At 59.1% G+C, this 106,155-nt stretch carries 97 protein-coding genes (1 of these 97 only partly in view); 48 read left to right on the top strand and 49 right to left on the bottom strand.

The genetic code is table 11. The annotated features are described in order from the left end of the window. Nucleotides 1–295 precede the first annotated feature (295 nt). Entirely contained in the window at nucleotides 296–607 is a 312-nt protein-coding gene (locus FHX08_RS30515) for an FCD domain-containing protein (RefSeq protein WP_184328134.1), read from the top strand. A gap of 167 nt (nucleotides 608–774) precedes the next feature. Then, complete coding sequence (locus FHX08_RS30510) at nucleotides 775–1,092, top strand: hypothetical protein (protein WP_132658465.1); 318 nt, start codon at nucleotides 775–777, stop codon at nucleotides 1,090–1,092. Nucleotides 1,093–1,131: 39 nt separating this feature from the next. Here the strand turns inward: FHX08_RS30510 and FHX08_RS30505 are convergent, their stop codons facing one another. The 9 genes from FHX08_RS30505 to FHX08_RS30465 form a co-directional block, all read right to left on the bottom strand. Next, a complete protein-coding gene (locus tag FHX08_RS30505) occupies nucleotides 1,132–2,688 on the bottom strand; it encodes an ethanolamine ammonia-lyase reactivating factor EutA (protein WP_207896914.1) in 1,557 nt (518 codons plus the stop codon). After that, nucleotides 2,637–3,875 (bottom strand): cupin domain-containing protein, encoded by a 1,239-nt coding sequence (locus FHX08_RS30500; RefSeq protein WP_132658466.1) that lies wholly within the window; start codon nucleotides 3,873–3,875, stop codon nucleotides 2,637–2,639. Before FHX08_RS30500 ends, FHX08_RS30505 begins: the two co-directional genes overlap by 52 nt. A gap of 148 nt (nucleotides 3,876–4,023) precedes the next feature. Further along, a complete protein-coding gene (locus tag FHX08_RS30495) occupies nucleotides 4,024–5,529 on the bottom strand; it encodes an ethanolamine ammonia-lyase reactivating factor EutA (RefSeq protein ID WP_207896915.1) in 1,506 nt (501 codons plus the stop codon). A gap of 66 nt (nucleotides 5,530–5,595) precedes the next feature. Then, nucleotides 5,596–6,816: a hypothetical protein gene (locus FHX08_RS30490; RefSeq protein WP_207896916.1), complete on the bottom strand. Its 1,221-nt coding sequence runs from the start codon at nucleotides 6,814–6,816 to the stop codon at nucleotides 5,596–5,598. Between the two features lie 123 nt (nucleotides 6,817–6,939). Further along, nucleotides 6,940–7,797, bottom strand: coding sequence for an NAD(P)-dependent oxidoreductase (locus FHX08_RS30485; protein WP_132658468.1), 858 nt, complete (start codon nucleotides 7,795–7,797; stop codon nucleotides 6,940–6,942). A 36-nt stretch (nucleotides 7,798–7,833) separates the two neighbouring features. Then, nucleotides 7,834–9,627 (bottom strand): thiamine pyrophosphate-binding protein, encoded by a 1,794-nt coding sequence (locus tag FHX08_RS30480; RefSeq protein ID WP_132658469.1) that lies wholly within the window; start codon nucleotides 9,625–9,627, stop codon nucleotides 7,834–7,836. A gap of 69 nt (nucleotides 9,628–9,696) precedes the next feature. Next, a complete protein-coding gene (locus FHX08_RS30475) occupies nucleotides 9,697–10,701 on the bottom strand; it encodes a tripartite tricarboxylate transporter substrate binding protein (RefSeq protein WP_132658470.1) in 1,005 nt (334 codons plus the stop codon). Nucleotides 10,702–10,857: 156 nt separating this feature from the next. Beyond that, the gene (locus FHX08_RS30470) at nucleotides 10,858–11,400 is read right to left on the bottom strand and encodes a tripartite tricarboxylate transporter TctB family protein (protein ID WP_132658471.1); all 543 of its coding nucleotides are present in this window, start codon (nucleotides 11,398–11,400) and stop codon (nucleotides 10,858–10,860) included. Further along, nucleotides 11,397–12,908 carry a tripartite tricarboxylate transporter permease gene (locus FHX08_RS30465; protein WP_132658472.1) on the bottom strand — a complete coding sequence of 504 codons (1,512 nt, stop codon included), beginning with the start codon at nucleotides 12,906–12,908 and terminating at the stop codon, nucleotides 11,397–11,399. The genes FHX08_RS30470 and FHX08_RS30465 overlap by 4 nt, the downstream gene beginning before the upstream one ends. Before the next feature lie 553 nt (nucleotides 12,909–13,461). On the opposite strand from FHX08_RS30465, the gene FHX08_RS30460 reads away from it, so the two are divergent. The 4 genes from FHX08_RS30460 (at nucleotide 13,462) to FHX08_RS30445 (ending at nucleotide 16,671) form a co-directional block, all read left to right on the top strand. Continuing rightward, nucleotides 13,462–14,055 carry a chromate transporter gene (locus FHX08_RS30460; protein WP_132658473.1) on the top strand — a complete coding sequence of 198 codons (594 nt, stop codon included), beginning with the start codon at nucleotides 13,462–13,464 and terminating at the stop codon, nucleotides 14,053–14,055. Beyond that, nucleotides 14,048–14,587, top strand: coding sequence for a chromate transporter (locus tag FHX08_RS30455; protein WP_132658474.1), 540 nt, complete (start codon nucleotides 14,048–14,050; stop codon nucleotides 14,585–14,587). Before FHX08_RS30460 ends, FHX08_RS30455 begins: the two co-directional genes overlap by 8 nt. Before the next feature lie 126 nt (nucleotides 14,588–14,713). Continuing rightward, nucleotides 14,714–15,583, top strand: coding sequence for a phosphate ABC transporter substrate-binding protein (locus FHX08_RS30450; RefSeq protein ID WP_132658475.1), 870 nt, complete (start codon nucleotides 14,714–14,716; stop codon nucleotides 15,581–15,583). Nucleotides 15,584–15,630: 47 nt separating this feature from the next. Continuing rightward, complete coding sequence (locus tag FHX08_RS30445) at nucleotides 15,631–16,671, top strand: amidohydrolase family protein (protein ID WP_132658476.1); 1,041 nt, start codon at nucleotides 15,631–15,633, stop codon at nucleotides 16,669–16,671. Between the two features lie 8 nt (nucleotides 16,672–16,679). Here FHX08_RS30445 and FHX08_RS30440 read toward each other — a convergent pair whose 3' ends face one another. Continuing rightward, complete coding sequence (locus tag FHX08_RS30440; protein ID WP_132658477.1) at nucleotides 16,680–16,976, bottom strand: hypothetical protein; 297 nt, start codon at nucleotides 16,974–16,976, stop codon at nucleotides 16,680–16,682. A gap of 155 nt (nucleotides 16,977–17,131) precedes the next feature. Between FHX08_RS30440 and FHX08_RS30435 the strand changes: the two genes are divergently transcribed. Genes FHX08_RS30435 through FHX08_RS30425 form a run of 3 tightly spaced genes read left to right on the top strand, consistent with a single transcriptional unit; the run spans nucleotide 17,132 to nucleotide 19,788 of the window. Further along, nucleotides 17,132–18,241 carry a zinc-dependent alcohol dehydrogenase gene (locus tag FHX08_RS30435; protein WP_132658478.1) on the top strand — a complete coding sequence of 370 codons (1,110 nt, stop codon included), beginning with the start codon at nucleotides 17,132–17,134 and terminating at the stop codon, nucleotides 18,239–18,241. Between the two features lie 9 nt (nucleotides 18,242–18,250). Further along, the gene (locus tag FHX08_RS30430; protein WP_132658479.1) at nucleotides 18,251–18,928 is read left to right on the top strand and encodes an RraA family protein; all 678 of its coding nucleotides are present in this window, start codon (nucleotides 18,251–18,253) and stop codon (nucleotides 18,926–18,928) included. Nucleotides 18,929–18,942: 14 nt separating this feature from the next. Beyond that, complete coding sequence (locus tag FHX08_RS30425; RefSeq protein WP_132658480.1) at nucleotides 18,943–19,788, top strand: alpha/beta fold hydrolase; 846 nt, start codon at nucleotides 18,943–18,945, stop codon at nucleotides 19,786–19,788. A gap of 2 nt (nucleotides 19,789–19,790) precedes the next feature. On the opposite strand, the gene FHX08_RS30420 is transcribed toward FHX08_RS30425, so the two are convergent. After that, nucleotides 19,791–20,711: a LysR family transcriptional regulator gene (locus FHX08_RS30420; protein WP_132658481.1), complete on the bottom strand. Its 921-nt coding sequence runs from the start codon at nucleotides 20,709–20,711 to the stop codon at nucleotides 19,791–19,793. Nucleotides 20,712–20,924: 213 nt separating this feature from the next. Between FHX08_RS30420 and FHX08_RS30415 the strand changes: the two genes are divergently transcribed. Next, on the top strand, nucleotides 20,925–21,524 hold the full coding sequence (locus FHX08_RS30415; protein WP_132658482.1) for a HupE/UreJ family protein: 600 nt from the start codon (nucleotides 20,925–20,927) through the stop codon (nucleotides 21,522–21,524). Nucleotides 21,525–21,596: 72 nt separating this feature from the next. Here FHX08_RS30415 and FHX08_RS30410 read toward each other — a convergent pair whose 3' ends face one another. The 7 genes from FHX08_RS30410 to FHX08_RS30380 form a co-directional block, all read right to left on the bottom strand. Further along, entirely contained in the window at nucleotides 21,597–21,800 is a 204-nt protein-coding gene (locus tag FHX08_RS30410; RefSeq protein ID WP_132658483.1) for a hypothetical protein, read from the bottom strand. Nucleotides 21,801–21,926: 126 nt separating this feature from the next. After that, complete coding sequence (locus FHX08_RS30405) at nucleotides 21,927–22,856, bottom strand: ABC transporter substrate-binding protein (protein WP_184328133.1); 930 nt, start codon at nucleotides 22,854–22,856, stop codon at nucleotides 21,927–21,929. 267 nt (nucleotides 22,857–23,123) lie between these two features. Beyond that, nucleotides 23,124–24,056, bottom strand: a complete 933-nt coding sequence (locus FHX08_RS30400) for a LysR family transcriptional regulator (protein ID WP_132658485.1) — start codon at nucleotides 24,054–24,056, stop codon at nucleotides 23,124–23,126. A 1-nt stretch (nucleotide 24,057) separates the two neighbouring features. Next, nucleotides 24,058–25,068 (bottom strand): FAD-binding oxidoreductase, encoded by a 1,011-nt coding sequence (locus FHX08_RS30395; protein WP_184328132.1) that lies wholly within the window; start codon nucleotides 25,066–25,068, stop codon nucleotides 24,058–24,060. 13 nt (nucleotides 25,069–25,081) lie between these two features. After that, nucleotides 25,082–25,906 carry an IclR family transcriptional regulator gene (locus FHX08_RS30390; RefSeq protein WP_245508410.1) on the bottom strand — a complete coding sequence of 275 codons (825 nt, stop codon included), beginning with the start codon at nucleotides 25,904–25,906 and terminating at the stop codon, nucleotides 25,082–25,084. An 87-nt stretch (nucleotides 25,907–25,993) separates the two neighbouring features. Then, a complete protein-coding gene (locus FHX08_RS30385) occupies nucleotides 25,994–26,518 on the bottom strand; it encodes a 3-methyl-2-oxobutanoate hydroxymethyltransferase (RefSeq protein WP_184328131.1) in 525 nt (174 codons plus the stop codon). Nucleotides 26,519–26,533: 15 nt separating this feature from the next. Next, complete coding sequence (locus FHX08_RS30380) at nucleotides 26,534–27,820, bottom strand: Rieske 2Fe-2S domain-containing protein (protein WP_184328130.1); 1,287 nt, start codon at nucleotides 27,818–27,820, stop codon at nucleotides 26,534–26,536. Nucleotides 27,821–28,034: 214 nt separating this feature from the next. On the opposite strand from FHX08_RS30380, the gene FHX08_RS30375 reads away from it, so the two are divergent. The 3 genes from FHX08_RS30375 to FHX08_RS30365 all read left to right on the top strand — a co-directional run bounded on the left by FHX08_RS30375 (nucleotide 28,035) and on the right by FHX08_RS30365 (nucleotide 30,118). Then, complete coding sequence (locus FHX08_RS30375; protein WP_184328129.1) at nucleotides 28,035–28,352, top strand: non-heme iron oxygenase ferredoxin subunit; 318 nt, start codon at nucleotides 28,035–28,037, stop codon at nucleotides 28,350–28,352. A 68-nt stretch (nucleotides 28,353–28,420) separates the two neighbouring features. Further along, nucleotides 28,421–29,185 (top strand): class II aldolase/adducin family protein, encoded by a 765-nt coding sequence (locus FHX08_RS30370; protein WP_184328128.1) that lies wholly within the window; start codon nucleotides 28,421–28,423, stop codon nucleotides 29,183–29,185. A gap of 183 nt (nucleotides 29,186–29,368) precedes the next feature. Further along, a complete protein-coding gene (locus FHX08_RS30365) occupies nucleotides 29,369–30,118 on the top strand; it encodes an IclR family transcriptional regulator (protein WP_184328127.1) in 750 nt (249 codons plus the stop codon). Between the two features lie 6 nt (nucleotides 30,119–30,124). Here the strand turns inward: FHX08_RS30365 and FHX08_RS30360 are convergent, their stop codons facing one another. After that, on the bottom strand, nucleotides 30,125–31,735 hold the full coding sequence (locus tag FHX08_RS30360) for an FAD-dependent monooxygenase (RefSeq protein WP_132658492.1): 1,611 nt from the start codon (nucleotides 31,733–31,735) through the stop codon (nucleotides 30,125–30,127). A 204-nt stretch (nucleotides 31,736–31,939) separates the two neighbouring features. Here FHX08_RS30360 and FHX08_RS30355 point away from each other — a divergent pair, with 204 nt between their 5' ends. From FHX08_RS30355 to FHX08_RS30345, 3 genes are all read left to right on the top strand, one after another. After that, nucleotides 31,940–32,929, top strand: coding sequence for an ABC transporter substrate-binding protein (locus FHX08_RS30355; protein WP_165912002.1), 990 nt, complete (start codon nucleotides 31,940–31,942; stop codon nucleotides 32,927–32,929). 85 nt (nucleotides 32,930–33,014) lie between these two features. Then, on the top strand, nucleotides 33,015–33,707 hold the full coding sequence (locus FHX08_RS30350; RefSeq protein ID WP_184328126.1) for a class II aldolase/adducin family protein: 693 nt from the start codon (nucleotides 33,015–33,017) through the stop codon (nucleotides 33,705–33,707). Nucleotides 33,708–33,739: 32 nt separating this feature from the next. After that, nucleotides 33,740–34,753 (top strand): amidohydrolase family protein, encoded by a 1,014-nt coding sequence (locus FHX08_RS30345; RefSeq protein WP_132658495.1) that lies wholly within the window; start codon nucleotides 33,740–33,742, stop codon nucleotides 34,751–34,753. 67 nt (nucleotides 34,754–34,820) lie between these two features. Here FHX08_RS30345 and FHX08_RS30340 read toward each other — a convergent pair whose 3' ends face one another. Then, nucleotides 34,821–36,029 (bottom strand): adenylate/guanylate cyclase domain-containing protein, encoded by a 1,209-nt coding sequence (locus FHX08_RS30340; protein ID WP_132658496.1) that lies wholly within the window; start codon nucleotides 36,027–36,029, stop codon nucleotides 34,821–34,823. A 246-nt stretch (nucleotides 36,030–36,275) separates the two neighbouring features. On the opposite strand from FHX08_RS30340, the gene FHX08_RS30335 reads away from it, so the two are divergent. After that, nucleotides 36,276–36,479 (top strand): hypothetical protein, encoded by a 204-nt coding sequence (locus tag FHX08_RS30335; protein WP_184328125.1) that lies wholly within the window; start codon nucleotides 36,276–36,278, stop codon nucleotides 36,477–36,479. A 67-nt stretch (nucleotides 36,480–36,546) separates the two neighbouring features. On the opposite strand, the gene FHX08_RS30330 is transcribed toward FHX08_RS30335, so the two are convergent. From FHX08_RS30330 to FHX08_RS30300, 7 genes are all read right to left on the bottom strand, one after another. Then, nucleotides 36,547–38,382, bottom strand: a complete 1,836-nt coding sequence (locus tag FHX08_RS30330; RefSeq protein WP_132658497.1) for an ABC transporter ATP-binding protein — start codon at nucleotides 38,380–38,382, stop codon at nucleotides 36,547–36,549. 31 nt (nucleotides 38,383–38,413) lie between these two features. Next, entirely contained in the window at nucleotides 38,414–39,610 is a 1,197-nt protein-coding gene (locus FHX08_RS30325) for an aminotransferase class V-fold PLP-dependent enzyme (RefSeq protein ID WP_132658498.1), read from the bottom strand. Nucleotides 39,611–39,661: 51 nt separating this feature from the next. Further along, complete coding sequence (locus tag FHX08_RS30320; RefSeq protein WP_132658499.1) at nucleotides 39,662–40,177, bottom strand: RidA family protein; 516 nt, start codon at nucleotides 40,175–40,177, stop codon at nucleotides 39,662–39,664. 23 nt (nucleotides 40,178–40,200) lie between these two features. Further along, entirely contained in the window at nucleotides 40,201–41,409 is a 1,209-nt protein-coding gene (locus FHX08_RS30315; protein WP_132658500.1) for an amidohydrolase/deacetylase family metallohydrolase, read from the bottom strand. Further along, the gene (locus FHX08_RS30310) at nucleotides 41,410–42,279 is read right to left on the bottom strand and encodes an ABC transporter permease (protein ID WP_132658501.1); all 870 of its coding nucleotides are present in this window, start codon (nucleotides 42,277–42,279) and stop codon (nucleotides 41,410–41,412) included. Next, nucleotides 42,279–43,220 (bottom strand): ABC transporter permease, encoded by a 942-nt coding sequence (locus FHX08_RS30305; RefSeq protein ID WP_165912003.1) that lies wholly within the window; start codon nucleotides 43,218–43,220, stop codon nucleotides 42,279–42,281. Before FHX08_RS30305 ends, FHX08_RS30310 begins: the two co-directional genes overlap by 1 nt. A gap of 77 nt (nucleotides 43,221–43,297) precedes the next feature. After that, nucleotides 43,298–44,824: an ABC transporter substrate-binding protein gene (locus FHX08_RS30300; protein ID WP_132658502.1), complete on the bottom strand. Its 1,527-nt coding sequence runs from the start codon at nucleotides 44,822–44,824 to the stop codon at nucleotides 43,298–43,300. Nucleotides 44,825–45,616: 792 nt separating this feature from the next. On the opposite strand from FHX08_RS30300, the gene FHX08_RS30295 reads away from it, so the two are divergent. Genes FHX08_RS30295 through FHX08_RS30270 form a run of 6 tightly spaced genes read left to right on the top strand, consistent with a single transcriptional unit; the run spans nucleotide 45,617 to nucleotide 54,846 of the window. Next, on the top strand, nucleotides 45,617–46,615 hold the full coding sequence (locus FHX08_RS30295) for an NAD-dependent epimerase/dehydratase family protein (protein WP_132658503.1): 999 nt from the start codon (nucleotides 45,617–45,619) through the stop codon (nucleotides 46,613–46,615). A 33-nt stretch (nucleotides 46,616–46,648) separates the two neighbouring features. Then, complete coding sequence (locus tag FHX08_RS30290; RefSeq protein WP_132658504.1) at nucleotides 46,649–47,827, top strand: glycosyltransferase family 2 protein; 1,179 nt, start codon at nucleotides 46,649–46,651, stop codon at nucleotides 47,825–47,827. Further along, nucleotides 47,821–50,838, top strand: coding sequence for a trifunctional glycosyltransferase/class I SAM-dependent methyltransferase/polysaccharide deacetylase (locus tag FHX08_RS30285; RefSeq protein WP_132658505.1), 3,018 nt, complete (start codon nucleotides 47,821–47,823; stop codon nucleotides 50,836–50,838). Before FHX08_RS30290 ends, FHX08_RS30285 begins: the two co-directional genes overlap by 7 nt. A gap of 6 nt (nucleotides 50,839–50,844) precedes the next feature. Next, nucleotides 50,845–51,915 carry a glycosyltransferase family 2 protein gene (locus FHX08_RS30280; RefSeq protein WP_132658506.1) on the top strand — a complete coding sequence of 357 codons (1,071 nt, stop codon included), beginning with the start codon at nucleotides 50,845–50,847 and terminating at the stop codon, nucleotides 51,913–51,915. Further along, entirely contained in the window at nucleotides 51,912–53,654 is a 1,743-nt protein-coding gene (locus FHX08_RS30275; RefSeq protein ID WP_184328124.1) for an ABC transporter ATP-binding protein, read from the top strand. Before FHX08_RS30280 ends, FHX08_RS30275 begins: the two co-directional genes overlap by 4 nt. Before the next feature lie 10 nt (nucleotides 53,655–53,664). Continuing rightward, a complete protein-coding gene (locus FHX08_RS30270) occupies nucleotides 53,665–54,846 on the top strand; it encodes a glycosyltransferase family 2 protein (protein ID WP_132658508.1) in 1,182 nt (393 codons plus the stop codon). On the opposite strand, the gene FHX08_RS30265 is transcribed toward FHX08_RS30270, so the two are convergent. Beyond that, nucleotides 54,815–55,729 (bottom strand): DMT family transporter, encoded by a 915-nt coding sequence (locus tag FHX08_RS30265; RefSeq protein WP_132658509.1) that lies wholly within the window; start codon nucleotides 55,727–55,729, stop codon nucleotides 54,815–54,817. The genes FHX08_RS30270 and FHX08_RS30265 overlap by 32 nt on opposite strands. Before the next feature lie 276 nt (nucleotides 55,730–56,005). Here FHX08_RS30265 and FHX08_RS30260 point away from each other — a divergent pair, with 276 nt between their 5' ends. Continuing rightward, nucleotides 56,006–57,208 (top strand): ROK family transcriptional regulator, encoded by a 1,203-nt coding sequence (locus FHX08_RS30260; protein ID WP_132658523.1) that lies wholly within the window; start codon nucleotides 56,006–56,008, stop codon nucleotides 57,206–57,208. Between the two features lie 53 nt (nucleotides 57,209–57,261). Here FHX08_RS30260 and FHX08_RS30255 read toward each other — a convergent pair whose 3' ends face one another. The 8 genes from FHX08_RS30255 to FHX08_RS30220 all read right to left on the bottom strand — a co-directional run bounded on the left by FHX08_RS30255 (nucleotide 57,262) and on the right by FHX08_RS30220 (nucleotide 66,026). Further along, a complete protein-coding gene (locus FHX08_RS30255) occupies nucleotides 57,262–59,283 on the bottom strand; it encodes a beta-N-acetylhexosaminidase (RefSeq protein ID WP_132658510.1) in 2,022 nt (673 codons plus the stop codon). 30 nt (nucleotides 59,284–59,313) lie between these two features. Further along, the gene (locus FHX08_RS30250; RefSeq protein ID WP_132658511.1) at nucleotides 59,314–59,784 is read right to left on the bottom strand and encodes a GNAT family N-acetyltransferase; all 471 of its coding nucleotides are present in this window, start codon (nucleotides 59,782–59,784) and stop codon (nucleotides 59,314–59,316) included. A gap of 13 nt (nucleotides 59,785–59,797) precedes the next feature. Continuing rightward, a complete protein-coding gene (locus FHX08_RS30245) occupies nucleotides 59,798–60,724 on the bottom strand; it encodes an ABC transporter ATP-binding protein (protein WP_132658512.1) in 927 nt (308 codons plus the stop codon). Further along, nucleotides 60,721–61,536: an ABC transporter ATP-binding protein gene (locus FHX08_RS30240; protein ID WP_132658513.1), complete on the bottom strand. Its 816-nt coding sequence runs from the start codon at nucleotides 61,534–61,536 to the stop codon at nucleotides 60,721–60,723. The genes FHX08_RS30245 and FHX08_RS30240 overlap by 4 nt, the downstream gene beginning before the upstream one ends. After that, nucleotides 61,533–62,435, bottom strand: a complete 903-nt coding sequence (locus FHX08_RS30235; RefSeq protein WP_132658514.1) for an ABC transporter permease — start codon at nucleotides 62,433–62,435, stop codon at nucleotides 61,533–61,535. The genes FHX08_RS30240 and FHX08_RS30235 overlap by 4 nt, the downstream gene beginning before the upstream one ends. Then, a complete protein-coding gene (locus tag FHX08_RS30230; RefSeq protein ID WP_132658515.1) occupies nucleotides 62,435–63,415 on the bottom strand; it encodes an ABC transporter permease in 981 nt (326 codons plus the stop codon). The genes FHX08_RS30235 and FHX08_RS30230 overlap by 1 nt, the downstream gene beginning before the upstream one ends. An 18-nt stretch (nucleotides 63,416–63,433) precedes the next feature. Then, on the bottom strand, nucleotides 63,434–65,128 hold the full coding sequence (locus tag FHX08_RS30225) for an ABC transporter substrate-binding protein (protein WP_132658516.1): 1,695 nt from the start codon (nucleotides 65,126–65,128) through the stop codon (nucleotides 63,434–63,436). A gap of 562 nt (nucleotides 65,129–65,690) precedes the next feature. Continuing rightward, nucleotides 65,691–66,026: a hypothetical protein gene (locus tag FHX08_RS30220; RefSeq protein WP_132658517.1), complete on the bottom strand. Its 336-nt coding sequence runs from the start codon at nucleotides 66,024–66,026 to the stop codon at nucleotides 65,691–65,693. Between the two features lie 176 nt (nucleotides 66,027–66,202). On the opposite strand from FHX08_RS30220, the gene FHX08_RS30215 reads away from it, so the two are divergent. The 4 genes from FHX08_RS30215 to FHX08_RS30200 all read left to right on the top strand — a co-directional run bounded on the left by FHX08_RS30215 (nucleotide 66,203) and on the right by FHX08_RS30200 (nucleotide 69,255). After that, nucleotides 66,203–66,697 (top strand): GXWXG domain-containing protein, encoded by a 495-nt coding sequence (locus tag FHX08_RS30215; RefSeq protein ID WP_184328123.1) that lies wholly within the window; start codon nucleotides 66,203–66,205, stop codon nucleotides 66,695–66,697. A 4-nt stretch (nucleotides 66,698–66,701) separates the two neighbouring features. Then, complete coding sequence (locus FHX08_RS30210) at nucleotides 66,702–67,070, top strand: c-type cytochrome (RefSeq protein ID WP_132657808.1); 369 nt, start codon at nucleotides 66,702–66,704, stop codon at nucleotides 67,068–67,070. 553 nt (nucleotides 67,071–67,623) lie between these two features. Continuing rightward, the gene (locus tag FHX08_RS30205) at nucleotides 67,624–68,070 is read left to right on the top strand and encodes an SRPBCC domain-containing protein (protein ID WP_132657806.1); all 447 of its coding nucleotides are present in this window, start codon (nucleotides 67,624–67,626) and stop codon (nucleotides 68,068–68,070) included. A 126-nt stretch (nucleotides 68,071–68,196) separates the two neighbouring features. Next, nucleotides 68,197–69,255, top strand: a complete 1,059-nt coding sequence (locus FHX08_RS30200; protein WP_132657805.1) for an adenylate/guanylate cyclase domain-containing protein — start codon at nucleotides 68,197–68,199, stop codon at nucleotides 69,253–69,255. 65 nt (nucleotides 69,256–69,320) lie between these two features. On the opposite strand, the gene FHX08_RS30195 is transcribed toward FHX08_RS30200, so the two are convergent. The 3 genes from FHX08_RS30195 to FHX08_RS30185 form a co-directional block, all read right to left on the bottom strand. Then, the gene (locus FHX08_RS30195) at nucleotides 69,321–77,816 is read right to left on the bottom strand and encodes a GH36-type glycosyl hydrolase domain-containing protein (protein WP_132657803.1); all 8,496 of its coding nucleotides are present in this window, start codon (nucleotides 77,814–77,816) and stop codon (nucleotides 69,321–69,323) included. A gap of 400 nt (nucleotides 77,817–78,216) precedes the next feature. Continuing rightward, complete coding sequence (gene hmpA, locus FHX08_RS30190) at nucleotides 78,217–79,431, bottom strand: NO-inducible flavohemoprotein (RefSeq protein ID WP_132657801.1); 1,215 nt, start codon at nucleotides 79,429–79,431, stop codon at nucleotides 78,217–78,219. Then, a complete protein-coding gene (locus FHX08_RS30185; protein WP_165911975.1) occupies nucleotides 79,424–80,113 on the bottom strand; it encodes a DUF1971 domain-containing protein in 690 nt (229 codons plus the stop codon). The genes hmpA and FHX08_RS30185 overlap by 8 nt, the downstream gene beginning before the upstream one ends. Nucleotides 80,114–80,216: 103 nt before the next feature. On the opposite strand from FHX08_RS30185, the gene FHX08_RS30180 reads away from it, so the two are divergent. Then, nucleotides 80,217–80,636 carry an Rrf2 family transcriptional regulator gene (locus FHX08_RS30180; RefSeq protein ID WP_132657799.1) on the top strand — a complete coding sequence of 140 codons (420 nt, stop codon included), beginning with the start codon at nucleotides 80,217–80,219 and terminating at the stop codon, nucleotides 80,634–80,636. A 30-nt stretch (nucleotides 80,637–80,666) separates the two neighbouring features. Here the strand turns inward: FHX08_RS30180 and FHX08_RS30175 are convergent, their stop codons facing one another. Further along, entirely contained in the window at nucleotides 80,667–81,686 is a 1,020-nt protein-coding gene (locus FHX08_RS30175; protein ID WP_132657797.1) for a LacI family DNA-binding transcriptional regulator, read from the bottom strand. Nucleotides 81,687–81,827: 141 nt separating this feature from the next. Between FHX08_RS30175 and FHX08_RS30170 the strand changes: the two genes are divergently transcribed. The 5 genes from FHX08_RS30170 (at nucleotide 81,828) to FHX08_RS30150 (ending at nucleotide 88,242) form a co-directional block, all read left to right on the top strand. After that, nucleotides 81,828–84,161 carry an alpha-L-rhamnosidase gene (locus tag FHX08_RS30170; RefSeq protein ID WP_132657795.1) on the top strand — a complete coding sequence of 778 codons (2,334 nt, stop codon included), beginning with the start codon at nucleotides 81,828–81,830 and terminating at the stop codon, nucleotides 84,159–84,161. A 68-nt stretch (nucleotides 84,162–84,229) separates the two neighbouring features. Beyond that, nucleotides 84,230–85,510 carry an ABC transporter substrate-binding protein gene (locus tag FHX08_RS30165; protein ID WP_409527428.1) on the top strand — a complete coding sequence of 427 codons (1,281 nt, stop codon included), beginning with the start codon at nucleotides 84,230–84,232 and terminating at the stop codon, nucleotides 85,508–85,510. A 63-nt stretch (nucleotides 85,511–85,573) separates the two neighbouring features. Beyond that, nucleotides 85,574–86,437, top strand: a complete 864-nt coding sequence (locus tag FHX08_RS30160) for a carbohydrate ABC transporter permease (RefSeq protein WP_132657792.1) — start codon at nucleotides 85,574–85,576, stop codon at nucleotides 86,435–86,437. Beyond that, nucleotides 86,434–87,258 (top strand): carbohydrate ABC transporter permease, encoded by an 825-nt coding sequence (locus FHX08_RS30155; RefSeq protein ID WP_132657790.1) that lies wholly within the window; start codon nucleotides 86,434–86,436, stop codon nucleotides 87,256–87,258. The genes FHX08_RS30160 and FHX08_RS30155 overlap by 4 nt, the downstream gene beginning before the upstream one ends. A 3-nt stretch (nucleotides 87,259–87,261) precedes the next feature. Then, nucleotides 87,262–88,242 carry an ABC transporter ATP-binding protein gene (locus FHX08_RS30150; RefSeq protein WP_132657789.1) on the top strand — a complete coding sequence of 327 codons (981 nt, stop codon included), beginning with the start codon at nucleotides 87,262–87,264 and terminating at the stop codon, nucleotides 88,240–88,242. A 3-nt stretch (nucleotides 88,243–88,245) separates the two neighbouring features. Here the strand turns inward: FHX08_RS30150 and FHX08_RS30145 are convergent, their stop codons facing one another. Next, nucleotides 88,246–88,530, bottom strand: a complete 285-nt coding sequence (locus tag FHX08_RS30145) for an acylphosphatase (RefSeq protein WP_132657787.1) — start codon at nucleotides 88,528–88,530, stop codon at nucleotides 88,246–88,248. Between the two features lie 194 nt (nucleotides 88,531–88,724). Beyond that, on the bottom strand, nucleotides 88,725–89,633 hold the full coding sequence (locus FHX08_RS30140; protein ID WP_132657785.1) for a helix-turn-helix domain-containing protein: 909 nt from the start codon (nucleotides 89,631–89,633) through the stop codon (nucleotides 88,725–88,727). 85 nt (nucleotides 89,634–89,718) lie between these two features. Between FHX08_RS30140 and FHX08_RS30135 the strand changes: the two genes are divergently transcribed. The 7 genes from FHX08_RS30135 (at nucleotide 89,719) to FHX08_RS30105 (ending at nucleotide 96,723) form a co-directional block, all read left to right on the top strand. Beyond that, nucleotides 89,719–90,993 carry a sugar ABC transporter substrate-binding protein gene (locus FHX08_RS30135; RefSeq protein ID WP_132657783.1) on the top strand — a complete coding sequence of 425 codons (1,275 nt, stop codon included), beginning with the start codon at nucleotides 89,719–89,721 and terminating at the stop codon, nucleotides 90,991–90,993. Between the two features lie 79 nt (nucleotides 90,994–91,072). After that, nucleotides 91,073–91,933 carry a carbohydrate ABC transporter permease gene (locus tag FHX08_RS30130; RefSeq protein ID WP_132657781.1) on the top strand — a complete coding sequence of 287 codons (861 nt, stop codon included), beginning with the start codon at nucleotides 91,073–91,075 and terminating at the stop codon, nucleotides 91,931–91,933. After that, nucleotides 91,930–92,766, top strand: coding sequence for a carbohydrate ABC transporter permease (locus FHX08_RS30125; protein WP_132657779.1), 837 nt, complete (start codon nucleotides 91,930–91,932; stop codon nucleotides 92,764–92,766). Before FHX08_RS30130 ends, FHX08_RS30125 begins: the two co-directional genes overlap by 4 nt. 11 nt (nucleotides 92,767–92,777) lie before the next feature. Further along, nucleotides 92,778–93,863 carry an ABC transporter ATP-binding protein gene (locus FHX08_RS30120; RefSeq protein ID WP_132657778.1) on the top strand — a complete coding sequence of 362 codons (1,086 nt, stop codon included), beginning with the start codon at nucleotides 92,778–92,780 and terminating at the stop codon, nucleotides 93,861–93,863. A 34-nt stretch (nucleotides 93,864–93,897) separates the two neighbouring features. After that, nucleotides 93,898–95,901, top strand: a complete 2,004-nt coding sequence (locus FHX08_RS30115; protein WP_132657776.1) for an aldo/keto reductase — start codon at nucleotides 93,898–93,900, stop codon at nucleotides 95,899–95,901. Between the two features lie 161 nt (nucleotides 95,902–96,062). Beyond that, nucleotides 96,063–96,284 (top strand): hypothetical protein, encoded by a 222-nt coding sequence (locus tag FHX08_RS30110; RefSeq protein ID WP_245508384.1) that lies wholly within the window; start codon nucleotides 96,063–96,065, stop codon nucleotides 96,282–96,284. Nucleotides 96,285–96,348: 64 nt separating this feature from the next. Beyond that, nucleotides 96,349–96,723, top strand: a complete 375-nt coding sequence (locus FHX08_RS30105; RefSeq protein ID WP_132657775.1) for a hypothetical protein — start codon at nucleotides 96,349–96,351, stop codon at nucleotides 96,721–96,723. A gap of 5 nt (nucleotides 96,724–96,728) precedes the next feature. Here the strand turns inward: FHX08_RS30105 and FHX08_RS30100 are convergent, their stop codons facing one another. Both FHX08_RS30100 and FHX08_RS30095 read right to left on the bottom strand, forming a co-directional pair. Then, nucleotides 96,729–96,998 carry a DUF2934 domain-containing protein gene (locus tag FHX08_RS30100; protein WP_132657773.1) on the bottom strand — a complete coding sequence of 90 codons (270 nt, stop codon included), beginning with the start codon at nucleotides 96,996–96,998 and terminating at the stop codon, nucleotides 96,729–96,731. 231 nt (nucleotides 96,999–97,229) lie between these two features. Then, the gene (locus FHX08_RS30095; protein WP_132657836.1) at nucleotides 97,230–98,003 is read right to left on the bottom strand and encodes a siderophore-interacting protein; all 774 of its coding nucleotides are present in this window, start codon (nucleotides 98,001–98,003) and stop codon (nucleotides 97,230–97,232) included. A gap of 320 nt (nucleotides 98,004–98,323) precedes the next feature. On the opposite strand from FHX08_RS30095, the gene FHX08_RS30090 reads away from it, so the two are divergent. After that, on the top strand, nucleotides 98,324–98,587 hold the full coding sequence (locus FHX08_RS30090; RefSeq protein WP_132657771.1) for a DUF982 domain-containing protein: 264 nt from the start codon (nucleotides 98,324–98,326) through the stop codon (nucleotides 98,585–98,587). 97 nt (nucleotides 98,588–98,684) lie between these two features. Then, entirely contained in the window at nucleotides 98,685–99,602 is a 918-nt protein-coding gene (locus tag FHX08_RS30085; protein ID WP_245508383.1) for a lytic transglycosylase domain-containing protein, read from the top strand. A gap of 415 nt (nucleotides 99,603–100,017) precedes the next feature. On the opposite strand, the gene FHX08_RS30080 is transcribed toward FHX08_RS30085, so the two are convergent. Then, entirely contained in the window at nucleotides 100,018–100,164 is a 147-nt protein-coding gene (locus tag FHX08_RS30080; protein ID WP_132657769.1) for a DUF1127 domain-containing protein, read from the bottom strand. A gap of 421 nt (nucleotides 100,165–100,585) precedes the next feature. Here FHX08_RS30080 and FHX08_RS30075 point away from each other — a divergent pair, with 421 nt between their 5' ends. Both FHX08_RS30075 and FHX08_RS30070 read left to right on the top strand, forming a co-directional pair. After that, nucleotides 100,586–100,729 (top strand): hypothetical protein, encoded by a 144-nt coding sequence (locus FHX08_RS30075; protein WP_165911974.1) that lies wholly within the window; start codon nucleotides 100,586–100,588, stop codon nucleotides 100,727–100,729. Nucleotides 100,730–100,808: 79 nt separating this feature from the next. Then, the gene (locus tag FHX08_RS30070) at nucleotides 100,809–101,738 is read left to right on the top strand and encodes a TIGR03571 family LLM class oxidoreductase (RefSeq protein ID WP_132657768.1); all 930 of its coding nucleotides are present in this window, start codon (nucleotides 100,809–100,811) and stop codon (nucleotides 101,736–101,738) included. Nucleotides 101,739–101,742: 4 nt separating this feature from the next. Here FHX08_RS30070 and FHX08_RS30065 read toward each other — a convergent pair whose 3' ends face one another. Further along, nucleotides 101,743–102,522, bottom strand: coding sequence for a DUF1194 domain-containing protein (locus FHX08_RS30065; protein ID WP_132657832.1), 780 nt, complete (start codon nucleotides 102,520–102,522; stop codon nucleotides 101,743–101,745). On the opposite strand from FHX08_RS30065, the gene FHX08_RS31985 reads away from it, so the two are divergent. After that, nucleotides 102,404–103,000 (top strand): DUF6074 family protein, encoded by a 597-nt coding sequence (locus FHX08_RS31985; RefSeq protein ID WP_312862222.1) that lies wholly within the window; start codon nucleotides 102,404–102,406, stop codon nucleotides 102,998–103,000. The two genes, FHX08_RS30065 and FHX08_RS31985, sit on opposite strands and share 119 nt — an antisense overlap. A gap of 13 nt (nucleotides 103,001–103,013) precedes the next feature. Here FHX08_RS31985 and FHX08_RS30055 read toward each other — a convergent pair whose 3' ends face one another. From FHX08_RS30055 to FHX08_RS30045, 3 genes are all read right to left on the bottom strand, one after another. Beyond that, on the bottom strand, nucleotides 103,014–103,316 hold the full coding sequence (locus tag FHX08_RS30055) for a hypothetical protein (RefSeq protein ID WP_132657764.1): 303 nt from the start codon (nucleotides 103,314–103,316) through the stop codon (nucleotides 103,014–103,016). A gap of 65 nt (nucleotides 103,317–103,381) precedes the next feature. Further along, the gene (locus FHX08_RS30050; protein ID WP_132657762.1) at nucleotides 103,382–103,603 is read right to left on the bottom strand and encodes a hypothetical protein; all 222 of its coding nucleotides are present in this window, start codon (nucleotides 103,601–103,603) and stop codon (nucleotides 103,382–103,384) included. A 46-nt stretch (nucleotides 103,604–103,649) separates the two neighbouring features. Continuing rightward, a complete protein-coding gene (locus FHX08_RS30045; protein WP_132657761.1) occupies nucleotides 103,650–104,369 on the bottom strand; it encodes a Crp/Fnr family transcriptional regulator in 720 nt (239 codons plus the stop codon). Between the two features lie 119 nt (nucleotides 104,370–104,488). On the opposite strand from FHX08_RS30045, the gene FHX08_RS30040 reads away from it, so the two are divergent. Both FHX08_RS30040 and FHX08_RS30035 read left to right on the top strand, forming a co-directional pair. Then, nucleotides 104,489–104,722: a DUF6894 family protein gene (locus tag FHX08_RS30040; protein WP_132657831.1), complete on the top strand. Its 234-nt coding sequence runs from the start codon at nucleotides 104,489–104,491 to the stop codon at nucleotides 104,720–104,722. Between the two features lie 273 nt (nucleotides 104,723–104,995). Next, nucleotides 104,996–106,155 carry the 5' portion of an alpha-amylase family protein gene (locus tag FHX08_RS30035; RefSeq protein WP_132657759.1) on the top strand. Its footprint extends 502 nt past the window's final position, so 1,160 of the gene's 1,662 nt are visible here — the first part of the coding sequence; it begins with the start codon at nucleotides 104,996–104,998; the stop codon falls past the right edge of the window.

Raw genomic sequence — 106,155 nt, 5'->3', positions numbered from 1 at the left:
TCCATACTCAACTGCACAAATGAGCGGGCCATTCCATCCTCCTGAAATCATGGCCATTATTGTCTTCGTTGCATTTGAAATTGGAATCTGCCCCCCTTACATACGCAGATCGCATAATCTATGTTATGGAACTGAAATACGCGCCTGAAGAATCCTAAACAAACTATTGATCTGTCTGCATTTCTGGCTGTATCTGCTGCCGCCTCACCGGCTGCTGCGCCGAGATTGCGACGCCAGCCCGGTTGCGGCACCTGCGCGATATCGAAAATCTCGAAGATGCTGTTGCCGCAGGCGAATGACTGACGCGCCGACCGCAACTGCGACTTCCATACCTGTTTTGGCAAAATTTCGGGAAATACGAGGCTGTCAGCATCCGCCGCCGCCATCACAACCTATTCGAACCATCCGCTTGCGTTACGGCTTTCCCGCCGCCCGAATGGATGGCATTATCGCCGAGCATCCTGCAATCATCGAGGCGATTGCACCAAGAGATGTCGCTGCAGCCGATCAGGCCGCCCGCATCCACTCACTGAACTCATGCGATGACATGTTGAAGCGATACCAAGGCTTCGCCTCCGTCGAAGGACAGGCGGATCAGGACGCCTGAAACAGCAGCCGGAAACGCGTTCGGGCGTATCGCAGTTTCAATTGTGAGTGCAATTGTTCACCATTTCCTGAGAAGGCAAAGCTGGTTGACGCGCCATTGGATGATCTGGCAAGCAATTTCAGATAATAGCAGAGGCATCGATAGCGGAATTGCCTCGGAGTCATATCGTGAAATCTCGATTGCCGTTTGCGTTATTGGTTTCAACATTTGCGCTGGTCGTCAGCTCGACACTGACTTCGGCCGCAGGCTGGCAAACAGACACTGAAGGCACCTCCCATTGGCATGCGTCACCGCCGGTCGGGCAGTGCAACGTCAGCCGCGCTAGAAACAGAGCGATCCGCGCCGGCATCTACCGGAGCGAAATCGTCTATCGTGATGAGAATGTGCTGACCTTCAGAGGGTTGACGCTTAACGGAGATCGTAAAGAGATCACCTTCGGAAATGAGCCAAGCTGTCCGGAATTGGAATCGAGAGACATTCCGTAGATGTGGCGCAGCGGCTTGATGCTACCGCCGCGCCATCACTTATCCGCCGCTTCCGAGCTTCTTGTCAGGAAACACAAGCGACTTGATGACCACGGGCACCGCCCCTGATGTTTCCAGCATGGCGCCGATATCGATGAAGTCGAATTCATCGAGTTTAATGCCGTCGATCGAGACGAGCGCTGATATGCCCGCTTCCAGCTTGCAATGCATGCCAACGAGGCCGCCGACATCGCCATTACCGACGAGGATCAACGGGTGACCCTGCGAAAGGACCGGGGCGAGACCTTCGATCACGCCACGGCAGAAGCCGTCGAGCCGGCGATAACTTGCCGACCCTTCCCAGTCGTAGCAGACAGCAACCGGGCTTTCGCCGTTGCCGAGATCGAGCCGCGACAAGGATTCGGTGATACGGGCGGCGACATCGGCCGGTTCGATCCTTTCGGCGAAATCGATCGCCGGCTTGATCACCGGGATGTTGCGTACCGGCAGAAGCTCGAGCGGGTGAACGAAGATTGTGCTACCGCTCACCTGAACCGTATATTGCGAAGCGCCGACGACAGTGGCGCGGATGCCCTGCTCCGGCTTTTCAAGCCGCGGGGACCAGCGCTCCAGCCTCTCCCGCAACAACTGCGCAAGCAGCGGCCCAAGGTCGCTGAAGCTCTCGGGCGTGTCGGAATAGAGGAATTCGGAGACGCCGCCGGATACCGTCACGACATCGGGCAAGAGCCCTGCCGGCAAGTGCGGCAGGCGATGCAGCCCGATCATCTCTTCGCTCATCGCCCCGCCCTGCATGGCCTCGAACAGTCGGTCGACCATCGCAGAGGCGAGGATCCGCGCATCGGCATCGGACAGTGTTTCGCCGATTGCCACCTTAATGCCGGTCTTGCGGCCAAAGTAGCGGCCGGCCTCCTCGACGCGCGTAATTCTCCTGTTCTCATCGAAGGCGACGATGCGCGCGCCGATGTCGATGGCAGCGATGTGGCGGATGGTGCCTTGCGCACAGTAAGCAAGCTTGGACGTGCCGCCGCCGATATCGACGTTCAATACGGATTGCTGGCCACGCCCTGAAAGCGCGACAGCACCTGAACCGAAGGCCGCAAGCGTCGTTTCCAGTCCGTCACCGGCGCTGACGACCACAAACTTGCCGGTCTCTTCCGAAAAAAGCGTGCCAATCGCCCGCGCATTGCTGCGACGTACGGCGACGCCGGTGAGGATCAGCGCGCCCGTGTCTATATCGGCGGGTGTGATGTCGGCCGCCTTATACTGATCGGCAAAAAAGGCGCCGAGCGCATCCGCATCTATTTCGTCCTCGCCGCTATAGGGCGTCAAAAGCACGTCTGACTGGTGTAGCAGCGTACGCTCTACGACCATGTAGCGCGTATCGAGCCGCTCCAGCACAATGCGGGAGAAAGCGAGATGCGAAGTCGAGGAGCCGATATCGATGCCGACGCTGACCAGCACGATCTCGTCCTCGAGTTCCATGCTGCGGCCGATATTCGAAAAGAATATCCGGCCGCCCTGTTCTTCCTCGTCGTCGGACATGATCAGACGACGGTCGACTTCTTTGCCGTCGTATCGGCCGGCTTTTCGTACCATTCCGGCTTCATGCGGATCTCGACGCCGTTCTTCTTAAGCAGCGCTTCGTATTCCCGACGAATATAGGGGTCCTCCATCCAGTAGGGGATGGCGGTACCGCCTTCATTGACGTCGATTGCCGTGTAATCCGTATGCTTTTCGCCCGGCGCACCCGGATCGCGGCCGGGATTGTGCGGCCCGAACCAGGCCGTCAGGCGAAATGGATCTTTGGAGACGCTGAAATGCTGGTGATACCAGCGTGCCCCGCCAGGTGCTGCGGTCACCATGCCGAAGGGACCGTAATCCAGACGGCGGACGCGGTCGGCATGGCCATTCTGCCAGGGATTGACGCCGCATTCTTCCGGCCAGGTATAGGTATAGCCCTCGCCCTTCAGGCAGATCAGGATCGCCGCGGACGTGTGGGCATGCGCCTTGGAATAGCGGCCGTTCTCATGCTGGCCGATCCAGTAGTAGAAATTGTTATTGGTCATGAAGGGCTCGACGCGGCGATAGCCGACGGAACGCCGGTTATCGAGCGGCAGGTCGCAATTGACGGCATCTGGCAGGAAGTTGGTGCGGCGCATAGCAAGGCCGCGCACCGGATCCGGCTCGATTTCCTCGCGATATTTGTAGAAGTCGTCGGCACCCGAGAAGCGATCACGGAAGACGAAGGGATTATTATAGACAGCGTCGAAATTCTGAATGGCATTGATGACGACAGGTGCCGTCGTGCCGCCGATCAGCAGCGCAGGGCTGTTGGTGGCGTTGACGATGCGATGCCAGGCATTCATCGGGATCGAGAACATCGAGCCTTCCTGCCATTCGAAGACGTGCTTCTTGCCCTCGCCTTCCAGCCAAACTTCCGTCGAGCCGCGGCCTTCCGCGACGAGGTAGATTTCCTCGTACATGTGCTTTTCCGGGTTGAGTTCACCCGCTGCCGGAACTTCGACCAGGTGACAGCCCCACTTGGTTTCGGTGCCATAGAGCTGAATATACGTGCCGCGACCGCCGGTGCGCTTCCAAGGCTTCAGCGGCAGGTTCTTAACGTTGGAAACGCCGAGATCGCGGAAGACAGGAATGCCCTCTTCCTCCATGAACTGATCATAGGGCGTCGGCTGCTTCTTGAATTCGCCGAAGCCTGCCTTCTTCGTGCCGGCAGGCTCGTGCCAGTGCGTGCCTGTGCCGCCGCCAAGTGGATCCTGATGCATGGGTTTCTCCTCTCAATACGAGGCCGCCCCGGGCACTTCTGCCCAAGGCGCTCCTCCCAACTTAATGTTCCTCCATACAGAACATCGTTCCAATTTAAACTCAACGTACATCTGCCCGCCCTGCAAATCAAGGTCGGGCTGACATCCGTCACGAAAACAAAAGCGACTTGATCACGACAGGCACGACGCCCGGCGGATTGATGAATTCGCCGAGATCGACGAAGTCGAGTTCTTTCAACTGCACGCCGTCGATCGAGACCAGATGCGGCCCGATCTTCAGCTCGCGATCGAGGATGCGGCCAAGTGTGAGACCGATGTCGCCATCGATCACGAGCACGAGCAATTCATCGCGCTGCCCTTCAGGCGCAGCAAACATCTTGATCGCTTTGGCAAGTTTGAGAAGCCGCGGATAATCGGGTAGACCGGTGAAGGTAAAGGCAAGCGCGAGAGGTGCAGCAATGTCGCTGTCGCGGCGCGCGGCACCAGCGGCAAAGGCCCTGGCGATCGCCTCCGCATCAACATTTTCAGGCACGGCGTGGCCGAGATGGACGACCGGGATGTTATGAGACGGCAGGCCTCTGTCGCCGCTGCGATACATCGTCTTGCCGCTCACCTGTACGGTGAACTGCGAGGCACCGATAACCGTCGCGCGGATGCGTTGTCCGGCATCGACGATCGGAACGCTGAGACGTGGCGTCAGCTGCGAAACGATCTCCTTGGCAAGCATCTGGGCGATATCGCCGTGATCGGCCGTCTCATATTCGAAGATATATTCCGAGACCCCGCCCGAGAACGTGACATAATCCGGCCGAATGCTGCGTTCCAGCGGCTCGGTCAGCAGCAGCTTTTCACCGAGCGTGTCGAGCGGTGCACCGAGGATCTGATCGACGGCCGCGGCTGCAAGCCTTTTTACGATCGCCAGCCGCACCTCCGGCCTCGCGACCGTTTCGGGATCGGTCGAAAGGCCTAGCTCAGCGGCGACGAGTGCTGCCGATTCATCGACACGCGCCCACGTGCCCGTCTTGTCCCGCGCGACAAGACGTCCACCGACTGCAAAAGCCGCGACATCCAGAATTTCGCCCTTGCTGATCAAAGCAAGCTTCGTTGTGCCGCCGCCGATATCGACATGCAGCCCGCAGGCATTGCGCTTCTTGGAAAGCTCCGTTGCACCAGAGCCGTGTGCCGCCAACATGCATTCGAGCTTGTGGCCGGCTGTCGCGCAGACAAATCGACCGGATTCACTGGCGAAGATTTCGTCGATCGCCCGCGCATTCTTCTTCTTGATCGCCTCGCCGGTCAGGATCACCGCGCCAGTATCGATATGGCTGCGCTTGTAGCCAGCATCTTCATAACAATGCGCGAAGAAGTGCCGGAGTTCCTGGGCATCGATCGTGCCGTCAGGCAGAAACGGCGTCAGCAGGATCGGCGAACGCCAGACCACCTGCCGGTCGATCACCTGGAAGCGGCTCGACAGCTCTTCCGTCTCGCGCCGCATAACGACGCGAGCGAAGAGCAAATGAGATGTCGAACTGCCGATGTCGATACCGACGGTCAAGAGCTCAACAGTCTCCTGCTGCCATAGCCATTCGGATATGACCCGGCGCTCCTCTTCGGAGAGGTCGCCATGCTCGTGGTCGAAATCGAGATCGTGCACTTGAGGCCATTCCCTTTGCATGTCCCTGAGCCGCGCGATTCCTGCGCGGTTCGCCGGCAGGGTTTGTCAGCTTGCCGGGCCGGCGAGGATCGGGGTCTTGATAACACCGGTCAGGCTTTCCTTTGGCAGGGCCATGATAGCCGGCTCGTCGAAGATGTCACCCATGGCGGAGGGCACGCCCGTTTTCTGCAGTTCCTCGAGGAACTTGCGATGGACGCGCGGATCCTGATCCTCGTACTCGATTTGGCGACCACCATCCTTGACGGAAGTGGCGCCACCGCCTTCAGCACTCTTACGACGCAACGAGATGAAAGGATAACGGCGGCTGCCGAGCGAGCAGGCGACATAACGTGCGGGCTGATCGCAGGTGTTGAAATGCTGATGGTACATCCAGAAGGGCGGCGTGTACATGAAGCCGTGACGCCAGGGGATCTCCTTGAATTCGGATTCTCCTTCATACCACATCAGCGAATAGCCCTCGCCATCCACGGCATGGACGTGCGTACCGGCCGCATGACGGTGCGCCTTCTTGTAACGGCCGACCGGCATCTGCGATACGTGCGAATGCATCGTGCCGTCAGCCAGCACGAAGTTGACGTTGAGCGAGCCTTTGCCACGGCCATCAAATTCGTAAAGCTTGAAGCTCGTCAGATCGTGGACGAAGTTGGTCTCCCAGACGTTCTGGATCTTGCGGGCGGATTCCGCGCCATAGGTGTAGAGGATGCCCTCGCCCTCGAAATGCTTGGCGCCGCCAAGGCGGTCGTCGAATTCGAAGTCGTTTTCGAAGACGAATTTCAGATTGTGATAGAGGTTGATCGTCAGCGGCGCATCATTGGTGCATGAGAGACGCACAGTTTCTTGGCCGGAGCCATTGTGGAACTGATACTGGCAATTCAGCGGAATGGCGAAAAGCGCCTTCGGACCCCATTCGAAAGTCCGCGTCTCGCCATTCGGCAGCCAGACCGTGGTCGAGCCGTAGCCTGACAGAACGTAGAAGAAGGCTTCATAGAGGTGCTTCACCGGCCGCGTCTTCTTGCCGGGCAGGACTTCGATGACGTAGTTCGCCATGAAGTCGCCCATACCATTGGTATGAGCAAAACAGCCACGGGCGTCATAGCGGTCCCAGGTACCCGTCTCCAGCGCCAACAGGTCATGGCCGTAATCGAAGTGGATCGGGATGCCCTCGCCCTTCGACCAATTGCCATAGGGATCGACCAGAAACTTGGAATTGCCGGGATCGCTGGTCGCAACAGGATCGCTTACGGTTGGCTTTTCACTGACGGACATGATCTCACTCTCGATTTTCTGTTTTGGTTTCGCCACTGAAACTGATGGAGCGGCGGTTCGGCGCAATTGCGGACTGATCCGGCGCGCATGCGCGGGCGCAAATTTCAGTTCGGGGCTGAAGCCTCAGGCGACGCCCCCTTCAGCTGGCGACATGGGCCGCACGGTCTTGCCAAGATAGCTGGCCTCCGGCCCGTAAAGCAGGCCCTTTACGTCATCAGCCTTCAGCGACTTGATGATCTGGTCCACCTGGCCAGCTAGCGGCAGCATGAGACCGCCCTTCTGGGCAAGCTCCAGCGTCACATCCATATCCTTTTCCTGCCAAGTAAAACGCGTCGTGTCCCAGCGGGCGAGCGTTCCGTTCGTGCCCGGGCAGAGAAGCAGGATTTCGCGCATGCGCTGCGCGTCGATGCCATAACGCTTGGCGATCAGCAGCGTTTCGTAATTGGCGACACAATGAACCCAATGCAGCAGGTTGTTGCAGGATTTCGCTATCTGGCCTGAACCGAGTGGGCCGACACGCAGGACGTCACGGCTGTAGCACATCAGTACCGGGCGGATGCGCTCGACATCCTCCTCGCTGCCGCCGCAGAGCGACAGCAGTGTACCGGATTTCGCGCCCGACGCGCCGTAGACGACGGGCGCGTCGACGAGGCCGATGCCCTTCTCCTTGAGCTTCGGCCCAAGCTCAAGCATCGTCTCCGGACTGATGGTCGCAGCAACTGCAATGATCGACCCTTTCATGGCACTTTCGGCAAGCCTCTCGCAGACGTCGATCACCTGCTGATCGGTCGCGACGACGAGAATATAAGCCTCCGCTTCCGAGAGCTCAGAAAGTGCGCCCGCTGCCATGATGCCCTTCTCAGCGGCTGCGGCAAGGCGCTCGGCATCGACGTCGAAGGCGGAAACCTCATGCCCGTGCTCGAGCATGTGTCCCGCCATCGCGAGCCCCATTTCCCCTGTGCCGACTACCGCAACTTTCATACCTGTCTCCTCATATGCGTGTATGCGCTAAAGTGCTCAGCCTTCGTGCTGCGTGACCACGTCGACGAGGGCCGGAATGCCGCTCTTGACCTTGGCGATCGCCCTTTCGAGCGCGGCCCCGATGTCGTTCGCATCCTCGATCGGACCTTCGGCATACCAGCCAAGACCGCGAGCAAGCGTCGCGAAGTCCGGCGCAGGATCGAAGATATCCATGCCGATATAGGCGCGCTCTTCAGGCGTGCCGCGCTGGCGCGCCACGGTGATCTGATGCTCCCAGTCATTATAATAGGCACGGTTGTTGTGCATGACGCAGAGGAACGGCACACGGTGCTTGGCCGCAAACCAGAGCGCGCCGACATCGAACATCAGATCGCCGTCCGTCTGGCAGTCAACGACGAGGCGGCCGGTGCCTTTGTGTGCTAGCGCAACGCCCGTCGCCATACCGATCTGCGTACCCGTACCGAGCGCCTTGCCCGGCCAGCGATATGGCTTATCGAAATCCCAAAGCTTCAGCGCCCAGTCTTCGAACGCGTTGGTGGTCAGCACCCAATCCTCGTTGCGGACCTTGTCCCAAACCTCACTTGCAAGGCGGGCAAGCGTGACGGGCTTGGCATCCCAGTCGTTGCGCGCTTCTTCACGCCATTTGGCACGCTGGGCATCGTGCATCTGGGCAACGGCGCTGGCGCGCTCGGCGATGCGCTTGGCAAGCGCGCTGTTATCCTTGACGCGATCCTTGATCAGCGTCGTCAATGCCGGGATCGCAAGCGCAGTATCAGCCAGCACGCGCTGGGCGGTCTCCGGAAAACGCTGATAGTCGGTTGCCCATTTCGAGATCTCAATGTCGGCAAAGCCGATGTCCAGCCAGTCACAACCCTTCGGGAAAAGCGGTTTCAGCGTTCGGTTGATGCGATCGTTGATGTGGGTGGGGCGTTCCCAATCACGGCAGTCGAGCAGCGTGATCAGATCCGCTTGCTTAAAGACATCCTTGCTCATGCGCATGTCGAGCGGATGTTCGGTTGGGAAATTCAGGCGCCATTGCGTATCGACGACAGGGGCGCCCAGTGCTTCTGCAAGGCCGACCATGTCACTGTAGCCATTCTTGTCGCGACCGACGAATTGCGGCAAAAGCACAGGCCATTCAGCCGAGACCAGACGGTCAGCAGCCTCCTCCAGCGCTTTCGGATCGGGCGCGATGCGGCTCGGCACCTTCGCGGATTTCAGTGAAGGCAGCGCGATCGGCGCTTCCAGCGGCGCTTCCTGAAGGGCCGCGTCGTAACACATATAGATCGGGCCACGCGGCTCCGTCATCATGATCGAATAGGCGCGGGCAAAGCTGTCGACGACGCCGTCGATGCCTCCAGGCTGATAGTCCCACTTCACATAATCGCGGACCTGGTTGCCCTGCACATTGGCGGTATGGGCCCAGTCGACGCGAGGGCGGCGCTTGCCTTCATCCATTGGACCGGTCGCGCCGATCAGGAACACCGGCGCACGGTCAGTGTAGGCGTAATAGACGCCCATCGTCGAATGAAGGAGGCCGACGACGTTATGGACGATAACGGCGAGCGGCTCGCCGGTCGCCTTGGCATAACCATGGGCGATTTGCACCGCGATCTTCTCGTGCTGGCAGACCAGCATCGGCGGATTATTGTCGTTATGGTTGACCAGCGAGTCGTGAAGACCACGGTAGCTGGCGCCCGGATTGAGGGTGATGAAGGGAAAGCCATATTGCTTGATCAGGTCGGCGATGACATCCGACTGCCATGCAGAGGGTACGCCTTCCTTGTTCGCCGTCTTGTCAAGCGCGGCGGTCGTTACCTGGTTGTCCATGCTGCTTTCCTTCAACCGTCTTGAGAAGAGGCCGGGCGGCTTGCCGCCCGGCAATCACACATGGATCGATCAGTCTTCCTTGAGCGACTGCTTCAGGAAGTCGACAACTTCCGGCGTCTGGTTCATGGCACCCTTGACCAGGTTGCCGACGTCATCGCCGATCTTCGGATCGACCGGAACGCCGATTTCCTTAGCCTTTGCGAGGAATTCCGGGTCCGCGGTTGCAGCCGCATAAGCGTCGCGCAGCGCCTTCAGCCGGTCGGCCGGGATATCAGCAGGACCAGCGGTCAGGCGCGAGATGTCGCTCTGGGATTCAACGAGAGCAATGACGCGCTTGGCATCTTCATTGTTGACGAGAGACGAAAGCTGCGGAATGTCGGTTTCCGAACCGCCGATCTGCGCGATTAGCTTGCCGTTGCCGGCATCGACGAAGGGCTGAAACGTCGAACGCGAGCCGATGATGCCCTGCACTTCGCCGCGGCGCATGGCGAGCTGGTCGTCACTGCCGTTATAGCCGGAAACGACCTGAATCTTCAGGCCGAGCGCCTTGACGAGCATGGTTGTTTCGATCGTCGAAGCCGAGCCGACGCCTGCGGAGGCGAACTTGATCGGCTCCTTCAGATTTGCCAGGTCCTCATAGCTGTTGATGCCGGAATCCTTCGATACGACGATGACGCGCGGATCGGAGGAAACCTTGCCGATCCAGGACATCTGGGCGAGATCGAACTTGATGCCGGGGTTGCCTGCGAGCTGGCCGTAGATCAGGCCGGTGTTGAACGTGCCGAAAGTCAAACCATCCGGGTCGGAGGCGTAGATGAAGTTTGCACCGATCAGGTGGCCGGCGCCCGGCATGTTCTGTACGACGAAGGTGGAGCCCGGCAGATGCTTCTGCATGAACTGGGCGACGAGGCGTCCGTTCGTGTCATAGCCGCCGCCAGGGGCGGTTGCCACGATATAATTGACCGTCTTGCCCTTGAAGAAGTCAGGGCCTTCCTGTGCTGCGGCAGATCCTGCCAGCATCACAAGACCGGCACCGAGGCTAAGAGCCGTCGTGCGAATTGCATTGATATTCATAAGTTTCCCTCCCAGTGAGCTCTGTCAAAGTCTGTAAGCAGCTGCCGTTGATCATGCCGGCCGTTCCGTCTCCTCGGCGGATATTGCTGGCCGGCATGTTTTTCTTCTCGTCCGCAGGCTCCGACGCCGGCGGCTTGAAATTTGCCCCGTGCTTCGTCAGATGGCGCCGAGGCCAAGGGCGTGCATTGCCCAACGCGTCACGAAACCCGGATGAAGTTCGATGCCGAGCAGGCGCCCGAACATCAGGTAAAGGGCAAGCGTTGCGGCAATTGCGAGCGCCAGCGCAAACTTCCAGCTCGCTTCGCCCTGCCGGCGCAGGAATGTCAGCAGCATGATCGGAACGCTGATATAGAAGCCGAACAGGATGACCCCCGTGATGAAGCTCACGAAGTAGCCCCACATCACGACTTCCTGGCGCGCAGTATGCGGCCCGAATTCCGGCAGTTCCTCATGCTGGCTTTCTGGCGCACTGGCAGCGGCAATCTGCTCGCCGACCGACGCCGAGGCACTTTCATCCGGCGAGCGGAAAAGATCGAGACCAAGCTGGATCAGACAGAACACGATGCCCGGCAGGCCGACAACAAGCGGCATGAAACGCGCCTTTGCCGGATAGTCGAAAGAAATGGCAACCATGGACGTGAAGATGGCAAGCATGACGAAGGTCAGCGCCGTGCTGAAGTTGATGTTCTTCAGGGTCATGGGCTGACCTCCAGGTTGGACCGGCGTGCGGCCGGGCGGAAGTTGCGATAAAAAGCGTAGCCCATCAGCGCCACGATCATGGCGATCAGCACCAGCGACAGAGGCCGCAGGAAGAAGCTGAAGCCCCAGAGCTGCATGGCCTGATTGAGCGAAGCTTCAGCCTTGCCGCCGAGCACGAGACCGATGACGAACGGAGCACGCGGCCAGTCAGCACGCAGGAAGCCGTAGCCGATGACGCTGAACAGCACGAGGACGATCAGGTTCTGCCACTGGAAATCGCTGACGAAGCAGCCGAGAGACACGAAGACCAGAATGAAAGGCACCAGCATGCGGCCGTTCACGAAGGTCAGCACGGCGACCCAGCGACAGATGACCAGCAGCATTGCAACGGCGATCAGGTTGCCGACGACGAGGGCCCAAATCAACGTCCAGACGAGATCGAGATGCTTGGTCACCATCAGCGCGCCCGGCTGGATGCCGAGGATCAGAAAGGCACCGAGCAGGACGGCCATACCCGACGAACCGGGGATGCCGAAGAACAGCGTCGGCAACAGCGATCCGCCTTCCTTGCCGTTACTTGCAGTTTCCGGAGCAATCACGCCTTCGATCGCGCCCTTGCCGAAGCGCTCGGGATGCTTGGAGCTCTGCACGGCGTGGCCATAGCATAGCCAGGCTGCCGTAGAACCGCCAAGACCCGGGATCATGCCGATGATGGCGCCGATAACGGAGGTACGCACAACCAGCCACCAGTGACGCGGAACTTCCATGACTCCGGACAGAAGCTGCCGGTATGAGAAGCCCGAGTCCATCGGAACGGCGGAAATCGAGCCGCCCTTGGTGCTGAGCGATATCATTTCAGGCACGGCGAACATCGCGAGCACTGCCGTCACCAGGCTGACGCCATCCCACAGGAAGAGGAAGTCGCCCGAGTAGCGCGGCGTGCCGGTGATGGGGTCCATACCCACGGTCGAGAGCATCAGGCCGTAGAAGCCGACGATGAGACCCTTGACGATACGGCTGCCGCTCGAAAGGAAAGCGATGAAGCTGATGCCGAGCAGCGCGATCAGGAAAAACTCCGCCGGGCTGAACATCAGGATGACTGGTTCCAGAATCGGGATCATGATCGCGAAGACCACCGCGCCGATGATGCCGCCGACGCCGGATGCCGTAATACTGGCTCCGAGCGCCCGCGCCGCCTGCCCCTGTTTTGCAAGTGGGTAGCCGTCCAGCGTGGTGGCAGCATCGTCACCGTCGCCGGGAATGCCGAACATGATACTGGATATCTGGCCGCTGGTGCCGTTAACGGCGTGCATGGTCAGCAGGAAGACAGCGCCCGCCACCATATCCATACCATAGACGAATGGGATGGCCATCGCGATCGACAATTTACCGCCGATACCGGGCGTCACGCCGACGAGCAGACCGAAGACCACCGCGATCAGCATCAGACCCATAATATGAGGCGAGCTAACGAGGTTGAATAGCGCCCCGAACATAGTTTCAATCATTGCAGCTTCACTCCTCCCGCTACGAAAGCCGCAACAAGCCTTCGCCGCTTTCCCGCACTCCCCCTAGGTGCAGTTGTCCTCACCCGGCGCCTTAAGCCCCTGGCGTCTTGGGTTCATTAGGACCCCTCGCCAGAGCTTTGTCCAAAGCAAAAATTTATGCTTAGTCCACCACTTTTCTTGCTGGCTGGCAATGGGTATTCCGTAATGAGGTACGACGTTCCATTTAGGAGAACATAATTTAAGTATTTGTTTTTGAACTGAAATCGTCGCCGAAATAGCGTATATTCACAAATATCATCCGTAAAAAACGTGATTATGTGTAGGCTGGGCTCATCGCTTTGGAACGGCGGGAAATCGCTCGCTTTCACCAGCCTAAAAGGCTCATCTTATTGCTGAAAAAGATCGCCAACAGCGCATTCGATAAATTTTCCTTAGTGCGTCGCTAAGCGGAAATGGCGTGGACTCGGTCGCCAAGTGCGGAGCATCCTTCCCAAGTGTCGCCCAAGATTTCCCAATCGGGGCAGTAACGAGATGCAGGCAAGGGAGGGCCGAATTGGACAAGCCGGTAGACGCTCATATGCACAAGGAGGAAGCAGTCCCACTTTCCGATCTTCTGATTTCTTTCCTGCGGCTTGGAGCATCGTCATTCGGCGGCGGCATGTCCGGCTGGACGCATCGCGAGATCGTCGAACGCCGCGGCTGGCTCGATGACGATAATTTCCTGAAGACGCTGACGATCGCGCAGATCCTTCCGGGTGCCAATCCAGTCAACCTGGCGGTCTATATAGGCCTCAAGCTGCGGGGCTGGACCGGCGCTGCGCTGGCGTTCGCAGGAATGCTCGCGCCGGCTCTCACGGTGATTCTGTTGATGAGCTTCTTCTACGAGAAGATCAACGGCTATTCCGAGGCCCATACCGTTCTGCGCGGCCTTGCCTGCGTCGGCATCGCCTCGTCACTGACAATGGGGATCAAGACCGGGCGTCGCCTGCACCGGCACGCGGTGCCCATTCTTATCGCCATCGCCGTCTTTGTCATGGTCGGCCTCCTGCGCTGGCCGCTGGTGCCGGTCGTTGCGTTCAGCATACCGGTCAGCATCGTGGCCGCCTTCTTCGTGAAAGACCAGAGGCGGGAGAAGAAGCATGGATGATGCAAAACTCCTCAATCTCGTCCTTCTCTGCATTCCGCTGTCGCTCGTCTCCTTCGGTGGTGGACAGTCGATCATTGCCGGCCTGCAGCACCAGACGGTGGACGTGCTGGGGATGCTGAGCGCGCGTGCTTTTACGGATTTCTATGCCATCTCCCGCGCCGCGCCAGGCCCCGGCACCCTGATCGTCGCGCTGATCGGCTGGCATATTGGCGGATTACTGGGCGCACTCGCTGCGACACTTGCGATCTTCTTGCCGTCCTCGCTCCTCGTCTGCATCTGCGGCAGCATCTGGCATCGTCACCGCACGTCGGCCTGGGTCATTGCCGCCGAGCGCGGCCTGGCACCGGTCGCAGCCGGTCTGATCTTTGCTGGCGTTTATACGGTCGCGCAGTCGGCCCAGCTCAATCTGATCGAGATGGCAACGGTTGCAGCCGCTGTCGCCCTCTTGCTCTTCACAAAGGTTGGTCCTTATCCGATCCTGGCCGCAAGCGCCCTCGGCTATTTCCTGCTCAGCCTCGGCGGTTACGCCTAAGACCCAGCTTCGACACGCCCCTCCGAAAAATCGCCAACCCGGAATTGACCGGTCGGCGATTCCCGTTATTATCATTAAACAAGAACATCGTTCCATATATAGGAACAATCGATCCGGGAGGGCTCGATGTCAGATAAATTATTGTTACGCACGGCGCTGGGAAAACACGCTCACGTCAAGCCACTCGTGGATGGGCGCGTCTCGTCCAGCCGCGTCACCTTCGAGTTTCGAGACTACGATCCGCTGCCCAAGGCCTTCCGCACCATGGTTCGCGGCGATGAGCTCGATGTCTCCGAACTCGCCGTCGTCACGCACCTTCTCGCCCATCACTATGCCAAGCCGCTCAGGGGCATCGCCATCCCACTCTGGAACCGCCTGCCCCATGCCAATCTCGTCTGCCCGGTGGATTCGGCCATCCGCGAGCCGAAGGATCTCAACAATACGAAAGTCGGTGTGCGCGCCTATGCCCAGACATCGGGCGTCTGGGTGCGCGGCATCATCAAGGACGATTACGGCGTCGATCTTGACAGCATCACCTGGCTCACGATGGAAGACGCCCATCTGAGCGAATATACCGATCCCGCCAACACGGTGCGCAACGACAGGTCCATGGGCCTGCGCGAGTTGATGATGACCGGCGAGCTTTCGGCGATCATGGGCGAACGCGTGGTCGATCCCTCGGGCATCCGCACCGTCGTTCCCGAAGGCGACAAGGCGGCCGAAGCGTGGATCGAACGGACGGGGATCGTGCCGATCAATCACGTGCTGACGGTTCGCAATGCACTGCTTGATGCGTACCCCTGGCTTGCCGGAGAGCTGATGGAACTCTTCGAAGAGGCGCGGCGCGTCTCGATCGAAGAGGATGGCGCAACGCCACCGCCCGCCTATGGGCTAGAGGCGAACCGCCGGTCGCTGCAACTTGCCTTTGACTATTCCGCCGACCAGCAGGTCACACCGCGGCGCTATGAGGTCGACGCGCTGTTCGTTCGCATCTGATTGATGCCGGACACCAGTTCTCATCGATGACGCAAGGAGGATTGCGCATGATCATCGACATTCACGGACATTACACCACCGAGCCGCAGGCGCTTCACCAGTTCCGCGACAAACAGCTCGCCGGGCTTGCAGACGCCATGCGTCGGCCGCTCAGCACCGATCTCGGCATTTCCGACGATATGCTGCGTGAATCGGTGGCGCCGCAGCTGAAGCTTCAGAAGGAGCGCGGCAGCGATCTGACGATCTTTTCGCCGCGCGCCGCCGGCATGGCGCATCACGTCGGCACGGAAGCAGTCAGCATGCAGTGGACGTCGATGTCCAACGATCTGATCCATCGCATCTGTAAACTGCTGCCGGATAATTTTGCAGCCGTCGGTCAGCTGCCGCAGCACCCCGGCGCTGCCCCGAAAAACTGTATCCCTGAGCTGAAACGCATCGTTGAAGAACTCGACTTCGTCGGCGTCAACCTCAACCCGGATCCGTCCGGCGGCTACTGGACCGATCCGCCGTTGACGGACCGCCAGTGGTATCCGCTCTACGAGACACTCTGTGAGCTGAACGTGCCGGCGATGATCCACGTTTCGTCATCCTGCAATGCCTGTTTCCACCACACCGGCGCCCACTACATCAACGGCGACACGACAGCCTTCATGCAGCTCCTGCAGGGCGATCTGTTCAAGGATTTCCCGTCCCTGAAATTCGTCATCCCGCATGGCGGCGGCGCCGTGCCCTTCCATTGGGGCCGCTATCGCGGCCTGGCGCAGGAGATGAAGAAGCCACTTTTGACCGAGCATCTGCTGAAGAATGTCTTCTTCGACACCTGTGTCTATCACTATCCAGGCATCGAACTGATGTCGAAGGTGATCCCGGTCGATAACATCCTTTTCGCCTCGGAAATGCTCGGCGCCGTCAAGGGCATTGACCCGGAAACGGGGCATCACTACGACGATACGAAGCGCTATATCGACAAGCTCGAAGCGCTTGATGAGGTCAGCCGCTACAAGATTTTCGAGGGCAATGCGCGCCTTGTCTATCCGCGCCTCGATGCGCAGTTAATGCGCCGCGGCCGTCCGGGCCGGCCGCAATGATCGCCGCATCAGCAGCACGAAAGATCGTCGCGGTCCGAAATAATGGCGTTTTTCATCCACGAGGGCGGCAGGTCATCAACCGTCACGTCGGTAGCCGGTTTGAACGCCTTGAAGGCATGTCGGGTTTCGGGTGCTGTCCAGAAGGTCACGATTGTCTCGATCGGCGGACAGCCCGGAAGGCCGCAGGCGACTTCCGCCACCATGACCGGGACCTCGTCATCGAGGCCGAAGCGCTCGCGCGTCCAGTCCTTGATTTGGCGGACGGCCTCGATCTTTCCGGCGTTGCGGCTTGTGGTCTTCAGCATGGTTTCCGGCTGGGTTCGGCGGCGCTCGATCGGCCGCTTTCGATCGTGAGCATAGGGCGTGGCAGCGCCGCTTGTCAAAATGGTTTGTCTAAACTGAGGGCTCACCGGGCGGCGCTTATGCCGCAGGTCCACAGCTCGTATGAAGGGAGTGAAGCATGACAGAGAAGGTTCTCGCCGCAGTCCGCACCGGACCGAGCCAGATGGATTTCCGCGAATTTCCGATGCCGGACGTTCCGGAGGACGCTGCCCTCCTGAAAATGGAAGTGGCCGGCATCTGCGGCACCGACGTCAAGCTCTTCAAGACGCCGCCGAACAATGCGCCGACGATCATGGGCCACGAAAATATCGGCTATATCGCCAAGGCCGGCCGCGAATTCACCCGCCGCAAGGGCTTCAAGGAAGGCGATCTCGTCTTCGTCGAACACTATGTCATGTGCGGCAAGTGTCAGTGGTGCCATCAGGGTCAGTATCGTCATTGCGAAAATACCGACTGGCGCAACAACCCGGAAAGTATCCGCTACGGCTACACCTCGGCCGAGCGCGCACCCCATCTCTGGGGTGGCTTTGCACAATATGTCTATCTGCCGTGGAACGCCGTCGTCCACCGCGTGCCAAAGGGCGTTACGCCGGAGCTTGCCGGTCTCGTCACTCCAATGGCCAATGGTGTGGAATGGTCGCTCTTCGATGCAGGCGTCGGCTATAATTCGACCGTTCTCATTCAAGGGCCGGGTCAGCAGGGCCTCTCGCAGACGGTGATCTGCAAGCAGGCCGGCGCATCTCTCATCATCGTGACTGGTACGACCAAGGATACGGCACGTCTCGAGGTCGCCAAGCAACTCGGCGCTGATTACGTCATCGACGTCCAGAAGGAAGATCCGCTGGCCCGCATCATGGAGATCACCGGTGGCAAGGGCGTAGACATCTCGCTCGACTGTACCGCAGGCGCCGGAACGATCCCGATCCTGCTTGGCGTCGAAGCGCTCGTGCGCAAGGCGGGCACGATCCTCGTGCAGGGCGAGATGAAGGAGTTCCCCAACTTCCCGCTTGAAAAAGTGACGACCAAGGCGATCACCATCAAGAGTGCGCGCGGCCACAGCTACCGTGCGTGCGAATTGGCTCTGGAGCAGATCGCGTCCAACCGCTTCGCGCTGGACAAGATCACCACCCACCGCTTCGGCCTGAAGGATGCAGCACTTGCCATCCAGTCGGTCGGCGGCCAGGGCGTGCCCGATGTGATCCACGCATCGCTGTTGCCTTGGGAATAGGAGCACATCATGACCCTCGGTTTCAGGATCGTTCCGCGCACCCGCAAGGTGGATGCGGCCACCATCGAGAAGTTCCGGACCTTGCCCGTCGCCAATGTCAGCGATGTGATGTCGCGCATGACAGCTGGCGGGCCTGAGCTTCGCCCACTGCATGCCTCGGGTCAGATGTCGGGGGCAGCTTTCACCGTGAAGACGCGGCCCGGCGACAATCTGATGATCCATAAGGCGCTGCTGACGGCTGAGCCCGGCGATGTCATTGTCGTCGATGCCGGCGGTGATCTTACCAATGCGCTCGTGGGCGAGATGATGCTCTCGCACGCCATGAAGATCGGCGTGACCGGCGTCGTCATCAACGGTGCAGTGCGCGACTACGGCTGGATCAAGGCCGGGACCTTCCCGGTTTTTGCCGCCGGGGTAACGCACCGCGGCCCCTACAAGGATGGCCCCGGCGAAATCAACGTGCCGATCGCCTTTGGCGGCATGGTCATCAACCCCGGCGACCTTGTGATCGGCGACGATGACGGCCTTCTCTGTGTGCCCTACGGCATGACGGACGACATCTATACCCAGGCCAAGGCCAAGAATGAAGCGGAAGCCAGAACTGTGGCCAACACGCTTGCCGGCAAGCTCGATCCGAAGCTCTGGGTCGATGAAAGCCTGCGCAAGCTCGGCTGCGAAGGGCTGTAAGACAGGAGAGATTGATGGCAACGGCAATAATCGACGGTATCAGTACGCGCTACGAGGTGATCGGCAATGGCCCGCCCCTGCTGATGTTCTCACCGGGTGGTTTCGACGCCACGATCGAGAAATGGCGTACGCAGGGCATTTATGAGCAGATCCAGTTTCTGGAGCAGCTGCCTTCGCACTTCACCTGCATCCTCTTCGACCGGCGCGAAACCGGTCAGTCAGGCGGGCGCGTCGAGCGGGTTACATGGCAGGACTATGTCGCGCAGGCGACGGGCCTGCTCGATCATCTCGGCATCGAGAAGGCTCATATCATGGGCGGCTGCATGGGCTGCAGCGTGGCGATGGCCTTCGCCACGGAATTCCCGGAACGTGTCGACAAGATGGTGCTCTTCTGGCCCGTTGGCGGCGCGCGCTATCGCATGACCGGCCATCAGCGCTTCGCCGAACATCTGGCCTTCGTGCAGCAGAACGGGTTGGAAGCCGTCGTTGCACTTGCCAGGGAGAGCAACAAGGCCTTCGGCGCCGATCCGCGCGGCGGCCCATGGGTCTCGGTGCTTCGTCATGACAAGGAATTCGCCGAGCGTTACATCTCGATGAATGTTGATCATTACAAGGCGATCATCGCCGGCATGCCGCGCGGCCTCATTGATCGCGATACGTCGCCGGGCGCCGATCCTGAGGACCTTGTCAGGCTCGACATTCCGACGCTCATCGTCCCGGGCGCCGACTTCTCACATGCGACGTCGGCCGCCCGTTACATCCAGGAATGCATTCCGGGTTCGGACTACTGGGATATTCCGGTGCCGCAACTGTCAGCCGAAAACACCAATGCAAGGGTCATCGACTTCCTAAAAGCCTAATGTCAAGCCGGCAGCGCTTCCGGGAGGAACTGACCGCTTCGCTGCGTCAGGAAATCCTGGAAGGCGGCCATGACGGGGGTCATGGCCCTGTCCGTGCGGCTGATGGCAAACCATTGACGACGAATCGGCAGCCCGACCACATCGAGAACCGCAAGCTTGCCCGCCCGCACCTCGTCGGCGACGCTGTGGGCAGCAAGGAAGGCGAGCCCGGTATCGACCATGACTGCCCGCTTGATGTCCTCGACGAGTTCCATTTCGGTGATCGGACTGGCGGCTCGGCCGGGAACGTCGGCCATGAAGCGCTCGAAGGAAATCCGCGTGCTGGAATCGGTGCCGCGCACGATGAAATGCTCCTGCACGATATCCGCCTTCGAAACATCGTGACGTCCAACCAGGGGATGATGCGGGGGCGCGACGATCACCAGCGAATGTTCGCCAAAGATTGCCGCGCGCACGGAAATATCCCTGGGCGGCCGACCGACCAGGGCAATATCGATCGTCCGCTTCTTCAGACGCTCGATTGTCTCGGTCCGCCGGTCGATCACGAGGTCCAGGTCGATATCGGGAAACTCGTTGGCGAAGGCATTTTGCATGGCACTTGCAAAATAGCGGACCGTCGATACCGCACCCACCGTGATACGGCCGCGTTTGATGCCTTTGAATGCATTGAGTTCGTCGCTCAGGAGCTGAAGGCGGTCCTCGATATCGCGCGCGGCGGATAAAACCGCCCTGCCCGCTTCCGTCGGATACATGCCGTGCGCCATACGGTCGAATAGCCGGACGCCTGCCTCCGCCTCCAGCTGCTTGAGCTGCAACGTGACGGCTGGAGCACTGAGTCGAAGCACCTTCGCAGCCTCGACGATCTTGCCATGCGACTCGATGGCAAGTAGCGATCTCAGCTGGCGAAAGCTTATATTTTTCATAGCTTCAATAATAAAAAAACTTAATGCCGGCGTAAAGAGATTAAAATTTACTTTCGCCCCGTCCGGGCCTAGCGTCGTGACGATGGAGGGCAATTCTTCTCCGCTTTGCGCAGGAGACGCCTACGGCAAATGACCCCTTGCATTATCATCGTATGTTGACGACTTTGCCCCTCAGAAATTGTCGCCGACGCAGAACCCAGGAGGAAAATGAAAATGAGACAATCAATCAAGCGCGTGCTTCTGGCCGTTGCCGCCGCCGCTGTACCGGCTGCCGCCTATGCCCACCCGGCGATCGGTGAAGCTGCCGGCCTCGGCCATGGTTTCGCCCACCCGATGACAGGTCTCGACCACATCCTGGCGATGGTCATGGTCGGCGTACTGGCCTTCCAGCTCGGTGGCCGCGCGACGTGGCTGCTGCCCACAACCTTCGTGCTGGTCATGGCGGCTGGCGGTATGCTCGGCATGGCCGGCATCAACCTGCCCTTCGTCGAACTCGGTATTGCGCTTTCCGTTGTCGTGCTCGGCGCGGTCGTTGCTCTCAACATCAAGGCCCCGGTTGCCGCGGCAATGGCCATCGTCGGCTTCTTTGCGATCTTCCACGGCCACGCCCATGGTTCTGAAATGCCGGAAAATGCTGCCGGCCTCGCCTATGCCATCGGCTTCATGACGGCAACGGCCATGCTGCATGTTGCAGGCCTCGCACTCGGCTTTGCGATCGGGCGCGGCGGTGAGCGCAGCGGCTTCCTGGCAACTCGCCTTGCCGGCGGCATTGCCACAATCGCCGGCGTCGGCATCCTCGCGGGCCTCATCTAAAATCTTAGCGGACAAGAAAGGGCGGCAATCCAATGGATTGCCGCCCTTTTTTCATGTATTGATATAGGTTGATCAGCCGCGCTTCAGAGTGCGCTTGAACGCGGTCTCATCAATGCCGAGCGTGTGAAGGGCAGCGGAATTGGGAACGCGGCGTTCCCTGCGCGCCATCGAGCATTCATGCGCGGCGCCGACGAGGCTCATGGTCTCGAAGAAACCGCCGAATGCGCTGCGGACCCAGTCGGTGCGAGGCATGTTCCGGTAAGCAATCGTCGTCATCTGTCATCTCTCCGCGTCTATTGTGCGCTGCATATAACCTGCTGGCGCAGCCGCGGAAAGGGCTTAAGCATCAATGCTGATATACGGGGGCCGCATAGCAGCCCGAACCTGAGATAAGGAAACGCGTTAGATCACGAAATTCTCCATCGTCTCAGGGACGAAGATATCCTCAGGCTCCAGTCGGCGCTTCGATAGCCCCTGCTCGTAGGAATAGCGCAAGAACGTATCGAGCGTCTGGCGGTTCTGTTTGAAGCCGTAGCTCCAGTAATCGTCGCCCATGATCCGGCGGGCTTCCTCGACATGCGCGTTCAGCCAGGGAAGCATCACCTTCAGCGCCGCCGTCTCTTCAAGATCGCGGTAAATGCGCGCCTGTGCTTCGGCGAATGCCTTGTAGAGAGACTGTGCGATCCAGCGATGCGCCTCGTAGATCTCCCGGCGGATGACGATGGTATGCATGATCGGAAAGATTTCGGTCTTGCGGAAATAGTCGCGCTCGACCTGAACGAAATCCTCAAACAGCCGCTTCACATGGCACCCGTCATAGGATGAGGGCTTGCGCGCCGTAAACAGGGCATCGATATCCCCTTCCCTGATCATCGTCGACAGCGTCTGCTGCGGACCGATGCGCTTGACGCGAATATAGGGTGGCAGGTCCAGCGGCAGCTTTTCCGGCCTGTTCGGCTGCTCCTCGCCGCCCGTATAATGCGTCACGTCGTCTACTCTGACGCCGTATTCGTCCGACAGGATTCCGCGGATCCAGACGGGCGCCGTCATCTGATATTCCGGACTGCCGACGCGTTTGCCGGCGAGGTCGGACGGCTGGCGGATACCGGCGCCGGAATTCACATAAATCGAGGAATGACGGAAATAGCGCGAGGGGAACACCGGTATGGCGACAAAGGGCTGCGCCTCCGTGAAATGGGACACCACATAGGAAGACAGCGACATCTCGGCGATATCGAATTCCTTGTGGCGAAGCATGCGGAAGAAGGTCTCTTCCACCGGCATGTTCAGATAGACGAGATCGATGCCGTCCGGCACGACTGTCCGGTCCATCAGGGCCCGCGTGCGGTCATAGTTCCAGCAGCCGAAAGACAAACGAAGCGACGATGTCAGAATTCTCACTCCCCAACAGCCGGGCCTGATACGGAACTTGGGAACCTCCTACCAAGCGACTGACATCCAAGGAAAATCAGCTTCCGCACTCTTTAGCCGGACATGAAAATCCGACCTCGACCCTTGATATTTCCTTGGGATCATCGGGCTCACTCGGACAAATGTCCAAGATAAAGCATATTGTCCAGCTCATACGAAAATCGCTGGTCAGGCATCAGTGACGCGATCGATCGGATGTGCGTAGGGGCCGATGGCCGAGGCCAAACGGTCGACCATATTGTAGATGAAAGAGTGGAAGAGCCGCTCGTCCGCCAGCCCTTTGTGGGAGGCGTGCGCAAGAAAGAGCGTCAGCTTCACGTCGGGCCGTTCGATGCGCCGGGCGACGAGTTCGCCCGAGCGAATTTCTTCGGACACGATGCCATAGGGCATGATGCTCTGGGCAACACCGTGCACGATGAGCGCCTTGATCGCCTCCATGGATTGCACCTGATAGGTGATCTTGACGTCGACCGAGAGGCGCGACGCGGTTTCGTGCACACGCCGCCAGATGATGTCGCGGTTGGACACGAGTGCGAGGTCGCCCTCAACCGCATGCCGGAAGGAGACATCGGTCTCCTCAGATTTGCTGTCTGGCGCCGAAATCAGCAGCAGATCCTCCTCCATGAGCGCAATGCGCCTGAGGCCCGGACTGTCTTCGATATCGTAGGCGAGCACATAATCGAGTTCGCCGCGCTCCAGCGCATCGGTGAGCACGAAGCTCAGTTCCTCGACGACATGGAGGGCGATGCCCGGGAGCTGCTCGTTGGCCGCTACGAGAAGATCGGTTCCGATCAGCTTGAGGATGCTCGGCGTCGCGCCGAGCCGCACTCTGACGCGTTCACCACTGAGCGAAACCAGGTCGCGACGCGTCTCCTCGATACGCTGGAGAATTTCCAGCGCCCGTTCATAGAGCAGCATACCGGCCGGCGTGGCGCTAACGCCACGCGAATGCCGGTCGAGCAACTGGATCTGAAGCGAATCCTCGAGATTGCGGATCTGTATGCCGAGCGCGGTCTGGGCAAGGTTCAACTGTTCGGCGGCACGTGTGATGTTGCCGACTTCAACCACCTTGACGAAATAGGAGAGCTGGCGAAGTTTCATGTCAGTAGAACTGGTCAAAATGGACCTGGCCCTGCGGCACGCTAAGGTCGATCAGCATTTTCTGGATGGCCTGGCCCATCATCGGCGGGCCGGCGAAATAGATCTCGCATTGCGGAAGACGCTCAGCGAACAGTTTTGCGGCAATTTCATGCACGAAGCCGCGATAGCCGTCCCAGCCATCGTCCCCCGCAGGCATGCCCGACACCACAGGATGGTAATGGAGGGTGTTGCCGAAGCCCGGAAGCTCCTCCAGCATTTCGCGCCCGCAGATATCGCGTGCCTCTCTTCCTCCATAGATAAAATCCAGCCGCCGCCCCGCCAGGGCCGGCGAGACCGCCGCTGCCCGCGTCACCGAAATCATCGGCGACAGGCCTGAGCCGCCGGCCAGACAGATGATATCGCGCGGCGAATCCTCGCGCAGGTAGGCCATGCCATAGGGTCCGTCGATGCCGATCCTGTCGCCGGTCTTGAGCTTGTCGAACAACATCGACGTGGCTGCACCATTTGGCACCCGCCGAATCTGGAAGTGCCACTCCTCCGGCTGGTCTCCCCTGTTCGCCATGGAATAGGCGCGGCTGCCCTCGACCCCGGCAAGCGAAAGCAGCGCATACTGGCCGGAGAGAAATGCGACCGGTCTGTCGAGACGGAAGCGGAATTCTCTGATGTCGTGGGTTATGTCGCGGATGCCGACAAGCTCGGCTTCCTGCCGTACCGGCGTATGGGCGCTGACATATTGCGGCATCAGCCGGAGCTTGACGAGGCAATCCGTCAGCGGCCGCGCCTGGCAGCCGAGCCGGCGGCCCCGCTGGCGATCACGGTCGTTGAGGCCTGGCGCGTCAGGGCGAAGCTCCTCGATCTCGCCTTCGAGAAGATCGAAACGGCAATTGCCACAGGAGCCGACATTGCATTCGTATGGGAAGCCGAGACCGGCGCGAATTGCGGATCGCATGATCGTGTCTCCGTCGGCGCAGGACCATTTCGTATCGGTCCCGCTCAATGTCATCACGGTCATGCGTTCCTCCCTATCATCTTTGTCTATAGCCCGCTCCATGGCCGAGGCGGGATGAAATGGTCGCCACCGTATCCAGGAGTGACGGCGCGAAATTCTCTATGGCTTCGAGCGAGAGCCGCAACGACGGGCCGGCAACGCCGACGGCGCCGACAACGGCGCCGGTGGAATCGCGGACTGGGGCGGCAATCGCCCGGATGCCCGGCTCACTCTCTTCATCCTCGATCGCAAAGCCGCGCTGGCGGACTTCGGCGAAAATCTCGCGCACCCGCGCGGGATCCGTAATTGTATGCGACGTACGGCGCACGAGCGGTCCAGCAAGCAGGCGCTCGACTGTCTCCTCCGGCGCGAAAGCGAAGATCGCCCGGCCGACTGCAGTGCAATGCGCCGGCCGGCGGGCACCGAGGTCCGACTTGATGCCGACCGCCTGTGGGCTTTCCAGGTCGTAGACATGCATCACTTCGGTATCGGTCGGGATGCCCAGGATGATGGTCTCGCCGGTATGCTTGCGAAGGTCGAACAGATAAGGACGTGCCTCGTTCGAGAGATTCATACGGCGGCGCACCAGCGTTCCAAGCCCGAAGAGGCCTACCCCAAGACGGTAACGCTCGGTTTCGGGGTTCTGCTCGAGCAGTCCTTCGGCAACCAGCGTCACGGCAAGGCGATGCACCGTGCTCTTTGCCACCTTGAGCTTCTGAGCGAGCGCACTGACGCCGATTTCGACCTCATCTTCCGAAAATGCTTTCAAAAGGCGGATCGCCGTCGTGACCGAAGACAAGCGATTGCGCTTGGCAGGGGCGGCCTTTTTCGTACGTGCCGTTTCCTTCACAGATGCGTTCATGGCGTGCGTTTTCCGTCTTTTGCAAGGAGTGAGGGATCGTCCATAACACAGCTCCTGCAAATACTCACGCCACGCCTTGACGCATTCTCAGACCCTCAAGGCGCTCAGCATCTCGGCGACATAATCATCGCCGTTCGAGATGACGAGCATCGCCGCAAAGGGGCGCATCGACGTCAGCGTCCGGGCAAGATCGAGCGCCGGCACTTCCGCAGAGCTGACGACCAGGCCAGTCGTCATCTTGCTGCGCACGAAACAGGCGTTGCCGATGACTTCGGCCGCCTCCGCCGAACTGCCGGCCGTCGTCAACATGACGATGACATCGGCATCGGCGATTTCGTCCACCAGCGCCGTGCGCTTGCCGGAGAGATCCTCCAGAACCGCATCGACGGGCAGCATCTTCAGCGAATCGGACACCGGCTTGGCTTCGACATAACGCAGGAAATGCGCATGGCCTCCGGCGTAACCGACAGCCAGCCGTTCCAGCGTGGCCTCGGCGGTTTTGTCGAGTGCGATGATGCGCGATTTCCGCGGCCGCGAATTCGGATAATTGATCCGAAACCGCGCTTCTTCCGCAGTCGTTGCGCGAGCGCTTTCACTCAATCCGAGTTGCATGATCTGCGCTCCTTATCAGACGCTCGTCTGTGCCTTGCCCGAAATCACGGTCAGTGCTTCATCGGCGATATCGATATAGGCCTTGTCAGCCGGCAGCACGATTGCAGCCGAGCGCACGCGGTGATGGGCCGGATCGACGCCGGGCGGCGTTATGCCTTTGTCCTTCAATGCACGTGCCGCCCGCATCAGCCTGTGACGCGCCATGATGATGCCGTTGTCGGTCGAAACCAGGTTTTCCTTGCTGCGATCGACGATCGGTCCCATGCTTTCCTGCAGCGACGCATCCTGCATGGCGATGCCCTCGACGCCGGAATAGGTCGTGCCCTTACGCTGAGCCTCGCGATCCATCAGGTAATCATTGTCCTTGTTGGCGAGCGGCCGGTAGCTGCCCGGAACGTAGGCCACATGGATACCCTTGCCATCCTTCATCGCCTGACGTTCTTCCGTCGTCAGAGCGCGAACCGGATGATAGTCAAAGCTCCAGGCCCAACAATTTTCATCGTCGATCGGAATCCAGAAATGCCCGTGAACCGGGTGGTCGCCGCGCGGCGGAACCATGGTGAAGGATGGCATGACCCAAGGGGTGATGCGCCAGTAATAATGGCCCTCTTCCGCATTGCGGCGTGCGCCGATGTACAGGCCGCCCTGCATGTCGGTTACTTCGAAGAAGGGCCTCGCATCCGACATATTGTATTTATTGCCGCGCGCACCTTTGAAAAGCGGGTCGGAGTTCAAGCTGCCGCTATGGAGCCAGGAGACGTGGCTGGAATCGATGCCGCCTTCCATGGCCTGCAGCCAGTTGCACTCCTGCCAGCGCTTGGAGGTGAAAGTCTGCTCGGGTGGCACCAGCGCGAATTCCCATTCCGGATGCGGCGGCTGCTTGTCCGCAGGGCCCATATATGTCCAGAGGATGTCGCCGATCTTGATCAGCGGGTAGGACTTCAACTTGATCTTGCTGCAATAACCGCTTTCTGCCGGCTCGGAAGGCACTTCCACGCACTGGCCGGTATGGTCATATTTCCAGCCGTGATAGGGGCAGCGCAGGCCGCCCTGCTCGTTGCGGCCGAACCAGAGCGAAACGCCACGATGGGCGCAGAATTCATCGATCAGCCCATAACGCCCCTCACTATCACGGAAAGCCAGGAGGCGCTCGCCGAGCAGCTTGATACGCACAGGCGCACAATCATTGTCCGGCAGTTCCTCGGCAAGCAGCGCCGGGATCCAATAACAGCGGAACATCTCACCCATCGGCGTACCGATATCGGTCTGGGTCAGTAGATCGTTCTGTTCTTTCCTGAGCATGACAACTCCTCCTCGAGCTCGTCAGTGACCGACAGCTGCGCCGCGCCACCTCTGTTTCCTCCGGCCGATCGGATTTGCGGTTGACCTTCGCGCCGGATCGGGTATTTTTAGCGAGTGTTCCGTTATGCAGAACATCGTTTCGTTTTAAACGCTATATCGAGATAGCAGGCTAGTCAAGCGCTGGCGAAGTCGCCAAAGCAGGGAGGAAAGACCAATGGCGGAAGTGGGTACTCGGATCAGGCTGTGCTCGACCGATGATGTGGATTGGGATAGCGCGATCCGGGTCGAGGAAGGCGATCTCACGCTTGCCGTATTTAATGTGAACGGGACGTTCTACGTGACAGACGATCTCTGTACGCACGGTCCAGGTTCTTTGTCGGAAGGTTATCTCAATGGCCACACCGTGGAATGCGATTTCCATAATGGCCAGTTCGACGTGCGCACCGGCGAAGTCGTCGCCCCGCCCTGCATGATTCCGGTCAAGACCTACAAGGTCGTCGTCGAAAACAACGACGTGCTGATCGAAGTCTGACGCCCGTCGCTTGCGGAAGATAAAAAGTCGTATAATGTGAGATTAATTCGAAACGGGAGGAGCCGATCATGCAATCTCACAAACACGCGGAAGAACCGCAATCCGAGCTGTCGGAAAATACGCTGCGCCATGATGTATCCATGGCGACGCGCCTTCTGAACAGCCTGAAAATACTCGAATATAGCGGACATGTCAGCGCTCGTTTGCCGGGCGGCACGACCTTCCTGATTCAGCCGCAAGACAAGAGCCGCGCCGATGTTGCGCCTGACGATCTACTCGTCTGCGATCTCGACGGCAAGGTGGTTGCCGGCACGCCTGGCGTCAAACCGCCATCTGAAGTATTCCTCCATTGTGAGATTTATCGATCAAAGCAGGACGTGCAGTCGATCGCCCATTTCCATCATGACGTGACCAACGTCTTCACACTGGTCGAGGATGTCCCACTTCCGCCGGTCAAGAACCATGCGATCCGCTGGCGCAATGGTATTCCCGTTCACTCGGATCCTGCCCATGTCGATACGCCCGAGCGCGGCCGCGACATCGTTGCCACACTGGGCAATTGCCATGCGATGCAGATCCGCGCACATGGCCAGATCGTCACTGCCGAGACCGTACGTGGCGTTTTCATCGATGCCGTGCACCTCGTCGAGAATGCGGAAGCCGCCTATCGCGCCGCCTCGCTCGGCAAGATCAAGCCGCTGACCGAGGAAGAAATGGAATCCTTCGCCCACAGCTTCCGCCGCGGCCATCACATCCGCAAGCTCTGGAAATATTACACAGGCGGCGCCATTCGCGACGGCCTGTTCCCCGAGGCATGGAATACGGCGGCCTGAGTCGCATGCGAACCGGAGCGCAGAGCTTGCGCTCCGGTCCCGCGCGGCCGATTGCTTGCCGGCTGATCATCGCTTTATAGTGGCCCTTCCTGATATTGCCGAGGTGGGATTCGATTTGCTGACAGACTGGTGGTCCGATGGCGCGCAGCGCCGTTCTGCCAACTCATCGGTGGAGAGATCAGCTTGAACAGCCTGGAAAAAATGATCGGACTTCTCGATCTCTTCGATGCGGGAGAAGATACGGTAGCACTCACCTTCGAAGAACTCTGCGACAACCTCGGCTATACGCGTTCGACCCTCTACCGCTACCTCAAGATTCTGACGGATGCCGGCCTGCTGACGTCGCTGCCAGGCGTCGGCTACATGCTCGGTCCCAGAATTGTCGAGCTGGATTACAAGATTCGCACTGGCGACGTTCTCATCCGTGCAGCGCGCCCAATGATGGAAGAGCTTGCCGCCCGCTTCAAGGCCGTCGCCCTGCTCTGCCGCCGCTACAAATTCGAGGTGCTCTGCGTGCACCAGGAAGCGGGGACGGACGCCGTGCGCAGCAATTACGACCGCGGCCGCCGGCGCTCGCTGCTGCATGGCGCGGCCTCGATTGCGATCCTCACCTATCTTCCCGATCATCAGTTCCGTAAATTCTACGGGCTTGCGCAGGACGAGTTCCAAAAGGCCGGCTTCGGCGGCTCTCTGCCGGAGGTCAAGGCGAAATTCCGCCAGCATCGCGAGCGCGGCTGGGTGAGCACCAGCGGCGATGTCACACCCGGCGTTACCGGCGTTGCCGCGCCCGTCTTCGATGGCCGTTCCGAGATCATCGGCAGTCTCAGCCTGACGCTGCGCGACGGGCAGATCCAGGCAAAGACCCTCGATAATATCGCAGAACAGGTGGTTTTCTGCGCCGGCGTGCTTTCCAAGACGCTGGCGCGCAACTGATCCCCGTCAGTGCCCCGTGACCATAGCCGCCAGATCCTCGGCGTCTTCCGGGGCACTTTTGCCGCGCCAGACGACATGCATGTCCGGCCGCACCAAAACGAGATCGTAGCCGTAAATGTCGCGAACACGCTGCGACGCGATGTCAAGCGTCTCGAACGGTACGCCCCGCGCTCTGAACGCACCCTCGATGCCCGAAGTATCGATCGCCGTGCCGCCGAGCCGCAGCATGGTGTAACCGGGGCCGATATGGTCCTGGACGGGATCGTTCTCGCCCAGCCAGAGATGCGGCAGGCGGGCACCCGGCCATGTGGTCGGATGGTATTCGCGGAACAGGTGCTCCGGTCCGCCGGGCTCGTCAGTAATCACAGGCGAGCCGACATAGCGGTAGCCGAGTTCCGCACCGATCATTTCGTTGGTCTTACGCTGCTCGACATCGGCGATGCGTGCGAGATTGTCTCGCGTTGCCTGGCCTGCCTGTGTCTGATCGCGAATATCCGGCCGGTATTGTGAGCGCCATTGGCGCCGGCCGAGCGAAGCGTAGCGGGAAGCCCCGACATTGCGGTCACCAACCTGCCGGCGTTCGATTTCGTAGGAGCGCAGTAGATTCGGACCGCCCCAGCCCTGCAATGTCGCGGCCAGTTTCCAGCCGAGGTCGATCGCATCACCAACGCCGGTATTCATCCCGAGTCCGCCTGTCGGAATGACGAGATGGGCGGCATCGCCGGCGAGGAAGACACGTCCCGCGCCATAGTGGTCGGCAAGCAGAAGGTTCTGTTTCCACTGACCGACATAGAGCATCTTGTAATCGACGGGCACGCCGACTGCCTTTTCGAACTGGGCGGCCATGTCCTCGTCCTTCTCGACGACGGCATGCAGCGTCCAGTGTTTCGTCGAATCCTGCATGATGAGAAATGTCGCCTGCCCGTCGGCAACGTGATAATGACGTCCGCGACCAGGGCCATCGCCGAGTGGAATGCGGCTGTAGAGCTCTTCCGAATAGTATAGCGCTTGGCGCAGATGCAGGAGATTACCCTCGCCGCGCAGCTTGATTCCGAGCTGCTTGCGCACCGGGCTCGTCCCGCCATCACAGCCGACGACATATTTTGCGCGATAAGTTAGATTGCCTTTTTTCGTGATCGTATGCGCCGTCACACCGCCGTCGTCCTGTTCCAGCGAAACGAATTCCGAGCCATACCGGACCGTGACGCTCGGCAATTGTTCCGCCACCGACTTCAGCAATGGTTCCAGCGTGTATTGCGAGATCAGTTGATATGCCTCGAGCGGCTGGCTTGCATCCTCGGATCGACGAATCTCTTCCAGCGCCTCGTTGACCGATGGATATGGCAATCGCAGCAGCGGCGGCTCGTTCATCGCCAGAACCACGTAGACATCCATCGGTACGGAAGCGTCGAGTCCGGCCTTTCGGATCTTTTCCGAAAGGCCCATCCGGCGGAAGATTTCCATGGTTCGCGCATTGCAGCGCTCCATCTTCGGCAGGAACTCCGGCGCCTCCTTCTTTTCAATCAGCGTGCAGCGCACGCCCTTTTGGCCGAGGTCGATAGCAAGCGTCAGCCCGACCGGGCCTGCGCCAACTATGAGGACATCCGTCTGTTCCATGCTCTCCATCCCCTTGCTGCCCGCCAACCCGGTAGCGTCGGGCTCATTTATCGCGAGTTCGAAAGACCAGTCAATTCAAAACTAAAAAAATCCCACAATACAGGAAAAGTTAAAAAAGCGCTGGACAGGTGATTGCTGTTCTGCGCATGCTAACCTCAAATGACGTCGCGGCACGATTTGCCGTGCGACTCTTGGAGGAGTTCAGTGACGAAGAAGGTTGAGCTCACGCTTGCTTGCGGTGATTATGAGATCGTGCGGGCGTTGAAGGAAGGAACGGTCCGACCGGACGGAATCGAGTTGACGATCCTGACGGAGATGGATTCCACCACGCGTCACTGGCGCTTTTTGCGCAACGGCGAATTCGACGTCGCGGAGGTTTCGCTTTCCTCCTATATGGCGGCAAAGACGCGCGGCCTGCCCTTTGACGCGATCCCTGTCTTCCTGCACCGGCGCTTCCGCCACGGCTTCATCTTCACGCATACGGCGAGCAGCATCCGCGAGCCGAAGGACCTGATCGGCCGAAAGGTCGGTGTCAAAAGCTATCTGGTGACCGCATCGCTTTGGCTGCGTGGTTTGCTCGAAGGTGAATATGGCGTGCCGCACCAGTCGATCGAATGGTATTCCGAGCTGGATGAGGATGTGGACTATACGCTGCCTTCAGGCCTGAAGCTGCATAAGATCGCCGAAGACAAGTCCATAGAGCAGATGCTGGTCGATGGCGAGATCGACGCCTTGCTGCACCCTGATCTCATCGCCCCGATCAAGAAGCGCGACCCCCGCGTCGGCCGGCTGTTTCCGAACTATAAAGCCGAGGAAATCGCCTATTACGAGCGGACGGGCATCTTTCCGATCATGCATGTCATGGGCATCCGTCCTGATATCGTCGTGCGGCACCCGTGGGTGCCCATCAATCTCTACATCGCATTCGAGGAAGCCAAGCAGGTCGCCATGAAGCGTATGGAGAACCCGCGTATCGTGCCGCTCGCCTGGTACCGTGAAGCCTGGGAGGAACAGCAGGCGATCCTCGGCGACGACCCGTGGGCCTACGGCGTCGAGGGGCAGAATGCCAGGACGCTGGAGACAGTTATCGGTTACGCGCATCAACAAGGGCTGATCGACCGCAAGGTCGCGATCTCGGACCTCTTCCTCGACGTATCGCAGGGCCGCAAGCGCGGCGACAAACACCGTGTGTAGCGCCTGTGAGGGCGGTGACACCGCATTTGAACCGGCCTGGAGCGGCACTGGATTCCGCTGTGATAATTGCTCGGAGAACACGACGATGCATAAAGAACTGAAGCAGCGGATGATCGAGGCTGGCCGCATTTTGGAACAGGCCGGCCAGGGAGACTGGACGCGCGGCCATATATCGATCCGCGTTCCGGACCAGCCGGACCGCTTCTACATGAAGCCTTCGAAATTCGGCCTCGAAGAAATCACCCACGACAACATCATCACAGTCGATCTCGAGGGTGAAAAGGTCGATGGCGAATACAGTCGTCACAACGAGGTTTACATCCATTCCGAGGTGCTGCGTGCCCGCCCCGACGTCAATGCTGTCGTCCACACACACGCACCCTATGCCGTGAGCTTTTCCGCACTGGGCAAGCCGCTGCAGCCGATCGGTCACCCCGGCTCGATCTTTGCCGAAGGCCTGCCGGTCTTTTCAGAAACGACGGAGCTGATCACCACGCCCGAGCGCGGCAAGGCGGTCGCGGCTTGCCTCGGCGAGCACGGTGCCATGCTCCTGCAAAACCACGGCCTGGTGACGGCAGGCCCATCCATCGAACAGGCGATCTATCTCGCGCTGTCCCTGGAGAACGCCTGCATGATGCAGCTGTGGGTGGAGGCAGCAGGCGGCGCCAAGGCGCTCGGCAAACCCGAAGATATCAAGGCCAAGCGCAAGCACATGTTCCGCGAAGAGATGTTCAAGGCGACCTTCGCCTATCTCGTCCGCCGCCTGAAGCGCGGCTGAAGCGGCAAGACGATACGTTGAGGAGGAGTCCGATGTATTATATCGATGCGTTCAACCATTTTTTTCCTAAGCAGCTCTGGGATCGTATCCAGAAGCTTGACGGGGCCGGCAAGGATATCGGTCGGCGCATGCAGGGCGTGCCTTGCATCTACGATCTTGAAACCCGCTTCCGGGTGATGGACGAATTTTCCGATTATCGGCAAATCATCTCGCTTGGCATGCCGCCGCTCGAAGCCATGGGCGGCCCGGAACTCGCCACCGAATTTGCCCGCATCGCCAATGACGGACAGGCTGAACTCGTCGAGAAATATCCCGAACGCTTCGCCGGTTTCGTTGCCGCTCTGCCGATGAATGCTCCCGACGCCGCTGTGCGCGAGGCTGAACGCGCCTTTACCGAACTCGGTGCCAACGGTCTGCAGATCCATACCAACGTCAATGGCGCGCCGCTTGACGAAGAGCGTTTTTTCCCGATATTCGAAGCCGCCGCCAAGCACAACAAGCCGGTGCTTCTGCATCCCTCACGCACCTCGTCTATGGCGGATTACGCCACCGAGGACAAATCCAAGTACGAAATCTGGTGGACCTTCGGCTGGCCCTATGAAACCAGCGCCGCCATGGCCCGCCTCGTCTTCTCGGGCTTCATGGACCGTCTGCCGAACCTGAAGGTGCTTGCCCATCACATGGGCGCCATGGTGCCTTATTTCGAAGGCCGCGTCGGCCCAGGTTGGGACCAGCTCGGCAAGCGCACTTCCGACGAGGATCTGTCGCTCGTTCTGAAGCGCCTCAAGAAACGCCCGCTTGATTATTTCAAGGATTTCTATGCGGACACGGCCGTGTTCGGCTCGCGTGCAGCGACGCTCTGCGGCCTGGAATTCTATGGCAGCGACCGTATCCTCTTCGCATCGGACTCGCCCTTCGATCCTGAAAAGGGCCCGGGCTACATCCGCGACACGCTGAAGATCCTGAACTCTCTCGATCTTTCCAAGGAGGATATGGAGAAGATCTGCTTCCGCAACGCCGAAACCCTCTTCGGGCTCAAGAGCTGACACAGCTGCAAGCTAATCTGACGCGCGGCCGCCATGCATTGTGGCCGGCCGCGCAGACAATATCACGTCACGCGCCGCGGGATTTCGCATCCAGCGGCTGTTGATCCGGCCAGACATAAATCGCGGCTGGCCGGGAGACCCCCTTCAGCGGAAAAGAGCCCGCCTCCTCGAAACGGCCTGGCGCCTGCGAAACGAAGTCGGCTGATGCCAACAGGCTGTGGCCAACGATATCGGCGAGCTTCTCCATGCGCGCCGCTTCGTTGACCGCTCTACCGATGGCCGTGAAATCGAGACGGCGCGCCGCCCCGACGTTTCCGTAAAAGACTTGGCCGACGTGCAGAACGATATCGACGAGCAGTTGCGGTTCTCCTGCTTTCGCGCGCTCGCGATTGACAGCGGCATTGGCTTCCATGGCGGCCTGTGCCGCAGACAGAGCGCGATTGCATGCCTCGGCCGGGTTGTCGATATCTGCAGGAAAGATGGCGAGAAGACTGTCGCCCATGAACTTCAAGATCTCTCCACCCTCCTGCTCGACCGGTGTGCCAATCGCCTCGAAATGTTCGTTGAGCCAGGCAACGATGCGTTCGGGCCCATGCTTTTCGTTGAGCGAGGTGAAATTCTTAAGATCGGCGAGAAGGATCGCGGCATAGACCGCGGTACCGTCACCGCGGCGGATATGACCGCTGAGGATGTGGCCGCTGGTTCTAGCGCCCGTATAGACGGCCAGGACATCGGTAGCCACCCGCGTGGTGGCGATACGCCAACAGGCAAGGGACAGTGCTGGGACCATTTTCTGCAGATCGGCAATGAGCCTGTCCGAAAAGCCATCGGGATCGTCGACCGCAATCGAGAAGCTGACGCCAGCAAGCGCAGTATCACCGGGAAATGAAACAAGCTTCGTCAGATAGTCGGTAGCACCGAGCTCAGCGAGTTCGGTCAGCAGTGGAATCGGCGGGGCATCCGGTCCCGGCGGCAATCTCCAGCGGGCATATCGGAGATTATTTGTGAGGAGATAGGAGATGGGAGAGCGCCGGAACAGTTCCTGGCTCGCTTCATCATGCCCTTGAACCTCCTTCGAAATACCGGACGAACGGTACCAGGCGACCGAAAATCCTCTCTGCAGGGGATCGATCGACGGCATTGCTATCGACGCGCGAAGGATTGGGTATCCGAGATCCGCCAGCCGTTCTGCGACACCCTGCAAAATGGTGTCGATCGTATCCGTCGATAATCCCTCAGAGATGATCCAGTCGATCAGATCTTGCAAACAAGGCATGGCGACGTCCTTCTCCCTCCGCTTTTTTGGGGAGGTCTGTCGTTCTAACGCAATTTCATCAATGGTCCATTGGCCTGTCATTTTCGGCAGAGAGCGTCGTTGCAAAAATTTCAAACACCCTCGCCGATTGTGGTAAGATGCGGTGGAACAAAATGGCCTCAGCTGCGTAGTGTCTCCCTGGGACGCGAAAAAGCCTGTTATCGCCCTAACAACAAGCACAACTCCACTTCGAGAAAGGAAAGGAATGTGTCTACGACCATACGGACGGCTGATGTTGTGCCGCATGACGACCACGTCGTTACCGCCAAGGAAGCCTTGGAAGGGCTTTATCTGAGGCTCGAAATGGAGAAGGAGGTTCGTCTCGTTGCCGCGGCCTTACGCGCTGGCTGGTCGGCAGACGAAGCGTTGGACGCGATCGACCAGCTCCGGGCCGACGATACGAAACATTGAGGGCTCCCTGACGTAAACATTTCTGGGCCTTGGCATGGAAAACCATCGCTGTGGTTTTCTGCTGCGCTCAGACGGCGACCAGATGCCCCGGCGATACCTCATGATATTCCAGCGGCTTGATCTTGTAGTCGACGGGACGGATCGGGCTCCTGATCTCGTCATTGGCAGCAGTCCGCTTTTCGCGGCGGCGATCGGGATCGGGAACTGGAACAGCTGCCATCAGCTTCTTGGTGTAGTCATGCTGCGGACTTCCGAAGACGGCGGCCCGCGGGCCGATTTCGACAATTTCGCCGAGATACATGACGGCAACGCGGTGGCTGACGCGCTCGACGACGGCCATATCATGGGAAATGAAAAGGAAGGCGAGGTTCAGGCTCTGCTGCAGGTCGAGCATCAGGTTGATGACCTGTGCCTTAATGGACACGTCGAGCGCCGAGACGCTTTCATCCGCGACGATGACCTTCGGCTCCAATGCAAGCGCGCGGGCAATACAGATACGCTGGCGCTGTCCCCCGGAAAATTCATGCGGGAAACGGGAGGCCATGTCCGGCGTCAGGCCGACCTTGGTTAGGAGGTCAGCGACCCGCTCCTTCGCCTGTTTGGCTGTGCCCATCCTGTGTTCCAGATAGGGCTCGGCGATAGCATCACCAACGCGGATGCGAGGATTGAGACTGGCGAAGGGATCCTGGAAGATCATCTGCACGGTCTTGCGCATCTCGCGCATGCCTGCCTTGTCGAGCGCCAGCACATCCTTGCCATCGGCGATGACGGAACCGCTTTGCGCCTCGATCAGCCGCATGATCGCGCGTCCGGTCGTAGATTTGCCGCAACCGGACTCTCCGACCAGCGATAGCGTCTCGCCGGCGTAAAGATCGAAGGAGACGTTTTCGACCGCGTGGACGCGACCGGTCAATTTTCCGAAGAGGCCGGAATGAATATCGAAACGTTTGGTGAGGCTCTTCACCTCCAGCACCGGGCGGGCTGCCGCAGCAACCGTATCGGCGGTCTCGACCGGAGCATTCGATTCACCGGTCGCCGTATTGACGACAGGAAAACGTAGCGGCCGCTTGCGACCCTGCATGGAGCCAAGAACCGGCACAGCCGACAAAAGAGCACGAGTGTAGGGATGTTTTCCACGATGGAAGATATCGGCGGTTGCCCCCGTTTCCACCTGCTCGCCGCGGAACATGACAACAGTGCGGTCGGCGATCTCGGCCACGACACCCATGTCATGGGTGATGAACAGGACCGATGTGCCTTCTTCTTCCTGCAACATCTTGATCAGGTCGAGGATCTGGCCCTGGATCGTTACGTCGAGCGCTGTGGTCGGCTCGTCGGCGATCAACAATTTTGGCCGTGAGGCAAGCGCCATGGCGATCATCACGCGCTGGCGCATGCCTCCGGAGAAGCGGTGGGGATACTCATCAAAGCGAGAAGATGCCGAGGGAATACGGACCTTTTCGAGCAACCGGATCGTTTCGGCGCGGGCTTCGGCCTTCGACATCGATCTGTGGCAGAGCAAGGCCTCGGAGATCTGATCTCCGATCGTGAAGAGCGGATTGAGGCTCGTCATCGGCTCCTGGAAGATCATCGCGACATCGTTGCCGCGCACCTTGCGCATCTGATCTTCCGGCAGGCCGAGCAGATCACGCCCGCCGAGCACGATCTTGCCTTCGATGCGGCTCGAATCCGCCTGCAGCAAGCGCATGATCGAGAGTGAAGTGACGCTCTTACCGGAGCCACTTTCGCCGACAATTGCGACTGTCTCACTATGTGCGACATCGAAGGAGACATTACGAACGACCGGCTTCCAGGCGCCATCGACCCGAAATGATGTCGTCAGGTTCTGGACGGAGAGGACTGGCTCAGCCGTTGCGATGGATTGTGCCTGAATGCCGGTCATGATTGCTTCCTCAATTATCCGCAGTTCCGGATCAGTCCGGCCACTTCAGCACACCGTCGAAGCGGCGTTTGCTGCGATTTTCGATTGGCGTTGCAATGATTTCGTTGGACGCGCGCGCCTTGTCGAGCTCCTCAGCCAGACGGCTGGCGACAATCTTTTCCTGGCCCGGATGCAGGTTGCAGGGGTCAAGGTAGAAGTAGCGGTGTTCGACTTCGTGGTCGCGGACGATGATCGGCGGCGAACCGCGGCTGAGCGCATCGGCTAGATCCCAGGCGGTGATATGCGCCTCTTCGGCATCGACGATCAGCCGTAGGCGGTCGAGCGGGTTGTTGGTCGGATCGGGCTCGATCAGCGCGGTTACGCCGGGACGGCCGTCCAAAGTCTCTTTCCAGAGATTGAGATAGCTCGTCTCACGCTCTCGAATGCCGGCGTGGTCGCGCTTTTCCCAAGCTTCAAGCGCGGCCATCACGCCGAAGATGCTTTCCTTGCCCACCTTCATGCCGCGGCCGATACCCATGTTCTGCAGGAAGGCATTGCGCACCAGTTCCTTCTTGCCGGCAACGATGCCCGAAGTCGGACCGCCGAGAAACTTGTGGCCGGAATAGAGCGCCACATCGGCACCTTGTTCCAGGAAGATGCGAAGATCATATTCCGACGCTGCGTCGACGATGACAGGAACGCCTTTGGCATGGGCGATCTCGACGAACTCCTTGAGGTTCAGGAGACCGTAATCGACGACGTGATGCGAGACGACGTAGACGGCTGCAGCCGTCTTTTCGGTGATTGCATGCTCCATATGGAAGCGGTGCGTGGAGGTCGCCTGACCGATCAGCACGAGCTTGCCTCCGGCAAGGCGGATCGCCTGATCGACCGGCGCTCCATAGCTGACGACATGGCCCATCTGGACGAGAATTTCATTCTTCTCCGGCACGACGTCCGGCAGCTTTTCGACGGCGAGAAGATTGTTGCCGGTGATGGCGCCAGCGACGGCAAGCGAAATACCCGCCGAGCAGGAAGCGGTCACGAAACCTGCTTCGCCGCCCGTAAGCCGTGCGATAACGGCACTCGCTTTGCGCTGCAGGTCGTTGACCTCGACAAATTGCGGTAGGATCGACGACATGGCGGCGATCGCTTCGGGAACCACGATTGACGCGCCGAGGCTCGTCATGGTGCCGGAAACGTTGATGACCGGGCGAAGGCCGATCGATGTGCGGATGTCCTCAGACATGGGTCTCTCCAATTTCAATGTGTTGGGCCGGAACAATCATGTGCGTGCCCATCAATCCTTGATCGCGACGATGGCTTCGATTTCGACGGTGATGTTGCCCGGCAGCGAGCCGAAGCCGACGGCCGAGCGGGCGTGCTGCCCGATCTCTTCGCCGAAGACATCGATGAAGAGATCCGAGCAGCCGTTGATGACGGCGGGATGATCGACAAAATGCGGCACCGCATTGACCATGCCGAGCAGCTTGACCACCCGCTTGACGTGCGAGAGATCACCAAGCGCCTCGTGCATGACTGAGAGCAGATTGATGCCGGTCAGCTTTGCATGGCTGTAAGCAGCCTCGACGCCGATCTCGGCGCCGACCTTGCCGACATGCATGAATCCATCAGCCTCGCGCGGCCCCTGCCCCGACAGGTAAAGCATGTTGCCCTCCCGCACATTGGTGACGAAGTTGGCGATCGGCGGCGGTGAAGCCGGAAGCGTAATGCCGAGTGCAGCGAGCCGCTCATAAGGCGACGTGCCGATGGTGCCGGCGGTGGCGGGAGACTGGTTCACGCAAACTCCTGTCATGCGATTTCTTTTATGCTCTGGTCTTACCGGTAGGAATAACCGTGGCTGTGGCGCACAAGCTTACGGGCGCGCGGAACATAACGGCTGGAGGTGTAGGCCTCGTTGCCGATGACCGCATGCCGCGGCTCGAAGAGCTTCTTCAGAACCGAGACGTCGCCATTGGAATCGGTCGCCTCCAGATCGGAATCGACGAGATCGAAAATCGTGAACTCCGCCTGAGCGCCAACCGTCAGACGGTTGTCCATCGATAGCTTGATGACCGATGCCGGCGCATGGGTAACGGCGTTGATCACCTTGTCGAAGGGCATGCCCACCGACAGAAGCTTCGACATGGTGATGGCCAGATCCCAGACCGGGAAGTTCATCGAATGGCCATGCAGATCGGTGGAGATCGAGAAGGGCAGAAGACCGCGGGCAATTGCCGCTTCCGCCACCTTGAAGGAGAAGGAGGCGCCGCCATGGCCGATATCGAGGCGGATGCCTTCGGATGCGCAGCGTTCAGCGAGATTGAAGAGATCTTCGTCCTCCATGATGCTCGAACCCGCCTTGCCGTTAAAGCAATGGGTGACCACATCGCCGGGACCGAGGATTTCCAAGACCTCGTCATAAAGCGCCGGGGGCTCGCCGACATGCACCATCATCGGCACTTTGAGGATCTTGGCGATCTTCTTGCCGAGCTTGACCGGGGTGACACCCCAGGAGCCGGTGATCACATGGCTGGCGCGCACCTTGATGCCGACGATATGCTCGCTATTCTCGGCATAACATTCGAGGATGCGGTCGAGGTCGATATCTCTGATGTCGCGCAGTTCCGCGACACGGTTGCAGGCAACGAGACCGATCGAACCGAGGTTGAGGAAGGCCTTGATGCGCTCCTTCGACGGCTCGATAATATATTCGCGGAAGCCGTGGAAATTGGCTTCACCGGCAGAGCCGGCATCGACGAGCGTCGTTACGCCGCGCTCGACTCCGCATTCGGACGGGCGGATCGAGATATCGGTGCCGCCATGCCAGATATGCACATGCAGGTCGACCCAGCCGGGAGATACGAAGGCGCCCTTACCGTCGACGCGCGTCACATCGTCGGCGACCGCAAGCTGCGGACCGAGCTGCGCGATCTTGCCATCCGCGCCGACGAGGATGTCGATTGCCCCATCGGGCGTGTCAGCACCGAAGCCGACTGGCTTCACATTGGTGAGGAGAAGCGGTTTGCCCGCTGTTTCACCGGTCATTTAAAGGTCCTTTCGAAGTTTGGGATCGAGCATGTCGCGCAGGCCGTCACCGACCATCTGGAGCGAAAGCACGGAGAGAATAATGGCGACGCCCGGAAACAGCGTCATCCAGTCGGCCTGACCGATATATTGCCGGCCAGCGGCGATCATCGTGCCCCAGGTTGGAATTTCCGGGCTGACGCCGAGGCCAAGGAACGACAGGCCGGCCTCGGCAAGCATGGCGCTCGCAAAGAGGAAGGTTGCCTGCACCATGATCGGCGAAAGCAGGTTCCTCAGTACATGGCGCGTCATGATATGGAACGTCGAAATGCCGAGCGCCTGTGCCGCCTCAACATAGGGCAATTCGCGGATCACCAGTGTCGAGGCGCGGACGATACGCGCAAGGCGTGGTGCATAGACTATCGATAGCGCAATAATGACAGTCGTCAGAGACGGGCCGAGCGCCGCAACAAGCGCGATTGCCAGCAGGATATCCGGGAAAGCCATCATCGCATCAATCAGGCGGGCAATCGGCGTATCGAGATTTTTGAAGAAGCCGGCGAGCAATCCGAGGGTAACCCCGATCACGGCCGACAGCGCGACGACCGCAGCGCCGACCAGCAGCGACAGCCGGCCGGCGAAGATGGTGCGCGACAGTACATCGCGGCCGAATTCGTCGGTGCCGAAGAAATAAGTACCGCTGGGCGGCTTCAACCGGTTGACGATCGAAAGCTTCGACGGCGAATAGGGAGCAACCCATGGTGCCAGGACCGCCAGCAGCACGAAGATCACCAGGATGAGCAAGCCGACGGCGACCGTCTTGCGCTTCAGGAAGCGGCGGATGAACTTACGGCCTTCATTCTCGGCCGGTAGGATCGCGATATCCGTCATCAGTAGCGCACCCTTGGGTCGACAAGCAGATAGAGCATATCGATCGCAAAATTGATCAGGACGTAGAGTGCTGCGATCACCAACAGCGCACCCTGGATGACGGGATAATCACGGCGAAGGACGGCTGACACGACAAGATTACCGACGCCCGGAAGACCGAAGACGGTTTCGGTGACGACGGCGCCTGAGATAAGTACGGCAGCGGTTAGACCTAAAACGGTGAGGATCGGGATCAGCGCATTCTTCAGGGCATGCTTGAGAATCACCCGGCGCTCGATCAAGCCCTTGGCCCGCGCCGTGCGGATATAATCGTCACCAAGAACATCGAGCATCGAGGCGCGCGTGAAGCGCAAAATGAGCGCCGAGGACACGATTCCGAGCGCGAAGGCTGGCAGGGTCAGATGATACATGCGGTCGATGAAAGTCGAGCCCGGCCCGCCATATCCCGAGACTGGGAACAGACCAAAACGCACGGCGAAGATCTGCATAAGAATGAGGCCGAGCCAGAAACTTGGAATGCTAGCCGCAAACATAGCCAGCGTCGTTGCAGCCTGGTCGACAAAGGAGCCGCGGCGATAAGCGGCATAAATGCCGATTGGAAGCGCAATGATGCCAGCGATAACGAGCGAGAAGATCGTCAGGAAGAAGGTCGGTTCGGCACGATCGAGCAGTGCTGCCGTCACCGGCATATTGAGGAAGATCGACTGCCCGAGATCGCCCTTCAGCAACTGGCCGATATAATAGAGATATTGCACACCGATGGACCTATCGAGGCCGAGGCTCGCGCGCAAATCGGCAATATCCTGTGGCGTCGCATCGGGGCCGAGCATGACGGCAGCCGGATCGCCGGGAGTGACGCGAACGATGACGAAGACGATCGTGACAACGAGGAACATCACGACGATCATGCCAAGCAGGCGCTGGAAAATGTAACGTATCATGAAGCCTATCCTGGTGCCGGGCGAGCACGATGGAAAAGGATACCGGCGCGGACGCACCGGTATCCCCCGATGGAGCACTACTTCTTGATGGATGCGTTCCAGAAGTACGGCCACGGAGCCGGATCGACGCCTTCGAGCTTCGTCGACTCCGCCGATACCGCGTTGAAATCGCCAATCTTCATATATGGCACTTCATCATACATGGTCTTCTGGACATTAGCCCACAGTGCCACGCGCTTCTGCGGATCGACTTCCGAGGTGAAGGCATCGACGACGCTCTTGCGCGCCGGCGTATCCCACCAGCCGGGCGAACTCGGCGAGAGCGAGCCGATCAGCGCCGGCTCCGGAAGGAAGGGGCTGTGGCTGATGTAGATATCCCAAAGCTTCGGATCGGTGCGGCGCTGCGTCAGCGTTGCCCAGTCGACGACCTGCAGATCGACGGCAAAGCCGGCCGCCTTCAGATATTCGGCGGCGACCTGCGCCATCTTGTAGTGGAACTCGTACTGGCGGCTGGTCAGAATACGGATCGGCTCGCCATTGTAGCCTGCAGCCTTCGCCGCAGCCGCCGCACCTTCCGGATCGGCCGCATTATAATTACCCTTGACCCCGGCATCCGTATTCCAGGCGTAAGGCTTGGGATAGATGTCGCCGTCGAGCGTATAGAAATCCGTGCTTCCGAAAGCAGCGGCAAGCATGTCCTCCATGCTGAGCGCCTGACGGATTGCCTTGCGGACCTCGATGTTCTTAGCAATGCCTTCCTTGGTATTGAAGACGAAGACCGGGTAACCGAACGGCTTCAGGATGACAGGCTGCGACGCGGTCGAAGCCTTCAGCTTATCGAAGGATTCGACCGGGATCGAGTCGACGTAATCGTATTGGCCGGATACGGCAGCCTCAACGCGGGTGTTGGCATCCGGAACTGGCACGAAGCGGATTTCGTCGAGATATTGGTGGCGGGCGCCACCGTAACCGTCACTCTCGCCGTCGCGCGACTTGTAGCCGTCGAAACGGACGAGCTGGATATACTGATCCGCCTTGCGTTCCTTCAGCATATAGGGGCCGGTGCCGATGAACTCCTTCATCGGTTCATCCTGCTTTTCAGCGGGAATGATGATAGCGGCGGAATTGTTGAAGGCGAGCAGCGAGGTCAGCGGCGCATAGGGCTGCTTCAGCGAAATCTTCACGGTCGCCGGATCGGCAGCCGTGATGGAGTCGATAAAACCTGCTACCTGCTTGCCACGCGATGCAATCTTCATCCAGCGGTTCAGCGAGGCGACAACATCCTCCGAAGTCATGTCGGTGTTATCGTGGAATTTGATACCAGTACGCAGCTTGATCGTATAGGTCTTACCGTCGGCACTGATTTCCGGCAGGCTTTCAGCCAGAAGCGGGGTCACGCTCCACTTCTTGTCGAAAGTGTAGAGCGTCTCGAAAATATGCTGCGTAACGATGCCGACGAGGTCGGCGGTCGAGGACATCGGATCAAGCGTCGGCGGTTCGCCGATCGTCGCGACGTTGATCACGCCCCCCTTCTCCTGAGCCATCAAAGTTGTCGGCAAAGCGACCATCGCTGTGCCGAGAAGGAATGCGACAAATGTCTTCATTTCATGCTCCCGGTTTAATGTTCCACAATTATGTTATGTCGATTTTTATAATAGAATATCGACAGAAGTGGTCCTGTCAATCGGGAAAGTGGTTCCTTACGCAGAAATGAAAACTGCCGCCATGGGTAGCCATTGTCTGCAACTTGCTGGTTTAGGTTTCGTGACGTCCATTGCTAAAGGTAATGAAGCGGCTTCGCCTTGATAGGGAGCTCAGATGACCTTCTGGAAGCAACACGGGATCAGCTGTGGTGACGCAAATGGGGGCAGCGGCCCGACAACGGCTGTCGGTCTAAATAAGGTCGCAATGGCCTCTTGAAGATTCAATCTGAAGTTAAGTATATTATAACTAGAATATCGCAGGATTCTTTAATGATTTTGGTATATACCAAAAGAAGTAGCCATATCGGACTAAGGTCCGGGGTGCGCACCGCACAAAAAAAAGCCACAATACGATCGTGTTTACTTTATCGGGGACATTGAAGGCCGTCCCTTAGGGCGCGCATTGGATGAAGATCACTCCCTTGGCGCTCCGATTTGCGGGGGGCGCGCGCTAATAATCTAAAAGCAACCTCCACTCGGCCGGACTGAAATATCATTGCGCTGGACGCAAGAGAACCCTGAGGATTCTTTTTGAACTCAGGCAAACCCAATAAAACTTTATTCCAATTCTCGACATTAATCAAAGGTCTTAACGTTAAACTTCGGAAAGATAGCCGTAGCGTTGACCATTTCTTTGCGTTGTAGATACTCTGAATATAAGCAAATCGAAACATGCCATCTGTTGGAGAAGTCATGAAGAAAGTGCTTGTAGCAGGCGGAGCTGGTTTTCTCGGGTCGCATTTGTGCGACAGGCTTTTAAATCGCGCCGACGTCGAAAAGCTGGTTGTTGTTGACAACCTTTGGACCGGGCGTGAGGAGAATATTTCCCATATAAGGGATCCTCGCTTCCATTTCGTCCGGTCCGACGTGGAAAAGCTTCAGACTTCGGATAAGTTTGACGAAGTATATCACCTTGCTTCTCCGGCCTCACCTCCATGGTACATGAAGGAACCCAAGAGAACTATTTCGGCAAATCTCATCGGAGCGTTTCGTCTTCTGGACCTTCTGAAAAAAGGAGGCCGCTTCTGCTTCACCTCTTCCTCGGAGGTCTATGGCGATCCGCTCGTTTCGCCGCAGCCGGAGTCCTATAAGGGCCAGGTCGATTGCACCGGACCACGTTCGTCCTATGACGAAAGCAAACGCTGCACCGAGTCCTTGCTGTTCGAGATGCAGCGCACGCAGGGTCTGGACGTCAAAATCGTTCGTCCCTTCAACGTATACGGCCCGAGGACGCGACCGGACGACGGCCGCGCCGTCTCCAACTTCGCCGCGCAGGCGCTGACCGGCCGCCCCATTACGGTGTTCGGGGATGGCCTCCAGTCCCGAAGCTGGGGCTATGTCGACGATATCATCGACGGCTTTGCCCGTTATTTCTGGATGACCGAAACGGATTACAGGGGGCCGCTTAATGTCGGGAACGACCGGGAAATCGCAGTCCTGGAAGTGGCGCGGTATGTCTCGCGCCTGATGGGCGGTGTTCCGATCGTATTCGAGCCTTCGCCGCCGCACGATCCGACAAACAGACGGCCAGACCTGACGAATGCAAACTATGTGATGCCCGAATGGTCGTGCACGATTAGCTATGAGGAAGGCGTCGCCAAGACTCTGGACTGGTTCAGGGAGGAGATGAAAATTACCTCGGCAAAGGTTGCGCAGGGGGGCTCCCGCCGGCTGGCCAAGGCAGGACGCTGAACAGTTCCCCAGCACCTGGCGCAGAGTGTAGTAATGAGTGACGCCATACCGCGTGACATGAAAAACAATGTCTTCCCCGTGCCTATCCGGTACCTGGATCTTTCGTCGGATGACGTTGGTGCGAATGGCCCGGCGATCGGCGCCGGGCTCGTGGTCTTCGTTTCCGAAGGCCTCCCTGTTGGTCAGGCCTATATCGAAGAGCAAGAAAGCCCTGCCGCGCTGGCTGCGCGCGCCGTGCTGCCGGAAACTATCGAACACGCTCGGAATGTGACGCAGGCGCCGATCACGAACCGCGACGTCAGCCTCCTGATCTGCACCAAGGATCGGCCGGATCAACTGGCCAGATGCCTCGCATCAATCCCCAAACAATCTCTGCCTCCGGCTGAAGTAATCGTCGTCGACAATGCCTCAACCGGCGATGGCACCCGCCGTGCCGTGGAAGCGGCTGGCGCGACCTATGTGCGCGAGAACAGGATTGGGTTGGACTACGCTCGCAATGCGGCAGTGCGCGCGGCAAAGACCGAGTTCGTGGCGTTCACCGATGACGACGTCGTTCTGCACGAACGTTGGCTGGAGAACCTGATGAAGGCTTTCGACCGGCCTGAAATCGGATGCGTCACCGGCCTTGTCCTTCCCGGGGAGCTTTCCACGCCCGCCCAACTGATATTCGAAACTCATTGGGGATTTGGTAGAGGCTACAAGCGCCAAGACTTCGGTCCGGATTTCTATCGTCAAAGTGCGCGCCACGGGGCGCAGGCATGGCTGATCGGCGCCGGCGCAAGCCAGGCCTTCCGGCGTCGGGTGTTCGATGAAATCGGATTGTTCGACGTGCGGTTGGATATGGGTGCGGCAGGGTGTTCGGGTGACTCCGAATTCTGGAACCGGCTTCTCCATTATGGCGGCACCTGTCGCTACGAGCCGACGGCTGTTTCCTGGCATTTTCATCGCAAGGAGATGAAGGGACTCGCCAAGCAAATACGCCAATATATGAGCGGTCACGTGGCGGCACTGCTGGTCCAATACCAGAACACCGGAAACCGGGGCAATCTGCGGCGCATTCTGGTTTCGTTGCCTCAATATTATCTCCGGAGGCTGAGGAGACGGCTGCGCAAGGAAGCAACTTCGGACAACTTCTTTCTCAAGGACGAAATACTGGGCTGCCTGAACGGTGCGTGGTATGTCCTTCGCCGCTGGAAGATGCCAGCATGGTGACAGCCGCATCGAAGCCGGACATATCGTTCCTCATCCCCGCCTACAACGCGGCGGAGACCGTGGCCGATTGCCTGGGCAGCTTGCAAAAACAGTCGGTATCGAACTGGCAGGCGGTGGTCGTTGACGATGGTTCGAAAGACGATACCTGGAATGCGCTCGAAGGCTTTGCGAAAGCTGACAGCCGGATCCTGATCCATCGTCAGGCGAATGCCGGCGCGGCCGCAGCGCGTAACGCAGCCGCCGGCTTTGCGACCGCCCCTTTTCTTTGCATGCTCGACGCGGACGACTGGCTGGATCCAACTTTCATCGAATGCATGCTGCCGATTGCTGCGGATGGCCCCCAGCCGGTGATCGCATGCTGCAGCTATCGCCGCGTCACGCCGGATGGCCGGATGCTCGAAATCGAAACGCCCCCCAATCTGGCGGGCGATCGAGCAAAGCGGGAATTCTCGTCATTTTGTGCCCTGGCCATTCATACAGTGGTTTTTCCCAAAGACCTTCTCGTCCGGCTTGGCGGCATGGATACCGAGCTGCAGACCTGCGAGGACTGGGATCTCTGGCTTCGTATGGCGTTTGCAGGAGCTGAATTCAAACAGGTCGACCAGTGCCTTGCCTTCTATCGGATGAAGGCCGGCTCGCTCTCGGGCGATCCGTTTAAGATGGTAAGGGACGCAATCCGGGTTACCACCAGGGCGCAGGCCCTCGGCGTGGAAGAGAAACCGTCGGCGGATGATGAGGATGCCCGGTGGACGGCGCCGGCTCTCGGGCAATTGCGGATGCTCGCCTGGACCGCTTCGGCCAACCTGTGTACGGGAGCTGATCTAGCCGCGCTAGCGGAGCTTTTACCCGAATTTCCCAACGCCTCAGGTTATGAGAGCTTTCTCGGCGCGGTGATATTGCATGGATTGCAAACAGGTCTGGCAACGGCGAATGCCGCCGATCTCATCGATTTGTCAGAACGCTGGAAACCAGCATTTCTCGACATTGTTCAATTGCTCGAGCAATACTCGCTGCCCGGGACCGGGCGCCGCCTGGAGGAGTTCGTTGTCTGGTCAATCTCGGCTGCCGATAAGTCGCGCTCCTACTCGGTTGGCCGTCTGCAGGTGGTTGCAGTCGACACCGGCAACCTGATCTCGGTTGCCAAGGCGAACGGGGTCGATACGCTGCTACTGCACGTCTTTTCCGAAGGGAAACATGTCGGATCGTATGTGGGCCCTCTGTGGGGAGACCTCTCCGTTCGCGCTCAACTCAGGCTCATCATCGATGAGCTCCGGGCCGGAGATCACGTGCCCACCCCTTTGACCTTTACTTATGGCTGCTCCTGGGCAGCCGAAGCCGTCCGCAACACCAGGGTTTTGGGCAAAATAGCCCGGCAGCGGCGGGGGCGACGACGTCAGCTCAACCAGCTCTCCTACGCGATACGTCGGAACGTGCTCGTCAAATCCGCGGCGACGGAGGCTGGGGACAATGACGCACGTTTGTTGGAGGTGCAGTCCCGTCACGGGCGGCAGTTCCCCGGACCAGTTGCCGAGAGGAGCGGCGTGTCTGCCGAAACAGGAGATGCGCAGACGGTTTTGCCGGAACCCGCAACGAAAGAGGAATATTGGGAGCGTGTTTTCGAGCGCCCGGACCCGTGGAACTACCTGTCTGTCTACGAGCAGGTTAAATACGACCAGACGCTGAGCCTTGTTCCGGAAGGGGTCGAAAAAGCGCTCGAGCTCGCCTGCGCGGAAGGAATATTCACGGCGAGGCTCGCTGAGAAGGTCGGTTTCCTGACGGCTACGGATATTTCGCGCCGCGCCATTGAAAGGGCATCCGAGAGATGTCGGGCGTGTACGAACGCTGAGTTTCGCGTCCTAGATTTCGTCGGGAGTGAACTTCCGCCCGAGCAGGATCTGATCGTCTGCTCGGAGGTCCTATACTACATGGACGACGAGAAGATCCTGGAACAGGTATGCCGGAAGATCGCGGCGGCGTTGAAACCGGGAGGGCGCCTTATCACGGCACATGCCCATATCCGTCGCGACGAACCCGACAGAACCGGTTTCGACTGGAACAATCCGTTTGGCGTAGGCACGATCAAGGAAGTCCTGTCGAACCTCCCTGAACTGGTGCTGGAAGAAACGATCGAGACCGAGCTTTACGCAATCCATCGGTTCGCAAAGCACACGACGGCAAAACCGGCCGCCGTGCGGATCGAAGCTTACGGCGCCCCTCTCGACGCAGATGTAGCCAAGCACATTATCTGGGGCCCGGCCGGCGTCGATCGCGGGGCGGTATGGACGAACGAGGTGACGACTTCGGTTCCAGTGCTGATGTATCATAGAATTGCGCTCGACGGGCCGGACGCACTCAGTCGGTTTCGGGTCGCGCCGGAGATCTTCCGCAAGCAGATGCAGTTCCTCCGGCGGCAGGGCTATTATACGCTGACTGCCCAGAGCCTTGCCGCACTGCTGCGCGAGCGCAAACCGATCCAAGGACGTCCCGTCGTCTTGACGTTTGATGACGCCTATCTCGATTTTCTCACCGATGCCTTTCCCATTCTGGCTGAGAGCGGGTTTGGCGCAGACGTTTTCGTGGTGACGGACAAGGTTGGTGGCTCGTCGGATTGGGATGCCACCTACGGGGAGCCGGCCCCGCTAATGTCCTGGGCCGATATCCGGACTCTGCACCGACAGGGTATCTGCTTTGGATCCCATTTGGCGTCTCACAGGCCGGCGAGTTCGCTCGACAACGCCACATTGCTTGGCGAAGCTGCTCTGTCGCGTAATGCGCTCGAAAACCAGCTGGGCGAGGCTGTGACATCAATCGCCCTTCCCTTCGGCTCCATCGATTTCCGTGTCCCCAGCATTCTTGCCCACACCGGTTACGAGATCGGCTTTTCGACGAAGCCTGCAAGGGCGAGCTCTGCTGACCAAGTGCTTTCCCTACCACGCCTTGAAGTCCGCGGTGACCTTCCACTCGGGGCCTTTGCCGAGCTGATGGGCCAACCCGATGCGTTCATTGGATAGCAAGCGATGAGCGCTCCTTTCCTCCCTTTGGTCACGGTCATCATTCCGGCCTACAATGCCGAGAAAACTCTTGTTGACACGCTTCAGAGCGTATCGAACCAGACCTATGAACGCCTTGAGATCCTGGTAGTGGACGACGGCTCGCGGGATAAAACCTACGAGCTGGCAAGTGATTATCGCCTCAAGGATCCGCGTGTCAGGGTTCTGCGGCAGGAAAATGGCGGGGTAGCGCGTGCCCGCAACCACGGGATTCACGAAGCAACCGGAAGCTATATAGCCCCGATCGATGCCGACGATCTCTGGCATCCCCGCAAGATTGAGTTGCAAGTCCAAGCTCTGAGAAGCTTTCCCGAAGGACGAGGGGTCGCCTACAACTGGTATGTGGCAATTGACGCGAATGACTTGATTTTCAACCATTCGAGACCCGTGCTGCACAAGGGCGACGTCTTCGAAATCATGGCTCGGGAAAATTTTATCGGTAATGGCAGCACACCGCTCATGCCGCGCGCCGATGTTCTGGCATGCGGTGGCTATGATCCGGCGTTGCGTGATCAAGAGGCCGAGGGATGCGAAGACCTGAAACTCTATCTCGCACTCGCCGAAAGCCTGCCCTTCGCTGTGGTTCCTGGTTTTCTAACCGGATACCGGTTCACTCAGGGAAATATGTCGAGCAATGCCTATCGCATGCTGAAATCTCATGCCCTGGTGATGGCAGAGGTCAAAAAACGCCACCCGCGGCTTGCCGCCATCGTCAGCGTTGCGGAATTCGACATGGCACGATGGTACTTCAAGCGGGCGATTTCCAGCGGAGATCAAGATCAGGTCAGGAAACTGGCGCTGATGCTTGCGAGACGGTTTTCCGCGAAACTCGCCGTCTACGGCACTCGCCTCGTCTGGTACGCGGCCAAACAGCAAGCGCGACGGCTGGCAAATCGGTCGCCAAAGGCTCCAATACCATCTGGCCCCGCGATCAGCATCGCATTTCCAGAAAGCGGTACGTCATTCCACGATCGGTTTAAAGTAGCTGTTATCGGTGAGGCCGGTGAGTTCACCACGCTGCGCGCGGGTGATGCATGACGACGATGCGAAAGTCCGCTTCGGGCAAGCCACCAAGGCCCCTCAATCTGGTCGTCGCGGCCCGTTTCCGAGAGCTTTTACAACTTATTCCGACGCTTCGGATGAAGACCTTTGTGATGATTTCAGTCGGCATCCTTAGCGGTCTGATGGAAATGGTCGGCATCACCTTTCTTGTCAGCCTGATTTTTGTCCTTGGACAGCAGGGATCTGCTTCCGGAACAGCTGTCGGCTGGTTTCCCGCATTTTTCGGCGGGTTCGATACCGCGATCTCAAAGCCGATGCTGGTCACGGTCCTCATCTGCGCGATCATCCTCAGGATCGCTCTGGGCTTTGCCAACTCCATCATTGCGAGCACCGTCAGTCATCAGATCAGCGATCGAATCCGGCGCCGTCTTTATTCAAAAATCCTAACGATCCCGTTCCAGCGCTTTCAGCATTACGAGCGCAGCGACATCATGAATGTGATCGCCACTGAATCCTATGCCGTCGCTTCGGCACATGCGAGTCTCGTTCGCCTCGGGATCAGTCTCGGGACCATCGTGATCTTCGGCGCCGGAATGCTGGTGATGGCATGGCCGATCGCTCTGCTCGGACTTGTCTTCGGCGTTGTCCATAATCTGACGCTCGGCCTATTTGCCGATGCTTATCGGCGTATCGGCGAGACTGCCCTTTCGGCCGTGGAGGATCTGACACAATTAACATGGACTACATTGCAGACCTTGAAGGCGGTAAAAAGCTTCGGGCTTGAAAACCGCCACGAAATCATTTTCGACGCCCTTTCAAAGGATGTTGGGCGGGCCTGGTCCCGCTCCGATCGTTTGGGCGCGGCAACCTCGCTGCTGAGTGAGGCGCTGACGTTCGGCGTGATCCTGACGATTATCCTGTCTTCGCAATTTCTCCCGGTGGATTTCCGCGCAGCATTGTCGGCCACCGTCCTTCTCTACAGACTTCAGCCACATATCAAGGATTTCGACTCCCAGATTCTTGGCCTGCACGCCATGGAAGCCTCCTTGCAGAACGTTCTCACGATAATTTCCGAAGCGGACGATGCCCGAGGGGTCTGCGACGGGGAAGAGCTGAGACATCTGAAGGGCGAGATCGTTTTCCACGACGTCTCCTTCCTCTACGAGCGAAGCAGCGTGCCCGCCGTCAGCCATGTCAGCTTCTCGATTAAGATCGGCGAGACGACCGCGCTGATCGGCCCGAGCGGCTCCGGCAAGACGACGATCCTCAACATGGTTCTCGACCTCATTCAGCCGACCGAGGGTCGCATCACCGTTGACGGTAAGGATCTTTCGACCATTGAACGGTCAAGCTGGTTGCGACAACTTTCAGTCTCCGGCCAGGATGTCGAGCTGATGGAAGGCACCGTCCTCGACAATATCCGCTTCCGTCGCGAGATCTCCGAAGAAGACGTCCGTTGGGCAGCCGATATGGCCTGCGCGACCGAGTTCATCGAGAAATTACCCTACGGCTTCGAAGAGTGGCTGGGCGATGAGGCGATCAGACTTTCGGGCGGCCAGCGGCAGCGCATCGGCCTGGCGCGGGCGCTTGCGGGCCGACCTGAAATCCTGCTTCTCGACGAAGCCACCAATGCACTTGACGAAGAGACAGAGACGCGAGTGCTTTCTCTTCTGCTCGAAGAATACAGCAACCGGACCCTGATCATCGTCAGCCACCGATCGTCCGTTGCCCGCCTGATGCAGCATCAGATCCACCTCGCCCCGGCTGCGGCATAGGGGAAAACCGATGGAGTCTGGAGAAACTTTTGATCCCTCTCAGCCGCTGGTCTCGGTGGTTATTCCAGCATTCAACGCTTCCACGTTTATCGAGCGCACATTGCGATCTGCAACTCGACAGACCTATCCGGCCCTGGAGATCATCGTGGTCGATGACGGTTCGACAGACGATACGGCAGACCTTGTCAAGCAGAGCGCGATGATTGACCCACGGATCCGCCTGCTACGCACTCCAAACCGCGGTGTTTCTGCCGCAAGGAATACCGGCATCGAGGCATCATCAGGTCAATTTGTGGCATTCCTTGACGCGGACGACCTATGGCATCCGACGAAAATCGAGAAGCAGATAGATGCTCTCAATGGCCTTTCCTCGCAGTGGGCGGCGGTCTACGTGCTGCATTACGTCATCGATCGCGACGATGAGATCATCCGGCCCGGCGCGTCCAATATTGCGAGAGGATACATTTACGCTCGGCATCTGAATTTCAAATACATTGGCAATGGAAGCGCGCTTCTTGTGCGACGGGATGCAGCGCTTGAGATAGGTGGATTTGACAGCTCGTACGCCGCAGCAGGTATTGGAGGCTGCGAAGACCTCGATTTCGAGCTCAGGTTAGCTGCACGCTACTGGATCGAAGTCGTCCCCGAACGCCTGGTGGGCTACAGAGAATATCCCGGCAACATGTCTTCCAACCACGCTCAAATGGGGCAAGGCGCTTTGGAAGTCATCAAACGCTCGTTGGCCGCAAATCCGCAGCTTCCGAAATATGCAGCCAAAAGCGCCGTCGCGCTTACTCAAAAATACGCATTCCGGCAGTACAGAAAAGCCAGGAATTTACGTCTGACACTCGCATCTGCTTGGGCAATCCTTCAGGATGACCCGCGTTTCATATTTAGGTTCGTATGGCATAGTTGCCTACGCCTCATAAAAAGACGTCTGAATCTCAAGGCGACGACAGCGCAGGATGAAGGTCCGCGACTGGACAGATTGAGATTCGACGAACAAATCGTCCTTTCGCCTATTGAAGGCCCGGAAGAAACCATAAAGTCACGGCGTCATCTGATGCGACTGACTGCGACGGATGCGAGGCTGAGTTCAATCCGTGAGAGCGCCGAGGGAATAGCCTCTCAGGTGACGAAATCGGAAGGCAGCATAGCCCCTAATGGCCGTCAGGCGGAACATCTGCTTTAGACGTGATGTCCACTATGTTCTTGCGATGGAAGATGAAGAGGCCTGCGAGAACGATGATGACGGAGCCGACCAGAATCTGCTTGTCGGGTAATTCGTCGAAGAAAATGTAACCAAGGATAATTGCCCAGAGCAGCAGGCTGTATTGGAGGGGCGCAAGCAAAGAGGCGGGGGCCAGTTTCAGTGCACGTGTGATCATCATATGGGCGCTGCCGGCGATGATCCCTAGTGCCAGCATGGCTGCGAAATCGATGGCGGATGTTGCGCGCCAGTCGCCGATGCTGAGTATTAGACCTGTGAACAACGCGCCGATTGTTTGCCAGGTGACAAGCGTGGCATCGCTTGTCTGTCGCAGCCGGCGGCCGAGGATCAGCGTCAGCGCGAAAGAAAGGCTGCCGATCAGGCCAAAGACCGATGGCCAGGACAACATGGCCGCCGACGGTCTGAGCGCAATCACGACACCGATGAAGCCGATGATGACGGCGAGCCAGCGACGCCAGCCGATTGTCTCACCCAGGAAGAAATGTGAAAGGGCGGCGACATAAATGGGGCCGGCCATGTAAAAGGTCATCACGTCTGCGAGGGGCAGATAAGCAACCGCAGCGTAGAAAAAGGCGACATCCCCCGTCGTCAGGATAACGCGCAGGATTTGCAGGGGCACGCGCTCGACCTGGAACAGCGAGCGAGGTCCTTGCCGGACAATCATCGGCGCAAGGATGAGAAAAGAACCGAGCGAGCGGATGACCAGCACCTGGCCAACCGCGAAGCTCGTCACAAGCCATTTGCCCATGGCGTCGTTCAGCGAGAACAGGAAATCGCCAAGCAGCATCAGAAGCACGCCGAAAAGCACCGTGTTTCCTGCGGCCTTGCTGACGCGTAAATTCATGATTCGTCCCAATTGGTTAGGCTTCTTATCTCCCATAGAGCTTCATCCTGGCAGCGTCGATTCCCGACTGACGATTTGCCGGAATTCTAATCATTCAGAGGAATTCGACGCTTGTCCGGTGTCGTCAAATCCCAACGATAGCGGGGACGCAGCCGTTAAAGTGATGGGTGAACTGCGGTCGAAACAATCGGCATCAATTTTCGTCGCGATCACATTGAAAAGACTGCACACTTCTCCCCTTCCCCACGGGATCGTCTTGTGGCAATGGTCACGCTCATGAAGGCGATTTCCGGCACCAATCTCGAGCAGGCCAAGTCACACAACAGGCGTGTCGTGATTGAGGCTGTCCGCACCAACGGTCCGCTATCGCGCGCGGCGATCGCGCGGATGACGGCGCTGACGGCACAGACCGTCTCGAACATCGTCGAGGAATTGCAGCGATCACACCTGCTCGTGCCCGCGAAGGCGCAGAAGCTAGCCCGCGGCCAGCCGATCATTCCCTATTCGATCAATCCGCATGGGGCCTATTCGATCGGGCTCGAACTTGGCCGCCAGCGCGCCAATGGCGTGCTGACCGATCTCTCCGGCGCCGTCTGCGCGCGCATCGAACGCCATATAGAGCATCCGGATCCCAAAGAGGCCATGCCGGTTTTGGCTGCGATCGTCGAGGATCTGCAGCAAGTCTTCTCTTTCGATCGCAACAGGCTGCTCGGTGTCGGTATGGCGCTGCCTGGCCGTTATGCGGAGGGAGGCGTCACGTCGCTGAGCCCGCTGAACTTGCCCGGCTGGCAGGACTTTCCCGTCGGCTATGAGCTGGAACGGCGCGTGAAGGTGCCCGTTCTTGTCGAGAATGACGCGGCCGCGGCGGCCATCGGCGAGCGCCTGCACGGCGTCGCACGCGGCTTCAATAGCTTCGTCTATCTCTTCCTTGCCGGCGGCGGCGGTATCGGCGCCGGCATGTTTCTCGATGGGCATCTCTACAAGGGCAGCCGGCACAATGCCGGTGAGATCGGCCACATCATCGTAGAGCCGCATGGCCGGCTCTGCAGTTGCGGCAAGCGCGGTTGCCTGGATCGCTACGTCTCTCCAACCGTCGCCTACGAGTTCATGGGCATTGCCGATGCCGAGGAGCTTTCGCCCGAGGATCTCGACACGCTGATTGCAGAACGTGGCAAAGGCCTCAATGCGTGGCTGGATCAGGCCGTTCAGCCGCTGCGGCAGACGATCGATTTCCTTGAGCTGGCCTTCGATCCGCAGACAATTGTGCTCGGCGGCAGCATTTCCACCATCATGATGCGCCGACTAGCCGAGCGGCTGGAGCCGCTGCACGTGCCGATCGATCCGACCGAGGAAAGGACCATTCCGCGCGTCATGATCGGCACGACCGGCAAGGATACCGCAATCCTCGGTGCGGCCGCCCTCCCGATCTTCTCGGAAACCAATCCACGCTTTGACGTGCTGCAGAAGCCCGTCGGCTAATCTCCGCCTCGCTTCCAGAGGCGAAGACTAGGTCGCCGTTGTCCCAAAATCGACTAGGACTGTTGCAGCCCATAGAGCAGCGGCATCAATCCGGCGAGCGCCTTGAAGCGTTCCCAGGATTTGGAGGACGGCCTCGTCCAGCCAGTCTCGGCAAGCGCCGAAAGACGTGGGAAGACGAGCCGGTCGAAGACGGCACGATCCGTCATCGGTTCGGACCAGATACAGGCCTGAATGCCGCGAAGCTTCTGCTTCTGCATCTCCGTCCACCCGCCTACGGGATCGAACGTATAGAGTTTCTCCGCATCCGACGTACCGGCCCAGCTCGCACCTGGCTCGTCCCAATCCGGCCGCAGCGCCATATCGAGATAGTAGACCTGCCCCGGGCAGACCACGATCTCATAGCCGCGATCGGCAAGTTCGGCGGAGATTTCGACATTGCGCCATGAGCAGAGGTAGCTTTTCGACTTGTCGATGACGTCACCGTGCGCCGCTTCCTCCCAGCCGCCGGTGATGCAGCCCCTGGAGGCGAGAAAGGTCTGAATGCGCTTCAGGAACTCTGCCTGCAGAATCGCCGCGCCCGAACCGTTGATATCGTCGGCACCATGCGTGTTGGTAATGACATTCAGGCGCCTGGCATGAGCATCAGCAACTCCGTCACCTGCGACCGATCGCAAGCGGGCGAGTGCTTCCGGCGAACCGGACCAGGCGCCGAGCGGCACTTCATCAGCGCCCACGTGAATGGTCTTGAAGGGAAAAAGCTCGATGAGTTCCGAGAATATCGTCTCGATAACCTCATAGGTCTTTTCACGCGCCGGATTGATGCAATTGTCGGGGAATCCCTGAACCGAATAATAGCTGCCAGCCTCCTGCGGATCGCGCAGCTCCGGCATTGCCTGTAGCATGGCGTAACAATGGCCGGGAATGTCGATCTCTGGCACGATCTCGATCCCAAATCCCTTGGCACAGGCGACGATCTCACGGATGACTGACTTGGTATAGTAGCCGCCAGTGCGTTCCGGGCTGGACCCAAGCAGCGGCGGCACGGCCAGCCCGTGGCCTCGCCATGCGCCGATTTCAGTCAGCGCCGGATAGGCATCGATCTCGATACGCCAGGCTTCGTCATCGGAAAGGTGCCAATGGAAACGATTGAGCTTGTTCCAGGCGAGCACCGCCATCAGCTTCTTGATTTCCGCCTCCCCATAAAACTGACGGGCAACATCCAGATGCAGGCCGCGCCAGCCCATCGACGGTTCGTCGACGATCTCGCCGGAGGCGGGAAACTGGAAGGTCCGCGGGTAAAGGCGTGCGCCGCGCCAGATCTGGCCAAGTGTGATGAGGCCGTAGAGGAACCCGGTCCGGCTGCTCCCCTCGACGATAATTGCCTCCCCTTCGAAGCGCAGCCGGTAGGCTTCGGGACCGAGGCCGGCAGCCTTCTTCAAGGTTATGGGTACCGCGCCTTCTGCAGCCGAACGGATGATTCCTTCGACGGCGAAGAGTTGATCGACCAGTATCTTGAAACTATCCGCAGCAGCCCTTGCGTCTGGACCATCAGCCTGCAGAAAGAAGCCTGCCGGCAAGGGTCGTCGTGAGGCGACGGCCACATGGTTAGGCCAGGGAATGATCGACACCTGAACCGGTGCGCTGGCCGGCACTGGAAAGATCTCGGCGCCGCGCTTCAAGGGAGCATTGCTGGCGGCTGAACGCGTCGGCTCGAGCCCGAGCGAAACGGTGCTGCCATCAGCTAGGGCGAGATAGGCGCTCGTTGCACCATCCGTCCAATGGCGGAACTGCCAGCTCAGCTCATGAACAGCTATCGTCCAGGTTTCGCCTGTGTCGAGGACGAAACCGTCCGGTGGCTGGAATTCGGTAAAGTTCGACAGCCTCTTGGAAACCGTGGCCCCCTCGACGCGGCCGGCGGGATCGACCCGGCCGGGGCCGCTGACGCAGAGCGAGAAGCCGGAAAGCGGCTCGGCAGCGAGGTTCTTGAGCGTCAGGACATAGGAGAAATCCTTGCCATCGACTGGTGGATTCCAAAGGGTTTCGAGCCGCAGGGCCTGAGGTCGCGGAGTGGACATGATCGTTTCTTTCTTTTCGGACTGTGGAAATCAGCTCTTGAGCATGCCGGCATAGATGCCGGGAGCGGAATCGGGGATTGGAATGGCGCCAACGGCTTTCTTGTAGAACGCGGAAGGGCCGACATCGCCGATGATCGCGTAGCCGTAACCCATCGCCTTCAAGTCATTGAGGCTGGCAAAGAGCAGCGCCCGACCGATGCCGAGCCCGCGAAGGCTTTCGTCCACGCCTGTTGGACCGAAGAAGTCGGGTGCCGTTGCCTCATGACAGGAAAAACCGACGAGCTTGCCTTCGCGCGTGGCAATGAAACAGGTCGGCGGCTTTCGCGTCATGGCGACCGTTGCCTCGCTGGCCCAGGCTTCGTTGAAATGTTCGCCGATCCAGCGGATGATCAGTTTCAATTCGGGCGGCAGTGCACGGCGGATGGTGACGCCCGCCTTTGCCATGGCGTCCTGTGATCTTGTGTCCTGCGGCAAGGTCGATAGATTGACGAGATAATCCATTGGAAACGTCCTGTTAGGTCTGCGCGCCAAGGGCGCGGATGAAATGATCGGGGCCGACCCGCTCGATGACGACGGATTCCGGACGGCTGAGCGAACGAACCCGCTCCGCCTGCTCGAGGAATCGTGCGCTTCCGCCGGTCACGAATGGGCGTCCGCCATCGGGAACGGCCGAAAGCAGGAGCTGGGTATAGGGATGGCGCGGGTTGGACAAAACCATTTCGGTATTGCCCCACTCCACCATCTGGCCGGCGAACATCACCACGATTTCTTCGGCCACATGCGCTGCCGTCGCGATGTCGTGGGTGATGTAGAGCATCGCCAGTTCGTTCTCCCGTTTTACGCGGGCAAGCAGGTCGAGAATGTCTTTGCGGATGGAAACATCGAGCATCGAGGTCGGCTCGTCGGCCACCAGCACGCTCGGCTCCACAGCCAGCGCCCGTGCGATATTGACCCTCTGACGCTGGCCGCCGGAGAGTTCGTGCGGAAATTTCTGTTTCGAGATCGCAGGGTCCAAACCGACGCTCGTCAACAGTCCGGCGATATCTTCGTCGAGGACTGAGCGCGACATGTTCTGCCGGTGGAGTTGCAGCGGACGGGAAAGGTGATGGCCGACCGTGAAGGCGGGATTGAGCGACGAAAACGGATCCTGGAAGACCATCTGCACGTCCTTGCGATAAAGGCGCTCGTCTTTCGCCGTCCCTTGGGCGGCCAGATCCTGTCCGCGAAAGAACAGCTTTCCGCCCGTCGGCCTATCGAGGCGCGCAATGATACGGGCGCAGGTCGTCTTGCCGCAGCCGGATTCGCCGACCAGCGCCAGTGCACGACCGGGAAAGAGCGAGAAGGAGATGCCCTTCAACGCTTGCACCGGGCCGAAATGGCGCTTGATCTCTTCCAGCCGTATGACGGCGCCGGCTGGGGACGGATATGACTCGGGCTTCATGCCAGTGCTCCTGAAAGGTGAGGCTTGCTTGGAAGCTGCGGAATGGCGTTCCAGAGTTTGCGCGTATAGTCATGCAACGGCGCCTGACTGACCTGATGTACATCGCCGACTTCGACGAGCTCGCCCTTCAGCATGATGCCGATACGCTGGCAAAGCTGCGCCATCAGGTGCAGGTCATGTGTGATGAAGAGGACCGAGAAACCGTAGTTCCGCTGCAGATCGACGACCTGTTCCAGGATTTCGCGCTGCACGACAACATCAAGCGCGGTCGTCGGCTCGTCCATGATGATGAATTCCGGCCTCAGCGCCATACAGATAGCGATGACGATGCGCTGGCGCATGCCACCGGAAAACTGATGCGGATAATCGCTGATGCGGTGCGGCGCGATGCCGACGAGCCGGAACATCTCCTCGCCGCGCGCCCGCGATTCCTGTCGCGAACATCCCGTATGCCGATAGAGCACATCGTGGAACTGCGCTTCGACCCGCATCAGGGGATTGAGCGAATTCATCGCACTCTGGAAAACCATGCCAATGCGCTTCCAGCGGATTTTCTGCAGGTCTCGCTCCGGCATTTTGAGCAGATCCTGCCCGTCCATACGGATGGCACCGCCAGTGATCCAGGCCGGCGCCTTTGAAAGACGTGTAATGGCATAGGCAATCGTGCTTTTGCCGCAGCCGGATTCGCCGGCCAAGCCGAAGATTTCGCCCCGGCCGATATTGAACGAGACGTCCTTGACGGCTCGGAATTCGCCTTTGTCTAGCAGGTAGTCGACATTGAGCTTTTCGATTTCCAGGAGATTGTCGCTCACAGGCCTGCCTCCAGCTGGCGGTTGCGGGCACGGGTGAGGCGGAACCAGCGTGACAGCGCCGGACCGGAGCGAAGCTGCGGATTGGCGATCTCGTCGAAGGTGAAGTTGAGCAGCGCGAGGCCAAGTCCCGTCACGGCGATGCCGAGCGCGGGAACACCGACGTCCCACCAGGCACCGACCATGATCGCCGAAGCGTTCTGGGCATTGTAGAGCATGGTGCCCCAGGAGACTTTCAGCGGATCGCCAAAGCCAAGATATTCGAGCGTCGTCTGCGCAACGATGGCGTAGATGATGCTGCCGACGAGATTGATGCCGATCAGCGGCGTCAGGTTCGGCAGAATCTCCACAAAGATGATGCGCCAAGCGGGCTCGCCAATCATTTTTGATGCGGTGACGAAATCGCGATTACGCAGTGCCATCGTTTGCGAGCGCGTCATGCGCGCTCCCCATGGCCAGGACGTCAGTGCGATGATCGTCATGATCGTCATCGGTCCCACCGTGCCGGCAAAGGAGGCGAGCAATATCAGCAGCGGCATGTTTGGAACGACCAGAACCGCGTTGGTCGCCAGATCGAGCGCCGCATCCGTCTTGCCGCCGACATAACCGGCAATGAGGCCGATTGCGGTGCCTATGACGGTGATGGCAATGCCGGTTGCAAAGCCGACGGTAAGGGAGCTGCGCGCACCCCAGACGAACTGGCGATAGACATCGCGGCCCATCTTGGTGGTGCCGAGCACATGCTCTATGGATGGCGGCTGATGGGAACGGCCGACGCGTGCGCCGGGTTCACCGGGGGCAATGACGGGCGCAAGCACTGCCATCAGCCAGAGGCCGACGATGATGATGAGGCCGGCAACGGCTTTCTTCTGGCCAAGGATGGATCTCAGCGTGAAGCTCATTACACAGCGTCCCGCAGTCTGGGGTCGATAAATCCGTAGATGATATCGACAAGGAAGTTTGCACCGAGCGTTGCGAGCGTCATCAGTAACAATTGCCCCTGGATGACCGGATAGTCGCGGGCGATGCTCGCCGTGTAGAGCGTGAGGCCGAGCCCCGGATAGTTGAAGACGATCTCGGTGACGATCGAGCCGCCGAAGACGGCGCCGAGCATTAGCGCAAGGTTCGTCAGCACCGGAAGCATCGCATTGCGGGCGCCGTAGCTGAACATCACGCTTAGATGGCTGAGCCCCTTGGCCCGGCCCATCGTTACATAGTCCTCGCCGAGCACCGAAATCATCGATGAGCGCATGGTCGTTTGGAATTCCCCGATCAGGAATGGCGACAGCGTCAGCACCGGCATGATGGCGTGGATGAGGACGCTGCCGGCGAATGTGACGTTGAATGCGGGATCGAGGTTTGGATCATAAGCATAACCGACCGGCAGCCATCGCAGCGACACACCGAACACAAAGAGCGTCGTCAGCCCTACGATGACAGGCGGCACCGAAATCATCACGACCGCGAGAGGCGAAACGATCGTGTCAAAACGTCCGCCGCGCCGCCAGGCGGAGACTGCACCCAGAACCACGCCGATGCAGAGCGAAAAGATGATGGCGGTGACAACGAGGAAGATGGTCCAGATCGTCGAACGGCCGAGGACTTGGGTCACGGTCTGCGGATAATATTTGACGGAGACGCCGAGATCGAAACTCGCGAGACCTTTCAGATAGTCGCTGAATTGCAGGAGCATCGGCTGATCGACGGCACCGAACCGCGCCTTGATCGCTTCAACTGCCGCGGGCGTTGCCCGCGGGCCGAGCTGGGCGACCATGGCGTCGACAGGTGTCCCCGGCATGAGCCGGGGAAGGACAAAATTCATCACGATGGCGAACGCCAAGGCGACCGCATAGACGCCCAGGCGCCGTCCGGAAACACGCATGTCCCTGTCCTCGCGGTCTTATTGGACCGGCTTCAGGCGCAGGAGATGCATGAGGCGCATCCGGTTGTTGTCATGATCTTCCGGGTTCATGACGGGATCCTTGTCGGTCACCCAGCCAGTGAAACGCTTGCTGGAGAACTGGTACCAGGTCGGGCCGTTGAAGACGGGAACGACCGGGAAATCGTCGGCGACGAGCACCTGGATGTCGTTGAAAATCTTCTTGTGATCCTCATCCGACGTCGCCTTCAGATACTGATCGAAGAGCGCATCGAGCTTCGGGTTCTGATAGCGCGAGGGAGCTCCGGTGACGCGTCCAGCATAAGCCGTCGACAGGCTCTGATAATAGCCGCGGAACGGTGTGGCGCCATCGGCGCGCGAGTTCATGACGACCTCGAAGCTGCCGTCGAGGATCTGCTTGCGCCACTGTTCGTATTCGGGTGTCGCGACGGACGCATTGATACCGGCCGCACGCAGGCCTTCGACGGCGATCTGTACGGCGTCGATCCAGTCGGTCCATCCGTTTGGAACGATGATCGCAAAATTTATCGGCTTGCCACTCGGCGTCGTGCGGAAGCCGTCCGAACCCTTCTTGTAGCCGGCATCGTCGAGGATCTTGCTGGCCTTTTCGGTATCGAAGCCCATGAAGGCATCCTTGTCGCCCTCGGCTTCCTTATTACGCCAGCCTTCAAAGCGCGGTGGCAGCCCCGACGCATGCTCGTTGACGACGGGATAACCGAAGCCGGCAATGTCGACCATCGACTTGCGGTCCATCGCAAGGCTGAAGGCGTGACGGAAGTTCAGGTCCTTGTAGGCCTCCAGATTGCCCTCGTCCTTGCTCTTGAAATTCATCTGGAACGCGACGGTTTCGGCCGGCGGCTGCCAATAGCCATTGTGGTCAGCGTCGAGTGCAACGAAGGTCTTGTCGATTTCCGGAATGAAGGAACCGATCCAGTCCATATTGCCTTCGGGCAGGATGGCAAGCATCTGATCGTTGCCGGAAATCTGCGGCAGCCGCAGGCAATCGACATGCAATGAAGCCGCGTCCCAATAGTTCGGATTGCGGCACTGTTCATAGACCTGAGGGGTAAAGCGGCGCACTTCCGTCATCGGTCCCGAGCCGACCGGCTTCTCATTCTTGAAGGCGACGGGATCGGAGACGTCCTTCCAGACATGCTCGGGAACGACGGCGAGATCGGCAAGCGATTCCGGGAAATCGGAATTGACGGCCTTGAGCTTGATCGTCACCTCGGTCGGCGATGGTGCTTCGACCGATGCCACGGTTTCGCCGACACCGATCGTATCGAGTGCCGCATTCTTCAGCATGAGATCGATCGTGTATTTGACGTCGGCCGAAGTGAACGGCTGACCGTCCGACCATTTCACGCCCGGACGCAGTTCATAAGTGATCGATTTCATGTCGTCGGAAAACTTGTAGTTCGTCGCAAGGCGCCAGACCGGCTTGCCGCCATCCTGCGCGTTGAAGATGACGAGCGGCTCATAGATGAAATCCATGGTGCTCTGCCGACGCCCGGCCAAGTCGAACGGATTGAAGTTCTGCACCCAGCTTGTCTGCTCTTCGATATGCATCGTCAGTACGGATTCGGCGGCAGAGGCAGCCGATACCCCAAAGGCCATAACGACCGTCAATGCGGTTGCCGCTGCCCAACCGGCGCGCGTGGTAACCCTGCGGATTAAGCTCTTATCCAGTCCCATTTCATGTTCCCTACTTTGTTATTTTTGGATTCAATCAAATTGATTTAATCAAATTATTGCATGGTTTCGGATCCGGTCAATCGGGTGGAAACTAAAAAATTTCGACCGCGGAGATCTGAACTTAATTGCGTCGACGCACCGCTTGGCAGGATACTCGCCAATCGCAGGCTGCGCGAAAACGAAGTAGTCGCCCCTATTGGCGGGCCACGGAGCTTAACAGCGCCTGGTGCGGTGCGTTCCTCGGTCTTGTACCAAGGACGCTGCTCATGCCTCCCCTTCGTGATTGGCGCGAGCGCCCAGGCATGGAGCGGCAAGATGGAGATTCTGGAGAAAAACCTCACGACGGGAGGGCCTTTCGTGGCAGGAGATCAGTTCACTCTGGCCGATATCCTGACCGGTCTTCGGTCAATCGCTGGCTTCAAGCACCGATCGAACGGAGCGAGCTATCGGCGGTCGCGGCCTATTTCGAGCGGCTTCAGCCAAGGCCATCCTTCCGACGGGGGCGGCTACGACACATTTCCGTAAGGTTGTCGCCTGACGAGGAGGACCGCGAATATGATGTCTATTGCTGCTTGGGCTGGGGTGCCTGCTGCGGCGTCTCGCCTGGTCGAATGACCGGCATATCGCCCGTGGGTGGGGGCGTTTCAACCATTCCGCGATCGCCAGTCGGGGGAGGCGTCAGCACGCCTTTGCAGCGTGATGTATCACTTTCCTTTCCATCATCCTCCGCCTGCCGATCCTTTTTAATGGAGGGCTGGCTATCCGCCTGGCAATCCGGTTGTTGCCGCGTGCTGTCGACCTGGCCCACGGCGGCCTGCGGTCCGACAAGGAGCAATCCCAAGCCAAGCAGGAACAAGAGCGACTTGCCGGAAAGGTGTTGTTTGCGAATCTTGCTCATAAGCGGCCTCCCCGCTTTGCGATTGATGCGCTCATATCCATCCAACCAGCATCGATTTTGAAAGTTCCGAATACGCACAGACAATTGACCCTCGGAATCTACGCCGGCAATCGCTACTTCATTCCTGAGGTCAGCTGAGAGAAGGTGAACCCGTGCAAACGGATCTGCAGAGAGACATGACGGCCTGGTTCCACACACTGGGGCCCGTTGAGCCCGTTGAGATGGTCGGGCTTTGGAGAGGAGCCGGTATACCATCAGGGCATCCGCTCGACGGCGTCCTTGAAAACCTCAGATGGTTCGGCAAACGCTTTCATCCTGATATGCGGGCGGACGCATTGCTCTTCCAATGGCGGCCGGGGCGGCTTGTCGCAATCGATCCGCGGTTCGTCCCCATCACGCTTGCGATCAGGCTCTCATCCCTGGGGCGTACCGCCTTCGGCCGTGGTCTGTTTTCCTATTTTCAGAAGGCGTTCCGCGCGCAAGGTACGACGGCTGCCCTGGATATCCGCACACTCGATCAAATCGCAAGCGCTGCCATGGTCTACAACGAGCAGCCGATCGTCGACCATTTCAGACGCGTGAGCGATGATACGTTGGCCGGGATGATGTGCGTGCGTGGTGACGAAAGGCGGTTCTTCTTCAAACTCACGAAGATCGGAGCCCAGAGTTAGGACGATGTGGAGAACAATCGCCCGGGCGATCCTGGCGGCTTCGATTGCGGGCAGCAGTTTCGCTGCAGATGCAGATCGCGGCGCGCGGATATTCCGTTCCTGCGCTTCATGTCACATCGTCAATGACACCAGAAGCACATTTGGCCCCTCTCTGAAGGGTGTCGTCGGACGGCGAGCGGCGATCGTTGGCGACTACGCGTACTCCCCCGCTTTGAAGAAAGCCGGCGAAGACGGGCTTATCTGGAACGAGCGCGAACTGGCGGAATTTCTCGCCAGCCCGAGCAGGAAAATCCCCGGCACCAAGATGCGCTTCTGGGGACTTTGGAATTTCGAGATCGATGACCTCATCGCGTTCCTCAAGGCAAATCCCTAATCTCGACTCACGCCGCACGAACCAAAAAGAAAAGGGCGCTCTACGACTTCATGTCGGAGCGCCCGTGGCTTGTGTCGGCGTCAGTTGCGGCGGAAACCGACATCAGGCAGAAACAGATGACCGGATTCTGAACAAAATGGCAACATCGGCATTTTATGAATGACAATTTGCCACTGTCCGTCCACCTGATTTCCACAGCTTATCCACAGGCTTCGCAACGGGTATTTTAGGACATTCAAACACATAGAATGAGTACCGATCTGTCCCATTCAAACGAGATGTGACTTGCGGATGACACCCGGAATTTCTTCCAGATCCGTGATTCTCAAGGCTGCGACGCGAGGCTACTGTTTCCTTTCTCCTTGAGCGCGGCGGCGGACGCTCGGAGGTGGAGGCGGCAGGCACAGAGGGGTCTGTCGCCTCCTCCAGTTGAAGCCCTTCAGCCTCGCAATTCGAACGCCAGCAACGCGTGGCGCCCTTGCTGCCAGCGATTCTTCTCCTAAGATACACCAGAACGGCCCTCGCCGGTGCAGACCAACCATGGGAGAAAGCAATGCCAGAGGCCCTCGTCGTCCGCCGCGAAACGCATCTTTCCGCCCCGCCCGCTGCTGTCTTCGCTCTGCTGACGGATCCTGAAAAGATCCTGCGCTGGATGGGAACGGAAGCTGAGATCGAACCGCAGCCCGGCGGGCTTTATCTCGTCAATGTCACCGGCGCCCGCTTTGCGCGCGGCTCCTTTCGCGAGGTGGTACCGGTTCACCGCCTTGCCTACAGCTTTGGCTGGGATGGCAGCGAGGAAGTTCCACCGGGTTCGAGCCTCGTCGAGATCGATCTGATCGAGCAACCGGACGGCACGCTCTTGCGTTTGACCCACACAGGCCTGCCCAATGAAGAGCAATGCGCCGGTCATGCCGAGGGTTGGGCACACTATCTCGGCCGCCTGAGCGCAGTGGCAGCGGGACGCGACCCGGGACCGGATATCTTTCATGGCAGGAAGTAACCAGGCTTCCTGCCTCATTGTGACGCCGAATTTATGCGAGATACGGCGTGAGATTGGCTTGCGGCATGCTTATTTGCATTCGTAGCCACCGCTGACATCGGGTAGCCGGTGTGGCATGATCGACATATGGATTTACCCGCCCATCTCGCCTGGCTGATCGATGAGGCTAGCGCCTCATCTGGCCCGGAACAATTCATTGGCGAGCTTGGCCGCCGCTTGGCTGCTGATGGCCTGCCTCTTGCGGGCGGCGCTCTTACGTTTGCTGTTCCTCATCCGATAATTTCACGCCGTACCTGGTTATGGCGGGCGGAGAGCGACACGGTGATCGAGGCGCTCGCCTTTGCCGGCAGCTCTCTCGATAAGGCCGCCGGCGACTGGCTTGCCGGGCTCGGGCCGGTACAGGAAGAGAAGATCGGCCCGGATGTCCGCGGCTTGATGTTGGGCTGGGCGGGGTTACGTCGGTTCTCCCCGGCAGAAGCGGATCGATTGCATCAGGCCACGCGCTTTGCGGCAGCACCTCTTGCGGCTCTGACCGCGCGAACGTCGCTCACAACTCTGCTCGAAGCCTATCTCGGCCGCCGCAGTGCTGCCCAGGTGCAGGCCGGAGCGCTGGGCCGCAGCGGCGGCGAGACGATCCGCGCGGCGTTGCTGTGCGCTGATCTGCGCGATTTCACCGCCCTCTCCGAGGCGACGGAGCCGTCGCTCATGATCGACACGCTCGACGCCTGGTTTGATCGTGTTGCCGGCGCGGTACACGCCTTCGGGGGCGAAGTGCTGAAATTCATTGGTGACGGCGTGCTGGCGATTTTCCCCGTTACCAGCACGCCGCGCGAAGCCTGCGAGGCGTCCCTTCGCGCTGTGGCAGCAGCTCGTGCCGGCATGGCCCATCTTGATGCCGCACGTCGAACACAGGGCCTGCCGCCCCTCCCATTTGGCGTGGCGCTGCATTTCGGCGAAATGCTCTGGGGCAATGTCGGTGCGGCCGACCGGCTGGACTTCACCGCGATAGGCCCGGCCGTCAACCTGGTCAGCCGGCTGGAAGGGCTCTGCAAATCCCTTGGTCATCGCGTGCTGATATCGGGCGCGCTGGCTGCTGAAATTTCAACGAAACTGGTGCCTCTCGGCGAACATCAACTGCGCGGGATTGCAGATCCCTGCGCCGTCTTTACCCTGCCGAGGGATTGATACATGCGGCGACGAGAGCAATCGCTGGGGCAGTGACAGAAGTCGACTGCCCCAACAATGAAACCTCAGGCTGACGTCAGCAGATAACCTTCGTTGAGGTCATCCAGCACATTGCCATTGATCGTCACGGAGTAGCGATCTGCGCCCGCCTTCGAGACGGAAACCTGATATTTCCCGCTCGGTAGATCGAGCTCCGCCGAGAAGCCGTTCCATCCGGCCGGCAGGACCGGCTTGACGTGCAGGCGACCGTTCTCAGAGCGGATACCAAGGATCCCTTCGATTGCCACTCGATAGAACCAGCCGGCCGACCCGGTGTACCAGCTCCAGCCGCCGCGACCCTTGAGAGCGCCTTCGCCGTAGACGTCGCCGGCGATCACATATGGCTCGATCCGGTAAATATCCGCCGAGCTTTTGTCGAGCGAGTGGTTGATCGGGTTCAGCATCTCGAAGGCGCGCCACGCGTCTTCACCCCAGCCCATGCGGGCGAGAGCGAGGACCGCCCAGGTGGCTGCATGGGTATACTGACCGCCGTTTTCGCGCACACCCGGAGGATAGGCCTTGATGACGCCGGGATCGTTGACCGGTTTGACGAAAGGCGGTGTCAGCAGGCGGACGAACTTGCCCTCTTCATCGACCAGTTTGTCGAGAACGGCCTTCATTGCCATAACGCTGCGTTCCGGATTGCCTTCTCCCGACAACACGCTCCAGGACTGGGCGATCGAGTCGATCTTGTCCTCTTCGGATTGGCTAGAGCCGAGCGGCGCACCATTGTCGTAGTAGCCGCGGCGATAATATTCGCCGTCCCAGCCGGCCGTTTCGATTGCACTCTTCAGCTTTTCCAGATGTGCCGTCCAATGGCCGACACGCTGTGTGTCGCCACGGGCCTCGGCGTAGACGATGAAGCGGCGCAGTGCACCGGCCAGGAACCAGCCAAGCCAGACGCTTTCGCCACGGCCAGCCATGCCAACGCGATCCATCTTGTCGCACCAGTCGCCGCTCATCATCAGCGGCAGACCATTGACGCCGGTACGCTTAATCGCGAGGTCGAGACCAAGCGCCGCATGTTCGTAGAGCGATGCGGTTGTGTCGGAAACACGCGGCTGCAGAAAGGCGTCGTACTGCCCGGGGCTGAGTTGCGCGCCTTCGACGAAGGGCAGCATCTCATCCATGATCGCGGCATCACCTGTCGCCGTGCAATATTGATCGAGCGCATAAGCAAGCCACACCGGATCATCGGAGATGTTCGTGCGAACGCCTGCGCCGCTATCTGCCAGCCACCAGTGCTGGAAGTCGCCTTCCGGGAACTGGCGTCGGCCGGTATTGAGGATCTGCTTGCGGGCGATGTCCGGCGAATGCAGCAGGAAGGCGAGCGAATCCTGCAGCTGGTCGCGCAGGTTCCACGCGCCACTCGACTGGTAGAAGGCGGTGCGGGCCATAATGCGGCAGCTATAGGTTTGATAAGGCAGCCAGCTATTGACCATGAAGTCGAGACGCTGGTCAGGCGTCGAAACACGTGTCTTGGCGGTGAAGTTCTTCCAGAAGTCACGCGTCTGGCCAAGAACGTCCTCGAAGCCGATCGAGCGTATGTCCGCGATGAGAGCGGCTGCCTCCTCCTGCGAAGCAGCATCGCCCATGTAGAAGCAGATATCCCGCACTTCGCCGGGCGCAATCGTCAGATCGAAGGCCATGGCTGCCGCCGGATCGCCATCGAGATCGAGCGCATTTGAGAGCCGCGAACCTGCCGAGACGGTGCGCGGCTGCTGGATCGTGCCATGCCGGCCGATGAATTCGCGGCGGCTGGTGGAAACGCTCGACGGAGTTTCGCTTGCGGCAAAGGCAGCGACACGCGTGCCGAAGCTTACGCTGAACGGATTGCTCGCGAAGACCGCTCCACTCTCGCCGTCGAAGCTCGATATGATAAAGGGTTTGCTCTTCGTCGGGTGGTTACCAAGGATCCATTCGGCATAGCCATAAAGACGCAGTTTTCGTGCTTCGCCCGCCTCGTTGCGGATGCGCAGCTGCGTCAGCTTGACTGGCCTTTCCATATGGAGGGTGTGGGTGACCTCCAGGGCGATCTCGTCCTGAACCGTCGAGAAGACCGAGTAGCCCAGACCGTGGCGTGCTTCGAAACGCGTGTTGGACCGCTGGGCCAGCGATGCGTAGGGCACGATGATCGAGCCGCGGTCGAGATCCCTCAGATAGAAGGCTTCGCCCGGCCGGTTGGTGACCATGTCATTGGTCCAGGGCGTCAACTGATGGTCGCGGGAGTTCTGGCTCCAGGTGAAGGCTGCGCCTTCGGCCGAGACATGGAAGCCGAAGTTCTCATTGGCCATGATATTGACCCACGGATGCGGCGTCTGCTCGCCACCCGAGAGGCGCACGACATATTCGCTGCCGTCGGCCGCAAAACCACCGTAGCCGTTCCAGAAGGTAAGGTCGCTGCCGTCGACCGGCAGTGCCTCAGCGGTGTCGCGAACCATTCGGGGCACAAGTGTGGAATCGCCCCACTGGCCAAGCAGTGCAGGCGAACCGGAAACAGACCGGGCCTTTTGCAACTGATCGGTAAGGCTGCCGTCGCGGCCACGCAGCACAACGCGAGAGGCGGCGATGATCGCCTCGTAGGCTTCCGGCGTCATCAAATCCTTGCGCAGGACATAGATATTGCGCTGGATGCCGGCAACCTCGCTGGCATGACGTGCCGCATCGCAGAGTTGGTCGATCGTGCGCTGCATTTCAGCAGCCGCCTCGCCGGCACGCTCGTTGAAGATAACGAGATCGACTTCGACGCCGCGCGATTGCAGGAGACCCTGAGCGCGCAGCAACTCCTTGACCAGATCTGTGCCCAGCTCGTCGGTGATGCGCAGCGTCATCAGCGGTGCATCGCCGGACAGCGTCGCGCCCCAAAGCACGGCCTGCGACTTCAACCCCTCGCGAACCGCCTTGCTGTCGGCACGCAGTGCCATGTCGGGATAGATGATGTAGCGGGCAAACCGCTGATAGGCAGCCGCCTCCTTGGAATTGACGCCGATCTGGCGCAACTGACTTTGCGTTCTCGTCCAGGCCTGAACGAGACCCTGGGCGAAGCTTTCCGGCTGGCGATAGTGCTCCACCGCCGCCTCAAGCTCGCTGCGTTCGGCCGCAGCAATGGTCCAGAAAGTCACGCTGACCTTCTCGCCCGCGGGCACACGAAGCGTACGGCGCAGCGACACGCAAGTATCCATGGTGAAGCCATCGGCGCCCGACAACTTGGTATCTGCGTCGAAGGCGGCGGCTTCGGTCAGGGTGCGTCCGCGCCCGAGGAAGCGCATGCGGTCCGTCTCATATTGCGTCGGGCCATTTTCACCTGATGTATCGACGATGAGCTGCGCGATCGCGACATCAGGATCGGTCAGCCCGCGCTTCTGGCGTTCGACGAAGATCGCATCGCCCTGGGCAGCGATTTCGGTCTTCAGGAACATGCGGGCGAAGACCGGGTGGCCGGTATCGACAATATCCAGGGTGGCGACCGGCTCCATATAGGAGGTCACTTCGATGACGCGATCTTCGGTGCCGGTATTGGTGATCGTCAAGCGGCGGCCTTCGGCGTCATGATCGCTCGCGACGAAGACTTCCATTTCGCTCGTCAGCTCGCCGACGGTCTTGACGAATTCCGCCTTGTCGTCGCTGAAGCTGACGCGGATATGCTCATTGGCAACCGAGCGCGGCTCTGCCGTCGCAGACCACCATTCGTTCGACGCGACATCCCTCAGGAAGATGAACGAGCCCCAGCGGTCTTCGGTCGGATCGGCCCGCCACCGGTTGATGGAGAGGTTTTTCCAGCGGCTGTAACCCGAGCCGGTCGCCGTCAGCATGGTCGAATAGCGACCGTTCGACAGCAGCAGCAATTCGCGTTCGCGCGATGCCGGGTCTTCGAGGCGGCGCACTTCCGGACGCATCAGGTCGCCTTGGATCTTCGCCGGCGCATCGGTCTCGTGCTTGGAGGCCATGACGGGAATGTCGCGCGGCGCCTTTTCCTGCAGCAGCAGTTCGGCTGCTTCGATGACAGGATCGGCGTGGAAGAGTTCGCGCAACATGCCGTCAAAGACGACGTTGGCAACGGCTGCAATCGACATGCCGTGGTGGTGGGCATAGTAGTTGTAGACAACAGCGCACTGCTTGCCTTCAGGCACGCGGCTTGCGGTGAAATCCACCGCATCATGGAAACCGTACATGCCGAGCGCGCCGACCGCCCTCAACCTGTTGAGGTTTTCGAGTGCTGCGACCGGATTATATTGGCTCGCCAGCAGCGAGGCATAGGGCGCAATGACGGCATTCTGGCCGAGACCACGCTTCAGGCCGAGCGTGGGCACGCCGAAATTGCTGTACTGATAGTTCATCTGGTGGTCGCGGGCATTGAAGGCCGCTTCCGAGATGCCCCATGGCGTGCCGAGCTTGCGCGCATAGTTCATCTGTTCGAGGACGATCAGGTTGTTGGTCTGATTGAGAATACCCCCGCTGCGCTCCTGCATGACGAGCGGCGGCATCAGATATTCGAACATCGAGCCGGACCAGGAGACCAGCGCGCCGCGCGGGCCGACCGGAACGACGTGACGGCCGAGCTTGTACCAATGCTCCGTCGGCAGATCACCCTTGGCGACGGAGAAAAGGCTCGTCAGGCGTGCTTCTGAGGCAAGCAGATCGTAGCAGGCGGCATCGACTTCTTCCGTCTCGACCCGGAAGCCGATCGACAGCAGCCGGCGCTCGGGGCGATAGAGGAAGCTGAAATCCATATCGAAAGCGATTTCGCGGGCGCGATTGCCGACGCGGATCAGCCTTTCGCTGATGGCATCCACTTGCGAAGGATCGAAGGCCTTGTCGGTCTGATGAAGTTCGCAGGTCGCCACGAGCTTTTCTGCCCAATGGACAACTTCGTCGCTCTGTGCCGTCTTGACCTCGCGGTCGAGGCTGCCGGCAAGTTCGCGGATTTCACGCGCCTGCCCCGCAAATCGCTCGATCAGCCCCGAAGAGAATTCCTTCTCACGTTTGCCGGTGGCAACTGCCGTTTCGAGATCAGCGATCCTGCCGTCCAACCGATCATGCAGAGAGCGGACCGACTTATTCTCTTCCCGCAGTTCGCCAAGCACCTCGCGGAGAATGGCGGCGACATCACCGATACCGTCGAGGTCGGTATGAATATGGGCAAGCGGAGCCTGACCCCAGATACGGCAGGCGGACGATACGGCTATCAGGTGGCCGGCAAAATTACCGCTATCGACCGACGAGACGTATCTGCGGCCGAGCGGCTTCAGCGTGTCCGTATGATACCAGTTAAAGAGGTGGCCGCGGTATTTCTCAAGCTTGTCGACCGTCTCGATCGTCTGCTCGATACGCCTGACTGCATCTTCGAATGAAATCCAGCCGAAACGGCGAGCCGAAATGACAGACAGCAGGTAAACGCCGATATTGGTCGGCGACGTGCGCATGGCGACGACCGCATGCGGCGTCTGCTGAACGTTATCCGGCGGCAGGTAATGCTGGCCGGGAACAACGAAGTGGTCGAAATAGCGCCAGGTGCGGCGGGCGATCTTGCGCAGCTCGTCGCGGACGTTGTCGGGCACGTCGAGCCGGTCTTCCGTTTCCGCCGTCTGGCTGACGGTCCAGGCGATGGCCGGCGAAAGCACCCAGAGGATGACGAAGGGAAGACCGACCATCCACGCGCTGTCACCGGAAGAAATCGCAAAGAGCAGTGCCAGAATAGCCAGAATCGGAGCTCGCCACATGACTTTGTAGTGGCCGAAGATCGTCGTCTGCGCCATGGCTTGGGCGCTAGCAGCGGTGCGCCACTGCAGCATGAGCTTGCCGCTGATGAATAGGCGGTAGAGCGAGCGAATGATCGCGTCAGCCATGACGCAGGCGGTATCGGCGATGAAGACGATGCGCATCGCCACCTGGGCGTTGGCATTCTCAATGTCTTTCCAGACCGTATGCAGATGCGCCTGCAGGATAATGTCACTGGTGCGCGGAATGATGCCGTTGATCAGCGATAGGGTCGGTGCGACGAACAGGCTGAAAATCAGCAAGATCTGCCAAACGAGCGCACCGAACGGGTCCATCCAGTACCAGCCGAGCACGGATGCCAGGAACCAGGCAATCGGAGTCAGCGAGCGGCGCAGGTTGTCGAACATCTTCCAGCAGCCGAGCGCGGTGACGCCTCGGCGGTCGTCGAAAATATAGGGAAGGAGCTGCCAGTCGCCACGCGCCCAGCGATGCTGACGCGACACCTCGACTTCGTAGCGGATCGGGAAATCCTCGACCAGCTCGCAGTCCGTCACCAAGGCGCAACGCGCCATCGAGCCTTCGAGCAAGTCATGGCTCAGAACCGAATTTTCTTTGATGCGGCCCTTCAGCGAGGCTTCGAATGCATCGACATGATAGAGGCCCTTGCCGGTGAAGGTGCCTTCACCCGTGATGTCCTGATAGACGTCGGAGACGGCAAAGACATAGGGGTCGAGACCGCGATTGACCGAGAAGACGCGCTGGAAGGTAGATGCGTCCTTGCCCGTCGTCAGCGACGGCGTCACGCGCGGCTGAAGCACGCCGTAGCCATCGACGACACGCTGTTTCTTGGCGTCGAAGACCGGGCGGTTGATCGGATGATGCAGCTTGCCGACAAGTTTGGTGACGGTGTCGCGGACGACGCGCGTATCGCTGTCGAGCGTCATCACATATTTCACGTCCTGCGGTACGATATCGGCGCCGGGCAAGAAGCTTGTGTTGGGCTCGCCACGCAGCAGCCTGTTGAGCTCGTGCAGCTTGCCGCGCTTGCGCTCCCAGCCCATCCAGGCGCCTTCGGCAGGATTATACTGACGGCGGCGATGCAGGAGATAAAACCGCTGCTTGCCGTCCTCGGAATAACGCGATGCCAGCTCTGCGATCCGGCTCTTGGCATATTCAAGCACCTCGAGATCGCGGGCATTCTGCTCTTCCTGAGCATCCGGCCAATCGCTCAAAAGTGCGTAATAGATTTCGCCGCGCGCATTGGCGAGGTAATGGACCTCGAGGTTACGGACGAGCTCATCGACATGTTCGCGTTTGCCGATCAGGGAAGGAATGGTGACGAGCGTGCGGGCTTCCGCCGGCAGTCCCTTCTTGAATTCATAGCCGACAAGGCGGTCGGGCGTGATGAAGAAGGTGGCGAAGAAGTTGAAGAGGCCCGTCGCTCCCTCGGATGCAGGAAGTGCGAACATCGCCAGCAGCACAATCGTCGCGAAAAACGGCATGCCGGCATCGACGAAAACTGCATCGGTGATGACCAGCGCCAGCAGCGTCAGGAGCAGCACGGGGACGGCGATTGCCAGCCAGTTCAGCCTGCGGATTACGCGCATGAACCGCAGGCTAAGCGGCGGCCGGAAGCCAATCTCTGTTTCGAGTGCTGCGCGTCCATTGCCAACGAAGTAATAGCCGACATTGCCAGCTGACGCCGAAGGATCCTCATTGCCTGCCTTCGCACGATCGGCCAGACGGACAGCCGCCTCGGCGATATCCATTTCGGTCTTGTCGGAACGCTTCGCGAGCTTTTCGATCTGGCGGCGATAGCTGTTCCGGGAGCCGGAATCGAGCTCGGCATAGTCCGTCTGCTGCCAGAGCAGCTTGTCAATGGTGCTGACCTCTTCGACCCATTCGGACCAATCGGTATCATTGATCTCGCGCAGGCTCTTGATGATGCTGCCCATCAGCGCATTGGCCGCACCAAGTCGGGTCTGCTCGGCCGACATGACGGCTTCGGCATCCGTACCCTTGGCGGCAAGCTTGCTTTCGAGCCAGTTCAGCGCGGCCTCGGTCGGCTCCAGCGCGTTGCGAAGACGATAATGCAGCTGGGTGACGAAAGTCGTATCGTCGAGATTGGCCGTCAGCGTCTCCAGATATTGGGCGGAACCGTCATCGCCGAGCGCAATCGCCTGTGTGGCGGCCGCATTGGCACTTGCGCGCATCTCGCGGCTCTTGTCGATCTGCGTCGCAACACGGCGAAGATTATCGATCAGCACATAACGGACGAGCGAGGGCAACGCCCAGAGCTCACCGATGCGCAGGGTCTCCTTGTCCTGGAACCCTTCCGTAACAGCGGCCATGCCGGCATTGCTGATATTGCTGTGCGCATGCGCCATGTAAAGCCAGGCGAGCGCCAGCGTGCGCGGCACTTCCGTCCCGTCGAGGGTGATCTTGCGCAACTCGCGATAGAATTTCTTCGGAAAGTCGCGACGGACTTCCTGAATCGCCTCTTCGACAATGTAATGGTTGTCGAGCAGCCATTCAGTGGCCGGCGTGATGCTCTCGCCCGCATCGACATCTGCTGCTGCCGCGCGATAGACCCTCAGGATTTCAGCTTCATTCTCGCGATGCCGCTGGAAGAAATCGAAATTCTTGAAACTTGCAACGTCAAGCACTCGGGTTTCCGCAAACTGCGCGGCCTTGTGCCTCAGTTGCTCGTTCGACAGCAGGCGTGCTCGGATGCCGAAATCCGGGTCAGCGGAAGGGGCTTGAACATGCGCGCTCGTCGCGCCCACGACATTCTGAGAGGTCATAGCTCTTTACTCTCTTCTACTGGGTTCGCGTCCGACGAATGCGTACTTGAAGAACTGAATGCGGGCGGCAGCACGAGCGTTTCGAATTGGGCATCTTCATCGCTTTTGAGAGGGAGTTTACATTCAAACGTGGGTTGTTCGAAATGGCGGATAATGGTCAATAGCGACCACAAAATGAACGGGCGATTAATCGGACTGCTCACCCGATAAAATGGCCTCATCGGGGAGCGAAGACCTATCCCAAAGACAAATTTCGCTCGCAATCCGCGTCGCCGCCTCTTCCGATTGATGATGTCAAGGCGGCCGATATAACGAGATCGACCAGGCGAAGCCGGAAGTCGACTTCGCCTGGTCGCGACTCTCCAGATATGCCGGAGTTTAACCTGCTGATCCGACGCCCCTAGGCCACCAGCAATTCGTCGGCCGGGCCGAAGAATTCGTAGTGGATACGATCGCGCGAAACACCGAGGGATAGCAGATCACCGACGATGGACCGCAGGAATGGCCTTGGGCCGCAAATATAGAAATTTGCTGTTTCGATCGATGTGTTCGCTTCCAGCCATTTCGCTGTAATGAACCCATCCTCGTCATGGGAATAGCCGGCGGCATCATTGGCAGATGGTTCGCTATAGAAAGTGCTGACCGAGACTCGCCCATGGCGTTGGGCAAGGGAGCGGACATGCCTGTCCATCGCATGCGTCGAGCTGTTGAGCGCTCCGTGGACGAAATGGGCCTCGACTTCAGGATAATCTGCAGCGATCGCTTCCAGCATGCTGACCATCGGTGTGAGGCCCACACCGCCGGACAAGAGAATCATTTCACTGGTCGGCTCGTCTGGAAGATAGAAATCGCCGGCAGGCGGCGTGGCCTTCAAAATCGTGCCGACCTCGACGTGGTCATGCAGATAGCGCGAGGCGCCCTTGCCGTTTTCCTCCCGCTTGACCGAAATGCGGTAGAAGTCCTGGTTCGGGCCGGATGAGATGGAATAGTTCCGCTTCATCTTGGCGCCGTCAGGAAGGCTGAAATCGAAAGTCAGATACTGGCCGGCACGATGCAGTGCCACCGCCTGTCCGTCGACCGGACGCAGGACAAAGGATGTAACGACATCGCTTTCCTTGACCTTCTCGGCGACCCTGAATTCGCGCCAGCCGTTCCAGCCGCCCGCCCGCCTTTCGAGCTCGGCGCGTATCTGCTCCTCCCTTTCGATTAGGGTGTCGGCAAGGAACCAGTAGGCTTCGCCCCAAGCATTGATCAGTTCTTCGGATGCCGCCTCGCCCAATACCTCGCGGATTGCCGCCAACAATGATTTGGCGACGTAAGGGTAATGTTCTGGCAGGATATGAAAACCGATGTGCTTGTGCGCAATCCTTTCAATGACCGGCACGAGAGGCGCGAGATTGTCGATATTCTGCGCGTAACCGACGATTGCTGTCGCCAACGCGTGTACCTGGGAGCCGTTCTCGCCGTGATTGGCCTGATTGAAAAGCGCCTTGATATGCTCATCTCTGAACAGCCGCCCATACATCGTTTTCGTGATCTCGCTCGCATGGGCGGCAACCGCTGGAGCGCTCTGCTTCACCAGTTCAATCGTGCGCGGCGAAAGTGGTTTAGGCATGTTCTTTCCTTTCAATGCTATCAATGAGGAGAGGGTCGCGATCGAAAAATTCGACCTGAAATTGAACGGGGCCGTCTAGCTGCAGGTGATGTTCGACTTCGGGGAGGATTCGGCCGATGCAATCGGGGCTTAAAGGGCTTACCGTCTGCCCCGTCACCAGACGCATGCTGCCAGCGAGGACGCGAATGAGTGCCCAGGCGCCGGCCTTGACCCGATGGCTTTGGAGAAGTGCGGCTGGCACGGTCACTTCGTCGAAGATCCTTGTCGTCTTGTATGGCTTCAGCGCCAGCGACGCAGACCTTTCGATCCGAAACTCGAGCATCTCTCCCGTCAGGGCCAGGTTCAGCCGCGAGGCAATCCGCCCAGCCTTGATTTGCATCTCCTGCGCGACCGGAAACGGCAGCATCTCATCGGTGGTCTGGCGCCAGATCGAAAGCCAACGCTCGAACATTACGGACTCTATCTTGTCCGCATGGATCAAATGCATCGCGACGGGATTGCCTTTGTATTTTCCTGATGTGAGCATCAGCGAGGACCAGAACTCGGTCAGCCGCTGCAAATGTTCCGGCCAATCCGCGACCACAGCGAAAACCGGGCCAAGCATCGGATCGCGACGAACTTTCTCGTAAAATCGCTCCAGCACCGGGAGGATCTGGCTCTCTTTCAACTTGGCCGCATGCATCGTATCGCTCCGTAATCATGCATCTAGAATGCATGTATACGGAGCCAATAAAAGATGCTATTGCAATGCATCATTTTCTTTCGGGCGTTTTGACGCAGGTGCGATGAAGCTCACACTGTACACCGACTATGCGATCCGCACGATGATTTACCTCGGATCACAGGAGGCAGAAATCTGTTCGATCAAGGAGGTCGCAGAAGCCTATGAGATCTCCCAGAACCATCTGATGAAGGTGGTTCAGGATCTGGCGAGAGCCGGCTTCGTGGAATCGATCAGGGGTAGAAATGGCGGAATCCGGCTCGGCCGTCCCGCGGCCTCCATCAATCTCGGCGATCTGCTCCGACATACCGAAAGCCTGGACGATATTCTTGAGTGCTCTTCCTGCTCCATCAGGGGCGGCTGCGGCATGCCGCCCATTCTGCAAGAGGCGACGGCCGCTTTTATCGGCGTCTTCGATCGGTATAGCGTTGCCGATATCATAAAACGCAAAGACGTGCTGCGGGCCTTCTTTGCCGCGGCATAATCCGTGGCTTCCGGAAGTCCGCCTCCCCCCTCACGTGCTTCCGCGCATTTCGACATGCGGCTCGACCAGCAGATGCCGGGCCTCCTCTCGGCCATCGATGCGACCGAGCAGCATCTCGGCAGCGGTTCTGCCGAGTTCCGCAGCGTTCTGGTCCACACTGGTGAGACCGACAAGTGGGATGGCTGCCATCGGCGAATTGTCGTAGCCGATAATCGCAAGATCCTCCGGAACCCGTATGCCGCTCATGCGGGCGGCATTGATGAGCGGCACCGCATCGAGATCGGACCAGACGAAAACCGCACGCGGACGATCTTTTAAGGCCAGGAAATCATTGATCGCAGCGCGGCGGTCAGCACCGACCAATGGCAAGCGGATGATCCGAGCCTCCAGCCCTGCGGCCTTCACGCCGTCCAGATAGCCCTTCTCGCGCTGAAGCGCGACGATGGTCGGCGGCGAATCGGCAAGATCATAGCCGAGCATCGCAATATCCCTATAGCCGGACCGTAATGCTGATTCGACCGCCAGTTGGGCGCCCCTGCGGTCATCGGAATTGACCGTGTCATAAGTCTGGGCATGCGGCTCGTGATGGGCAATCACGACGATCGGAATCTGACGGGCATAGCGCTCCAGCACCTTGCCCGAAATGCGCGGCGCGATGATCAGCACGCCATCCATACGGTTATCGATCATCGATTCGATCATCGACGCTTCAATCGGACTTGTGGAGCGGCCGATACCAATCAGCGCCTTGAAGCTGCTTTCCGCCAAGGTAGCATTCGCCTCCTCAATGACGCCCGCCAGGAACGGGTTCGACAATTCGATCACCAAGACGCCGACGGTTTGCGTGCGGCCGCGCATGGCGCGCGCTGCGACCGAAGGCCGGTAATTCAGCTTCTCGATCGAGGTCTCGACCTTCGTTCGCAGGATTTCGCTGACGCCGTAGGCATTGCGCAAGACTTTCGATACCGCTGCGACGGAGACGCCGGCATCCTGCGCCACATCGCGGATCGTGACCCTGTCCCTCGTCGCGTTAACGGCCTGATTTTTCATTCCAAATTGCCTCACTCTCAAGTGTCGAGAAATTATAGGCACAAAAGCTCTTGCGCGGCAATCGATAGTGTAGAATGATATACATAGAACGATACACACGGAGCAGCCACCGGAGGAATTGGTGGTGGAGGGAGGTTCCAGATGAAGACAGTTTCGGCCCACGGCATCGCCGGGGAAGACGGGTTTGCCGGTTCTGCTTTCCAATTTACTGCATCGATGATCGGCCCGTCCTGCGACGGCGGCCAGGCAACGGCCGGCACGTTTGTATCGCGCGAATTCGCGCTTGATGCCGTCCCCGCGGAGGCAACGCTGCGCATTTCGGCGCTCGGCCTCTATCGCGCCTTCATCAACGGAAATCGTGTGGGCGGAGACCTCCTGACACCAGGTTGGACCTGCTACGACGACCGGATTGCCTATCAAACCTATGAGGTTGCAAAGCTCCTGCAGCCCGGTGGCAATCGGATCGAGATCTGGCTGGGTGACGGCTGGTATCGCAGCCAGCTTATGTGGGCTTCCAATCCGATCATCAATTGCTGGGGCGACCGGGTAGCGGTAATTGCGGAATTGCAGGCCGGCGGCGAGCGTCTGCTGAAGACGGATGGCAGCTGGAAGAGTGGCTACACGCCAGTCACCCGCAATGGCATCTACTATGGCGAGGATTACGATGCTCGTATCCATCCGCAAGATAGCCACGGCGTCGACGTCATTGCCTTCGACAAGGCTTTGCTCATTCCGCACGAGACCGGTGCGGTCAAGGAAATGGATGGCCTCCCGCCCATCGATAGCTGGACGGAAGCCGATGGCCGGATTCTCTATGATTTCGGCCAGAACGCCGGCGCCTATATCCGCCTGCGCCTCAAGGGTGCAGCCGGTGCGCAGGTGCGCGTCGAGCATTCCGAAGTGCTCGGCGCAGATCGCTTCTTCGACAACCGCAATTACCGCAGCGCACGCGCCGAACTGGTCTACACGCTCTCCGGACACGGCGAGGAAGAATACGCGCCTCTCTTCACCTTCATGGGCTTCCGCTATGCGCGCGTCAGCGTAACCGGGCAGGCTGAACTGCTGGCCGTCACCATGGTGCCGGTGACTTCGGTGCCTGTCGCTGCCGGCGGCTTTACCTCAGGCGTTGCCGCTGTCAACAAGCTGGTCGACAACACCATCTGGTCGCAGCGTTCCAACTTCATCGAAGTGCCGACCGATTGCCCGCAGCGCGATGAGCGCCTCGGCTGGACCGGTGATGCCCAAGTCTTTGCCGGAACAGCCTGTTGGCTTGCAGACAGCCAGTCCTTCCTCAGAAAATATCTTCGCGATGTAATCCACGACCAGCGTGCCGATGGCGCAGTCTCGCATTTTTCCCCCGATCCGACGCGCTTGCACCCGATCAATGGTCGCGGCGACTGGGCGGGCTCGACCGGCTGGGGCGATGCGATCGTCATCATCCCCTGGCAGCTCTACCTGCACTATGGCGACACCGCCGTATTGGAGGAATGTTTCCCAGCCATGCTGCGCTGGCTCGATTATCTCTGGGGCATCTCGAATGGCCCGATCATCCGCCCACCTGCCGTCTGGGGCGCGCAGGGCTTCACTTTCGGCGACTGGCTTCAGCCGGTCGGCGACAACCGGAAGCCGCGTCCGACGGTGGCAGACGATTGCGCCGCGACCCTCTACCACTTCATCTCCGCGCAGCTGACGGCGAAGATCGCCCGTATTCTTGGCGAGACGGTCGAAGCGACACGGCTCGAAAGGCGCGCTGATGAGATCAAGTCGGCGTTCAAGCACGAGTTCTTTGCGCCCTCCGGCCGCATTGCCCACAACGACCAGACCTCCTGGTCTCTGGCGTTTCTCCACGGTCTCGTTCCGCCGGAATATGAGGCGGCCGCTCGCAGCTATTTCCGCAGGGTGGCAGAAGAAACCGACGGCGTCATCGGTACTGGCTTCATCGGCACCCCTGCCCTTTTGCCGGCGTTGACCCGGCTTGGCATGCTGGACCTTGCTGAAAAGATGTTCCTCAACCGCAAGGTTCCTGGTTGGCTCTATCAGGTCGAGCGCGGCGCGACATCGATCTGGGAGCGATGGGATGCACTTGCCGAAGACGGCACGATCTACGATCCGGACATGAACAGCTACAATCACTACGCCTATGGCGCCGTCTGCCAGTGGCTTTTCGAAGACGTGGCCGGGATCAAACCGCAGGAAGACAAGCCTGGCTTCGAGGAGATCGTCTTCGATCCTGCAATCCTGCCCGCTCTCTCGCCGGTTTCCGCCTGGCATGACACGCGCTTTGGCCGCATCGAGGCCGGATGGACCCTGGAGGAGGGTTCCGTCACGTGCCGTCTGGTGCTGCCGCAGGGCGTTACTGCACGCCTGCAGGGCAGAGGCATCCGTAAGGCACTGAAAGCGAATGGGGAAACGGTCGAGCAAGGTCAGGAGATCAATCTCGGCGCGGGGGAGCATAAAGTTACATTTTCCATCTGATGCGGTTTCCCGCGGATCACTGATCTGCGGCAGGCCAGCCAGCGCATTCCGGTCTTCAAGAGGAGGAAATGACTATGCGAATGACGAAGTGCAGCATCCTTGCAGCCAGCATCATGGCTCTTGCCGCTGGAGTGGCACATGCGGATGTGACCCTCAGCGTGCTGATTGACACCAATCCGGAATCCATTGCCTCGTTCGATGCCGTTTCCAAGGCCTATATGGAAAAGCATCCTGATGTCACCTTTGACGTCGAGCAGCGCGCCGGCGGCTCGGAGGGCGACAACATCATCAAGACCCGGCTCGCAACCGGCGAGATGGCCGATGTCTTTCAATACAATAGCGGCTCGCTCTTCCAGGCGTTGAAGCCGCAGGAAACGATAGCAGACCTTACCGACCTTCCCTCGGAGGCGGGTATTCTCGACACGTTCAAGAAGGTCGTCACCAGCCCCGATGGCCATGTCCGCGGCATTCCCTTCGGTCCGGCCATGGGCGGCGGCATCTTCTATAACAGAAAGATCTACGCTGATCTCGGCCTCACGCCCCCAAAGACCTGGGCGGAGTTCATGAGCAACAACGAGAAAATCAAGGCCGCCGGCAAGGTCGCTGTGGCACAGACCTATGGGACGACCTGGACCTCGCAGCTCTTCGTCCTGGCCGATTTCTACAACGTGCAGTCGGAGGTTCCGACGTTCGCGGACGACTACACGGCCAACAAGGTCAAATATGCCAATACGCCGGCCGCACTGCGGGGCTTCGAACATCTGGAGGAGGTGGCGAAGGGCGGTTACCTCAATGCAGACTTTGGCGCCGCGACCTTTGACGACGGCATGCGCATGGTCGCCACCGGCGAAGCAGCGCACTATCCGAACCTCACCTTCGGCATCGGCAACGTCCAACAGAATTTCCCTGACAATCTCAAGGATCTCGGCTTCTTCGCCCAGCCAGGAACCGACGCCGGCAAGAACGGCCTGACGGTCTGGATGCCCTCGGCACTCTACGTTTCCGCAAAGTCCGCAAATGTCGAGGAAGCCAAAAAATTTCTCGATTTCGTCGGCTCCAAGGAAGCCTGCGACCTAATGGCGAAGGCCGTGCCCTCCGGTCCCTATCTCGTCAAGGGCTGCGAACTGCCGAAGGATATTCCACCGGCCGTTTCCGATATGTTTCCCTATTTCGAGACGGCGGGACGCAATGGTCCGGCGCTCGAATTCCTCTCGCCCGTCAAGGGACCGGCGCTCGAGCAGATTACAGTCGAGGTCGGGACTGGCATCCGCTCTGCCAAGGACGCCGCTGCCCTCTACGACCAGGATGTCGAGAAGCAAGCCAAGCAGCTTGGCCTGCCGAACTGGTAACCTCCCAGCCGATCCCCCATCCAGGCTCATCGGCCTGGATGGGGGACGCCTCAAGGTGTCCGTATGACAAGACGCAAGTCCCCCTATCCCTACTGGTTCGTGCTGCCGGCGGCGGTGGTGTTCACCGTCCTCTTTCTGGCCCCGACGATCGCATCCTTCTGGTTCAGCCTAACGCGCTGGGATTTGTTCAGCACGCAGTTCATCGGCCTGGAAAACTATCGACAGTTCTTCCGTGAGCCCTTTCTGATCCAGGGCCTGATCAATACGATCATTTATGCCGTCCTGACCTCGGGCACCAAAACCGTGCTCGGTCTGCTGCTCGCCGTATTGCTGACCTCCGGCCTCTGGGGGCAAGGCCTGCTTCGAACCGTGATCTTCTTTCCCGTGCTCGTCTCGACGATTGGCGTCGGTATCACCTTCTCGGTGCTCATGCATCCGACCCGCGGGCTGATCAACGTCGTGCTCGCCGCCATTGGTATCCACGGCCCCGGCTGGCTGACCGACCCGGCTCTTGCACTCTATTCCATTGTCTTCGTCGACCTCTGGAAGGGCATCGGACTTGCAACCGTGATCTATATTGCCGGTCTCGCCTCGATCAGCCCGGACTATTATGAGGCCGCCCGCATCGATGGCGCGACCCGCCGCCAGATGTTCTTTCGCGTCACGGTTCCGCTGGTCAGACCCGCGACCGTTACCGTCGTGACGCTCTCGCTGATCGGCGGGCTCAGAAGTTTCGACCTCGTCTGGGCAATGACTCGCGGCGGTCCCGGCTTTTCGTCGGATGTGCTCGCGAGCGTCATCTACAAGCAATACCAGGCAGGCTTTTACGGCCTGTCGACCGCCGGCAATGTGATCCTCTTCCTGCTCATCGGCCTCATCATCCTGCCGCTGACGGCCTGGTTCAACCGCAAGGAGGTGGACCTATGAGCCGCCGCCAGCTCTATACCGGGATTGCGGCTTTAGCCGCCTGCGGCGTGATCTTCGTCATGCCCTTCCTGTTCATCTTCATCACCGCCGCCAAGACGAAACAGGACGCTGCAACACTGAAGTTCAGCTGGCCGGTCGAGTGGCAGCTCTGGCAGAATTTCATGGAGGTCGTGCAGACCCGCAACTATATGCTGCTGCTCGCCTATTTCAATTCGACCGTCATCACAGTCGCTGCCGTTACGCTGCTGGTGCTGTTCGGCGCCATGGTGGGCTATGTGCTGCAGCGCCGCCCGTCACGTTGGAATACGGTCATCTATGGCTGCGTGCTTGCCGGCCTGATGATCCCGCCGGCCGTGGTGCCGACCATCTGGGTGCTGCAAATGCTCGCCCTCTTCAAGACGTTGTCGGGCATGGTGCTGATCCAGGTCGCTTATGGCCTCGGCTTCACCGTTCTGTTGTTTCGCAGTTTCATTGCGACCATCCCGCGGGATCTCGACGAGGCTGCTATCATCGATGGAGCAAAGCCATTCCAGATCTTCTTTCGGGTCATCCTGCCGCTTCTGAAGCCGGTCACCGTGACGGTCATCGTCGTCCAGTCGATCGCCATCTTCAACGATTTCACCAACCCGCTCTACTATCTGCCGGGCCGGGAAAACGTCACCGTGCAGCTAACGCTCTATAATTTTCAGGGACAATTCCAGACCCAGTTCAATCTGCTCTTCATGAACATACTTCTGGTGACCATTCCGCCCCTGATCGTCTTCATCTTCTTCAACCGGCAGATCGTTGCAGGCATGACCGCCGGTGCAGTCAAGGGATAAGCCATGACATCAGTTGTTCTCGAAAGTGTCCGCAAGAGCTTCGGCAGCCTGGAGGTGATGAAGGGTGTCGATCTTACCGTCGATGCCGGTGAATTCTGTGTCTTCGTCGGTCCGTCCGGTTGCGGAAAATCGACCCTTCTGCGCATCATCTCCGGACTGGAGACGACGACGTCAGGGCAGGTCTTCATCGACGGCAAGGATGTCACCGATGCTGAACCATCCGAGCGCGGTATCGCCATGGTCTTCCAGTCCTACGCGCTTTATCCGCATTTGACCGTCGCAGAAAACATCGGCTTCGGCCTGTCGCTTGCCCGACGACCCAAGGCAGAAATCACCGAAAGGGTGAAGCAGACCGCCGAGATCTTACAGCTCTCTCATCTGCTCGATCGCAAGCCGAAGGCACTCTCGGGTGGCCAGCGCCAGCGCGTCGCGATCGGCCGCGCGATCATCCGCAATCCCAAGGTGTTCCTTTTCGACGAACCGCTGTCGAACCTTGATGCATCGCTGCGCTCGCAAATGCGGATCGAGCTGACGGAGCTTCATGCCAAGCTTGGTGCCACCATGATCTACGTCACCCACGATCAGGTCGAAGCTATGACGATGGCGGACAGGATCGTCGTTCTGAACGGCGGTCAGATCGAGCAGATCGGAACGCCGATGGCGCTCTATAACAATCCCGCAAGCCCCTTCGTTGCAGGCTTTATCGGCTCGCCGAAGATGAATCTGTTTGAGGGTGAGATTGCTGCGAAGGAAGGCTGCAAGACCTATGGCATCCGACCCGAGCACATCGTCCTTTCATCCACCGAAGGAAAATGGCAGGGCAAAGTCCGCCACATTGAGCGGCTTGGCGCCGATACGGTGGTTTATCTCGATGTGCCAGACCTGCAGACGCTTGTCGTGCGTACGGACGGCGACCGGTCGGTGACAGTTGGAGAAATACAATTCGCCTCGCCGCTTGCAGGTAAAGAACACAGGTTCTCCTGATCTCTATCGGACGATGCGGAAGTCGTTCGGAACCTCGTCGAGATTTGCCTCCTCCGCTTTCACGTCCGACACGGAAGAGCCGGCAGGGCCGCTCCAGAAACGCTCCAGCATTGAGCCGGTGGCGCCTTGGGATCCGATGATCAAAGCGCTGACCGAACCGTCGGCTTCATTCCTTACCCAACCCGCCAAGCCGAGCTGGAGCGCCTGTCCGCGGGTCCAGGCGCGATAGCCAACGCCTTGCACTCCGCCGGTGATGCGCACACGAAAGGCATCCTGGGTAGCAGTCATTTGAAGTCCCTTCCGACAACCGATGACATTGCTAGAGCTCAAGCAAGGGTCTTGTTCCGCCGCAGAAAGACCTCATCTTCAATACGCTCTTTATAAGGCATCTCTTTTCCATTGGACAGCCTTGCCAGATTTCGCGTCGCGCACGAGTGTAAGGGGGTTGCTCCATCCTTGCTTGCGACTGCAAATTACACGCCTCAACCGAGAGCGGTGATACTGCCGATCACAGAGCGCATATCCCGTCGGAAATCGGATGGCGACATACCGGCAATGCTGCGGAAGGATTTGTTGAAGGCGCTGATCGAGCCGAAGCCGCTGTCCATCGCGATCTGCAGCACGTTCGAGCCCTCGCCCATCAGTTGCGCCTGGGCGTGTGAAAGCCGCAGCAGATTGATGTATTTGCTGATCGTCATGCCCGTCGTCTTCTTGAAAAGGTTCATGGCGTACTTGGGATGAAGATCGACGGCGCGGGCGATTTCGACCGTATCGATGTCCTGCAGGAAATTGCTGGCAATGAAATCGCACATGCGCGCGACGCTGCGGGAAAGCTGCGAATTGGACTGCTCAAGCTCTTCGGCGCGGGTACCGGGAACCAGGAGATATGATTCCAAAGCAATCCGCTCGATGCGCAGAAGCAATTCATCAACGGCATGCTGCGTCTTCCTCGGATCGTTGGATTTCGCATAGTCATACCAGCGAGGGAAATTCGCCTCGTCCGCCGCATCGGTTGCCGATGTCAGCAGTATCTCTCCCTTCATCAGACGCGTGCCTATCGTCGGGGGCAGGCGCATCCTAAAAAAATAGACGAGCGGCAGATGCGCACCGGCATAGAGGGAATCATCCGAGGACTCATCCATCTGATGCGGCTGCCCGCCCCAGAAGAGGCACATCTGACCGGCTCTAAGCGCAATATCATGGCCGTTCATCCGGTAATGGACGCTGCCGCGCATGATATAATTGACCTCGACCTGGGCGTGCCAGTGCGGCATCGCCATGACAGGCGGATGGGCATAAAACATCTGAAGCGCCATCGGCATGCCCTCAATGGTGCTCGCACCAGGCTGGTAAACAGGTTTGCCGACGACCTTACTTTCCGCCAATTCCATATTCCCTTTTTATGAGACAGCCATTCCCGCCGCGCTAGATTAGTCACGTTCGCTCAGCGACGGCAATTGAAAAGGGAGGATTTTCATGCGCTCTAAACTCATCATGGCAACAACAGCGCTCGTGCTGCTTGCATCCGGGTCTGCTTATGCGCAGTCCGCTACGCTTACCATCTGGAGCTGGAACGTCGCCGCTTCGGCTCTTAAATCGACGATCGAACGCTTCAACAAGCAGTTTCCCGACATCAAGGTCGATGTCCAGGATCTCGGCAATCAACAGGTCTTCGACAAGACGCTTGCCGCCTGCGCCGCTGGTGGCGACGGCCTTCCCGATATCGTCACCATCGAGAACTTCGAAGCGGAAATTTTCTGGAGTCGCTTCCCGGATTGCTTCGCCAATCTGAAGGAACTCGGCTACAACAGCGACATGCAGGCGAAGTTCCCCGAGTTCAAGCGCACTGAGCTTGAGGTCGGCGATGTCGCTTACGCCATGCCTTGGGACTCCGGTCCTGTCGCCGTCTTCTATCGCCGTGACTATTATGAAAAGGCAGGTGTCGATCCGAAGTCGATCGTGACCTGGGATGATTTCATTGCCGCCGGCAAGAAGGTTTCGGCCGCCAATCCGGGCGTCGTGATGGGGCAGGCCGATTTCAACGGCGATAGCGAATGGTTCCGCATGCTCGCCAACGAACAGGGCTGCGGCTATTTCTCGACCGATGGCCAGTCGATCACCATTAACCAGCCAGCTTGCGTCCAGACACTGGAAAAAGTGAAGGCGATGAAGGATGCCGGCACGCTGACAGCGGCAAACTGGGATGAGAAGATCTCCTCCAATACTGCCGGCAAGGTGGCAAGCCAGGTCTACGGCGGCTGGTACGAGGGCACGATCCGGTCCGGCTCGCCCGATCTCTCCGGCAAGTGGGGTGTCTACGCCATGCCCGGTATGAGCGCAGACAGCCCGCATGCGGCCAATCTCGGCGGTTCTTCGCTCGCCATCAATGCCAACTCGCAGAACAAGGAAGCAGCCTTCAAATATCTGACCTATGCGCTTACTACCAATGAGGGCCAGGTCACCATGCTGAAGTCGTTCGGCCTCGTGCCGTCACTGCTTTCTGCCGTTCAGGATCCCTTCGTCAATGAGCCGCAGCCCTATTGGGCCAACCAGAAGATCTGGGCCGACATCCTCGCCACTCTGCCGAAGATCGTGCCAAGCCGCGGCACGGCCTTCCAGACTGATGCTGATGCCATCTTCAAGACGACGCAGACGAAATTCCTCGCCGGTGGTTATCCCGATGCGAAAACGGCTCTGGACGATGCCGCCAAACAGATTGCCTCGGCAACCGGTCTTCCGATCGCACAATGAATGGCAAGCCGGGCGCCAAGCGCCCGGCCTCGCCTGCCGAGGGAGGCGGTTGGCACGTTCGTTTGAGTAAGGAGGATACATGCCGATCAGGAACCGGAGCGCCTATGCGTTCCTTGCGCCCTATCTTCTGGTCTTTGCCGCCTTCTGGGTCTGGCCGATCATCAATTCATTTCTGATCTCGTTCCAGAACACGCGCATCAATCCGTGGAAATTCAGCCTTCAGGCCAATTGGGGGCGCCTGTTTGCCGATCCGGCTTTTTACAACGCGCTCTATAACACGCTCCTCATCCTGGTCATCCAGGTACCGGTCATGATCGCGCTTGCGACCGTCATGGCGGTTCTCTTGAATTCACCGCTTCTCAAAGCGCGTGCCCTGTTCCGCTTCGCTTTCTTCGCGCCTGTCGTCGTTGGTGAAGTCGCTTATGCGGCCGTCTTCCGGCTGATGTTCAATCTCGATTTCGGCATCATCAACAAGCTGATCGGCGCGGTCGGTCTTGCACCCGTCTCCTGGTTCGACAATGCCAACGCGGCCATGGTCGTCATTATCATCGCGGTCACCTGGCGATGGGCGGGTTACAACGCGATCATCATCCTGGCCGGCCTACAATCGATCCCTGAGGACGTCTATGAGGCGGCAACGCTCGACCGCGTCAGCAAGCTGCAGCAGTTCTTCCACATCACCCTGCCGCTCCTGAAGCCTATCATCCTCTTTTGCGTGGTTCTCTCCGTCATCGGCACGATGCAGCTCTTTGCCGAGCCCTTCCTGATTACCAACCGCGGTGGACCGGGTGGCGGCACGGAGACACTTGGTCTTCTGCTCTATCGTCAGGGCTTTACGTCGCTGAACTTCGGTTATGCCTCGGCGATCGCCTACACGATGGCGGCGCTCGCAGTCGCGATCTCGCTGCTCAACCTTTGGGTCGGGAGGGAACCGAAATGAGATCCAAGTCGCAATCCCTTCTCATCCGTCAGATCGCCCTGCATGCCTTCCTGCTGCCGCTCGCGATCATCTGGCTCTTTCCGCTCTGGATGATGTTCGTCTTCTCGACTATGCCCGATTACGGCATTTTCAGCCCGCAGATCGTGCTCTGGCCCTCGACCAACTTCGTCGCGAACTTCCAGAACCTCCAGGCGGACACGAACTTCATCGGCGCGATGGTGATCTCGATCGTCGTCGCCACGATCTATACCATCCTGTCTGTGTTCCTGACGTCTATGGCCGGCTGGGCACTCGCTCGCTACCGTTTCGTCGGTCGGTCGCTTGTCATCGCCATCATCCTCGGCACCATCACCTTGCCCTATTTCGTCGTCGTCATTCCGCAATTCATCATGGTGGCACGCGAATTCAAGCTCGCCAACACCTGGGTTGCGCTCATTGTGCCGCCGCTCTTCAATTCGCTCGGGGTGCTGTTCATGCGGCAGTCTTTCTCGATGATGCCGAACGATCTTTTCGATGCGGCCCGCGTCGAGGGCGTCAAGGAACGGCAGATCTTTTTACGCATAGCGTTGCCGCTCGCCCGACCGACCATGGCGGCTCTGGCGATCATCCTCTTCCTCGCCTCCTGGAACAATTACCTCTGGCCGCTGCTCATCAATTCGAAGCCAGGCATGATGACGGCTCCGGTGGCGCTCGGCGTCCTGATCGGCCTCACCAAGGTTTCCTGGGGCGGCATCATGGCCGGTGCCGTGCTTTTGACGGCACCGATCCTCGTGGTCTTCGTGCTTCTGCAACGTCACTTCATCGCCGGCATTGCGGCCGGCGCAATCAAATAATCGGGGAGCCCATGGCAGAGCTTTCACTCAACAATATCGTCAAACGCTATGGCGCGTTCGAAATCATCCACGGTGCCAACCTGGAAGTGAAAGATGGCGAGTTCGTCGTCTTCGTCGGCCCCTCCGGCTGCGGCAAGTCTACCCTCCTGCGCATGATTGCGGGGCTTGAAGATATCACCGGCGGCGAGTTGAAGATTGCCGGGCGCGTCGTCAACGATGTCGAGCCGGCTGATCGCGGCATCGCCATGGTCTTTCAGTCCTACGCACTCTATCCGCATCTGACTGTCGAGGAGAACTTGAGCTTCGGCCTGCGGATGAACGGCAATCCAAGGGCCGATACCGAGCGGCGCGTGCGCCATGTCGCCGAGATCCTGCAGATCACCGAACTGATGAAACGGCGGCCGAAACAGCTGTCCGGCGGCCAGCGCCAGCGCGTCGCAATTGGTCGCGCGATCGTACGCGAACCGCAGGTTTTCCTGTTCGACGAGCCGCTCTCGAACCTCGACGCCGAATTGCGCGTGCAGATGCGCGTCGAGATCTCCCGACTGCACAAGCAGCTCGGCACGACAATGATCTATGTCACCCACGACCAGACGGAGGCGATGACTCTCGCCGACAAGATCGTTGTTCTGCGGGCCGGCAATATCGAGCAGATCGGCGCGCCGCTCGACCTTTACGACGATCCGGCCAACCAGTTCGTCGCCGGCTTCGTCGGTTCGCCGAAAATGAATTTCCTCAAGGCCGAGGTGGCCGGTGTGCAGGCAGGCAAGGCATCAATCATACTTGCCGGCGACAAGACAGTTCGGCTGGAGGTTCCGCTCGCCGACCGGTCCATAAGGCCAGGCACGGAGATTACGCTGGGAATCCGGCCCGAGCATTTCGACGAGGCGGGTCAAGGCGCGGCGGATATGACGGTTGCCGTCGATGTTGCCGAGCATCTTGGCAATACCAGTTACATCTACGCCAATTTCGGCGGTGAGCAGCTCATCATCGAGCGTCCAGAATCCCGCAGCCTCGGCAAGACCGAGACACTGGCAGTCTCTCTGCCCGCCGCCCGCCTCTTCCTGTTCGATGCCGCAGGCAAGCGGCTCCGCTAACCATCCCAAGACCGAAAGACGAAAGAGGACAGTCATGACTTCAGATAATCCAATCCGCTGGGGCATCATCGGCCCCGGCACCATCGCCCGCACCTTTGCAGATGGCGTCGCGCATTCACGCACCGGCAAGCTCGTCGCAATTGCCACGCGCAACCCCGACAGGCCGGGACTCGCAGACGGTTTTCCGGGCGCGCGTATTGTCAACGGCTATGAAGCGCTTCTGACCGACACGGATGTCGATGCGATCTATATCGCCACGCCCCACACCGGTCACGCCGAATGGGCCATCAAGGCGATCCGCGCCGGCAAGCATGTGCTGGTCGAAAAGCCGATTGCGCTTTCCGCCTATGACGCGGAGGCAATCTACTACGAGGCCAAAAAGGCTGGTGTCTTTGCCGGCGAAGCCTTCATGTATCGCGTGCATCCGCAGACCGAAAAGCTGATCGAGCTTATCAAGAGCGGCACGATCGATGAAATCCGCATCATCCGCTCCTCGTTCGGCTTCAGCATGGGCACATACAAACCGGAACACCGCCTGTTCGCCAATGACACCGCCGGCGGCGGTATTCTGGATGTCGGCGGTTATCCGGTCTCCATGGCCCGCCTGCTTGCCGGCGCGGCCGCCGGAAAGCCTTTCCTGGAGCCGGAAAATGTCGCTGGCGTCGCGCATCTCGGCCAGTCCGGTGTCGATGAATGGGCGTCAGCCGTACTGAAATTCCCGAACGAGATCATCGCCGAAGTCTCGTGCTCGATCATGGCGCAGCAGGACAATGTCTTGCGCATCATCGGTTCGCAGGGCCGTATCGAAGTCAAGGATTTCTGGTTCGCGTCCGGCCATAAGGGCGGCGTTGGCAAGATCGAGATCTTCAAGAATAACGAGCAGCAGACCGTCGAGGTCAAGGAGGATCGCTGGCTCTACTCCTTCGAGGCGGATGCGGCGGGTGACGCGATCCGCGCCGGCGAGAAGGAGTTCCGCGCGCCCGGGATGAGCTGGGCGGATTCGATCAACAACCTTAAAGTGCTCGACCAGTGGCGCGCTTCGGTTGGCCTCGAATATGGTGTCGAGAAAGCCGCCAAACGCACGCTGAACATCGCAGGCGGGACTGTCCGGCGCGGCAATTCCATTCCGCAGCGCCAGATCCCCGGGATTTCCAAGCCAGCTTCGGTCGTCACCCTCGGCTTCGAATTCTTCCCGAATTTCGCGTCCGCCTCCCTGACCCTCGATACCTTCTACGAAGCGGGCGGCAATGTCTTCGACACCGCCTTCGTCTATGGCGGCGGCAAGACGGAGAGCATATTCGGCGACTGGCACACGAGCCGCAAAGTGCCGCGCGAAGAGATCGTTCTGATCGGCAAGGGCGCCCATTCGCCGCTCTGCTATCCCGATGTTATCGGCAAGCAGCTCGATCAGTCGCTCAACCGCCTGAAGACCGACTATGTCGATATCTACTTCATGCATCGCGACAATACCGATGTGCCGGTCGGCGAATTCGTCGATGCCATGGATGCGGAGGTCAAACGCGGCCGCATCCGCGGCATCTTCGGTGGCTCGAATTGGACGCGCGAGCGTTTCGACGAGGCGATTGCCTATGCGAAGAAGAATGGCAAGTCAGCGCCCGGCGCGCTTTCCAACAACTTCTCACTCGCCGAGATGCTGGATCCCATCTGGGCCGGCTGCGTTGCCGCCTCTGATGATGACTGGAAGAAATGGCTGAACGAGAAGCAAATCCCGAACTTCGCCTGGTCGAGCCAGGGCCGCGGTTTCTTCACAGACCGGGCCGGCCGCGACAAGCGTGACGACGAGGAGATCGTACGCTGCTGGTATTCCGATCGCAACTTCGAGCGGCGTGACCGAGCGATCGAGCTTGCAAAGCAGCTCGGTCGGCATCCGATCCACATCGCGCTTGCCTATGTCATCGCCCAGCCCTTCCCTGTCATCCCGCTGATCGGGCCGCGTACGATCGCCGAACTGGAAGACAGCCTTTCGGCGCTGGATATCCAGCTGACGCCCGAACAGGTGAAGTGGTTGGAAGGCTGATTGCCTTGCACCACCAACGACAATACTGGCGGCAGGTAGACATCTGCCGCCTTTTTGCCGCGTAACGACGTATCGACCGACGACAACTAATCCCTCGGTGTTGCATTCTCGCCATTGCACTCAACCATAGGTCATTTAATGTGGGGCCGCACAGGGAGCGCATGATGACGCGAACGGTTTGGCCAAAGGAAGCTCTGACGTCGGAAGCGATGAACTTTCTCGATGGCATCCACCGGGAATGGTGCCTAGCCGCGCACTGTCGCCGTGACAGTGACCTCGGAATGACAAAGGCAAAAGCGCTCGTCGATTGGTTCGAATTCGGCGTGCGGGATCGCAACGAATTGCTGAGCCTATTGTCGGAAGATTTTTCCGGAGCTGCCTGAGGCCCTATTTGCTTTTGCCGGATCGGCTCTACCTCATTCTGAACGGCATCAGGAGGCAACGCTCTTGCGTAAATATTTAGTATTATTCGGCATTATCTGGTTTCCAGCTGCAGCTTTCGCACAGTCGCCGAATCTCGAAGCGACATGTCAATCAGTCGCCAAAGGCTTCTTCATGAGCGATCAGCTTGCAATCGGCACCGTGCAGTCCTTTCCGGAGCTCAAGCCCCCGGGCGTTCGGATGACCTATTCGACACGAGCCGGGACTGCGCCTGGCGATATGACGGACACTTTCGAATGCGAATTCGACAAGGTCGACAAACCACATCACCTCACCCGCTTCTGCGTGTCGAACACCTGTTATTCGCCAAATGAAGATGATGGTGACCGAAAGCGTCGTTTCGAGGAAGCTCGTATTCTGCTTGAACGGTCAGAGAAGTAATCTACTTATGCGCGACTCGATATGTGCGGGGTTGCTCCGGAAACCCTCCGGCGGCGCGTATGAATATCGCCGCTTTCGCCGGCGCCTTGCAGAAGAGCGGCATCATCGCGATCATCTTCGTCGATCAGCTCCTGCATCGTCTCATGCTCATCGTCCTCGCTGAGTTCGTCGGACGCCTGCAGCCAGTGTCTGAGTGCGGCCCCTTCCGGGCGTCCCTCCTGCTCCCAGATTTCATAGGCGCGTTGACGAATTGCTTCTTCTCTGTCTCTGGCCATCGCATCCTCCCATCGCAGTGTCGCTGGTGCGCGCTCTGGCGTTGGTGCCGCTGGCACCCGTGACACATCTCCTTTTCGGAGAAACACTGGGATTTGAGGGAGGTTCCACGACGTGGCTCGGAACAGATGAAATGGCGAGCAGCCCATGTGGATAAGCATTGTTAGATCGCTCCGGCCGATTGGCGGGAGCGATCTGGAAGGATGTATTGAAAGCCTCAGCCATATCTCGGGTTATTCAAACTTTTCGGTCGTATCCGCCTTACCCTTGACCCAGTAACCTGATGCCTTGATCCAGCTCAGCGGATAGTTACGCTCCTCGACGAGATAGGCACGAATTGCCCGTACCACTGATGCCTCGGCTGCGACCCAGACGAATGTCTGAGCGATGATATCGATCCCCGCCAAAGCAGCAATGAGCGGCTCGGCATTCGTCGTATCAGATAAAGGACGATAGACCCAGCGCGTCTCGAGGGTCGCAGCAGTCTCGAAAGATTGCTCTTCATTGTGGTCGGCGATGGCGGCTATCGCAGTGATGATCGTATTCGCCGAGCTCTCTTCAATGCGCCGGCCGATGGCGGGGAGTGCCGTCTCATCGCCGATCAGAAGCCATCTCTTCACGCCGCCGGAGACCACTGCCGAACCGCGCGGCCCGCCGATTTCGAGCGGCGTACCGGGCCGGGCATCGATCGCCCATTGCGTCACCGGCCCGGCCTCATGCAAGGCGAAGTCGATGGTCAGGCTGCGGGCTGCATTGTCGAAGCGGCGTGGAGTGTAGTCGCGACGCTCTTCCGCACCATCGACGCCGGGCACAATGACCTTGATATGGTCGTCCGGTGCTAGGCTGGTGAAGTCGGCCAGACCGTCGCCTTTCAGCACGATCCGTCGCATGCCGGGCGTAATATCGCTGATGCTTTCAACCGTGAGCGAGCGGCGGCGCAACTCATGGCGGATCCGTTCGACGGTGGGCGCGGGGAGTTGCTGGTTCGTGGATTGCTGGTTATCCATCATGTCCTTCCGGGGCTTCGGGAAACGATCCGCAGGACACAGTCGCGCAGATCGAAGCCGCAAAGCCGTTCGATCATACGCGTTGAGTGACGTTAACGCTTACGTGGCCGGGGCACATCCAGGCCAATGATAGTCTTTCTCTAGTGAAGACGAGGGCAATGCGCAACAAAAAACATGAGTTAGCGCCTCCATTTTAATGCTGCCGGGAACGGAAAATCGACCCGCAACCGTGCAGTTGTCCCCGATACACGAACTTCACAGCCAATCGGTATGGTTCTTGCAACGTTACTAATATCCATGCGTTGGGGAGACCAAGTGTAATGGAATGGAACACATACGAACGCATCCCCCCTCTGGTACTGATGCTGGGTGGCCGGGAAAAATACAGGGTCGTCAGGACACTGAGAGACATCGCCGAAGTCTTGATAACGGACTGGCCGTCTGAGGACGGCGAGGAATATGTCATGGCCGTCAAGGCTTGCGTCGATGCGATCACAGGGCAGATCGACCTCAGCGAGTTGCAAGATGCCATTCGCCGTGCCGCTGCCGAAGCCGGAATAGCGATCCTGACGGTTGTGCATTGAACTCCGTCGATCGCGGATAAACCCGCGGTCGCAATGGAACTTGCCGTCTCGATTGAAAACCGCCACGATATCACGGGGCAGGTTTGGCGATGATGAGATGCGGCTAGGCTTAATGGCGGTGCTGGTTTCTGCTGCATGGGCTGCAATGGCGCCTGCCGCCGGCGCCGCCGAGCCGTCGCCGCCCGAAGGGGCCTGTCTTTATCGGGGTGACGGTGGCGATGGACAAACAGTCTGCATTCGAAAAGATTATTTCAATGCGGATCTCTGTGCGGCCATGGATCATTTCGCAGCGGCCCATAACATTCCCGCGACCTTCTTCGCCCGCCTGATCTGGCGCGAAAGTCTGTTCCGCCCGGAAGCGGTGAGCCCGAAGGGTGCGGAAGGCATTGCGCAGTTCATGCCGGGTACCGCTCGTTTGAGAGCGTTGGAAAACAGCTTCGATGTCGTTCAGGCGCTGAAGGCCTCTTCCAGTTATCTCGACGAACTCAGGCTTCGCTTCGGCAATCTCGGACTTGCTGCCGCTGCCTATAATGCCGGGGAGTCCGGTCTCAACCGTTTTCTCTCCTCTGGCCGCCTGCCGATCGAGACCCGCGATTATGTTTTCGCAATTACCGGCCGGACCGTGGAAACCTGGCGGGATAGCCCTCCGGAGACCGCCGCTCCCGACCTGCGGGACGGCATGCCGTTCCGGGAGGCATGCGTGGCGCTCGCCGAGACGCGGCAGATGAACGAGCCCGTTCTGACCGGATCGGCGGACTGGGCGCCATGGGGCGTACAGCTTGCCGCCCACTACAATCCGTCCGTCGCAGACAGGCTCTTCACGATATCGGTGGCAAAGCTTCCGGACCCGCTGAACGCGGAGCGCGCGGTGATCGTACGGCAGAGAGGTGGAAATTTCGGATACCGGCCGCGCTACGCAGCGAGAATCGGCCGGGAGACACGCGCAGAGGCGACCAAGCTCTGCGGCACCATACGCGCTGCCGGTGTCGCTTGCACAGTCTTTAGAAATCTCTGATCGTGAGATCGGGCCCGGCTCGACCTATCTGACTGGTAAGGGAACGCCACCGGAGCCATAAGAGACCATTCAGATCCGGATGGCCGAGGCGATGACGGTTAATTTTTGCAAAAAATAAGGCGCCTGCCGAGGGAGGAAATCCGGCAGACGCCTTCTTATGACGCGTGGCGGCGGGAGGAGGATGCCGCCACATTGACGCTGGCTCGGGAGGAGGTAAGCCGCGTCTCGGACGAAGCGACGAGGGAGGAGTTTCATCGCTTCGTTAAAACAACATGTAGGCTGAGCCTTGCCATTCTTCTAGGCACATATTTGCAGGGCTGCCATGCACTATGCGTCAGACGAATGGCTCGACAAACGAAAAACGCGCCCGACTTTGAAAGGTCGAGCGCGTTTTTTGGTTCACGTGGATGCCGTCTTAGCGGCCGATAGCGGCGCGTGCAACTTCGCGGATATCACCACGTGCAATACCGAGGTCGTTAAGCTCGCGGCTCGACATACGGCCAAGTTCATTAACGGTTTGACGGTACTTACGCCAGTTGTTGAAAGTGCGTGCGATGCTCATTTTAGTCCCCTTTCCGTGGGTCTAGCGACCAGCTGCCAGTCAGCGGCGCTTCGTTCGCTTTGATGACCAATATATAATATGAGGCTGCGAGAATGAGTAGCGTCCAGACTACAGCTCACCTATGCACCCAGCGCATAACGAAGGCAGATGGCCGCCCCCCAATTCGGAGCCAGCCCCTATCTATGAGTATAGTTGAAGCAAGACCGCCCGAACCCCAAATTAACTCTAGAATTTTCAATGCGGTTAGGGACATCCGATGTCTAGTTCAGTCTGCGAAACCTACCCTGGAATATGCAAGAAATCCCGCGTCGCCTATCCTCGCCCTACCCGTCTCTTTCATCCTGCAAACGACAACAGCCCCACAGCCGCGCGACCACATGTCGTTCTCCCCGCGGCATCTCTGACATCTGTCGGCAATCCCATGTCGCTCATCGAAGCTGGATCGATAATCTCGATGCTGGGGCTGCTCATTTTTGCGGCCCGCGAGGAGATCGTGGCAGCTGCCCCCGCGCTTGCTTTTGCTCTCGACCAGTTTTTGGCAAGCGCGCCGGTCGCCCTCTGGTAGCACCAGCGACAGCATTTTCCGCTATTGCAAACCTCGCGCAGATCACCCACGTGCAGTCAGGCAACGCGGGAAACGGTTGATGCTCTTCCAAGATTCACAGCTGACGATCGGTATCATTCTTCCCTTGCAGGCGCGGCGACGGCGGGACATCGATTTCGGCCTTCAGATGGAGCTTGTCCGTCGCGCCGATGAGCTTGGTTTTGCGGCCATCTGGGTCCGAGATGTCCCTTTGAACAGTTCGGCCTATCCCGATCCCATCGGCCACTCCGATCCCTGGGTTCTGCTTGGTGCGCTCGCAGCGTCTACACGATCGATCACTTTGGCGACCGGCTCGATCGTCCTGCCGCTGCGCCATCCCCTGCATATCGCCAAGGCGGCTCTTTCGATCGACGTGCTCTCGTCGGGCAGGTTCGTTCTTGGGCTCGGCTCCGGCGATCGCCCATCTGAATTTTCAGCATTTGGCCGCCATGTCGAGGACCGCCGAGAATTGTTTCGAAAGAATTGGGCGGCCCTCAGTGACGCTCTCGACGGTCGCGTTGGCTCGCAGACAGACGAGGACCAATTTGAGATCCGTCCACGCAGTGGCCGCCACGTTCCATTGATCGCAGTCGGCTCATCCTCGCAGTCGCTCGAATGGATCGCCAGAAACGCCGAAGCCTGGATGACCTATCACCGTCCGCTTGTCGCACAGAAGGACCGGATCGCGCTGTGGCATCGGGCCGTGCAGCGCACAACCAGCGAATTCCGCGGAATGGGTCAAGCCATGGCGCTCGAACTCATCGATACACCCGTCGATCGTCTCGATGACATCGATCTCGGGTATCGGACGGGGCCGAATGGATTGCTTGCCGCTCTTGTGACCCTTCGCCAGCTTGGTGTGCATCACGTCGCGTTCAATCTTGCTGTCGAAGACGACAAAGCGCTCTCCGACCTTGAAATCATCGCGAAAGAGGTTCTGCCTCGGCTGGAACAGACAGCGCCTCTGACCGCAAGTTCGAAATCGGGATAGGTGTTCAGCGGTCGAAGAGGTTCTGCCACAGCTTCTCACCGACAAGGCAGTCCGTTGTCGGCTGATTGGCTGCGATTTTGCGGACCTGCGCTGGGGGTTCAAGGCCGCTGATTTCCCAAACCAACTTCCGGCGAACGGCGACGGCGAAATCCTCGATCTTGTGAACCGGCAATACAAAGGAGCCGGGGCCGCCGATGACGCAATCGGCATAGTATTTATCAAGCCCCTCCGGCACCTCGGATGGCCGCAGCATGATCGCAAGGCCGTTGATGACGGCTCCCGTCCCCAGGGCCGTATCGCGGGCAGGCGTGACGGGATCGCCGGAATTATTGGGGCCGTCGCCGGAAACGTCGATCACTTCGCGATTGCTCCTATAGGGGCTGATTGCCAGCATCGAAACACCTTGAACGATCGCCGCCGATATGGACGTGCGGCGCTGCGTGGCGATCGGCCTCGCTTCCAGTTTGTCAGCGAACTCCAACGCATCCTTCTGCGTCTCGATCACCTGCCAGTCGATGACGGAACCTGGGACGACATAGCCTGCCCACTCGAAATAGCTGATGGCGATCCGGCCGGTAAGGCCACCTTTGACGGCATCCAGGAACTCCTTGTGCCTGAGCGCCTCGACATAGCCCTCGCGCTGTATGCGAACCTCTTCATAGTCCATGGAGCGGGAGGTATCGACGGCCAGCACCAGTTCGACATCGACCTCGTTCTGGCTTGATTGCGCGATCGTGGCGGCAGCACCGGACAGGCTCGCGAGCATCGCAAGTGTTGTCAGCATCATCAGTGTCCCATCACTGCGTTACGGTGAGAACTTTAACATAGCTTGCCGCAGTCGCGATGGATGCCAGAGCGTCCATTGTCAACTTTCGGTGATGGACAATCCAGCAGTGCCGACCGTCCGCCGCGACGGGGCACGACACCATAGTTATTCGAGGCTGGCCTTCACCACTTGTGAAGAACTCATCGCCACTCTGCGGAATACTTGGCGATTCGCCCAAAATCACGGAGAAAGCATGACGCTACTGCAGTTTCCAGCCGACCGACGCACTGCCGATATCAGGCGCTGCAGCGAGGCACTACAGACCCTTCACGGAGAGGCCGCAAACCGCTTCTGGAGGTCAGAAATGGCCAGTTTTGCGGCTAACCTGAAAGCCCAAGGCTGCAGCGAGCACGAAATCTCGCAGCAGGCAGCTTTGTTCATGCATGCCGTGCAGATGGAACTTCAGGCCGCTTACGCCACCGCCGCCGAGCAATAACGCCTTCACTGCGCTATTTGGGAAACCTGTTGTAGAAGGATTGCGGGTCATAAACGCACTCGTAATCGAGCACACACATTTCCCCGTTGGCGGCACGTATTCTGGCCACGTCATATTTGTCACCTAAACGGCATCGTGCCGGCGGAGACCGGAAGCTCCGCCCACCGAGCCCCATGCGAACAAAGACGGCCTTTTTCTGCTGGATAATCTGCGCCAGCTCACGGCAAGAATGCTCGCGGGCGTTAACCTCCACGGCCTCGACGGCAAAGGCTGCCGTGGGAAGCAGAACAGCGGCCGCTAAAACCAAACTTCTCATAAGATCTCCCGATGCGAGCGAGACGGCCAAACCAGATCGGTCTATCCACATTGAAGGCATGCGCTTCAGATCTTGCCACGCGTCGCAAAAACCAGAGTTTTAAGTCGTTCTTCGTCGTGGACGCCCTGGCGGTAGAGCTCGATTATGATCGCAGCCGAATGGCCGACCTCGCCATCGTCATCGGCAAGCCTGAATTCGGCCTTCACAGCATCCAACACTTTCTGGCATGCGGCGAGATCATCCGATGTCAACGCTTCGTCGCGAGGCCTGATGTAACGCGTGATCATGATGCATTCCCATGTTGGACACCATACGTCGTCAACAACGACATTTCTAGCGCGCTTCGATTGACAGCGACAGATATCCGGCGTCAAAGCCGGCAATCTTCTGCAGCTTGTCCCAGTCCACAATGGTAATCACTCTCCCCTCCCAGGTGAACGCCTTCTCCTTCCGAAGCGATTGCAGCGTCTTGTTCAGATGAACCAGGGAAACACCGAGGACATCCGCCATGGCATTCTGCGTCAATGGCAGCTGAAAGCTTGGCCCATTCGTTCTGCGCACCGTACGAAGCCGTACGTAAAGCTCACAAATGAGATGGGCGAGATGCGCCTTCTTTGAACGGCGCCCCATGGCAACAATCCATTCACGATGTACCGCCCCGTCGACCAGTGTATCGAGCCACAGCAGGCGCGTCAGATGCGGATTGGTGTCGGTTATCGCCTTCAATTCCTGGTGATCCACCGAGGCAATACGACAGTTTGATACCGCCAGAATGCCGTGGTCCACCACTTTCAGCGGAAAGGCATGCAGATCAACGAAGTCGCCGGCAACCTGCAGCGCGGTGATCTGCCGGGTGCCGTCCTCCAGGACCTTATATCGGGCGGCAAATCCGTCGAGCAGCAGGGTAGAATGAGTGGGCCGGCTTCCTTCGGAGACAAGGTCTTCTCCAGCACCCACGAATCTTTCACGGCCGACGATTGAGCGCAGGAGCTCGATCTCCGCTGTGGAAAGCACGTCGTGACTTTCGAGATTGAGGAGAAGCGGCTCGATCAAGAATGGCTCTCCCCGTTCAAACTGGAAGCTGAAAAACGATGACTTCCCAACAAGCTAGGTGAATGGAACAATTTGGACGGCCGGCACTTCATGATGAAATATTTCAATGGGGTGAGCAAATGGCCAGATACTTCTTTGACCTTCACAATGGCGACGGCCTGATCCGGGACAATGAAGGAATGGAACTTGCATCACGAGTCGAGGTGCTCAGGGAAATCGCACGAATCCTAGTGGATATCGCGCGCGATGAGCTGCCAGCCGGAGAGAGGGCGATCATATCGCTGACAGTCCGGTCCGAAGAGCGGCCGATTTCTATCGCAAGCCTGGCTTTCTCGAATGAGTGGCTGGATTGATTCCGCCCCAAAAGAAGCCGCCTAACTTGTAAATAGCTGATCGATCTTGCCAAATTCACGCTCCCCTGACATCGCATGCATTGATGATGCATGCGGCGGGACCATAGCGGGCAGTCTATTCGCCAGCATTTAAATTTGACACAACCGGCCGTCACCCCTCGAGATGTCCGAAGCCGGTTCGTAGCCGGTGAGCTTGGCCAGCAACCGGCATTTACGCGGCGCCGGGAACAATCTTTTGACGCCGACCTTTCGCTCCGAAGCAGGGAGAAGGCGATGATAAACGACCTCTGGTACAAGAATGCCGTAATCTACTGTCTGTCGGTAGAAACGTTCATGGACGCAAATGGCGATGGCATTGGTGATTTTCAGGGACTCATGCGTCGCCTCGACTATCTTGCAGGTCTCGGTATCACTGCAGTTTGGCTAATGCCGTTCCAGGCGTCTCCCGGAAAAGATGACGGCTACGACATCTCCGACTATTACAATGTCGATCCGCGCTACGGCACGCTCGGTGACTTCGTCGAATTCACGCACGGCGCCAACCAGCGCGGCATCCGCGTATTGATCGACCTTGTGGTCAACCACACGTCCGATCAGCATCCGTGGTTTCAGGAGGCGCGACGAAATCCGGCATCCCGCTATCGCGACTGGTATGTCTGGTCCGAGCAAAAGCCTGAGAATGCCGATCAAGGCATGGTGTTTCCGGGAGTGCAGAAATCCACCTGGACCTACGATGAGGCCGCAAAGGCCTATTACTTCCACCGCTTCTACGATTGCCAGCCGGATCTCAACACCGCCAACCCGCATGTCCAGGCCGAAATCCTGAAGATCATGGGATTCTGGATCCAGCTCGGCGTCTCCGGCTTCAGAATGGACGCCGTCCCCTTCATCATTGCCAAGAAGGGAGCGGCTGTGAAGAAGCCGGCGGAGCAATTCGACATGCTGAGAACCTTCCGCGAATTCCTGCAGTGGCGGCAGGGCGATTCCATCATCCTGGCCGAGGCCAATGTCCTGCCGGAAACTGATCTCGATTATTTCGGCGAAGATGGCGACCGTATGCAGATGATGTTCAATTTCCAGGTCAATCAGGCGCTTTTTTATGCGCTGGCAACCGCAGACACCGGTCCGCTCGTCAAAGCCATGGAAAAGACGCGCGCCCGGCCGCAAACGGCGCAATGGGGTCTGTTCCTGCGGAACCACGATGAGCTCGATCTTGGGCGACTGAGCGAAAAACAGCGCCAGGCGGTGTTCGCCGCCTTTGGACCGGACAAATCCATGCAGCTTTACGACCGCGGCATCCGGCGCCGGCTGGCGCCGATGCTCAAGGACAGCGCCCCGCACATTCGTATGGCCTACAGTCTGATGTTTTCGCTGCCGGGAACGCCCGTTCTTCGCTACGGCGACGAGATCGCTATGGGCGATGACTTGTCGCT

Origin of the sequence: Rhizobium sp. BK529 (genome assembly GCF_014194105.1) — a bacterium.
Taxonomy (GTDB): Bacteria; Pseudomonadota; Alphaproteobacteria; order Rhizobiales; family Rhizobiaceae; genus Rhizobium.
Note: the sequence above shows the minus strand (reverse complement) of the source record. Positions and strands in the feature narration are given on the sequence as shown.

What these genes read in the sequence shown, in the direction of transcription:
- FHX08_RS30500 (WP_132658466.1), bottom strand. Translation starts at nt 3,875, where the DNA reads ATGCATCAGGATCCACTTGGCGGCGGCACAGGCACGCACTGGCACGAG.
- FHX08_RS30145 (WP_132657787.1), bottom strand. Translation starts at nt 88,530, where the DNA reads ATGACTGCTACCCAGGATGCCTTTCGTGTGCGCATCACCGGCGGAGTG.
- FHX08_RS30420 (WP_132658481.1), bottom strand. Translation starts at nt 20,711, where the DNA reads ATGAAAAATATAAGCTTTCGCCAGCTGAGATCGCTACTTGCCATCGAG.
- FHX08_RS30280 (WP_132658506.1), top strand. Translation starts at nt 50,845, where the DNA reads ATGAGCGCTCCTTTCCTCCCTTTGGTCACGGTCATCATTCCGGCCTAC.
- FHX08_RS30395 (WP_184328132.1), bottom strand. Translation starts at nt 25,068, where the DNA reads ATGACCGTGATGACATTGAGCGGGACCGATACGAAATGGTCCTGCGCC.
- FHX08_RS30195 (WP_132657803.1), bottom strand. Translation starts at nt 77,816, where the DNA reads ATGACCTCTCAGAATGTCGTGGGCGCGACGAGCGCGCATGTTCAAGCC.
- FHX08_RS30090 (WP_132657771.1), top strand. Translation starts at nt 98,324, where the DNA reads ATGGAATGGAACACATACGAACGCATCCCCCCTCTGGTACTGATGCTG.
- FHX08_RS30465 (WP_132658472.1), bottom strand. Translation starts at nt 12,908, where the DNA reads ATGATTGAAACTATGTTCGGGGCGCTATTCAACCTCGTTAGCTCGCCT.
- FHX08_RS30100 (WP_132657773.1), bottom strand. Translation starts at nt 96,998, where the DNA reads ATGGCCAGAGACAGAGAAGAAGCAATTCGTCAACGCGCCTATGAAATC.
- FHX08_RS30450 (WP_132658475.1), top strand. Translation starts at nt 14,714, where the DNA reads ATGTCAGATAAATTATTGTTACGCACGGCGCTGGGAAAACACGCTCAC.
- FHX08_RS30255 (WP_132658510.1), bottom strand. Translation starts at nt 59,283, where the DNA reads ATGTCCACTCCGCGACCTCAGGCCCTGCGGCTCGAAACCCTTTGGAAT.
- FHX08_RS30430 (WP_132658479.1), top strand. Translation starts at nt 18,251, where the DNA reads ATGACCCTCGGTTTCAGGATCGTTCCGCGCACCCGCAAGGTGGATGCG.
- FHX08_RS30315 (WP_132658500.1), bottom strand. Translation starts at nt 41,409, where the DNA reads ATGACCGGTGAAACAGCGGGCAAACCGCTTCTCCTCACCAATGTGAAG.
- FHX08_RS30440 (WP_132658477.1), bottom strand. Translation starts at nt 16,976, where the DNA reads ATGCTGAAGACCACAAGCCGCAACGCCGGAAAGATCGAGGCCGTCCGC.
- FHX08_RS30425 (WP_132658480.1), top strand. Translation starts at nt 18,943, where the DNA reads ATGGCAACGGCAATAATCGACGGTATCAGTACGCGCTACGAGGTGATC.
- FHX08_RS30340 (WP_132658496.1), bottom strand. Translation starts at nt 36,029, where the DNA reads ATGCCTTGTTTGCAAGATCTGATCGACTGGATCATCTCTGAGGGATTA.
- FHX08_RS30290 (WP_132658504.1), top strand. Translation starts at nt 46,649, where the DNA reads ATGAGTGACGCCATACCGCGTGACATGAAAAACAATGTCTTCCCCGTG.
- FHX08_RS30200 (WP_132657805.1), top strand. Translation starts at nt 68,197, where the DNA reads ATGGATTTACCCGCCCATCTCGCCTGGCTGATCGATGAGGCTAGCGCC.
- FHX08_RS30210 (WP_132657808.1), top strand. Translation starts at nt 66,702, where the DNA reads ATGTGGAGAACAATCGCCCGGGCGATCCTGGCGGCTTCGATTGCGGGC.
- FHX08_RS30055 (WP_132657764.1), bottom strand. Translation starts at nt 103,316, where the DNA reads ATGAGAAGTTTGGTTTTAGCGGCCGCTGTTCTGCTTCCCACGGCAGCC.
- FHX08_RS30235 (WP_132658514.1), bottom strand. Translation starts at nt 62,435, where the DNA reads ATGAGCTTCACGCTGAGATCCATCCTTGGCCAGAAGAAAGCCGTTGCC.
- FHX08_RS30165 (WP_409527428.1), top strand. Translation starts at nt 84,230, where the DNA reads ATGACTATGCGAATGACGAAGTGCAGCATCCTTGCAGCCAGCATCATG.
- FHX08_RS30490 (WP_207896916.1), bottom strand. Translation starts at nt 6,816, where the DNA reads ATGTCCGTCAGTGAAAAGCCAACCGTAAGCGATCCTGTTGCGACCAGC.
- FHX08_RS30485 (WP_132658468.1), bottom strand. Translation starts at nt 7,797, where the DNA reads ATGAAAGTTGCGGTAGTCGGCACAGGGGAAATGGGGCTCGCGATGGCG.
- FHX08_RS31985 (WP_312862222.1), top strand. Translation starts at nt 102,404, where the DNA reads ATGGAGCGGGAGGTATCGACGGCCAGCACCAGTTCGACATCGACCTCG.
- FHX08_RS30260 (WP_132658523.1), top strand. Translation starts at nt 56,006, where the DNA reads ATGAAGGCGATTTCCGGCACCAATCTCGAGCAGGCCAAGTCACACAAC.
- FHX08_RS30070 (WP_132657768.1), top strand. Translation starts at nt 100,809, where the DNA reads ATGCTCTTCCAAGATTCACAGCTGACGATCGGTATCATTCTTCCCTTG.
- FHX08_RS30310 (WP_132658501.1), bottom strand. Translation starts at nt 42,279, where the DNA reads ATGACGGATATCGCGATCCTACCGGCCGAGAATGAAGGCCGTAAGTTC.
- FHX08_RS30470 (WP_132658471.1), bottom strand. Translation starts at nt 11,400, where the DNA reads ATGACCCTGAAGAACATCAACTTCAGCACGGCGCTGACCTTCGTCATG.
- FHX08_RS30180 (WP_132657799.1), top strand. Translation starts at nt 80,217, where the DNA reads ATGAAGCTCACACTGTACACCGACTATGCGATCCGCACGATGATTTAC.
- FHX08_RS30080 (WP_132657769.1), bottom strand. Translation starts at nt 100,164, where the DNA reads ATGAGCATCGCACGCACTTTCAACAACTGGCGTAAGTACCGTCAAACC.
- FHX08_RS30435 (WP_132658478.1), top strand. Translation starts at nt 17,132, where the DNA reads ATGACAGAGAAGGTTCTCGCCGCAGTCCGCACCGGACCGAGCCAGATG.
- FHX08_RS30325 (WP_132658498.1), bottom strand. Translation starts at nt 39,610, where the DNA reads ATGTCTGAGGACATCCGCACATCGATCGGCCTTCGCCCGGTCATCAAC.
- hmpA (WP_132657801.1), bottom strand. Translation starts at nt 79,431, where the DNA reads ATGCCTAAACCACTTTCGCCGCGCACGATTGAACTGGTGAAGCAGAGC.
- FHX08_RS30295 (WP_132658503.1), top strand. Translation starts at nt 45,617, where the DNA reads ATGAAGAAAGTGCTTGTAGCAGGCGGAGCTGGTTTTCTCGGGTCGCAT.
- FHX08_RS30515 (WP_184328134.1), top strand. Translation starts at nt 296, where the DNA reads ATGACTGACGCGCCGACCGCAACTGCGACTTCCATACCTGTTTTGGCA.
- FHX08_RS30110 (WP_245508384.1), top strand. Translation starts at nt 96,063, where the DNA reads ATGATGACGCGAACGGTTTGGCCAAAGGAAGCTCTGACGTCGGAAGCG.
- FHX08_RS30475 (WP_132658470.1), bottom strand. Translation starts at nt 10,701, where the DNA reads ATGAATATCAATGCAATTCGCACGACGGCTCTTAGCCTCGGTGCCGGT.
- FHX08_RS30270 (WP_132658508.1), top strand. Translation starts at nt 53,665, where the DNA reads ATGGAGTCTGGAGAAACTTTTGATCCCTCTCAGCCGCTGGTCTCGGTG.
- FHX08_RS30050 (WP_132657762.1), bottom strand. Translation starts at nt 103,603, where the DNA reads ATGATCACGCGTTACATCAGGCCTCGCGACGAAGCGTTGACATCGGAT.
- FHX08_RS30175 (WP_132657797.1), bottom strand. Translation starts at nt 81,686, where the DNA reads ATGAAAAATCAGGCCGTTAACGCGACGAGGGACAGGGTCACGATCCGC.
- FHX08_RS30040 (WP_132657831.1), top strand. Translation starts at nt 104,489, where the DNA reads ATGGCCAGATACTTCTTTGACCTTCACAATGGCGACGGCCTGATCCGG.
- FHX08_RS30215 (WP_184328123.1), top strand. Translation starts at nt 66,203, where the DNA reads ATGACGGCCTGGTTCCACACACTGGGGCCCGTTGAGCCCGTTGAGATG.
- FHX08_RS30275 (WP_184328124.1), top strand. Translation starts at nt 51,912, where the DNA reads ATGACGACGATGCGAAAGTCCGCTTCGGGCAAGCCACCAAGGCCCCTC.
- FHX08_RS30360 (WP_132658492.1), bottom strand. Translation starts at nt 31,735, where the DNA reads ATGGAACAGACGGATGTCCTCATAGTTGGCGCAGGCCCGGTCGGGCTG.
- FHX08_RS30140 (WP_132657785.1), bottom strand. Translation starts at nt 89,633, where the DNA reads ATGGAATTGGCGGAAAGTAAGGTCGTCGGCAAACCTGTTTACCAGCCT.
- FHX08_RS30320 (WP_132658499.1), bottom strand. Translation starts at nt 40,177, where the DNA reads ATGACAGGAGTTTGCGTGAACCAGTCTCCCGCCACCGCCGGCACCATC.
- FHX08_RS30120 (WP_132657778.1), top strand. Translation starts at nt 92,778, where the DNA reads ATGGCAGAGCTTTCACTCAACAATATCGTCAAACGCTATGGCGCGTTC.
- FHX08_RS30285 (WP_132658505.1), top strand. Translation starts at nt 47,821, where the DNA reads ATGGTGACAGCCGCATCGAAGCCGGACATATCGTTCCTCATCCCCGCC.
- FHX08_RS30125 (WP_132657779.1), top strand. Translation starts at nt 91,930, where the DNA reads ATGAGATCCAAGTCGCAATCCCTTCTCATCCGTCAGATCGCCCTGCAT.
- FHX08_RS30085 (WP_245508383.1), top strand. Translation starts at nt 98,685, where the DNA reads ATGCGGCTAGGCTTAATGGCGGTGCTGGTTTCTGCTGCATGGGCTGCA.
- FHX08_RS30455 (WP_132658474.1), top strand. Translation starts at nt 14,048, where the DNA reads ATGGATGATGCAAAACTCCTCAATCTCGTCCTTCTCTGCATTCCGCTG.
- FHX08_RS30170 (WP_132657795.1), top strand. Translation starts at nt 81,828, where the DNA reads ATGAAGACAGTTTCGGCCCACGGCATCGCCGGGGAAGACGGGTTTGCC.
- FHX08_RS30300 (WP_132658502.1), bottom strand. Translation starts at nt 44,824, where the DNA reads ATGAAGACATTTGTCGCATTCCTTCTCGGCACAGCGATGGTCGCTTTG.
- FHX08_RS30330 (WP_132658497.1), bottom strand. Translation starts at nt 38,382, where the DNA reads ATGACCGGCATTCAGGCACAATCCATCGCAACGGCTGAGCCAGTCCTC.
- FHX08_RS30350 (WP_184328126.1), top strand. Translation starts at nt 33,015, where the DNA reads ATGCATAAAGAACTGAAGCAGCGGATGATCGAGGCTGGCCGCATTTTG.
- FHX08_RS30480 (WP_132658469.1), bottom strand. Translation starts at nt 9,627, where the DNA reads ATGGACAACCAGGTAACGACCGCCGCGCTTGACAAGACGGCGAACAAG.
- FHX08_RS30130 (WP_132657781.1), top strand. Translation starts at nt 91,073, where the DNA reads ATGCCGATCAGGAACCGGAGCGCCTATGCGTTCCTTGCGCCCTATCTT.
- FHX08_RS30245 (WP_132658512.1), bottom strand. Translation starts at nt 60,724, where the DNA reads ATGAAGCCCGAGTCATATCCGTCCCCAGCCGGCGCCGTCATACGGCTG.
- FHX08_RS30160 (WP_132657792.1), top strand. Translation starts at nt 85,574, where the DNA reads ATGACAAGACGCAAGTCCCCCTATCCCTACTGGTTCGTGCTGCCGGCG.
- FHX08_RS30400 (WP_132658485.1), bottom strand. Translation starts at nt 24,056, where the DNA reads ATGAAACTTCGCCAGCTCTCCTATTTCGTCAAGGTGGTTGAAGTCGGC.
- FHX08_RS30205 (WP_132657806.1), top strand. Translation starts at nt 67,624, where the DNA reads ATGCCAGAGGCCCTCGTCGTCCGCCGCGAAACGCATCTTTCCGCCCCG.
- FHX08_RS30345 (WP_132658495.1), top strand. Translation starts at nt 33,740, where the DNA reads ATGTATTATATCGATGCGTTCAACCATTTTTTTCCTAAGCAGCTCTGG.
- FHX08_RS30155 (WP_132657790.1), top strand. Translation starts at nt 86,434, where the DNA reads ATGAGCCGCCGCCAGCTCTATACCGGGATTGCGGCTTTAGCCGCCTGC.
- FHX08_RS30390 (WP_245508410.1), bottom strand. Translation starts at nt 25,906, where the DNA reads ATGAACGCATCTGTGAAGGAAACGGCACGTACGAAAAAGGCCGCCCCT.
- FHX08_RS30305 (WP_165912003.1), bottom strand. Translation starts at nt 43,220, where the DNA reads ATGATACGTTACATTTTCCAGCGCCTGCTTGGCATGATCGTCGTGATG.
- FHX08_RS30370 (WP_184328128.1), top strand. Translation starts at nt 28,421, where the DNA reads ATGCAATCTCACAAACACGCGGAAGAACCGCAATCCGAGCTGTCGGAA.
- FHX08_RS30225 (WP_132658516.1), bottom strand. Translation starts at nt 65,128, where the DNA reads ATGGGACTGGATAAGAGCTTAATCCGCAGGGTTACCACGCGCGCCGGT.
- FHX08_RS30405 (WP_184328133.1), bottom strand. Translation starts at nt 22,856, where the DNA reads ATGGACCGGACAGTCGTGCCGGACGGCATCGATCTCGTCTATCTGAAC.
- FHX08_RS30185 (WP_165911975.1), bottom strand. Translation starts at nt 80,113, where the DNA reads ATGCATGCGGCCAAGTTGAAAGAGAGCCAGATCCTCCCGGTGCTGGAG.
- FHX08_RS30415 (WP_132658482.1), top strand. Translation starts at nt 20,925, where the DNA reads ATGAGACAATCAATCAAGCGCGTGCTTCTGGCCGTTGCCGCCGCCGCT.
- FHX08_RS30150 (WP_132657789.1), top strand. Translation starts at nt 87,262, where the DNA reads ATGACATCAGTTGTTCTCGAAAGTGTCCGCAAGAGCTTCGGCAGCCTG.
- FHX08_RS30065 (WP_132657832.1), bottom strand. Translation starts at nt 102,522, where the DNA reads ATGCTGACAACACTTGCGATGCTCGCGAGCCTGTCCGGTGCTGCCGCC.
- FHX08_RS30385 (WP_184328131.1), bottom strand. Translation starts at nt 26,518, where the DNA reads ATGCAACTCGGATTGAGTGAAAGCGCTCGCGCAACGACTGCGGAAGAA.
- FHX08_RS30230 (WP_132658515.1), bottom strand. Translation starts at nt 63,415, where the DNA reads ATGCGTGTTTCCGGACGGCGCCTGGGCGTCTATGCGGTCGCCTTGGCG.
- FHX08_RS30380 (WP_184328130.1), bottom strand. Translation starts at nt 27,820, where the DNA reads ATGCTCAGGAAAGAACAGAACGATCTACTGACCCAGACCGATATCGGT.
- FHX08_RS30410 (WP_132658483.1), bottom strand. Translation starts at nt 21,800, where the DNA reads ATGACGACGATTGCTTACCGGAACATGCCTCGCACCGACTGGGTCCGC.
- FHX08_RS30505 (WP_207896914.1), bottom strand. Translation starts at nt 2,688, where the DNA reads ATGGTACGAAAAGCCGGCCGATACGACGGCAAAGAAGTCGACCGTCGT.
- FHX08_RS30265 (WP_132658509.1), bottom strand. Translation starts at nt 55,729, where the DNA reads ATGAATTTACGCGTCAGCAAGGCCGCAGGAAACACGGTGCTTTTCGGC.
- FHX08_RS30075 (WP_165911974.1), top strand. Translation starts at nt 100,586, where the DNA reads ATGTCGCTCATCGAAGCTGGATCGATAATCTCGATGCTGGGGCTGCTC.
- FHX08_RS30375 (WP_184328129.1), top strand. Translation starts at nt 28,035, where the DNA reads ATGGCGGAAGTGGGTACTCGGATCAGGCTGTGCTCGACCGATGATGTG.
- FHX08_RS30250 (WP_132658511.1), bottom strand. Translation starts at nt 59,784, where the DNA reads ATGGATTATCTCGTCAATCTATCGACCTTGCCGCAGGACACAAGATCA.
- FHX08_RS30135 (WP_132657783.1), top strand. Translation starts at nt 89,719, where the DNA reads ATGCGCTCTAAACTCATCATGGCAACAACAGCGCTCGTGCTGCTTGCA.
- FHX08_RS30115 (WP_132657776.1), top strand. Translation starts at nt 93,898, where the DNA reads ATGACTTCAGATAATCCAATCCGCTGGGGCATCATCGGCCCCGGCACC.
- FHX08_RS30445 (WP_132658476.1), top strand. Translation starts at nt 15,631, where the DNA reads ATGATCATCGACATTCACGGACATTACACCACCGAGCCGCAGGCGCTT.
- FHX08_RS30220 (WP_132658517.1), bottom strand. Translation starts at nt 66,026, where the DNA reads ATGAGCAAGATTCGCAAACAACACCTTTCCGGCAAGTCGCTCTTGTTC.
- FHX08_RS30095 (WP_132657836.1), bottom strand. Translation starts at nt 98,003, where the DNA reads ATGGATAACCAGCAATCCACGAACCAGCAACTCCCCGCGCCCACCGTC.